General features: G+C 25.0%; 74 protein-coding genes (2 of these 74 cut by a window edge). 55 read left to right on the top strand and 19 right to left on the bottom strand.

Annotation, left to right across the window (positions count from 1 at the left end):
* A protein-coding gene (locus ACR34G_RS02695) for a PTS ascorbate transporter subunit IIC (protein ID WP_436358428.1) crosses the window boundary here: on the top strand, window positions 1-821 show its 3' portion. It extends 709 nt beyond the left edge of the window; 821 of the gene's 1,530 nt are visible here — the last part of the coding sequence; its start codon lies beyond the left edge, outside the window; the stop codon is at window positions 819-821.
* Window positions 814-2,754, top strand: a complete 1,941-nt coding sequence (locus tag ACR34G_RS02690) for a transketolase-like TK C-terminal-containing protein (RefSeq protein WP_436358427.1) — start codon at window positions 814-816, stop codon at window positions 2,752-2,754. Before ACR34G_RS02695 ends, ACR34G_RS02690 begins: the two co-directional genes overlap by 8 nt.
* Before the next feature lie 47 nt (window positions 2,755-2,801).
* Here ACR34G_RS02690 and ACR34G_RS02685 read toward each other — a convergent pair whose 3' ends face one another.
* Window positions 2,802-4,961, bottom strand: coding sequence for a phenylalanine--tRNA ligase subunit beta (locus ACR34G_RS02685; protein WP_436358426.1), 2,160 nt, complete (start codon window positions 4,959-4,961; stop codon window positions 2,802-2,804).
* Window positions 4,961-5,908, bottom strand: coding sequence for a phenylalanine--tRNA ligase subunit alpha (pheS, locus tag ACR34G_RS02680; protein ID WP_436358425.1), 948 nt, complete (start codon window positions 5,906-5,908; stop codon window positions 4,961-4,963). Before pheS ends, ACR34G_RS02685 begins: the two co-directional genes overlap by 1 nt.
* Window positions 5,909-5,998: 90 nt before the next feature.
* Here pheS and ACR34G_RS02675 point away from each other — a divergent pair, with 90 nt between their 5' ends.
* On the top strand, window positions 5,999-10,987 hold the full coding sequence (locus ACR34G_RS02675; RefSeq protein ID WP_436358424.1) for an MGA_1079 family surface serine endopeptidase: 4,989 nt from the start codon (window positions 5,999-6,001) through the stop codon (window positions 10,985-10,987).
* A 109-nt stretch (window positions 10,988-11,096) separates the two neighbouring features.
* Here ACR34G_RS02675 and ACR34G_RS02670 read toward each other — a convergent pair whose 3' ends face one another.
* A complete protein-coding gene (locus ACR34G_RS02670; protein WP_436358423.1) occupies window positions 11,097-12,290 on the bottom strand; it encodes a hypothetical protein in 1,194 nt (397 codons plus the stop codon).
* A gap of 37 nt (window positions 12,291-12,327) precedes the next feature.
* On the opposite strand from ACR34G_RS02670, the gene ACR34G_RS02665 reads away from it, so the two are divergent.
* The 5 genes from ACR34G_RS02665 to ACR34G_RS02645 all read left to right on the top strand — a co-directional run bounded on the left by ACR34G_RS02665 (window position 12,328) and on the right by ACR34G_RS02645 (window position 22,527).
* Window positions 12,328-13,041, top strand: coding sequence for a R.Pab1 family restriction endonuclease (locus tag ACR34G_RS02665; RefSeq protein ID WP_436358422.1), 714 nt, complete (start codon window positions 12,328-12,330; stop codon window positions 13,039-13,041).
* Window positions 13,042-13,149: 108 nt separating this feature from the next.
* Window positions 13,150-14,484 (top strand): signal recognition particle protein, encoded by a 1,335-nt coding sequence (gene ffh, locus ACR34G_RS02660; RefSeq protein WP_436358421.1) that lies wholly within the window; start codon window positions 13,150-13,152, stop codon window positions 14,482-14,484.
* A 15-nt stretch (window positions 14,485-14,499) separates the two neighbouring features.
* Entirely contained in the window at window positions 14,500-16,224 is a 1,725-nt protein-coding gene (locus tag ACR34G_RS02655; RefSeq protein WP_436358420.1) for a Na/Pi cotransporter family protein, read from the top strand.
* 8 nt (window positions 16,225-16,232) lie between these two features.
* Complete coding sequence (locus ACR34G_RS02650) at window positions 16,233-17,540, top strand: discoidin domain-containing protein (protein WP_436358419.1); 1,308 nt, start codon at window positions 16,233-16,235, stop codon at window positions 17,538-17,540.
* A 7-nt stretch (window positions 17,541-17,547) separates the two neighbouring features.
* The gene (locus ACR34G_RS02645; protein ID WP_436358418.1) at window positions 17,548-22,527 is read left to right on the top strand and encodes an MGA_1079 family surface serine endopeptidase; all 4,980 of its coding nucleotides are present in this window, start codon (window positions 17,548-17,550) and stop codon (window positions 22,525-22,527) included.
* 60 nt (window positions 22,528-22,587) lie between these two features.
* On the opposite strand, the gene ACR34G_RS02640 is transcribed toward ACR34G_RS02645, so the two are convergent.
* Window positions 22,588-23,574, bottom strand: a complete 987-nt coding sequence (locus tag ACR34G_RS02640) for a hypothetical protein (RefSeq protein WP_436358417.1) — start codon at window positions 23,572-23,574, stop codon at window positions 22,588-22,590.
* Between the two features lie 382 nt (window positions 23,575-23,956).
* Entirely contained in the window at window positions 23,957-24,580 is a 624-nt protein-coding gene (locus tag ACR34G_RS02635) for a hypothetical protein (protein ID WP_436358416.1), read from the bottom strand.
* Window positions 24,581-24,709: 129 nt separating this feature from the next.
* Here ACR34G_RS02635 and ACR34G_RS02630 point away from each other — a divergent pair, with 129 nt between their 5' ends.
* The 3 genes from ACR34G_RS02630 (at window position 24,710) to ACR34G_RS02620 (ending at window position 30,048) form a co-directional block, all read left to right on the top strand.
* Entirely contained in the window at window positions 24,710-26,470 is a 1,761-nt protein-coding gene (locus ACR34G_RS02630; protein ID WP_436358415.1) for a site-specific DNA-methyltransferase, read from the top strand.
* 2 nt (window positions 26,471-26,472) lie between these two features.
* On the top strand, window positions 26,473-28,758 hold the full coding sequence (locus ACR34G_RS02625; protein WP_436358414.1) for a DEAD/DEAH box helicase family protein: 2,286 nt from the start codon (window positions 26,473-26,475) through the stop codon (window positions 28,756-28,758).
* Between the two features lie 87 nt (window positions 28,759-28,845).
* Complete coding sequence (locus ACR34G_RS02620; protein WP_436358413.1) at window positions 28,846-30,048, top strand: IS256 family transposase; 1,203 nt, start codon at window positions 28,846-28,848, stop codon at window positions 30,046-30,048.
* A gap of 179 nt (window positions 30,049-30,227) precedes the next feature.
* Here the strand turns inward: ACR34G_RS02620 and ACR34G_RS02615 are convergent, their stop codons facing one another.
* Together ACR34G_RS02615 and ACR34G_RS02610 are read right to left on the bottom strand one after the other, a co-directional pair.
* Window positions 30,228-31,148: an aromatic motif membrane protein gene (locus ACR34G_RS02615; RefSeq protein ID WP_436358412.1), complete on the bottom strand. Its 921-nt coding sequence runs from the start codon at window positions 31,146-31,148 to the stop codon at window positions 30,228-30,230.
* Window positions 31,138-33,000, bottom strand: a complete 1,863-nt coding sequence (locus tag ACR34G_RS02610; RefSeq protein WP_436358411.1) for an aromatic motif membrane protein — start codon at window positions 32,998-33,000, stop codon at window positions 31,138-31,140. The genes ACR34G_RS02615 and ACR34G_RS02610 overlap by 11 nt, the downstream gene beginning before the upstream one ends.
* A gap of 253 nt (window positions 33,001-33,253) precedes the next feature.
* On the opposite strand from ACR34G_RS02610, the gene ACR34G_RS02605 reads away from it, so the two are divergent.
* The 13 genes from ACR34G_RS02605 (at window position 33,254) to ACR34G_RS02545 (ending at window position 48,419) form a co-directional block, all read left to right on the top strand.
* Window positions 33,254-35,053, top strand: a complete 1,800-nt coding sequence (locus ACR34G_RS02605) for a hypothetical protein (RefSeq protein ID WP_436358410.1) — start codon at window positions 33,254-33,256, stop codon at window positions 35,051-35,053.
* Window positions 35,053-35,763 carry an ABC transporter ATP-binding protein gene (locus ACR34G_RS02600; protein WP_436358409.1) on the top strand — a complete coding sequence of 237 codons (711 nt, stop codon included), beginning with the start codon at window positions 35,053-35,055 and terminating at the stop codon, window positions 35,761-35,763. The genes ACR34G_RS02605 and ACR34G_RS02600 overlap by 1 nt, the downstream gene beginning before the upstream one ends.
* Window positions 35,735-36,241, top strand: a complete 507-nt coding sequence (locus ACR34G_RS02595; protein WP_436358408.1) for a hypothetical protein — start codon at window positions 35,735-35,737, stop codon at window positions 36,239-36,241. The genes ACR34G_RS02600 and ACR34G_RS02595 overlap by 29 nt, the downstream gene beginning before the upstream one ends.
* Window positions 36,242-36,366: 125 nt before the next feature.
* Window positions 36,367-38,043: a hypothetical protein gene (locus ACR34G_RS02590; RefSeq protein WP_436358407.1), complete on the top strand. Its 1,677-nt coding sequence runs from the start codon at window positions 36,367-36,369 to the stop codon at window positions 38,041-38,043.
* A gap of 143 nt (window positions 38,044-38,186) precedes the next feature.
* Window positions 38,187-38,696, top strand: a complete 510-nt coding sequence (gene rplJ, locus ACR34G_RS02585) for a 50S ribosomal protein L10 (RefSeq protein WP_436358406.1) — start codon at window positions 38,187-38,189, stop codon at window positions 38,694-38,696.
* Window position 38,697: 1 nt separating this feature from the next.
* Window positions 38,698-39,066 carry a 50S ribosomal protein L7/L12 gene (gene rplL / locus ACR34G_RS02580; protein WP_436358405.1) on the top strand — a complete coding sequence of 123 codons (369 nt, stop codon included), beginning with the start codon at window positions 38,698-38,700 and terminating at the stop codon, window positions 39,064-39,066.
* Window positions 39,067-39,134: 68 nt separating this feature from the next.
* Complete coding sequence (locus tag ACR34G_RS02575) at window positions 39,135-40,310, top strand: ATP-binding cassette domain-containing protein (protein WP_436358404.1); 1,176 nt, start codon at window positions 39,135-39,137, stop codon at window positions 40,308-40,310.
* Window positions 40,297-41,283 (top strand): sugar ABC transporter permease, encoded by a 987-nt coding sequence (locus tag ACR34G_RS02570; RefSeq protein ID WP_436358403.1) that lies wholly within the window; start codon window positions 40,297-40,299, stop codon window positions 41,281-41,283. The genes ACR34G_RS02575 and ACR34G_RS02570 overlap by 14 nt, the downstream gene beginning before the upstream one ends.
* Window positions 41,244-42,053, top strand: a complete 810-nt coding sequence (locus ACR34G_RS02565) for an ABC transporter permease subunit (RefSeq protein ID WP_436358402.1) — start codon at window positions 41,244-41,246, stop codon at window positions 42,051-42,053. The genes ACR34G_RS02570 and ACR34G_RS02565 overlap by 40 nt, the downstream gene beginning before the upstream one ends.
* 68 nt (window positions 42,054-42,121) lie before the next feature.
* Window positions 42,122-44,029, top strand: a complete 1,908-nt coding sequence (locus ACR34G_RS02560) for a P68 family surface lipoprotein (RefSeq protein ID WP_436358401.1) — start codon at window positions 42,122-42,124, stop codon at window positions 44,027-44,029.
* Window positions 44,030-44,035: 6 nt separating this feature from the next.
* Window positions 44,036-44,860 (top strand): MAGa7180 family putative nuclease, encoded by an 825-nt coding sequence (locus ACR34G_RS02555; protein WP_436358400.1) that lies wholly within the window; start codon window positions 44,036-44,038, stop codon window positions 44,858-44,860.
* On the top strand, window positions 44,860-46,710 hold the full coding sequence (locus tag ACR34G_RS02550) for a DUF2779 domain-containing protein (RefSeq protein WP_436358399.1): 1,851 nt from the start codon (window positions 44,860-44,862) through the stop codon (window positions 46,708-46,710). The genes ACR34G_RS02555 and ACR34G_RS02550 overlap by 1 nt, the downstream gene beginning before the upstream one ends.
* A gap of 137 nt (window positions 46,711-46,847) precedes the next feature.
* Window positions 46,848-48,419: a hypothetical protein gene (locus tag ACR34G_RS02545; RefSeq protein WP_436358398.1), complete on the top strand. Its 1,572-nt coding sequence runs from the start codon at window positions 46,848-46,850 to the stop codon at window positions 48,417-48,419.
* Window positions 48,420-48,449: 30 nt separating this feature from the next.
* Here ACR34G_RS02545 and ACR34G_RS02540 read toward each other — a convergent pair whose 3' ends face one another.
* Complete coding sequence (locus ACR34G_RS02540; protein ID WP_436358397.1) at window positions 48,450-49,217, bottom strand: leucine-rich repeat domain-containing protein; 768 nt, start codon at window positions 49,215-49,217, stop codon at window positions 48,450-48,452.
* Between the two features lie 121 nt (window positions 49,218-49,338).
* On the opposite strand from ACR34G_RS02540, the gene ACR34G_RS02535 reads away from it, so the two are divergent.
* The 5 genes from ACR34G_RS02535 to ACR34G_RS02515 all read left to right on the top strand — a co-directional run bounded on the left by ACR34G_RS02535 (window position 49,339) and on the right by ACR34G_RS02515 (window position 58,376).
* Complete coding sequence (locus tag ACR34G_RS02535) at window positions 49,339-49,599, top strand: hypothetical protein (RefSeq protein ID WP_436358396.1); 261 nt, start codon at window positions 49,339-49,341, stop codon at window positions 49,597-49,599.
* A 27-nt stretch (window positions 49,600-49,626) separates the two neighbouring features.
* Window positions 49,627-51,156, top strand: a complete 1,530-nt coding sequence (locus ACR34G_RS02530) for a phospholipase D-like domain-containing protein (RefSeq protein ID WP_436358395.1) — start codon at window positions 49,627-49,629, stop codon at window positions 51,154-51,156.
* A 227-nt stretch (window positions 51,157-51,383) separates the two neighbouring features.
* Window positions 51,384-54,026 (top strand): type I restriction-modification system subunit M, encoded by a 2,643-nt coding sequence (locus ACR34G_RS02525; protein ID WP_436358394.1) that lies wholly within the window; start codon window positions 51,384-51,386, stop codon window positions 54,024-54,026.
* 1 nt (window position 54,027) lies between these two features.
* Window positions 54,028-55,158, top strand: coding sequence for a restriction endonuclease subunit S (locus ACR34G_RS02520; RefSeq protein WP_436358393.1), 1,131 nt, complete (start codon window positions 54,028-54,030; stop codon window positions 55,156-55,158).
* Window positions 55,158-58,376 carry a DEAD/DEAH box helicase family protein gene (locus tag ACR34G_RS02515; protein ID WP_436358392.1) on the top strand — a complete coding sequence of 1,073 codons (3,219 nt, stop codon included), beginning with the start codon at window positions 55,158-55,160 and terminating at the stop codon, window positions 58,374-58,376. The genes ACR34G_RS02520 and ACR34G_RS02515 overlap by 1 nt, the downstream gene beginning before the upstream one ends.
* A gap of 44 nt (window positions 58,377-58,420) precedes the next feature.
* On the opposite strand, the gene ACR34G_RS02510 is transcribed toward ACR34G_RS02515, so the two are convergent.
* Both ACR34G_RS02510 and ACR34G_RS02505 read right to left on the bottom strand, forming a co-directional pair.
* Entirely contained in the window at window positions 58,421-59,344 is a 924-nt protein-coding gene (locus ACR34G_RS02510) for a site-specific integrase (RefSeq protein ID WP_436358391.1), read from the bottom strand.
* 114 nt (window positions 59,345-59,458) lie between these two features.
* Window positions 59,459-60,442, bottom strand: coding sequence for a restriction endonuclease subunit S (locus ACR34G_RS02505; RefSeq protein WP_436359218.1), 984 nt, complete (start codon window positions 60,440-60,442; stop codon window positions 59,459-59,461).
* A 264-nt stretch (window positions 60,443-60,706) separates the two neighbouring features.
* Here ACR34G_RS02505 and ACR34G_RS02500 point away from each other — a divergent pair, with 264 nt between their 5' ends.
* From ACR34G_RS02500 to ACR34G_RS02430, 15 genes are all read left to right on the top strand, one after another.
* Complete coding sequence (locus ACR34G_RS02500; protein ID WP_436358390.1) at window positions 60,707-64,240, top strand: hypothetical protein; 3,534 nt, start codon at window positions 60,707-60,709, stop codon at window positions 64,238-64,240.
* Window positions 64,241-64,322: 82 nt separating this feature from the next.
* Window positions 64,323-65,513, top strand: coding sequence for a hypothetical protein (locus tag ACR34G_RS02495; protein ID WP_436358389.1), 1,191 nt, complete (start codon window positions 64,323-64,325; stop codon window positions 65,511-65,513).
* A 325-nt stretch (window positions 65,514-65,838) separates the two neighbouring features.
* Window positions 65,839-67,263: a pyruvate kinase gene (gene pyk / locus ACR34G_RS02490; RefSeq protein ID WP_436358388.1), complete on the top strand. Its 1,425-nt coding sequence runs from the start codon at window positions 65,839-65,841 to the stop codon at window positions 67,261-67,263.
* A 170-nt stretch (window positions 67,264-67,433) separates the two neighbouring features.
* Entirely contained in the window at window positions 67,434-69,971 is a 2,538-nt protein-coding gene (locus ACR34G_RS02485; RefSeq protein WP_436358387.1) for a putative immunoglobulin-blocking virulence protein, read from the top strand.
* 14 nt (window positions 69,972-69,985) lie between these two features.
* Window positions 69,986-72,277, top strand: a complete 2,292-nt coding sequence (gene mip, locus ACR34G_RS02480) for an Ig-specific serine endopeptidase MIP (RefSeq protein ID WP_436358386.1) — start codon at window positions 69,986-69,988, stop codon at window positions 72,275-72,277.
* Complete coding sequence (locus ACR34G_RS02475; RefSeq protein ID WP_436358385.1) at window positions 72,237-73,718, top strand: MSC_0624 family F1-like ATPase-associated membrane protein; 1,482 nt, start codon at window positions 72,237-72,239, stop codon at window positions 73,716-73,718. The genes mip (ACR34G_RS02480) and ACR34G_RS02475 overlap by 41 nt, the downstream gene beginning before the upstream one ends.
* A complete protein-coding gene (locus ACR34G_RS02470) occupies window positions 73,718-74,251 on the top strand; it encodes an MSC_0623 family F1-like ATPase-associated protein (protein ID WP_436358384.1) in 534 nt (177 codons plus the stop codon). The genes ACR34G_RS02475 and ACR34G_RS02470 overlap by 1 nt, the downstream gene beginning before the upstream one ends.
* 1 nt (window position 74,252) lies before the next feature.
* A complete protein-coding gene (locus ACR34G_RS02465) occupies window positions 74,253-75,179 on the top strand; it encodes an MSC_0622 family F1-like ATPase gamma subunit (protein ID WP_436358383.1) in 927 nt (308 codons plus the stop codon).
* On the top strand, window positions 75,169-75,639 hold the full coding sequence (locus ACR34G_RS02460; RefSeq protein ID WP_436358382.1) for an MSC_0621 family F1-like ATPase epsilon subunit: 471 nt from the start codon (window positions 75,169-75,171) through the stop codon (window positions 75,637-75,639). The genes ACR34G_RS02465 and ACR34G_RS02460 overlap by 11 nt, the downstream gene beginning before the upstream one ends.
* A complete protein-coding gene (locus tag ACR34G_RS02455) occupies window positions 75,626-77,806 on the top strand; it encodes an MSC_0620 family F1-like ATPase-associated subunit (protein WP_436358381.1) in 2,181 nt (726 codons plus the stop codon). Before ACR34G_RS02460 ends, ACR34G_RS02455 begins: the two co-directional genes overlap by 14 nt.
* Before the next feature lies 1 nt (window position 77,807).
* Window positions 77,808-79,340 carry an MSC_0619 family F1-like ATPase alpha subunit gene (locus ACR34G_RS02450; protein ID WP_436358380.1) on the top strand — a complete coding sequence of 511 codons (1,533 nt, stop codon included), beginning with the start codon at window positions 77,808-77,810 and terminating at the stop codon, window positions 79,338-79,340.
* Between the two features lie 2 nt (window positions 79,341-79,342).
* The gene (locus ACR34G_RS02445) at window positions 79,343-80,725 is read left to right on the top strand and encodes an MSC_0618 family F1-like ATPase beta subunit (protein ID WP_436358379.1); all 1,383 of its coding nucleotides are present in this window, start codon (window positions 79,343-79,345) and stop codon (window positions 80,723-80,725) included.
* A 23-nt stretch (window positions 80,726-80,748) separates the two neighbouring features.
* The gene (locus ACR34G_RS02440; protein ID WP_436358378.1) at window positions 80,749-83,223 is read left to right on the top strand and encodes a putative immunoglobulin-blocking virulence protein; all 2,475 of its coding nucleotides are present in this window, start codon (window positions 80,749-80,751) and stop codon (window positions 83,221-83,223) included.
* 12 nt (window positions 83,224-83,235) lie between these two features.
* Window positions 83,236-85,560 (top strand): Ig-specific serine endopeptidase MIP, encoded by a 2,325-nt coding sequence (mip, locus tag ACR34G_RS02435; RefSeq protein ID WP_436358377.1) that lies wholly within the window; start codon window positions 83,236-83,238, stop codon window positions 85,558-85,560.
* 137 nt (window positions 85,561-85,697) lie between these two features.
* Window positions 85,698-86,108, top strand: a complete 411-nt coding sequence (locus ACR34G_RS02430; protein WP_436358376.1) for a hypothetical protein — start codon at window positions 85,698-85,700, stop codon at window positions 86,106-86,108.
* 71 nt (window positions 86,109-86,179) lie between these two features.
* On the opposite strand, the gene ACR34G_RS02425 is transcribed toward ACR34G_RS02430, so the two are convergent.
* The 9 genes from ACR34G_RS02425 to ACR34G_RS02385 are packed head-to-tail and all read right to left on the bottom strand — an operon-like array spanning window position 86,180 to window position 92,966.
* Window positions 86,180-86,557: a hypothetical protein gene (locus ACR34G_RS02425; protein WP_436358375.1), complete on the bottom strand. Its 378-nt coding sequence runs from the start codon at window positions 86,555-86,557 to the stop codon at window positions 86,180-86,182.
* Window positions 86,558-86,566: 9 nt separating this feature from the next.
* Window positions 86,567-87,961 carry a F0F1 ATP synthase subunit beta gene (atpD, locus tag ACR34G_RS02420; RefSeq protein WP_436358374.1) on the bottom strand — a complete coding sequence of 465 codons (1,395 nt, stop codon included), beginning with the start codon at window positions 87,959-87,961 and terminating at the stop codon, window positions 86,567-86,569.
* A gap of 19 nt (window positions 87,962-87,980) precedes the next feature.
* On the bottom strand, window positions 87,981-88,835 hold the full coding sequence (atpG, locus tag ACR34G_RS02415; RefSeq protein ID WP_436358373.1) for an ATP synthase F1 subunit gamma: 855 nt from the start codon (window positions 88,833-88,835) through the stop codon (window positions 87,981-87,983).
* Between the two features lie 3 nt (window positions 88,836-88,838).
* Window positions 88,839-90,401, bottom strand: a complete 1,563-nt coding sequence (atpA, locus tag ACR34G_RS02410) for a F0F1 ATP synthase subunit alpha (RefSeq protein ID WP_436358372.1) — start codon at window positions 90,399-90,401, stop codon at window positions 88,839-88,841.
* A gap of 1 nt (window position 90,402) precedes the next feature.
* Entirely contained in the window at window positions 90,403-90,960 is a 558-nt protein-coding gene (locus ACR34G_RS02405; protein WP_436358371.1) for a F0F1 ATP synthase subunit delta, read from the bottom strand.
* Window positions 90,961-90,962: 2 nt separating this feature from the next.
* A complete protein-coding gene (gene atpF / locus ACR34G_RS02400) occupies window positions 90,963-91,523 on the bottom strand; it encodes a F0F1 ATP synthase subunit B (RefSeq protein ID WP_436358370.1) in 561 nt (186 codons plus the stop codon).
* 6 nt (window positions 91,524-91,529) lie between these two features.
* A complete protein-coding gene (atpE, locus tag ACR34G_RS02395) occupies window positions 91,530-91,814 on the bottom strand; it encodes an ATP synthase F0 subunit C (protein ID WP_436358369.1) in 285 nt (94 codons plus the stop codon).
* Between the two features lie 23 nt (window positions 91,815-91,837).
* Window positions 91,838-92,524, bottom strand: a complete 687-nt coding sequence (locus ACR34G_RS02390; protein WP_436358368.1) for a F0F1 ATP synthase subunit A — start codon at window positions 92,522-92,524, stop codon at window positions 91,838-91,840.
* The gene (locus ACR34G_RS02385) at window positions 92,517-92,966 is read right to left on the bottom strand and encodes a hypothetical protein (protein WP_436358367.1); all 450 of its coding nucleotides are present in this window, start codon (window positions 92,964-92,966) and stop codon (window positions 92,517-92,519) included. The genes ACR34G_RS02390 and ACR34G_RS02385 overlap by 8 nt, the downstream gene beginning before the upstream one ends.
* A 264-nt stretch (window positions 92,967-93,230) precedes the next feature.
* Between ACR34G_RS02385 and mraZ the strand changes: the two genes are divergently transcribed.
* The 11 genes from mraZ to ACR34G_RS02330 form a co-directional block, all read left to right on the top strand.
* Window positions 93,231-93,671, top strand: coding sequence for a division/cell wall cluster transcriptional repressor MraZ (mraZ, locus tag ACR34G_RS02380; RefSeq protein WP_436358366.1), 441 nt, complete (start codon window positions 93,231-93,233; stop codon window positions 93,669-93,671).
* Window positions 93,671-94,573: a 16S rRNA (cytosine(1402)-N(4))-methyltransferase RsmH gene (gene rsmH, locus ACR34G_RS02375; protein WP_436358365.1), complete on the top strand. Its 903-nt coding sequence runs from the start codon at window positions 93,671-93,673 to the stop codon at window positions 94,571-94,573. The genes mraZ and rsmH overlap by 1 nt, the downstream gene beginning before the upstream one ends.
* Window positions 94,574-94,576: 3 nt before the next feature.
* Window positions 94,577-95,803, top strand: a complete 1,227-nt coding sequence (locus ACR34G_RS02370; protein ID WP_436358364.1) for a hypothetical protein — start codon at window positions 94,577-94,579, stop codon at window positions 95,801-95,803.
* Window positions 95,796-96,965, top strand: coding sequence for a cell division protein FtsZ (locus ACR34G_RS02365; RefSeq protein ID WP_436358363.1), 1,170 nt, complete (start codon window positions 95,796-95,798; stop codon window positions 96,963-96,965). The genes ACR34G_RS02370 and ACR34G_RS02365 overlap by 8 nt, the downstream gene beginning before the upstream one ends.
* Window positions 96,966-97,079: 114 nt before the next feature.
* Window positions 97,080-98,159, top strand: coding sequence for a nicotinate-nucleotide adenylyltransferase (locus tag ACR34G_RS02360; RefSeq protein WP_436358362.1), 1,080 nt, complete (start codon window positions 97,080-97,082; stop codon window positions 98,157-98,159).
* The gene (locus ACR34G_RS02355) at window positions 98,134-98,814 is read left to right on the top strand and encodes a phosphorylase family protein (protein ID WP_436358361.1); all 681 of its coding nucleotides are present in this window, start codon (window positions 98,134-98,136) and stop codon (window positions 98,812-98,814) included. The genes ACR34G_RS02360 and ACR34G_RS02355 overlap by 26 nt, the downstream gene beginning before the upstream one ends.
* Window positions 98,815-99,345: 531 nt before the next feature.
* On the top strand, window positions 99,346-100,851 hold the full coding sequence (locus ACR34G_RS02350; RefSeq protein ID WP_436358360.1) for a hypothetical protein: 1,506 nt from the start codon (window positions 99,346-99,348) through the stop codon (window positions 100,849-100,851).
* 1,442 nt (window positions 100,852-102,293) lie between these two features.
* Window positions 102,294-103,739, top strand: coding sequence for an MAG3090 family protein (locus ACR34G_RS02345; protein ID WP_436358359.1), 1,446 nt, complete (start codon window positions 102,294-102,296; stop codon window positions 103,737-103,739).
* A 163-nt stretch (window positions 103,740-103,902) separates the two neighbouring features.
* Window positions 103,903-114,489, top strand: coding sequence for a hypothetical protein (locus ACR34G_RS02340; RefSeq protein ID WP_436358358.1), 10,587 nt, complete (start codon window positions 103,903-103,905; stop codon window positions 114,487-114,489).
* On the top strand, window positions 114,386-115,030 hold the full coding sequence (locus ACR34G_RS02335) for a hypothetical protein (protein ID WP_436358357.1): 645 nt from the start codon (window positions 114,386-114,388) through the stop codon (window positions 115,028-115,030). Before ACR34G_RS02340 ends, ACR34G_RS02335 begins: the two co-directional genes overlap by 104 nt.
* A 201-nt stretch (window positions 115,031-115,231) precedes the next feature.
* Window positions 115,232-115,343: the beginning of a type II toxin-antitoxin system death-on-curing family toxin gene (locus ACR34G_RS02330; protein ID WP_436358356.1), read on the top strand. The gene runs 641 nt beyond the window's last position; only the first 112 of its 753 coding nucleotides appear in the window; its start codon is at window positions 115,232-115,234; its stop codon lies beyond the right edge, outside the window.

The raw sequence follows: 115,343 nt of genomic DNA, 5'->3' as shown, positions 1-115,343 counted from the left end.
GAAACACACTAGTTTCTATTTCAATTACAGTATTTATTTTCTATCTTGCAGCATTTTTACCAGGTGGAATTTTATTTGAACTTGGAAAAATAACAAATAAAGAAGCTTTAGCTGTTTTAAGCGATGGAAACTGAGTTATCACAATGATAGTTCAAGCATTTACATTCACAGCTGGAGTAGAAATTGTTTTAGCTGGTGTTAGATTATTTATTGGTGAATTAGTGCCAATGTATAAAGGATTTAGCGATAAATTAATTAAAAATTCTAAAGCAGCTGTTGACTGTCCTGTAGTATTCCCTTATGCTCCTAATGCAGTTATTATTGGATTTATTTCTTCTTTTGCTGCTGGACTTGTAGGAATGGCTATTACTATTGGTTTAGGAGCTGCAAGTTTAATTCCTGCAGTTGTATTACCAGGATTAGTTCCTCACTTCTTCTTAGGAGCAACTTCTGGAGTATTTGGAAACGTTAAAGGTGGAATAATTGGTGCAATAGTTGGTCCATTTGTAGTTGGATTAATTATTACATTTATTCCTGTATTCTTTGTGCTTGGAAATTGAACTCCAACTAACACAAATGCTTTAGGAAAATTACTTGAAGCATCTAACTCAGTAAAAGCAGATTCATTAATTTCACTAAACTGAGGAGATACTGATTACTTTATTGGTTACATTCCAGGAATTATAGGATTAATCCCTAAAGCAGGAAAATATGTTGCTTTTGGTACAATCATTGCAACTTACTTAGCATTAGTTACTGATGGACTTGTTAAAAGATTTGTTTTTGACAAAAAAAATAAAGGTGAAGTAAAAAATGCGTAAAAAACATTTGGACTACACTGCAAATGAATTTATTGCAACAATGCGTGCAGTTGCTATTGACGGAATAAATAATGCAAAACAAGGGCATATTGGAATGGCTCTTGGTGCTTCTGAAATCTTTTATGCACTTGTAGGACAAGTAATGAGATTTAGTCCTTCTGATCCAAAATGAATCGATAGAGATCGTTTAGTTTTATCAGCAGGACATGGTTCAATGGGATTATATTCCATTTACCATTTACTTGGATTATTAAGCATTGATGATATTAAAGCACATAAAGAATATAATTCTAAAACTCCTTCACATCCAGAAATTGATAAATTAGAATTTGTCGATGCTTCTACCGGTCCATTAGGACAAGGTGTTGCAATGGCAACGGGAATGGCACTAAGTGCTAAACACTTAATAAAAAGATTTAATAAAGATCGTTTAAATATTTTTAACCACAACATTTTTGTAGTTTGTGGAGATGGGGATTTACAAGAAGGAGTAGCTTTAGAAGCAATCCAATTTGCTGGTACAAATAAACTATCTAAACTTGTAATCATTCACGATTATAACAATATGCAAATTGATTCAGCATCTTCTGAAGTAAATAACATAAATTTTGAACTATTTTTCAAATCTCAAAATTTCAATGTTATTATTTTAAGAGATAATGATCCAGTTGAAATTCAAAAAGCATTAGAAAGAATTAAAGACACAGTAAAACCTACTTATATTCAAGTTCCTACCACAATCGCTTATGGAACAGATGTTGCAAACTCTCCAAAAGGACACAATGGAATTTTAAGTCCAGAAGCAACTGTTAGTTACAAAAAAAGACTTGGTTTAAAAGAAACTAAACCTTTTGAATACAATGAGCAAGCTTATGAATTTGGAAGACAAATGATTATTTCCAAATCAACAGCTTACACAAGATGAGTTAATAATTTTGAAAAATTAAAAACAAGATATCCAAAATTAGGAAGAGAACTTGAAGCGTTAATTAAAAGGGAAAAATCCTTTGATTTTAAAGATTTTAAATTTAAACAAACTAATGTTGCTACAAGAAATTATGTTGCTGAAATAATGCAATATTTAGATGGAAATTATGAAGATTTTATGGGTGGTTCTGCAGACCTTAGAAGTGCTACTAAAGCAGGTTTTGATTCTAATAGAAATATCAAATATGGAATTAGAGAATTTGCAATGACTGCTATCAACAACGGAATAAATTTACACTCAGGATACACTACTTTTGGTTCAACTTTCTTAGTTTTTGCAGACTATGCAAAACCAGCTCTTAGATTAGGTGCACTAATGGAAATCCCTTCTATTTCTGTATTTAGTCACGATTCTTATCAAGTAGGAGGAGATGGTCCAACTCATCAACCGGTTGAACAAATTGGGATGCTCCGTTCTATACCTAATTATTTAGTATTTAGACCAGCAGATGAAAATGAAATGCTAAATTCTTTTAAATATGCATTAAATAGCAAAAAAACACCTTGTGCTATAATTACATGTCGCCAAGAAGTGAAATCATTTAATTTACAAAAAAATGAATTTAAAGCAGCTTATTTCATTGATAAACAAGAAAGTGCAAATATTACACTTCTTGCTTCTGGTTCAGAGGTGAGTTTAGCTGAGCAAGTAGCTAATGAATTGAAAAAAATTAATATTAAAGCAAGTGTAATTTCTGTTCCATCCTTGCAATTATTGCTCGATGATGAAAAACTTATAAGTCAGTTAGAACTTGCTAAACAACCATTATTTGCAATCGAAGCTTCTAACGATCATTTATGATACAAACTTTCTAAATATTCTAAATTTGATGCTCATTTAGCAAAAGACTTTGGACACTCAGCACCAGGACAATTTGTTTATGAGTTAAATGGATTTAATAAAGAATTTTTAGTAGAAAAAATCAAATTATTTTTAGAAAAATAATAAAGAAAAAAACAAAAAAAGCATTCATTAATTGAGTGCTTTTTTCTTTAATTGTACTTTTGATCAATTAGTTTCATTCCAATTTCATCACAAAGAATATTTAAGGTAATTTTTACTTCTATCTCAGTTTCAAATTTATCTTTAATTTTTATTGAAAAAATATTTTGATATAAAGCATATAGTTCATTTATGACGTTTTCTATACTTTCTCTTTTAGTTAATGAAAAGGTAATGTCTCTTGATTTTAATGGTGAATTATCATACTCTTTAAATATTACTTTCTCTTTTTCAATAGCATCTAAATTGATTTCAGCAAACAAAGCATCACTGATATTTAGATATGGAGAAATTTTTCCAATTCACCCTACAAGAGTGTTGTTGTGGTATATTAAAGCGGTTGTTCCTGTGTGAAAATTATTAATATCTTCTGCTCTTTTGAAAGTTAAATTTTCTGAAACATTGTTTAAAATCACTTCTTTTAATTGATTGAAAGGATAAGAAGTTGAAGCTAAAGCTAAAACATTCTTAAATTCATTAACCATTCCTACTTCAAAAATAGAAATATCTGTGATTTTTCTTTTTTGATTATATTCAATCACTTCTGCTAAAGAAATTGCTAAAGAGTTTCTAATTTCTTCTCTTTCTTTGGAAACGAAAGTTTCTAAAGTTATATTTTGTTTGAAATCAAAAGGATTAAAAACATTACGTTCTTTTGAAATTAAAGAATAAGTTCAAACTTCTTGAAAACCACTAGAAGAGATTTTTTCTTTAATAATATTTGGTCTATTAATTAAAAATGAGTTAATTTTTGGTTGATTTAAAATCAAATTATTAAATCCATAAAATCTTAAAACTTCTTCAAGAATATCATCTATATCTTCAATATCATGTCTATAGTTAGGAACAATAATTTGTTCACCTTTAAACTCAAAACTAAGAATTTCTAGTGATTTTTTAACTGTTGCAAATCTTTCGGTTTTTGAAATTTCACTTCCTGCAATTCTATTAATGTAATTGATATCAAAATAAATAGATTTTTGCTCTATTTTTGGTAGATTGATTATTTGTGAAAATTCAGTTAAATAATTAGATAAAAAATGATGACCTAAAAGCATTGTACCTAATGAAACTTTTTTGGATGATTGTTTATAGGAATTAGAATCAATTTTGAGTTGCTTTGCTGTATGTCTTACATCTTTAATAGAGAAATTACCAATTTCAAAAATAATTTCTTTAGTATCTTTAGTTATAGAAGTTTTTTCTGCTCCCATAACTCCAGCAAGAGAAACTGCTTGATTATTTCCATCATAAATGGCAAGTGCGTTTGTAAAATCTACAATTTTATTACCAAGTGCTTCAAATTTTCCAGAAAAAATTTGTGGTTGTAAAGGACTTTTAATAGTATTTTTATTATATGCATGAGTGGGCATTCCGCTCATAATCAAGGTTAAATTAGTTAAATCAACTATAGGGGAAACTAATTTAATTCCTGATTTTAAAAGTAAAAATGAATCTTGTATATTTAGTTTAAAGTTACCATCTTTTTTAGCTTCAATACCTGTTAAAAGATTGTTTTCATTATTTTTTATAATAAAGTTGCTATTAAATGTTGGATTTTTATAATTTATATTTAGAGGTTCTGAAAGGAAAAAGGCAGCTAATTCTTTTGCCATTATTAAATAAGAGTTAGCATCAGAACGATTGCTTAGAATTTTAATATCAATTAAATAATCATCAAGATCAAGCAAATCTAAAGGATTTTCCTGTAAATTTACTTTTTGAAAAGTAAAAATACCTTCTTTAAATTCGTCTCAAACTAAGTTAGTATCAAAACCAAGTTCATTTAAAGAAACAAGCATCCCTTCTGAATTAATACCTTGTAATTTTTTTTCAGCAAAAATCATTTTTCCATTGGTAGAACCAGGAACAAATGCCATTACGTAATCATTTTGCTTAACATTTGTTGCTACAGTTTGAATAACTCTATCTTTATCAGCAAATTCGATTTCACAAACATTCAATTTATCAGCATTTGGATTTTTATAGATGTTTTTGATTCTACCAAATTTAACACCTTCAATGTTATTAAATTTTTGATAACTTTCAACTTCAAAACCTATGGAATTTATTGCTTCTAAAACATTTTCAAGTGTAATTTTAGCATCAAGATTAGCTAATTGTCTTAATTTTTTATATGAAAAAATCATTAGTTTTCCTTTCTAAATTGATTTAAAAATCTTAAATCATTTTTGTAAAATTCTCTAATATCCTGAATTTGGTATTTTATCATTGCAATTCTTTCAAGACCAATTCCTGCTGCAAAACCATTCATATCATTTGTATATCCTGCTTGCTTTAGCACATTTTTATGTAGCATTCCTGCACCTAAAATTTCTATTCATTTATTTTTGTAAAAAACATCTACTTCTACTGAAGGTTCAGTGAATGGAAAATAAGATGGTCTCATTCTAATTTGAACTTCTTCTTCTAAAACATAAGATAAAAAAGATTTTAATGTTCAGATTAAATTTGGAAAATTAACATTACCTACACTAATAAAGTCTACTTGTGTAAATTGATGAGAATGTGTTTGATCATCTTCGTCATTTCTATAAACTTTTCCAATTGAAAATTGACTAAAAGACTGATTTTTAAACATTTCTAAAGTTTTTGCACTTATTCCTGTGTTATGAGTTCTTAAAAGTAGATTTTGATTAATATACAGAGAATCTTGCATTTCTCTTGCCGGATGATCTTTTGCAATATTTAGTCTTTCAAAATTATATTCATCACTAACAATTTCTGAATCTGTGTATTCTAAATATCCATTTTGTGAAAATCACTCTCTTATTTTTTTAGAAACTAAAGTTATAGGGTGTAATGAACTTTTTGATTCCAAAGGTTCATTAACATCAATTCATTCGTTTTGAATTTTAGATTCAATTCTATGTTTTTCTATATTTTCAGCAGCTTTTTGAAAAAAAAGTTCAGCTTTTTCTTTTAATTCCTTTATTTTTTTTCCAATTTGTGCCTTTTTATCGTTAGTAGTTTGTTTTAATTCTTTAGTTAATTTTGCTATTTCACCTTCAGGTCCAAATACTTTATTTTTAGCTTGTTTTAAATCTTCGAGATTTTTTATTTTATCTAATTCCATTTTTCCCTTTCTAATATGTAAAATTATATATAAAAATATGTTTTTAACAACATTTTTTGCATTATAATATATTTAAAATTATTAAAATAAATGATTAAGAATAAGGTTTGTATGATGAAAATTAATAAAAAAACAATAATGGTATTTTCTGTTCCTATAATTGCTCTAACTTTAGGGATTACAACAACTTCCATTTTAATTACTAAAAAAATTAATAATGAAAAAATAAACAAACAAAATAATCAATTGAAATCATTTATTTATAATCAACCAAACAGTGAATTAGATTCACTATTAGAAAAATTTTATTTTAAATTTATCAATAATAATGATTTAAATTTATATCAAAAAGAAAAGTTATCTTTAAACTTGCAAAAATTCGTTTCAGAATATAATGCTTTTTTAAGCAAACCTTTGACATTATTAAACTCAAGGATAGAAAAAAAATATCCTGATTTATTAAAAAAATCAAATGAATTAATTGAATTTAAAAACAAAATTAAGAAAATTGTTTCAAACATTAATTTAAATAATTTCAATTTTGAAGATAATACTAACCAATTAATAGAAAAGAATAAAGATATAGTTTACATAAATCAACAAAATAAAAATCTAAATGATGAATTAGATATTTTTTCTACTAAAATAAACTCTACAAATTTTTATAATAATTTTCTTTTAAAATTAGTAAATAAAAATTTTTTAAATGACATTATGGATGTAAATTTTTCTTATTCTAATTACTTTCAAAAAATAAAAAACTTAGATTTAGAGATAAACGAAATTAAGGATACAATTTCTTTTTTAGATTTTTACTTTGAAAAATCTGATAGTAATTTAAAAAATGAAATAAATCAAATTACAAACAAATATAAAGAAAAAATACAGGAAAAAAGCGTCTTCTCTCTCTCTCTCTCGAATTTAAGCCAAGTTAATAAATATATAAATATTATTTTAAATGACTTAAATTCTTTTATAAGTTTAAATAATCTTTTTAGTGATTATTTAATTTATAAAAAAGAAGAATTTTTAATAAAAATAAATAATAGTTCTTTTTTAAGCAAAGAGCAAAAAAAGACTTTTACTAGCAAATTAAAAGAAGTAAATACAATTATAAAAGAACAATATTTAGAAATTGAATTCAATAATGAATTGGAAAATTTTCAATTATCTAAATCTAACTTAATAACAGAAATAAATCAATCCATTATTAATGAAAAAAGCAAGTCTGAATTAATAAATAATGTAAAATCTCTAAAATCCAAAACTGAAATTCTTGATTTTAAAAATACTTTAGAAGAACTCTTTTCTAAAATAGAAAATTTAAAAATACTAATTTTAGAATTTGAAAATGGAATTTTAAATAACAATTTATCAGGACAAAAACAATTTAATTTTTTAAAAGAAAAAATAAAACTTGATTCATTTATTAAAAATAATGAATTGTTAGATGTAGATATTTTTGATCTCACTAAATCAATAGATAAAGTAGATCAATTTATTTCAAAATTGAATGAAATAAAAAACGGAACTGATGCAACTAATGATGGATTGCAAACTATTTTTGATAGAGAAGCCACTGCGAATTTAAGTAATTTTCAATTAAATTCTAATACAGAAAAGTTTGATTTGAAACAATATTTATACTCTGGTTCTATTAATTTAAAAAATTCTAATTTATATTTTGGAGCATTGGATACAGATTTTATCGATTACACAATTTTTGATTTACAATTAAAAGAAAATAATAGAAATATTCTTGTTGTAACAATAGATGCTGTTGCAAAAACTAACTCTAATTTGCACACAACAATAAGAAAAGAAATTGATTTTTCTACCAAAGATATTACACCTATTATAAATAATATATCTATTGCTAATTTAGATGAAATTTATGACATTAACTATTTTGAATTATCTAAAATTAAATTTAGAGAATTTCTTGAAAATGAAACATATAAAAAGTATTTAATAAAGAAAAAACAGGGTATTTCTAATTTCTTTAGTTATGATATACTACCTAATTTTAGTTTAGAAAACAACACAAATAAATTGCAAGCAACAGTAAATGTTTTATTTAATAAACAAATTATAAAAACTTTTAATCTTACTTCTTTAAAAGCAGTAGAATTTGAAAACGAAAACACCGAAAAAGATGACGAAATAAATAGAAATAAAATTTTACAACTTTTAAGTGGTCCAGTTGGTGATTTATTAGAAGAATTTAAATTTAAAGATGGTGTAAGAAAAACTCACACAGACTATTATTCAAAAGATGCAAAAATAGCAATTGAAAATTCCTATATTTTACCTAAATATGGTAGATATGAAATTTATGTAGAAAATGTTGAAAGTTATAATAATATAAAAGATGCTAAATATAAAAATAAAGGTGGAGATGCAAATGTTTTCTTTTGATACAAAATAGATGGACAAAAAGCACCTTTGCCTGAAAATAAATCAAGATACATAAAAACAGTTGATTTCTTTAGACATTTTACTTATGAAGCAATAAAACCAATTAATGGTAAACAATTTACAGCAGCCGATTTTAAATGGAATTACAGTGAAATAGAAGAAAATTTCAAAACAGAAATCAATAAAATTAATGAAACTAATTTTCAACATAGAAAAGTTCAAGGAAAAGCAATTAAACAAGACCAAATTACCTTGTATAGAGCATTTAACATAAAAGATTTTCTTTTCCAAAATCATCTAGAAAAAATGAATTACTTTTTCAAATTAGCAAATGCAACTGATGATTCTGCTTTAGTTGGACAAAGTTATGATAATGACTGATTTGTACCTTTAGATGCTAAATTAATTACTAAAAGTGGAGTCACTAAAAGCAATGCAAACTTAAATGATTTATTATCTAAATACTTTTATTATTTTTATGATATAAAACAAATAAATAAGTGATCATTATCATTTAAAATTGGATTTATTAATATTTTAGATAATACCAAAAGATTTACTAATGAACAGGAATATGTGTTAGATAATGTTGTAAATGATTATCAACAAGAACTTTATCCTGCAGTTATTTTAAACAAAATAACTTTATCAGATATTAATGTTAATAAAGAGCAATTAAAAGAACACGATGTAACTTACTACAGAAATAATTTGGATGAATTAAATAGAATTATTACTTTAAACTATCCTGGTGATGAAATAGAATATAATAATTTTTCTTTACCTAAAAATCGCTTTAAAATTTCAGAAATTCAAAATGCAAATGATGATTTTGCATTTGTTAGATTTGCCTTTTATAAAAAAGATGATTCTGTTATTAAAAGTGATGTTTGATATAAAATTAGCGGATTTAAAAAGATTACCACCAATGAAGGAATTAATAAACTTACATTTGATAATAACAAACTAAATACAGTCTTTTATTCAGAAAATGAAGTTGAAAGAGAAAGAGAATTAGAACCTTTTTGAAAAGACTTAATTTGAACTTTAGATCCTAAAACCAATATTGCATCTTGAGTGTTAAAAAAACAGTATATTGAAAAAACTTTTCTTGCATCAGGAACTAAAAACCGAAGTTTTAAATTAACTTTATTTGGAAATGTTTTATCAGTTGATAATGATAAAGATGATCGAATAAGAAATGAAACTAAGGTTCCTAAGTTTTATTTTGATTTTGAAGAGTTAGTAACAGGTAAACTAGTTATCAAAGAAGGTGTTGTTGGTGGTTATAAATTTCCAAAAGGGAACACTTGAATTCAAGTGCCTCCAGTTGAATACATTTTAAGTGCCAAATATGACGAAAATACGGGAATTTCCTTTACTTTAAAACTAAAAAACCCTGAATATAAGATTATTATTGATACAACTTATACCCAACCAAATGATGTTAATTTTTCTCCATCAAGAGCTTTTATTTTAAATTTTGCACCAGCAAAAATTGTAATGAAATATATAAATAGCAAGCAAAATGAACATTTTAGTGACTACAAAACTAATCAATATAATTATGAACATGTAAATTACGATTTACAACAACAACCAATCTTACACTATAATGATGAAAATGTTGATTCAGATTATAATGTTTATAACCCAAATCAAAATGTGATTTATAAAATTCATGAAGGATATAAACCAGATAGAGAGTGAATTAGAAGTGAGTGACATAATTGAGAACTTGTAAATACAGTAAAATCAAGAGCAATTAAATATGTTCCCAATATTAACCATACTCTTTGAAATGGTTCTGCAACAATAATAGCTAAAGTTAATGATGACATTAATAATCATAGATTTTATGTTTTAACTAATCACCATGTTGAAAAAGAAGTTGATAAACTTTCTAAAATTTCGGGAGAAAACTTACCATATAAACCAATAAGTCATAGAAATATTTTTATTGAAAGTGATAAATATAGAAATGATATAAATGATGGTTTCGGTTATCCTTCAACACGAAATGAAGTAGGTTTTGGTCAAATTCCTACCAAAATTTTATGGGTAGGAACAGGAGAAAGAAATCAAATTTCTAAAGATAGCAAACAAAAAGGAAATTATGATGCTGCTGTTTCAATTATTGATTGAGGAGATTATGTTAAAGAAGCAAAACGAGAAGGTAGAATGGGTATTGTTAAACATTTTCAAAATTTACAAACATTAGAAAATGTTAAATTGGATGTTGACTATAAAACAGCGGAAATTTTTGTACCAAATATAACAGATATGGCACATTTAGGTTTCCCTTATTGAGGATCTAAAACTGGTTATATAAATCATCGTCCTGATTTAAGAAAAAATAGTGTAATTTTTGCACAGTCACCAAATTTTTCACCTTTATATTTTGGTTCAGGTAACTCTGGTTCTGGGATGTTTGTTGATAAAAATAGCTTAGTTGGTTTGTGAACATCAGGAAATGGCGGGGGAACTTCAGAAATTTTTAGATATGACACTGATGAATATAACTTTTTTGGAATTAATTGAAATAATGAAAATCCATTAAATTTAAAAAATACCGGTTCTTTTGGTGCTCAAATCATTAGAGCAAATGCTAAAAATCCAAATGATTTCTCATTACCTTGGTTTTGAAAAGAAATTAAATAGCAAATTAATTAATAGTTAATAATATATCAAACTTTATAAAAGGAAGACTTGTTTTGTTAAGTCTAATGACTTTTCTTAATATTTACAGTCTATTAAAAGAAAATAAATCTTACAAAGTTAAAGTAGATTTAAATATCTTATCTAATTTTTTAAAATTAATTTCTAAATTATTGATATTATAAAATTTTTTAATTTTATCTTCTAAATTATTATTTTGAACAAATTCTTTAAATGTTTGATTATTTAATAAACTTCAAGAAACTAACATTTTTTTTATTGAATCATTTTCAATCATTTCTGTATATAAAGGACTAAGATTAGAGTATAAAAATTTATTTTTCAAATTAGAATAATTATTTTTACAAAAATCTAATCAGCAGTATTTATATAAATTTTCTATAGAAACTGCTATTGCATTGTTTATTTTTTTACTTAAAAAGGTTTTATTTCTAATTAATGAGTTTATGTCTCTTAATGTATAAAAATATAAAATGTCTTTTTCTTCAGTTTTAAAAGGATATTTATGTATTTTTGAATCAATTGTATTGAAATTATTTAAGATAAAAAAATCTTGATGATTAAAAATATCAAATTTGAATTTTAAGATATCTTCATAATTTGTTTCGATATTGTTTTGTCTTTTATATAAAGATAAAATTAAAGGAAATTCATTAGTTTTTTTATTTTTTAGTTGTTCAAATTCTTTGCTTGAAAAAATCATAGATTTTTCAAGTTTATAGTTTTGAAAAAAAGATTTTAATTTATTAAAATTTTGTTTTTTTATAAGAAAAGAAAGTGGGTGAATTACACAAATTAAATCTGCTTTAAGTTCATTATACATTTTTAAAAATGATAAACCTAAATCATTTGAAACAAGATTTTCATCCATTTCAAAAGAACCTTTTTTATTTTTTTGGTATTGACTTAAAGTGTCATTATATGGTGGATTCCCAATTATAAGAATTTTTTCATTCTCTTCTATTTTATATTTTCTTCTATTTACTTTTATAAGCGAATTTTCTTTATAAATGGAAATATTAGGGAAATTTTCTTTTATAAAATTAACACTGAATTCATCAATATCAGTTGCAATAAAATTGCTTTCTAAATCTAGAAAGTCATTAATGAAAGAACCATAACCTACACCTAAATCCAAAATGTGGTCAAATGGATTATTTTTAATTTCATCCATAACCCATTTTTTAGCTATTTGAACTATTTTTTTAGGACTATAATAACTTCCGAGTTGAATTTTTTGTTTTTCAACTAAGTGTATATTTTTTTCAAGATTAATTTGCTTCATTACTTTATTTTATCACATTATGTAATATAATTTAATTATGAAAATTAAAAATAATAGTGGAATTTTAGAATTATTTTTTTCTTCCAAAAATAAAGGAAAATTTCGTTGAAAAATCAAAGAAAGTGAAATAGATTTTCCTAAGACATTTGCTACAACAAAAGATTTTTTTCAAGATAATTGTTTTCTTGAGTGACAAATTAGTTATGATAAAGATGCTGAACAAAACAAAGAATTTGAATTTGTAAATTACAAAAATAAAAAGAAAAATCTTTTTGAATTATCATGAATATTAAAAGAATTAATAGAAAATAAAATGATTAGTACAATCGATATTAACAAATTAATTGAAAAAATAAAAAAATATAACTTTTATTTTGAAGAAAAGAAAATTCAATATCAAAAATCCGAAGAAATATTAATTGAAGAAATAAATTTTAGTCAAAAAAATATAGTTTTGCCTACTTTTTTACACTCTTTTGATAATGGAATTAATATTGAAATATCAATTCAAAAACAACAATATGCATCTGGTTTTCAACCGATGGTTTATTTGAATATTCCTATTTCATTATTTAGTAATTCCATGTTATTACTTGGACAAACTTCTAAACATTTAACAGAATTAAAACTAATTATAAATAAAGAAATAGTTACAGTTTTTATGACTGTAGTAAAAATATTTGCTTTATGTTCAACAAAACATAAAACTGATATTTTGAATATTTTGTCATTTTTAAAAGAAAATATTTAGTTTCGAAAATATGAATTTTTTATCAAAAAAAGCAAATAAAAAACAAAATTTTAAAATATTTTATCAATATTACTCAAAACGGTATTAATTATTATATAATTAAGCAATATGTTAGATTTTTTAGGGAAAAGATTACAAAAAGCTATGCAAAAAGCTAGCTCAAAAACAACTTTAAAAGAAGAAGATTTATTAGAAATTACAAGAGAAATTAAATTAGCACTTTTAGAAGCTGACGTTAACTTACTTGTTGTAAAAGATTTTATTAAAGAAGTTAAAGAAAAAGCAATTGGTTCTGAAATAATTGGTAAATTAAATCCAGGACAACAAATGATTAAAATTGTTAATGATGAATTAACTAAAATCCTTGGTGGAAAAACAAAGGAAATAAAATTAGATCAAACAAGAACAATCATAATGATGACTGGGTTACAAGGATCTGGTAAAACTACTTCTACAGCAAAATTAGTTAGTTATTTTTTAAGAAAAAAAATGATTAAAAAACCATTAATGATTGCTGCAGATATTTATCGTCCTGCTGCTATAGAACAATTAAAAGTTCTTGGTAAACAATTGAATGTTGATGTTTATTTTGAAAATGATGCTAACGTCCAAAATATAGTAAAAAACGGAATTCAAAAAGCTAAGGATGAATATTATGATTTTGTAGTTATAGATACCGCTGGACGTTTATCTATTGATGAAAATTTAATGAATGAACTTGTTGATGTTAAAGAAATAGTAAAACCAAGTGAAATATTTTTTGTTGCAGATGCCTTATCTGGACAAGATATTATTAATGTTGCTCAAACATTTAATGATTATTTAAAATTAACAGGTTCCATTATAACTAAACTAGATTCAGATGCTAGAGGTGGTGCTGCATTTTCATTAACAAAATTATTAAACTTACCTATTGTTTTCATAGGAACAGGTGAAAAAACTAATAATTTTGATTTATTCCATCCAGATAGAATGGCAGATAGAATTTTAGGAATGGGAGACGTTTTATCTTTAATTGAAAAAGCTGAAGAAGTTATTGATAAAGAAAAAGCAGAAAAATTAGGTAAAAGAATGCTTGCTGGTAATTTTAATTTAGATGATTTACTAAATTCATTACACCAAATGAAAAAAATGGGAAAATTTTCTAAATTAATAAAACTAATACCAGGTTTACCTAAAAATATTGATCTTTCTCAAGTTGAAGGTGTTGATGAAAAAATTAAATTATATGAAATTATCATTTCTTCAATGACTATGGAAGAAAGGAAGAATCCTAAATTGTTAAAAATGCCATCAAGAAAAAATAGAATTTTAAAAGGTTGTGGCAAGAGTGTTCAAGATTATAACAAACTTTTAACTGAATTTGAAATGCTTTCAAAAAGAATGAAAGAAATGTCAAAAAATGGAATGGGAGGACTAGGAAATATATTTAATAAATTTTAATTAATTTCCTAATATATGATTTTTGAAACAACTACTTTAGCAATTATATTTGCATTAGCCAGTTTGTCTTTGTTTATTTTTGCAACTAAAAAACTATCAACTACATTAAAAAATATTGGAGATAGTAAATTCAAAAAAATAATTAAAGTTATTTCCAAAAATAATTTTGTCGCACTTATGGTAGGAGTACTAATTACCACTTTAATTCAGTCTTCAGATGGTGCAATTGCTCTAATTATGGGGTTATTAGCTGCCAAATTTATTGGACTAAGGGTTGCAATTGCTTTTCTTTTAGGAGCAAATATTGGTACCGCTACTACTTCACTGATTGTTTCATTTCAATCGAGTTTTCAATTTACTGAATACTTTGTTCTTTTTATGTTTCTTGGAGTTTTTGGTTCCCTTTTAACAAAAAAAGAAAAAGCTGTAAATATCTTTTTAATTTTAGTTTCGATAGGAATGGTATTCTTTTCTTTAAAAATAATGTCAGGTGCAGCAAAGCAAATAGTAAAGGAAGATTTCTTTAAAGAAACTTTAAGAATTGCAGGAATTAATCCTTGATTATCTTTTCTATTTTCCTTTGTTTTAACTGGTTTATTGCAATCATCAAGCGCAACAGTTACTTTATATCAAGTTGTTTTCAATGAATCAAATTCCTTATTACAACTGCCTTCAGCAATTGCTCTTGTTTTTGGCGCTAATTTAGGTACAACAATAACAGGATTGATTGTTTCATTTACATCAAAAAATAATAATTCTAAAAAAATAGCATTAATTTGAGGATTTACTAACTTCACAATTTCCTTAATTTTATTGCCATTTTTATCACCTTTTACCTTTTATTCTGATTTTATTAAGTTAATTGTTCCAAATCAAAAAGCTCTTCAATTGTCAATTGCACATTTACTTTTTAATTTCATTTTAGTTTCTATATTTTTCTGATTAATAAAATATTTAGAAAAGTTAGTAAATTTTCTTATCAAAGAGAAAAGAGTTGGAGCTGAATTTGATATTTATCTTCCAGAAGAATTAATAGGACAAAATGCTTCTTTAGCTTTAAAAGCAGCCAAAAATGCTTTATTTTCACAAGCTAAAATTTCAGAAGCAGGAATTGAATTGTTAAATAAATATATTGAAACTGGTGATACAAAATTACTTAGAAGATATTCTGAACTTGAAGAAGTAATTGATAACACTAGAACTTTAATTTACAATTATTTAGTTCAAATAAGTTCTAATAATTTAACTAAAAATGAAGCTAAAACACATTTATCTTTAATTTTATCTTCCCGTTCTATTGATAAAATTATGGGTTTAGGTCGAAGTGTAATTATTGAATTAAATAGAATTTATGACTCGAAAAACGAACTTTTCTTTGACATAGAACCAGAAATTGTTACGGAAATTAAAGAACTTGTTTCTTTAGTGCTTGTTTTAATCAAAAATGCCGCTTCTCAACTTGAAGAACAAACAAAAGAGCGTAGTGAATTTATCGACAAAATGTCTAATAATTTAAATATTTTAACTTTAGAATTTGCAAAATCCAATGTTGAAAGATTAAAAACAGAAGAAGGCAGAAAACAATTAGAAAAAGACTTTGATTATAGCGTTTTACTTAGAACAATAGAAAGAATGGCACATCACTGCCAAAGAATTAGTCACTACATTAAAAATTCAAGATTTAAAATGAAAAGAATTTCCGAACAAGAACGAACCAATTTTATAGATTTAAATAACTAGGAATATTTATGAATAAAAAATACAAAAAAATCTTTTTTCCTTTATTATTAGCAACTTTATCAACATCTTTGATTGTTGTTTCGTGTAACTCTAACAACAACAATGACAATATAAATTCAGAACAATTTCCACCTAAAAATCCTAATCCAAATTTTAAAGAAGGAATTTACACAAAAGTAAATTCAGATATTTTTAAAATAAAAGAAACAGTAAATGATGTTAGTAGAGAAACTAATTTTATTGTTCAAGAACCAATTCTTTATTTTAATAAAGGAAAAGTTATTACTAAACAAGATTTACCAAAAACTGTTTTAATTATAAATAATACAGATTTTAGTTTTGAAAAAGAAGTTGTTTGAGACACTGATTTTGAAGAAAAAATACTCATTGATTACTCCACAACAATTCAGGGGCACATTAAGGATTATCCATCTTTAACTACTCAATTAACAATTTATACAAGAACTCAAGTAGATGGAGATGAATACGTAAGAAGTGTTTTACCTGCTATTGATGAATTAAGTGCCAGAAAAGAAATTGATTATGACAAATCAACAAAAATTTTTAATCAAGCAAATTATGATTTTTGAAAAATGCTTGATAGCGATCAAGGAATAGAGTCTAGATGAGATAATAGAGATATCCACAATAGACATACTTCCATTTCAGACAGAACAATCGTTTTTAAATGAGATGAAAGAAAATCCATTTCTCAAATTAGAATCAATTGATTTAAAAATGGATGGGGCGGAAGCACATTGCCAGAAACCTTTTATTTTTCTTATTCTAACGATGGAGAAAATTGAACAGAAGTTACAAATTTAGACAAAAACAAAGGAAGTCAATTTGATATAACTCCAGCAAACCCACTTTATGGAGCTAACGTGTCTAATCAAACTGTTTTTAATTTTGATCCTATTAATACAAGGTGATTTAAATTTTCATGAGATTCAGCTAAAACAGCAAATGGTGGGGATTCAATGATAGGAATTACAGATTTTCAATTTTGAGTAAAAAATAGTTTAAAAATTTTAACTCAAAATTCTAATTCAAGCTTTTTGAAATCTGTTTTAATAAATAATAAACCTATTGAAAATTTTAATTCTTTTAAAACTAGTTATGATATTGAATTACCTAATTTGGAACAACTAAACATTTTGGTTCCTAATCAAGAAAATTTAAGAATTCAAATTAAGGAAGTTTTATCTGAAGTCAACATTAAAAACAATACAAAAATTAAATCTATATTTAAAATTTTAGTTACAGATGAAAACAATAATACAACTATATATAAATTAAATTTATCTAAAAAATAAGGGAAATATGGAAAATAATAAAAAAAAGAAAGCAGCAATTTTTTGAATAAATACCTCTCTTATTGGTGCAAGTGTTCTAATAGGAACTACAACATCACTTATTTTATATAATAACAACAATATTGAAACTAAAGATTATAATAGAAAATATAATGAACAAAATCTAAATTTAAAAACTTTTATTCTTAAACAACCCAATTATAAAATAGACGAACCCTTAAGAAATTTTTATAGTTGATTTTTACATACAAAAGAAAAAGATTTAACTAAAAGAGAAGAGCAAATTAATGAACTTAAATCTTTTGTTAATGAATATAATAAATTTGCCCAAATGTCTTTTGAAGAGTTAAATCATCTTTTTTCTGTCAAAAAAGAAATATTATTTAATAAAAATAATAAAATTATTAATTTTAAGGATGAAATCTTTAAAGAAATTTTAAAAACCAAGTTTGAAAATTTTAACTTTAAAGAAAAAACTAATGAACTAAAAAGTATAATTCAAAATTTACCTATAATTGATGATGAAAATAAAAAATTAAATAGTGAAATTACTAATTTTGCTACAAAAATAAATGATACAAATTTCAGTAATCCTTCCATTTATAAATTTAACAATAAGAATTTTAAATTTGAATTTAATAAGGAAATTTTTGATTATCAAGAATACTATAATAAGTTAGAAAAAGTTGATAAAAATATTAAAGAACTATTGGATGATTTCTCTTTTTACAAAGAAAATTGATCTTTAAGAATTGAAGATTGATCCACTTTTTCAAATACTATAGAACAAGGGTTTTCTGAAGAGAAAATCTTATCTTTTAAGACAGTAGATGATTTGCAAAATCATATTGATTATTTATCATTAAATTTTAAAAATTATATAAAATCAAAAAATTTAAATGAGTCCTATTTACATTATAAGAAAACCAAATTTACGGAAGAAATAAAAGAATTTGCTTTTTTAACAGATGATCAAAAACAATTTTTTATCAACAGAAATAACGAAATTAAAACTATTGAAGATTATGAACAATTATTAAATAAAATCAATTCTCTAAAAAATGATTTCGATATTTCAAAAGAGAAATTAATCGAATATTTAAATAATTCTAAAATTGAAAATAATTTTAAAAAAGAGTTAATTCAAAATGTAAAATTAATAAAAACTAAGCAAGAAATAGATAATTTTAAAAATGCTTTAGAACAACTTTTTTCTAAAATAGAAAATTTAAAAACACTAATTTTAGAATTTGAAAATGGAATTTCAAACAATAGTTTATCAGGACAAAAACAATTTAATTTTTTAAAAGAAAAAATAAAACTTGATTCATTTATTAAAAATAATGAATTGTTAGATGTAGATATTTTTGATCTCACTAAATCAATAGATAAAGCAGATCAATTTATTTCAAAATTAAATGAAATAAAAAATGCAACCGATACAACAAATGATGATTTGCAAACTATTTTCAATAGAGAAGCAAATGCAAATTTAAGTAATTTTCAATTAAATTCTAATACAGAAAAGTTTGATTTAAAACAATATTTATACTCTGGTTCTATTAACTTAAAAAATGCAAATTTATATTTTGGAGCATTAGATACAGATTTTATCGATTACACAATTTCCAATTTACAACTAAAAGAAGATAATAGAAATATTCTTGTTGTAACAATAGATGCTGTTGCAAAAACTGATTCTAATTTGCACACAACAATAAGAAAAGAAATTGATTTTTCTGCTAAAAATATTACACCTATTATAAATAATATATCTATTGCAAATTTAGATGAAATTTACGATATTAACTACTTTGAATTATCTAAAATTAAATTTAGAGAATTTCTTGAAAATGAAACATATAAAAAGTATTTAATAAAGAAAAAACAGGGTATTTCGAATTTCTTTAGTTATGATATAGTGCCTAATTTTAGTTTAGAAAATAACACAAATAAATTGCAAGCAACAGTAAATATTTTATTTAATAAGCAAGTTATAAAAACTTTTAATCTCACTTCTTTAAAAGCAGTAGAATTTGAAAATGAAAACACCGAAAAAGATGATGAAGTAAACAAAAACAAAATTTTACAACTTTTAAGTGGACCGGTTGGTGATTTATTAGAAGAATTTCAATTTAAAGATGGTGTAAGAAAAACTCACACAGACTATTATTCAAAAGATGCAAAAATAGCAATTGAAAATTCTTATATTTTACCTAAATATGGTAGATATGAAATTTATGTAGAAAATGTTGAAAGTTATAATAATATAAAACAAATTAGAGACACTGCTAGAGGTGGAGACGCAAATGTTTTCTTTTGATACAAAATAGATGGACAAAAAGCACCTTTACCTGAAAATAAATCAAGATATATAAAAACAGTTGATTTCTTTAGACATTTTACTTATGAAGCAATAAAACCAATCAATGGTAAACAATTTACAGCAGCCGATTTTAAAGGAAATTACAGTGAAATAGAAGAAAATTTCAAAACAGAAATCAATAAAATTAATGAAACTAATTTTCAACATAGAAAAGTTCAAGGAAAAGCAGTTAGACAAGGAGATGTTACCTTGTATAGAGCATTTAATATAAAAGATTTTCTTTTCCAAAATCATCTAGAAAAAATGAATTACTTTTTCAAATTAGCAAATGCAACTGATGATTCTGCTTTAGTTGGACAAAGTTATGATAATGACTGATTTGTACCTTTAGATGCTAAATTAATTACTAAAAGTGGAATTGTTAAAAGTACTGCAAACTTAAATGATTTATTAACTAAATACTTTTATTATTTTTATGATATAAAACAAATAAATAAGTGATCATTATCATTTAAAATTGGATTTATTAATATTTTAGATAATACCAAAAGATTTACTAATGAACAGGAATATGTGTTAGATAATGTTGTAAATGATTATCAACAGGAACTTTATCCTGCAGTTATTTTAAACAAAATAACTTTATCAGATATCAACGTTAATAAAGAGCAATTAAAAGAACATGATGTAACTTATTATAGAAATAATTTGGATGAATTAAATAGAATTGTTACTTTAAACTATCCTGGCGATGAAATAGAATATAATAATTTTTCTTTACCTAAAAATCGCTTTAAAATTTCAGAAATTCAAAATGCAAATGATGATTTCGCATTTGTTAGATTTGCCTTTTATAAAAAAGATGATTCAGTTATTAACAGTGATGTTTGATACAAAATTAGCGGATTTAAAAAGATTATCACTAATGAAGGAACTAATAAACTTACATTTGATAATAACAAACTAAATACAGTCTTTTATTCAGAAAATGAAGTTGAAAGAGAAAGAGAATTAGAACCTTTTTGAAAAGATTTAATTTGAACTTTAGATCCTAAAACCAACGTTGCATCTTGAGTACTAAAAAAACAGTATATTGAAAAAACTTTTCTTGCATCAGGAGCAAAAAACAGAAGTTTTAAATTAACTTTATTTGGAAATGTTTTATCAGTTGATAATGACAAAGATGATAGAGTAAGAAATGAATCTAAAGTTCCTAAGTTTGATTTTGATTTTGAAGAGTTAGTAATAGGTAAATTAGTTATTAAAGAAGGTGTTGTTGGTGGTTATAAATTTCCAAAAGGAAGAACTTGAATTCAAGTGCCACCAGTGGAATATATTTTAAGTGCTCAGTATGACGAAAATACAGGAATTTCCTTTACTTTAAAACTAAAAAATCCTGAATACAAAATTATTATTGATACAACTTATACACAACCAAATGATGTTAACTTTTCTCCTTCAAGAGCTTTTATTTTAAATTTTGCACCAGCAAAAATAGTAATGAAATATACAAATAGCAATCAAAAGGAACATTTTAGCGATTACAAAACTAATCAATATAATTATGAACATGTAAATTATGATTTACAGCAACAACCAATTTTACATTATAATGATGAAAATATTGATTCAGATTACAGTGTTTATAATCCAAATCAAAATGTAATTTATAAAATTCATGAAGGATATAAACCAGATAAAGAATGAATTAGACACGAATGATATGATTGAAAACTTGTGAATACTGTAAAATCAAGAGTTGTAAAGTATGCTGCAGATATTGCAGGTAAATATTATTTTGCTTCTGGTTCAATTATAGGAAAAGTTAATAATGATCCAAATGATGCTAGATTTTATGTGTTAACAAATCAACACGTAGATAGAGAAGTAGGTAGTTTAAGTCAAATTACAGGTGATAACCTTCCTTATCAACCTAAAATAAATAGAACTTTCTTAATTGCAAGTGATAAATACAAAAATGATATTAATCCAGGATATAGATATAATGCCACCGAAAATGATGTTGGATTTAGTAAAGTTCCATCCAAAATTATATGAGTTGGTGGATGAGATAAAAGTCAAATAGGTAAAAATGGTACATCTAAAGCCGCATATGATGCAGCAGTAACTATTATTGATTTAAAAGCACTTTTAAAACAAACAAAAAGAGATGGAAGAATGGGACTTGCGAAACATTTAGAAAATCTTTTTAAAATTCCTGATTTAAAATTTGATGCAAATTATAAACAAAGTGAAATGTTTGTTCCTACAATTAGAGATACAGCTCATTTAGGTTTTCCTGTTTGAGGAACTAAAACAGGATATGTAAATCATAGACCGACAATAGGTAGAGATAATGTTAGATTTACACAAACACCTAATTTTGCACCTTTATATTTTGGAACAGGGAATTCTGGTTCTGGAATATTTACAGACGACAATAGTTTTATAGCACTTTGAACATCTGGTTCTGGTGGAGCATGATCTGATGGGTTCCGTTATGATACAACAGATTTTAATTATTTTGGTATTAACTGAAATAACGAAAATCCATTAAGCTTAAAGAACACAGGTTCTTTTGGTGCTCAAATAGCAAGAGCAAATGCTAAAGATCCTAATTCTTTTGCACTCCCTTGATTCTGAAAAGAAATAAAAGAATAAATGCAATGAAGAAAAACTTCATTGCTTTTTATAAATGATTTTTAGGTTAAATATTCAAAATTAAAAATTTTCAATTAGTTGTTTAATAATTAATTTATTTTCAATAAATACAGCATTATTTAAAGTTTTTAAAAGCATTTTTTTGTTATTTTCCTGTAAATTTTCCGTATTTTTATAATTTTTAGATAGTTTGAGTTTGTTAAAAGTTTCATCTAGAATATCTTTTTCAAATTCAATAGAAAAAATAAAATTATCAATGGTTTTTAATAGTTTAAAAGATTCTTTTTCACTTTGAATTTTTTGTTTATATATTAAATTAAAAATGTTTTCAAAAAGATTTCAATATTTATTTGAAATTATAAAACCATTACTTTTTGTTTGAAATTCTTTAATAGTATCATTATTAAAGATAATTTCAATATTGACTTTATTTATTATTCCTCGAATTGTTTCATTATCTTTATATAGAATTTTATTAAAATTTTGTTCTAATTTTAATTCATTAATAGGGACTGTGGATATTAAACTTATTTTGTTAATTAAGGAGTAGTCATTTGTTAGTATATATTCTGCTAGATCATTGATAATAACTAAATTTTTATTTTTTAGTTTTTCAATTATAAATGAAATTTTTTGAAAATTAAAATAAATTTGAATCAATTTAAAACTTTTAAAAAAATTAAGTTTAGAAATATTTATAATTATTAAAAATATCATACAATAATTCATAACAAAATAGTTGTTATAATAATATAGTAAATAATATTCCGAAATATTCTTAACTAGTTTTAATGAAAAATAAACGGAAAAAATAATAAATAAAATTTTTAAGTAAAATAAAATTTTTTCAATTGTTTCTTGGTTTTGATAGTATTTTGAAATTTTGTCATAAATGAAAGAAAAATTTAGTGATAAGGCAGAAGATATTAAAATACAATAACTTGTAATTAGAAAAGAAAATAAGATTTTAATAATAAGATATTTAAAGGAAGTAATTGCACTTATTTTTTCTATTTCTCTTTTTATAAAGTATTTTGTTTTGTTCATAAAAGTTGTCTCCCATTTTTAAATTTAAAATGTAAAAAAAAGTAATATTTAGTTAAAATAAATATTTTAAAATTACTAAATTTTTTATTTCTTTTAAGCATTAATTTGATAATAATAATGTTTAAAGTTCTTAAAAAACCTAAAATGAAAAATAAAAATAAAATAATTCCACTAAAATAACTGAATAAAAAAATTAAGTTATAGACAATTCCAAAAAACAAATTATTGTAAATAAAATCAATATAAAAAAAAGAAATTAAGGTAAAAATAATTAAATAAAGGTAAATCAAAAATTTGGCTATAACTTTTAAAAAACTGTTATTTTCATTAATTATTTCTGTATAAAATAAATAACCATTCTTTTTATCAAAATAGATTTTCATTATTCAATGAATTTTCTTTCTGTTCCATTTATTTTGTTTATATATCTTTTAATTGCAGTTTCTTTTATTGAGTTAATTGAATTGATCATATTTTTAATCTTATTATACATTATTGGTCCATTTGGTCCTGTTCTGTGATAGAAAGGCAAACTATCAATTATATTTAATAAGTCACTTAAATCATTTTTAATTTTGTCTAAATCACCATTAGTTGAGATTAAAAAAGAAATTTCATATACTTTTTCTCTTGTTCTTTCATCTATAAAATTAGATGCTTCTATTATTTGACTTATTCCTTCAAAAACTCCACTAAGAATTCCTGAAAAAATTTTAGTTTTATCTCATATAGGATCTCCGGGTATTACTGATTCTGAAAATCAACCTATATTATCAGATGAAGTTGAAAAAAAGATAGCAACTTTTTCTCTGTTATAATCTGCTTTTAATATCATATCTGATAAATAATCGGATAAATCTCTTTTTAGAGAATTTCATTCTCAAAATTCTATTTCATCTTTATATTGATAAAATTTATAATCATTTAAAACTTTTTTAATATAAATTAGCGGTAAGTCTGGTCCATTTTTATTTATTAAATCTATTATTTGTGTTGGTATAAACATAGTTTCTCCCTATTTAATAATATTGTTATATTTTAATTATACTCCTTTATTTTATTAGATTTTAAAATAAATAAAATAATACTTATAGTAAAATTTAATTTATAATAAAGAAAATAAAAGGAAGTAAAAATGAGTAATTATTCAAAAACAAAACAAGAAGAATTTGTAGAATTAATAAAAGAAATAAAAAGCGAAACTAGAGATGAAAAAAGATTAATTCAACTGAATTTATTATTAAAAGAAGTAAGTCAAAAAAGATTCGGCTTAATTTGAGAAGAGCAAAAAGAAAAAGTAGATAATGTTTTAAAGTCGAATATTCTTTTTTTGCAGGAAAATAAAGCAAATAAGATAATTAATTCTAAAGAAAAGTCATTAAATTTTTTAATAGAAGGTGAAAACTTATTGACCTTAAATTTACTTTTGAAAACTCATAAAAATAAAATCGAAGTCATTTATATTGATCCACCTTATAACACTAAAAATAAAGATTTTATTTATAACGATAATTATGTTGATGCAAATGATAAATTCCCGCATTCTAAATGATTATCTTTTATGAATAAGAGATTGAAATTAGCTCGCGAATTATTAGCAGATAATGGAGTTATTTTAATTAGCATAGATGAAAATGAGTTTGCTCATTTGAAAATTTTATGCGACCAAATTTTTGGAGAATTTAATTTTATAGAAAATTTTATTTGAATTAAAAATTCAACAAAAAACAATTCTAAAACAACATCAACTAATCATGAATACATTTTGTGTTATAGTAAAAATAGAGAAATTTTAGAAAGAAAAAATTTCTTTAAAATAACTAAACCAGGATTTTTAGAAGTGCAAAATTTACTTCAATATGCTAAAGAAGAAAATTTAGAAATTTCGGAAGTAGAACAACTATTAAAATCTTTTTATAAAGAGAATCCCCAATTAAAAGGAATTTCAAACTATAATAAAGTTGAAAAAGAATATTTAACAAAGACAGATTGAAATTTTAAAGTTTTTGCTTTAGATAATACTTCTTCTCCTGTTTTTAGCGAAAAAAATAATTATAAAATTCTTCATCCAATTACAAAAAAAGAATGTAAAAATCCAAAAACAGGATGAAGATATAGCTTAAAAACTATGGAAGAACATTTAAAAAATAATCGAATTTATTTTTATGATGATGAAACTAAAACACCACGTTTCAAAAGGTTTTTATCAGATTCTGAAATGGAAGTAGCGAAATCGGTAATTGAAAATACTAAAGAAGGTATAAAAGAAATAAATAAAATATTGATTAATAAAAACTTTAATAATCCAAAACCTGTTAGTTTAATAAAATATATATTAAGATTTTTTAATAAAAATTCAATAGTTTTAGATTTTTTTGCCGGTAGTGGAACTACTGCACAAGCAGTAATGGAATTAAATAAAGAGGATAATGGCAAAAGACAATTTATTTTGTGCACAAATAATGAAAATAACATATCTAGAAATATAACTTTTTCAAGAATAAAAACTGTTATAACAGGATTCAAAGATAATGGCGAAAAATATTCAAATGGTTCAGAGTTTAATTTAAAGTATTTAGAAGTTAAAACTATAAATTTTGCACAAGCAGAAAAAGAAGATTTTGAAATAGAAGAAATATTAATCAATAGTTCTAAATTGCTTGCAGAACTAGAGTATTTAAATGAAATTAACAATGAAAAAATTTATTTTATAAATAATGAAGAAGAAATAGAAACTGCTTTAAAAATAATCAAAAATAAAGGAAAATTGTTTATAAATACAGAAGTAGAGTTAAACTTAGAACAACAAAAAGAAATTGAAAAAAAAGAAATATCGCTTTTCAAAATCCCTTACAAATATTACTTTAAAGAACTTAAAAAGATAAGAGGTTATTAATTATGAAACTAAAAGAATTTCAAGTAAAAGCTGCTCAAAAAATATTTGAAAAAACATTTTCAACCATCGATGACAGCGCAATAAATAAAATTATTTTACAAGCACCTACCGGTTCAGGTAAAACAATAATTTTATTTGAATATATTAATCAGTTTATTTCAAATACTGATAATTATATTTTCATTTGATTAACACCTGGAAAAGGGGAATTGGAAGTGCAATCTTTTAATAAAATGAGAAAAAGTTTTCCAGCAATGATTTCTGGAGATTTGGATGATGTGTTACTAAATGGTTTTGAAAATAAAGGAATATATTTTATAAATTGAGAAAAAATTACAAATAAAACGAATATTGCTATTGCACAAACAGAAAAAAATAATTTTTTTGATAGAATAAACGAAGCTAAGTTGAAAAACTATAATTTTATAGTTATTATAGATGAAGAGCACAATAATAACACAATAAAAGCTAATTTTATTATTGAATCAATTTCTCCAAAAAGTGAAATTAGAGTTTCAGCAACGCCTATAAAAAAATCAAATAATTATCAAGAAATAATTATTAGTGAAAGTGATGTTATTGAAGAAGGATTAATAACAAAAGGAATTTTTATAAATAAAGATCTTGAAAAAAATAAAGGCAATAATATATCTTTTGAAACAAAATATTTAATTGAAAATTCAAATCAAATAAGAAAAAATATAATTACAGAATATCAAAAAATAAATCTTGACATTAATCCATTAGTGTTAATACAATTTCCTAATTTAAATGATAATTTAATTTCACAAGTAGAAGAAATTTTAAATAACTTAGGTTTTAATTATGAAAATGGAAAAGTAGCTTCTTGATTTTCAGAAAGAGATTTAGAAACCGAAGGAACTAAGAAAATAAAAAAACTTAGTAAAATCAATTTAGTTCCTGATGAAATAGTTAAAAATAATAATGAAGTTTCTTTTTTATTATTCAAGCAAGCAATAGCAACAGGTTGAGACTGTCCAAGGGCAAAAATTTTAGTTAAATTGCGTGATAATATGAGTGAAAAATTTGAAATTCAAACACTTGGACGAATTAGAAGAATGCCAGAAGTCCATCATTATAATAATGAAATATTAGATTATTCCTATTTATTTACATATGATGAAAAGTTTAAGAATGAAGCGATTTTAGTTGGTGGATTTGAAGCTGAAAAATTATTTTTAAGAGAAGGTGCAAAGGATATTACATTATTAAAACAAATTCCAAACAAAAATTATGCTTACAATGAAAATAAAACATTATTAGAAGAAATCAGAGAGTATTTCTTAATAAAATATAACCTTAAAATCAATGAATTTGAAAAAAATAAAGAAATTTTAAAACAAAATGGTTTTATAATAAATGAAAAAATAATTACAAGTTTTCTACAAGGAAAGATTAATAATTTACAGGAAAATCCTTTTGAAAATGTTAGTGAACATACTAATGAAGTAGATGTAAGCACAAGTAATCATGGAAGAATTTTAATGAAAAGTATAGATCAATTAAAAAACCCTCTTAATCTTTCCTATGAAGATTTAAAAGAAACTATTTTGCATAAGTTATTTAAAAAATCTTCATTATTTAGGTTAAAAAGCAAAAAAGATAAAAAAATATTATCTTTAAATAATAAAGAATTCTATTCATTTATAATTAATAATTTTGAAAAATTACTGGAAATATTTAAAAGATTTGAAGAAACTAAAATATTACAAAATTCCCTTTTAGAAGTTAAAGAAGTTGAATTTAAAATTCCTAAAGAAGAATATTATTCATTTATAAACTATGAAAAAGAAAATAAAATATTAACAACAAATGTTTATAAAAATTATTCATTAGCTATGATTGATAGTGAAAAACTGCGTTCAAGAGCAGAAATGAATTTTGAAATTTGGTGTGAAAATAATCAAAATTTTATAAAAGATGTTTATAGAGTAGGAAATAAAGGTTATTCTAATTTTTCAATAATTTATTATAATTCATCTCATAAGAAAAAAATTTTACATATTGATTATATAATTAGAACTCAAAACAAAAACATTTATTTAATAAAAATAGAAAAAGATAATTTCAATAAAGAAGAAGATTCAAAAGCAATGTTTAATCAATTAAAAAAATATTGTTTAAAAAATAAATACAATTTTGCTTTTATAAAGGAAAAACAGCATAAAAACGATTTCAAACTTTTTATTAATAATACTATTTATTCCAGTGACATTAATGATGAATCTTGAATTGAAATTGAAAAAATGATAGAAAAAAATAGATAGTTATGCTAGGAAGTGTAATAAATTTTGTGTAAAAATTTCTCAATAGCAAATATTTAAATTAAAATATTTATAAGGAGAAATTTTTTTATGAATAAAAAATTAGAAACTGCAAAAGAGCTTTACGAAAAATATAAACCAAAAACAATCGAAGATGTTTATGAAATTGTAAAAAATAATACAAAAAATCTTCTTGAATCAATTCTTCAAGAAGAAATGAAAAAACATTTAGGTTATGATAAATATGAACATGAAAAAATTATTAAAGATAATTATAGAAATGGTTCGTATACTAAAAATGTTAAATTACAATTTGGAGATATGGAAATAGAAATTCCAAGAGATAGAAAATCTAATTTTGAACCGCAAATTGTTCCTAAATTTCAATATGATATTTCTCATATCGAAGGACAAATAATTAATTTATATGCAAAAGGAATTTCCACTAGAGATATCTCAAAAACATTAAATGAGTTATATGGAATTGAAGTGGAACCAAGTTTTATTAGTAGAGTAACTGATAAAATAATGCCACAAATTATAGAGTGACAAAATAGACCATTAGATAAAACTTATGGTATGGTTTTTATTGATGGAATACGTTTTAAAGTTAAAGAAGATAACAGATTAGTTGAAAAATCTGTGTATATTGTTATGGGTTATTCCTTGGATGGATATAAAGATGTTTTAGGTTTCTGAATAGGAGAATCAGAAAGCGCAAAATACTGAATGCAAGTCTTAAATGACATAAAATTACGGGGAGTTGAAGAAATTTATTTAATTTCCAGTGATAATTTAACAGGGATTTCAAATGCTATAAAAGCAGTTTTTCCTAAAACTCAAATTCAAAAATGCATAGTTCATCAAATTAGAAATTCTGTTAAATTTTGTCGAACTATAAAGACATTAAAGAATTTACTTCAGATATGAAAAATATTTATCAATCTAATAATATTGATGAAGCTTCTCGATTTCTTCAAATATTTGAAGACAAAATGAGATAGTAAATATCATTATGCAATAAAAAGTTGGAGAAATAATTTCGATGAACTTTCTACTTTTTTCAATTTTCCAAAAGAAATTAGAAAACTAATTTATACAACAAATGTAATTGAAAATCTTAATAGAAATATTAGAAAAATTTCTAAAAATAAAACTTCCTTCCCTACCGAAGATTCGCTTATGAAAATAGTTTATTTTGCAATTCAGAATCAACTTGAAAAGTGAAAAACAATTACCTCAAATTGAGGGCAAATTTTAAATCAATTAAAAATAGTATTTGATAATGAGTAATTAAAAAATCATAAATGACTTACAAAAACAGGATTAAATTCCTGGTTTTTGTTTTGTCTATTTATGATTTTTTGTATAATTTTAATAGATTTGTGTTTTGCTATTCTCAAATCTCTTACTAAAAAGTAAGCAAGAGAAATTTACACAAAATATCTTACACTACCTTATGCTATCTATTTTTATAATTTTAAATCAGCAAATGTGTATCTTATGGGTTTTCCGCCTAAATTATCTAGAAAAATTTCTAGAGAAATTGCTGAAGAATTAGAGTTTAAACCTCTTGACTCTTTTTCTTTTACATATTTTTGAATATCAAAATTAGATTTATTATTTTCCACATTTCATTTTTTAATTTTATCTGCTCATAAAATAAAATTCATTTTGTTAGATGTATTATTTTTGTTTTCATCAAATTCTTTGGTTAATTCCATTTCAAAAAGCAATCCATCATAGTTTACAAAATAAAATTTGAAATCTTGTTGATAATCTTCACCTTCTTCTTCTAACTCTTCTTTTGTTAAATTTAAGTTATCTTGAGTTTTTAAAATAGCAAAGTCTAAAATTTTATTATCTTTTGATATATAAAATAAAGGATTAGTTAGTAAGTTTTCTCTAGATTTTTCTGTTTGTTCTTCTTTAGTACCAGCAAACAAATTAGTTGTATCAGCCAGTTGAATAAAAACTATTTTATTTAGATTAAATAGGAAAAACAACCAATTTTTACTAGTTAATTCTTTTATTTTAGCAAGAGATTGACTATAAGGCAATGCTTTTTTTGAAATAAATCCATCATCAGTATTATTTTGAATAGTTGTATAATAATATAATCAATTTTTAATATCTAAAAATGTTGTTTTAATATCTAATTCCTTTTGTTCCTTTATAAATTGATTCTTTTTATCTTCAGAATCGAATGTAACATTTAGAATATTTGTAATAAAGTCAGAATTTATAAATTCATTTCATTCTTTATCTTCTTTTTCATTTTCCTGTATTTTTAGTTGATTAATTTGATTTTGTTGACTATTATTATTTAAATTACAAGAAGACAAAAATAAAGGAAAAACGGTTAAAAAAGGAAATATTTTTTTAATTTTCATTTAGATCCTTTCATATAATTAACATTTCTGCAGGTTGTCCATATCTAAACTTTTTAATTAAATCATTTTCAAAAGCTTGATAATGTTGAAAACTATCATGATAAATAGCATTATGAAAAATAGTTGTGATAGCATTTATCGATATATTATCTGTTTTAGAATTGGCAAAATAGAAAATAAAAGGGTTAAATTCTAGTGTTGTTCCGCTATCTTTTAAACTTATTTTAATATTGAAAATTTGATTATTTCTTTTGATATATAAATCTTTATAAGAATTACTTAATGCAGTAGTATCCCCTTCTTTAATTTCATTTAATAAATTATTAGAAAAGTAAGAGTCACTATAGCTATCTAAATCTTCTAAACTTTCTAAATATTCTTTTGATGGAGATAATTTATTACCATTTTTATCTACTTTATTAGTTATTGGCAGTGTAAATCAATTACTAAATACAGCTTTAAATTTAGTTAAATTTTTTAAAACAAAATATCAATTTTGAGACAAGAAATTTTTATATTGTAAGTAAATAGGGTTTTTTCTAAAATCAAAAGAAGAAGATTTTTTTATTTCTTTAGCAAAGTTTTTAAATCCTTCTTCTATTTGTTTTTCTTTTTCTTGTTGATTTTTAATAAATTTATTTATCATATCTTCATCTTTATTAAATTGAATATTTAAAATTAAAGCTAAAATATTATCTGTATTTTTTTCTTCAATAGTTTTTCCTTTATCAATAATATCTAAAGAAGGATTAATGAATTTTTTAAAATCATTATCAATATAAAATTTATCATTTGTCTCTTGATTATCATTTTCTTCTTTTTTATTGTTAATAAAAGAAGAATTTATATTTTTTAATAAATATTTTTTTAAAGAAAATTCCTTTTCAAGTGCTTTAAAAACTAAAAAATCTAAATTTAAAAAAGTAGTAGAATTTGAAATATTTAGGTTATTTAAATTAGAATATTTCTCTTCAATTTTTTTGTAACCTTCAAGTTTTCTTTGGTTTTTTTCTTCTTCAGTTACATCTTCTTCATCTTCGAGTTCATATTCTAAGTCTTCGTCAAAATCTTTTTTATCTTTTTCTATTTTTTCTTTGATAATTTCTTCTTGTTTGCTTTCGAATTTATTTGCAAACAACTCAATATCTTCTTTTGTTATATTTTCTTTATTTATCTCATATATTTGACTATCTAATCTAAATTTAAATATGTTGTTTTTATAAACAAATTTTTGCAATCTTATAACTTTATTTTTGTCAATAACAATATAAAAAATATCTTTCGATGCTAAAATATTGTCTTCTAATTGTTTATGTACTTTTATAAAAAAATCAATGGATTTTCCTTTCAAATTTAAAAAATTTAAAGAATCAGTTTTAAAATATTCATCTTCTTTTTGTGAATAGAAATTAGAAGTAAATCTATTAACATCGTAAGGATAATGTAAAAATTCTAAGAGATCTAAATTTTTTAAAATTCAATATCAATTGTTGTTTAAATTTTCTTCTAAAATAGATTTTCCTATTTTGACAACTGCTTCATTAGAATTACCGCCTTGAGCTTGATTTGGTCTAAGTGGATTATAAACAAATAAAGAAAATTTTAAATCTTCTAATTTTTTATCACTTATGTTTTCTTGTTCAAGAATGTAATTATTTATTTTTTCTAAATTATTTTCAAAAATATCTTTTAATAAAAGATCAATTTCTTTGTTGGAATAAAAATTTTTTTTATTTTGTACATTTGTTTGATTATGAAAATTTGATTTTGCTTCATTACACGAAACAAAAGAATAAAAAGGCGAAAATAAAACTAAAAAAGGTAGAAATAATCTTACTTTTTTATTTTTCATTTTTATTATCTTTCTACTTATAAACTTAGAATAACTATTAATAATTATAACTTATTTATAAAAAAGCAATAAAAAAATTCCCTAAGGAATAATTTCAATCCGCTGTATAAATAATAGTTATTCTAAGTTGTTGTTAATGTGTTTATTTATTGTTATTTAATTATTTATACTAAAAAATTATACTATTTTTTGGAAAATAATCAATTAAATTGTATAATTTTATGAGTTATTCAGTTGTTGTGTAGAAAGAAATATGAATAAAAATTACTTTTTATTTATAAATAAATTACTTTTAAAGAAAAAAAGCACAATTATTATTCCTGTAATTAATTTATTAATGATTATATTAACTTTAATTTTAAATTTCACTCTTGCTAAAAGTATAGAGAACTTTTTGATTATTTTTTATATCAATATTTTAATTAATGGGATTTTATCTAGTCTCTATGGTTCTATAAAAGGACTAAATATTTTTAAAGATTTACAAAGCGAAGGAATAGAAATAATTGTTTTTTCAAAAAGCATTACAAGACATAAAATAGTTTTTACTAAACTTATAAACTTTGCTTTTTGATCAATGTTATGATCCTTTGTTTCTTATTGAATTTTATCTACAACTCTGTTTTTAAATTTAAATTTCATTAATAGTTTAAATATACCTTTTTTATGAATTTTCTTAAGTCCTCTTTTTATTTATCTATTTTTTGGATTGATATCTATTTTAATTTCATCTAGATTTTCATCAAAAATATCAATAGCATTTCCTTTATTATTCTTTATGCCTTTTACAACTTTAGGGAGTATAATTTCTATATTTTCAACTTCTAGTGAAAACAAATTTGGAGAATATTTAAATATTAATTACCCAAATTATGATTCTGGAAAGTTGCTTGATGTTGAAAAATTTTATTTAAACAATAATAAAGATGAGTTATACATAATTCCTAAAAATGTGGATAATAAAAGTTTTTCACAAAGAGAAAAAGAATTTTTAGAATTAGCAAAGCAAAAATCTAAAAATTCATCAACTTTATGACAAGCATACTCATTACTTTCACTACCTTATCAATTTCTTGATATTTATAATAATAAAGATAAAGATGCTCTTTCTTATGTTTCTAAGAGTCAAATTAATAATTTAGAAAATTATTTAAATTATAAAAATTTAGATTCTGGAGAATACAATTACAAGTTAGAATTAAATAATAACAACTTATTAAAAGTTGCTATACAAGATGATGATAGTTTATTAGAAACAAAATATTCTTATTTAGTTCCTGGTGCATTAAAAAATAGTTCTCATTTTGAGAATGTAAAAAATAGAGAAATAATTTATTCAAGAGAAAATGCTTCCAATTTTGAAGTCTCATTTCCTGAAGATGATAAGATAGTTGCAGTTCCTGAAGATTTAGTTGGAAAACTAAAATGAGAAATAATTGAAGAAGTTTTAAAATCTGCTATTTTTGACAAATATGCCTATAAAACCTTTATAAAAGTTAAAAATTATAATAAAAATGATCTTTTAAAATACTTCGAAAATATACTTTCAAGTAATATTAATAACTCTAACGATGATAATTTTTCTAAAGTTATTGATAATAATACAGAATTATTAAAAGAGATTATTGACACAAATAAAATTAAAAATTTAACTGAAAAGAAAATTTATTTCATTACTTCATTACTTTATTATGCTTATTTTCATCCCAAATTCAATAAAGTCATTTTAACTTTCCTTGAAAAAGAAAATGATGGCAAAAAATATTATAATCCTGACAAATTTGAAATTTCTTTTGATAATAAGAAATATTTTATAGGTGGATATTCTACTTATAGTCCTATTCAACAAATAAAAAATGATAAAATCATTTATCGTTTTAGTTTGGAAGAAAGTAATAATTTCTTATTTCAACCTGTTGATGAAGTATATTCATACAAAGCAATAAATAGAATTGTTTATAACAAAAATATTAATTTAGTAATATGATCTTTAGTTGTAACTATTCTTGCTTTTTCAAGTTATGTAGTGTATAAAAGAAAGGATTATAAATAATGAATAATAATATTTTAGAAATAAAAAATTTAACCAAAATTTATAATAAAACTAATTCTGGTGTCAATAGTATAACATTTAACGTTGAAAAAGGTAGTTTTCATGCATTTATAGGGGAAAATGGAGCAGGAAAAACAACAACTATAAAAAGCATTATAGATGCTTTTAGTGGATATACAGGAGAAATCTTAATTGATAATATAATAAACACCAAAGAAGAAGCAAAATCAAAGATAGGTTATGTTCCTGAAAATACTTTATTTCCAAAAGGATTGACAACTTATGAATATTTATTTTACTTAGCCCAATTGTCTAAAATCCCTAAAAATACAGCACAAAAGAGAATAGATTTATTTTTGCAAAAATTTAAAATTGAAGATTTGAAAAATAAAAAACCTTATGATTTTTCTTCAGGACAAAAAAAGAAAATCCTTTTAATTCAGGCACTTATAAATGAACCAGAATTACTCATTTTAGATGAACCTGCAGCAAATTTAGATCCTTCTGCTCGTTTTGAATTATTTTCTATATTAAAAGAATTAAATCAAGAAGGAAAAACAATTTTTATAAGTTCTCACATTTTAAAAGAAATAGATGAATTTACTACTTATGTTACTTTAATTCATGAAGGAAAAATTTATTATCACGGACACAAAGAAAAAAGTTTAGAAGATATTTTTTATGAAAAAGTCATTAATAAAGAAAATTAAGTTATTTTCAACTTCATTTATCATCACAAGTCCTATTATTTTTGTTGCAAGTTGCAATCAAAAAACAGAGAATATTTCAGAACAAGAAACAGAAATTCATTTCAAAGAAGGAGAAAATTTTGTTTATAAAAAATTTTATTCTTGAAGTTATTATAAAAGTGAAGATTTTGAAAAATTTAATATTTCTATAAAAAATCCAAATCAAAAAATAAAAGAGATATTAGACTTTATTAATACTTTAAAAGCAGAAAATAAAAATGATTTAGAAATTTTTAAAGAATTAATAACTCAAAACTATATTATCACTTCAAATACAACTTATTTTTTAGATCAAGAAAATAAAATAACAATTAAATTTGAAAGTAAAAATACTGAAAAATCAAAAGCTTTAGCTTGAAAAATTAATTTAAAAGTTAAACACATAAATCATTATGATGATAAAGGTACTTTAAAAATAATAATTTATTTTAAAAACTAGTTATAACAGGAATTAATTCCTGTTTTTATTTTTCAAAAACTTAAAAATTGTTTATTTTTTTATGAAAAAATTCATTTTTTAATAATTTTCTTGGGTTTCATATATATATATATAATGAAATAGCAATGAAAAAGAAGTTATCAAGAAAAAATAAATTAATAATTTTTAGTATTTTAGGTATTTCATCCGCTATTTCTATCTCAAGTTTAGTAACATATTTTGCAACTAAATATTATCACAGAATTGAAAATAAAATAACTAACGATGAATTTTCGAGAGTTGAATTTATGGAAACGGAAAAATATACTAATATTTTAGATGAACAAGATAGTGCTGATATTAATATTTATTATTCATCTTATGGTGTACAAACTTTTTATAACTTAATAAGAATGGCGATGTTATCTAAAAAATCAGTTATTTTTTATCACTCCAAAAATAATGTAGAAATTCAGCAGCAATTAAATACAAGTGAATTACGAAAATTTTTACAAAACGAAAGAAATGCTGATGAAATTTATTTAGAAGACTCAAAAGTTATTGAAGTAAAAGGCGAAGAAAATAAGTTTTTTGAGCAAGCTTATTATCAAGCCTATTTAAATCCAACAAAAAAAGTTAATGTTTGGTTCAACTCAGATCATATTGCTTCAGCAGGAAGTTATTTTGAGAAGATTAAAAACCTTAAAAATGTTAAACTTCAAGCTATTGAGGATTCTAATGTGTTAGGTGAATATCACATTGAACATTTTTATTCGCAAGAAGAATTTAAATCTAAATACTATGATTTTTCAAAAAATGAATGAAAAACAAATTTAGGAAGTTATGATAGATTAACTCAGTACTTTAGATCTGCTGAAATGAACAACTTAAAAATTTATTGATCTGACAAGATTGTGTCTAATAAATATTCAATTTTAAATTTCAAAAATCACTTACCATTTTTTGAAAATAACAATAATTTAAAAGACTTAATCTTTACTACAAGAACTAAAGAAAATAAAAGATTTAGTTCGTTTTGATCTAAAATTACTGGTCTTGATTGAGAAAAAGAAAGAGATAAAGTTAATGAATTGAAATCTAAATTCAATAAACCAAGTTTAATAATTTTAGGTAGTGGTTATGATGAAGATTTTGATTATGTTATGACTATTATTGCTAAATTGAATTCTCAATATAATATTTTTTATAAAGGACATCCAGGAGTGAATAAAACTTCTAATGAACTTCAAAAAGCACTAAAAAGCACAAAAGAAATATCTTATTATGATTATGACCAAAAAGTAAAAAGAACACTAAATACGGCAAAAATACAGAATTTTGATATTTTAGAATCCCAAATTTCTTCTGAAGAATTAACCACTCATCACGCTAATGAAGAAAAGGGATTGTCGTTTGATAAGTGGTTTGCAACCGACTATTCAACAAGTGCACTTTTTGGATTGAAAAACAACAAAAATAATTTTGAAGATTTAATTGGATTTGTTGATTTGCTTTCAAATAAAGAAGACTTAATTTGAAACGATGAAAAGGAATTTACAACTAAATTTGAATCAATAGTTCAAAAAATAGCAACAAAAAATATTTTTGCAACTTTAAAAGAAGAATCTAAAAATAAAAATAAAAACGAACTTCAAAAAGAAGATTTTATCTTGACAACATCTACCAATTCGTTAATAACCAATTTAACCATTAAATCAATAGAAAAAGCAAATCAACAAGTAAAATTACAAATATCTTTTGAATACAATCCAAGAGAAGTAGATAATCACAATAGTTACACTGTAGAAATTGTTTACATTTAGTTCTAAAATTAATCTAACAAAAAACGATTTTGTGCTATAATTTAAAAGCAATATATGGAGATAATAACTGTATGAAAATACTTAATTTGTTATTTGAATATATTTTCCTCTATAAATTTGCATTACATTAATAAGGAGGTTCAATGAATTCTTTTAGACAAGAAAAAGAAAATATTGTTGCTGAAGTTAAAAATAACATTCAAAATTCTTCTTCATTAGTTATTGCTGAATATCGTGGATTACATGTTTCAGATTTTGAAGAATTAAGAAAAGAATTAAAATCAGCAGGTGTTAAAATTAAAGTTTATAAAAATAGACTTTTCAAAATTGCATCTAATGATTTAGGTTATTCAGAATTAGAGTCAACTTTAGTAGGTCCAAATGTTTTCGCATTTGGTGGAGATGACGCTATTGCACCAGCAAAAATAATTTCTAAATTTAGCAAAAAACACCCAGAAGTTGTTTTAAAAGGTGGAATTTACGAAAATCAAGTTATTGATGCAGCTGAAGTTCAAAAAGTTGCTTCATTACCAAGTTACGAAGAAGCTCTTACAATGCTTGCTTCATCATTGATGGGTTCATTAAGACAATTATCAGTTGGACTAAAAATGTTAGTCGATGAAAATAAATTAGTATCAGAAGGAGAAAAATAAAATGGCAAAATTAACAAAAGAAGCTTTTATTGAAGCTTTAAAAGAAATGAATATTAAAGAAGTTATGGAATTAGTAGATGCAATGAAAGAAGAATTCGGAATTGATCCATCTGCTGTTGCTGTAGCTGCTGCTCCAGCTGCTGAAGCTGCTGAAGCAAAATCAGAAGTAAACATTACATTAAAAGGTGATGGTGGACAAAAAGTTAATGTTATTAAAGTAGTTAAAGAAGTTTTAGGATTAGGATTAATGGAAGCTAAAAAATTAGTAGATTCTATTCCTGTAGTTCTAAAAGAAAACGTTAAAGTTGCTGAAGCAGAAGACATCAAAGCTAAATTAGAAGCTGCTGGTGCTGAAGTTTCATTAGGATAATAACAATAATTTAAAAAAAGAAAAATTCCTGAGCATAAACTTGGGAATTTTTTTGATAAAATTAAAATATGAAAAATATTATAGAAATAGAAAATTTACTTTATAAAAAAGAAAATAAAAACATTTTACAAATAGAATCTTTATCTATTCCAGAAAAGAAAATCATTTCTATAGTAGGACCTTCTGGTGCTGGTAAAACAACTTTATTAAATTTGCTGTCACAATTAGAAAATCAATTTAGTGGAAATATTAAATTTTTAAATAATTTAAAATTAGAACAAATAGGATATATTTTACAAGAAAATGTTTTATATGAGCATTTATCAGTTTTTCACAACATTTATTTAAGTGCTAAAAATTCATTAAATTGAAAAAAAGAAAAAAGAATTAAATTTTTAGAAAATTTTTTCAAGCATAGTAATCAACAAATTGAAAACCAATTATCTAAAAAAATAAAGAAATATACAGAAAATATTTCTTTTAAAAAGGAAAAATGGTTATTTTGATCCCTATGATGAAAATTCTTGTTTTTAACTTTAAAATACGATAAAAAGCAAATAAAAAAAATATGAAATTTTTTATTTTTTATAAAAAAAACTTTTAAAAAAGATCTAAAAGTTATTGCAGAAAAACTTGAAATTAACACTTTAATAAAACAAGAAGCAAACAAACTTTCAGGCGGTCAAAAACAAAGAGTAGCAATTGCAAAAGCATTAATTAAAAACAATAAACTTTTGTTACTGGATGAACCTTTTTCAGCTCTAGATATTAAAATTAAAGAAAAAACTTTAGAATGAGTTATTAAATTAAAACAAGAATTTGATTTATCAATAATTTTAATAACCCACGATCAAGCAGATGCACTCAAAATAAGTGATTATATTTTAGTTTTAAATAACGGAAAAATAGAACAATTTGACTTAACAGAAAATATATTAAATAAACCTAATAATTATTTTGTAGCAGATTTTTTTAATTATCCAAAACTTAATTTATTAAGAAAAACAGAGCAAAACTCTTTTTATGTAAGAGCAAAAGATGTAGTAATTACTAAAAGTCAAGAAAAATCAGAATTTAAAATCATCGATAAACAGATAGTTGGAAATTTTATTATTTATAAGGTAGCAAGTGAAAATAATGTTTTAACTTCTATTTCGATTGATGAGTCATTGGAAATAAATGATTTTGTTAAAGTTGATATTAATAATGAAAAAATTTTGGAGTTTTCAAATGAAAAAAAATAACATAGAAATGACAAAAATAAAGAAAAAAACAGTAAAAATAACAAAAATATTTTTATTAATTTTACCTTTACTCATTTTGCTGTTTCTATTTTATATTTATCCAATTATAAAATCTACTTATGAATCATTTATTGTTTTTCCAAGTTCGACAAAAAAAACAATATTTATTTATGGACTCAATAATTTTAATAATGTAATAAACGATTCTAATTTTAAAATTGCCATTGAAAATTCTACCTTTTTATTTTTTGTCCCAACATTTATATCTTTATTTTTATCTATTTTTATTGCTTATATGTTGAGTACAATTTCAATGAAAAAAACACAAAATTTATTTTTAAAACTTATTTATTCGCAATTTTTTATTTCTTATTTTGCTGTAGGAATTGCTTTTTTATTGCTTTTTGGAGAACAGAACTTATTTTTTAAAATCTTTAATTCCAATGCTAGTTTTACTCACGGAAATAATAAATTAAATATAAAATTATATCTTTTCATTTTTCAAGTTTGAAGATCACTTTCCTTTAATATAGTTATATTTACTTTTATTTTTATTTCAATAAATAAAAAATATTATAAAGTTATGATTTTAGATAATTTAAATTTTTGAGATAAAATGAAATATTTATATTTCAAAGAATTTCAAAAACACTTATTAATTATTATATATACAAATTTAGTTTTTTCTGCTCTTTTATATCCAGGAGCAATTATGGAAGAAGATAAAATAGAAGAACTACAAGCTCATACATTATCTAGTTATGTTTTGAGCTTAATTCAACCAATAAATGGAACTTTGGAAATAGACATTAATAAGGCATATGCTGCAAGTATTTTATCTCTATTTTATTTATTATTTTTATTTTTAATCACTTACATATTTTTCTTTTTAGTGCGTTTTTTCTTTATAAAAATCAAAAAAAGGAGAAAAATATGATTAAAAAAATTACCAAAGAAATTATTAAAATTTTAATCTTGTTATTTATTTTATTATTAATTTTATTTCCTTTATATATATTATTAATCACTTCATTAAAAAGTAATTATTCCACTTCTAATAATAATTATTCATTAATTTTAAAAGAGTTTGAATGATCGAATTTTAATTTTTTCAAAAATTCAATATTTTGAAAAGCAGTTTTTTTATCAATGTCAAGTTCTTTACTGCTTATATGTTTAAGAGTGGTTTTTTATACATTATTTATAGTTGGTTTATCTAAAATTAATCAAAAAATAAAAAAAGCAATTTTACTTTTTATTATGTTTTTTTCTTTTATTCCAGAATTTTCTATTTATCTTTCATTAAGAGAAATATTATCCAATTTTCATATAATAAATAATTTATCAGTTTTTTCAATTGTTTCTAATTCTATATTTTCTTATTTTTTTATTTATAATCTATTAATTAATTTTGAAAAAACAAAAAATCAATATTGAAAAGTTATTAAATTAGATAATTTAAATATATTTCAAAAAATCTATTTAGTTTATTGAAAAGAAATGAGAAATTATTATATATTATTAATTATTTTTAGTTTTATTTCATCGTGAAATGATTATCTATGACCAAATTTTTTATTATCTAGCACAGACTCTAAAACTGTTGGTATTTGATTTAGACAAATAGGTGAAACTCCTTCAGGGGGATATTTTTTAAATATTCAAGCAGCCGGTTCTTTGGTTGTTATATTATTGCCTTTAGGAATTTATTTTACTTTTTCCCAAAAAATTATCAAATTTTAATTTTTTCACCTTTTATTTTAAAAAAGTATTAAAATTAAAATACTATAAAATTATTTTTTAGGAGAACAATGAATAAGAAAATATTAAAAAGTTTTTTTTCAATTACAACACTAGCAAGTGTGATTTCACTTGCAAGTTGTAATAATCAAAATCAAACAACAATTGAAAAAAAATACGAAACTAAAAAGGCACAAGATAATAAAATAGTTTTTGCAACAGCTCAAAGCAAAGTTTATCCTTTAATGATTGCAATGCAAGAACTAGTTCCTTTATACAATGAAGTTATGAAAGATAATCCTGATTTTCTTCCTATAGAACTACAGTTATCGGATAAAAGCGGAGCAAATAGCGAACTTGAATTAGCTGCTAATGAAGCAAAATATATTAAAGAAGATAGTGAAAAATTAGCTAACTTAATATTAGGAAACCAAAGTGGAGCATTTTTAGTTAATCAATATGGTAAATTATTAGAAACAAAAGATATTTTACCTAATTCATCTTTTATTAGTAAAATTTTAAAAACACATACAAAATTAGTTGGAGAAAACATCAAGGATGATACTAAAATCTTTAATTTACCTTTTGATTTAAGTGATATAGATGCTTTTTCTATTAACATAGACTTACTTGGTAAAATTTTTGAATTGTTAGAACAAAACAATGCACAAATAGATAAAAATAGTGAAGTTTATAAATACATTCAACAAAATAAAGGAAATGGAAGAAACATTCCAGAAGATTCAATAATAAATTTCATAAAAGTAAAAGCAAATAATAATATTAACAATATTGTAGTTAATGATGAAACATTTAACAATATTACTAAAATTTTTGAATTTGCTAGATTAGTGCATAATTCCTTTGAAATCGACCAAGATAAAGCTACTAAATTTGGTAAAGATATAAGAGATTTAGCAATATTTTCTATTGACTATCAAGAAGACACATTTTTTAAAGTATTAAATAATAAACTCAAAGGTAAAAAACTTTGGACTTTAAAAGAATCTAAAAATCCTTATGATTTATCAGAAATAGATTATGCAATTGCTAACGACACAGAAATTCAAAGAATTTTTAAAGAAACATTTGATGAATTTGTGCAAAAAAACAGCAAATTAGAAATAAATAAAGCAAACACTACAACAAAAAAACCTGTATTTTATGATGTAAAATATGAAAACAATAAAAACGAATGAGCTTCTTGAGACATAAGAGAATACAAAACAGTTTTTGCTTTTGCAGCAGCTGTTGGTTATGAACAATCTATAGATAGTCCTACAAGTAGAGCATTTTTTGCAAAAAATAATAAAGAGATATCAGATAAATTTACAAGTGATTTAGATGTTTGATTAAGACCACAAGTTACAAAAAATTTACCAAGTGATAATTACTCATCTTACTTTGAAGGAGGTTCAAGTTTAATTCCTATTTCTGTTGATAATGGTGGAAAAGAAGATAAAGCAACAAAATTATTTTTAAAATGATTATATTCCGGAGAAGTTGATTATCGTGGTAAAAAGATTAAAGTAAGTGATTTAATTTCACAAAAATCATCTTATATTATTCCATTAAAAGAAAAATTAAATACAGAATCTGCAAATTGATATGACCATCAAATTGAATCTTTATCAACACAAAGTAATGAAAACGGAACAAAAATAGATACTCTAAGCAAAAAAACAACTAAAACACCAGAAGAAGAAAAAGAAATTGAAAATTTACGTAAAGAAAACGCAAAAATAGAAACAGAAATAAATTACGTAAAAGCAGCTAAAATTTCATACGAAAGTTTAAAAAACTTCGTAGATAAAGAACAAGAAGACAATGTCTTTTTACCAATAGATCAAAAATCTTCAAAAATTATTAAAGAAATTCAAACAATGCTTTTAAATTCTACTTTAAAAGAAAATTCAACTAAAATTTCTGGAGAAGCAGCATTAAATAAAATTTTAGAAATAATAAGATCAAAAGAATAGGAAAGAATGAATTCAAAAGACAGAAAATATTACAATGAAGTACATTATTTTATAGATAAAATCAATAAAAAAGTAATTTTAGAAAAAAGTTTTCACGAACAACTTTTAAAAAACAAAGGAACTTGAAACGGATTTAAAAAAATAGGTGGTTCGTCAATTGGCGATGTATTAGAACTTGATCAATTTAAATCTCAATTTCTAGCTTTTATAAGAATGTCTAAATTAGATATGCCTATTTTAGATACTAAATACATAGATGCCGGAGTAGCAATCGAACCTAAAGTTATTGATGTCATAAGAAAAATGACACAAAAAGAAGTGGAAGTTTTTCCACCTGAAAAATATTCATATGACTATTTTAAAGGTAAAGACGATATTATCGGTGGAATTCCTGATGGATACATCAAAGATTTAAATATGATTTTAGAAATTAAAACAACTCAAAGCAAAAATTTCGATAAATGAGAAAAAGGTGATTTACCTTCTGCTTATTTAAAACAAGCACAACTTTATTCTTATTTAATGGGTTGTGATACTTTTGCAATAGTAGCAACATTTTTAGAACAAGAAGATTATTTAGATCCAGAAAATTATCCAATTGAAAAAAGAAAAATAAGAACTTATAAATATAAAACAAATGTACCACAAATCGAAGATGACATTGTTAAAATAAAGGAATGATATAATTTTTACACAACAAAAGGATATTCACCACAATACAATGAAAGAACTGATGGAGAGTTATTAGAATATCTTGAATGTAGAAATGAAGAAGAATGGATAAAATTAATAGATAAGTGAACTTTACAAGGGAAAATCAAAGTAAAATAGTGGAAAAAGACTTTATAACTTTTAATCATTTTTATAAATACAAAACTTGTCAAAAATATTTTATTTGAAATAAAATTGATACTCAAAAAAATGATTTTGATATCGATGAAGAAGAACAATCAGAAAAATTTTGAGATGCTGTTAATTTTAGTGAATTACTTAATGAAGAAAATTTAAATTTTGTTTCTACAAGAGCATCTGTTTTTACTTCATTAGAAAGAGAATTTGAAAATTTTATACAGCAAAAATACCGGATAAACAATGTTTATGTTGTTAAATCCAAAAATAACGAAGAAGCAATAATTGAAACTGAAAACATATTAAGAAATAACAAATATAAAGTGATTTTATATCCAGTTTTTAAATATAAAAATGCAATTGCAAAACCAACATTAATTGATTTAGAAAATAAAAAAATTTCTATTTTAAAACTTTCTACATCTACCAAAAGAAAAGATATTCTTCGTCCTTTTTGAGATTTTTGAATAACAAACAAAATTATTAAACTCGAGAATATTTCTTTATTTTTGTTAAATTTAAGTGAAGAAAGTAAAAAAGATGCAAAAGATTTTTCTGAAGTATTTTATTTAAACATAAACAAAACTAAAAAAAGTTTATCTAAATCAATGGAAAAAGAATTAAATAATGATTTGTTTTTTTATAAAACAATTATATATCAACAAGGATTAACTCCTCAAGAATACGATTCTATGATAAAAGGAGAGTTTGTTCCTGAAAATAATATTTATGCAATGATTTCTTCAAGAACATTACCTATAAATTCAAAAAATGATGAATATTATGATTTTGAAACTATTGAAGAAATTATCGAAAATATAAATGAAGCTAAGTCTATTAATGATTTTGATAATTTAACAACTGAAGATAATTCACTTTTTGGAACAAATTCAGATTTTAATGATATTTTGTCTTTAAAAGAACCAGCTATATTTGGTTATAGTGGTAATATTTTGAAAAAAGAAAAAATCATTTCTTTAATTGAAAATAAAAATATAGCAAGTATAAAAACTCAATTAAACGATAATTTCCTTTATTCTCAAATAAATTCACAAGATATTAAAATTTTTAAATCAGCAGAATTAGAAAATATAATTAATATTTTAAATGATAAAAACAAAAGAATTGTATGATATGACTTTGAAGGATTTTCTTTACCTTATCCACCTATGAATGGAGTTTTACCATATCAGCAATTAGTTTTTCAACTTTCTATTAAAGAAACATTAGGTAATAAAATCATTTCTAACAATTTTGAAAATGAAAATGTTGTTTATGATCCACAAAAATTAACAATTAAAACTTTCGAAGAAATTATCACTAAAATATATTCTAATAAAGCTGATTATTTTGTTGTTTTTAATAAAGGTTATGAATTAACCAGAATTAAAGAAATGCTAAAACTCATAGAAAAAGAAGATTTACAAATGCATCAAAAATTAAGTAATTATTTTGCTCATATTGTTAAAAATACTATTGATTTAGCAGACTTTTTTAGTGGTTATTCAGAAACAAGAAAAAACCTACCTTTTATTTTTATTCCTGAATTAAAAGGTTTTTATAGTATTAAAAAGATAGAAAAATATATAACAAAACACAATATTAAATTGGAACATTTAATAATTCCTTATGTAGAATTAGAAATTCAAAACGGATTAAGTGCTATGAACAAAGCAATAGCTCGTTACATAGGTTTCATCGGAGATAAAGAATGACAAGAAATTAAAAAAGATTTAAAAAAATATTGCGAAAACGACGTAATGGCGATGATAATGGTAAAAGATTTTATAAATTTTTTAATCAAAGAAAAAACTCAAAAAAGCAAAAAATAGTTAAAAAAATGCTCGTTTGAGTTTTTTTTCTTCAATTTTAGTAAATTTAATTTTTTGGATATACTAAAAATTTATTTGTATACTTGCAAAAATAATAGTAAAATGAAAAAGATATAAAAATAACTAAAGGAGATTTTATGAAAAAGAAAATCAAGATTAGTAAAAAGAAAATTTCTCTAATTTCAGTAGCAGCATTATTGACTACAAGTGCAATCTTAATACCATCTATTTTAATACCTACATTACATAAAAAAGATAATATGAATAACAATACTTTAGAAACTAACGAAAATGGTTCTGCAAACAATAACACTAATACCGAAAATAAAGGAAATACAGTAATTTCTGAAAATGAACAAGCTAATATGACCAGCAGAAATGGTCATAATAATATTAATACAAAAGGCAATCAACAAGATGATAAAGAGATTAGTAATTCTGATAATCCTGATAATTCAAATGTGAAAAATTCTAAATTATCACTTTCAGAATTTAAAACTTTTATTAATCAATTTAATAATGATTGATCAAATATAACCAAAGGAAAAACTGATTCTAAATATCAATCTATAATTGATTTAAAAACAAAGATAGATCGAGAAATTAAAGATTTAGAACAAAAAGGAGAAGATTTTGATTATAACGATGCAAAAGTTAAGTATGAACAAGAATTAAAATCTTTACCAAAGAAAATTTACAAAATTGAAGATATTACTGTTATTAATATAGAAAAAGCAAATTTAGTTCAAAAAACTAATAGTATGTTTGTTTTATCTTTAGATGTTAATGTTGCAAACTTAAAAACTAACGAAAATAGAGATTTGTTTTTATTAACTAATGATGAGCAAGTAACAACCAAAATTAAAAAGATAGATTTTAATACTTGATCTAAATTGGAAGATCAAGGTACACAAAAAATAGAATTTGTTATTGACTATGAAATTCCAAGAACAATCACTTTAACAAATTTAAAATTAGGAACACAAAATAATGATTTAATAATTAATCTTCCAGATTCTTTAAATAAATCTATAACATTCCAAAGTTTAGAGTCAATTGCTAAAAATTGACAAAAAGAATATGAACCACAAACAAATAAATATAAATTTTCATTTGAAATTTTCAATAATTTAACTTTAGGAAACAAAGCAAATAAAGTTACTTTTGAAACTTCAAATGGAAATATACAAGCGGATTTTGTTTTAGAAAAAGTAAATAATAACACTCATAAATACACTATAACTGTAGATGGTCAAGGTAGTGGCGAAGAGGATTATTTAGTAAACAAAATGAAATTTGGAAATCAAACTCTTAGAACATTTGTTTATAATGAAACAACATTAGCTTATATTAGAGATTGATATTACATCAAAAAACAACCACTAAGGGTAATAAATCTTGCTTTAAAACCAAGTGATTCCAATAATAGTTTATTATTAAGTTTCTTTTGAGAAACTAAAGATATACAACCTAAAACCAATGGTGAATATAAAGGGGTTGCTAAGTTAGAAAAGATTTCTAATGGAAAAGTTGTCAAAACAGAAACAAGAACTTTTAACATTAGTTCTGCTTCTGATGGTGCAGCATTTCTTTTAAGAAACTTAGATAGAAATTCAACTTATAGACTTGTTGAATTAAGAATTGATAATCATAGACAAACTTTAGATAAATGACAATACGGACAAAGCAACGAAGCAACAACAAAGTAAAAAAATAATTCAAGTTTTTGAACTTGAATTTTATTTATGAAAATTAATTTGTTGATCTGCAAAAAATAAAATTTTATTATTTTTATCAAAACTAAAATAAATTTCAATTGATTCAGAACTACTTGCTTCATTGTTTATAAAGGTAATTTCCTTTATATTAGCAAAATCTTCGTATTTTATTAAATCATTTAATAAATTAAAATCTATAAAAGAAATATTATGAAAATCTTTTGAATTTGAATATTCAATGTATTTAATAGATATTTTTTTATATCCTTTATTTTCACTATCTTGAATAAAAGTTTGCTTTAAATTAAATGTTAGAGTTTCAATGTTTGCGTTGTTTCAAAAAGGATTAAAAACCATTGAAATATTTTCATTATTGAATTCTAAATGTAAAAGATCGTTGTTTTCAAAAGCGCTTTCTTCAATGATTTCTACTTTATCAGGAATGCTAATTTTTTCTAATTGGTTATCAGAAAAAGCAAATGATTTAATTTCTTTTAAGGAATTTGGCAATTCAGTTTTTTCTAAAAAATTAGTTTCAAATGCAGAGTCTTCAATTACTTCAATTTTATTATTTCAAACAATTTCTTTAATAGTGCAATTCATAAATGCAGAAAGTTTAATGATTTTTAAATTTTCTGGAAAGATAACCTTTTCAATTCCTTTGGTTGCAAAGGCTAACTCATCAATTATTTCTAAATCTTTAAAACTACTTAAATCTAAAATAGCATTTTGAAAATACTCTTTTTGCTTCAAGATTGCTATAGATTTTTTTTTGGTTAATATTTTCATTTTTCTCCTTTGTCTTTACAATTTTATATTCTAATTGGAAAAATAGAAATAAAATCTTATTTTTTTCCTTTTTTTAGCAAAAATTGAATAAAAAATAAATATTAAGTGAAAGGAGGGACAAATGAAACAAAAAGTGACTTTGGTTAAGTTAACTAATGAAGAAATAGAAAACATTGGTGGATCTTTTGCTTTTGCAGCAGTTCTACCTTATATCCCTTTAATGGTTAGTTCTATTGCTTCACTTGTTGCTTCTGCAAAAATGGCAACAAGTTCATCAGGAGAAATAAAAACCAAAGAAGGTTTATCTCAAAAATGAGATTCTCCAACAGCAAAAGATAGTGGTAATACAAAAACCATAAATCCTATCTATTTTATTTATTAAAATTATTTTTTTTATATAATTATCAATATGAAAAAAAAGATTTCTATTAATAAAGTAATAAACTTTTTATTTTTATTCTCCTTTTTATTTTTTCTTATTTTTTTTACGTATGTTGCCATAACTAAAATCTTTAAAGATGCAAAATTAGAATTTATAATTGGTGGGATAATATTTTACTTCATAAATTGTTTATTTGCTATTTATTTATTTTTACAAGAAAGACATATAGATGCAAAAATTTCTTGAATATTAATTATCCTTATTTTCCCCTTTTTTGGTCCAATACTCTTTTTAATTTTTGGAAGAAAATATAATTATAGAATAAAAGAAAAAGACTATTTACTTAATAGAAATTTAACTCCTTATGATAATGATTTCTGTGGTTTTAATTGTAAACAAAATGTTAATTTGGATTTATTTGATAAAGCTCATAAAATATTTACAACAAATCCTAAAAATTTTAATAGTTCATTATACTTAAATGGTTATGATTTTTTTGAAAAGTTATTTTTAGATTTAAAAAATGCCAAAAAATTTATTTTCATAGAACTTTATATTGTTAAAAACGATTTTATGTGATTACAAATGAAAAATATTTTAATTCAAAAAGCAAAAGAAAATGTTGAAATTAAAATTATTTTAGATTGATTTGGCTCTGCATATGTTCCAAAAAAAGATTTTAAAGAATTAAAAAAATTAGGTATTAAATTTTATGTTTATAACAGAATTTGATTTCCTTTTGTTTATTCTAAAAGCTTTTATAGAATTCATAAAAAACTTTTTATTATTGATGGCAAAATAGGTTATATTGGTGGAAATAATTTAAGTGATGAATATTCTAATTTTTCAACAAAATACGGAATTTGGTTTGATGCAAACTTAAGAATAAAAGGACAAATTGTTGTTGATTTAACTAATTCATTTATCAAAGATTGAAATTTATGAACTGATTACGAGATTACTGATATCAATTCTTATTTAAATATAAATTTCAATCTCGATAATGATTTTAAAGAAAATTATGGATTAATTTTTGAAGGCGGTCCAAGATATGACGTTTCTTTTTTAGAAACCTTTATAATTCAAATGATATATTCTTCAAAAGAAAAAATTGAAATTTTTACTCCTTACTTCATTCCTACAAGAAGAATTTTTCTTGCTTTAAAAGAAATGATTATTCTAGGTAGAAAAGTCGAAATTTATTTACCTGGAAAATATGATAAAAAATACGTTGAATGATTCACAAAAGATTTTGCAAAACAACTTGAAGAATATGGAGCACAAATATTTGAATTTAAAAATGTTTTTTCTCACACTAAATCAATGATTATTGATGAAAATATAGCATATACTGGAACAATGAATTTAGATATTAGAAGTTTTTATTCTCAATACGAAATTAATGTTTTAATTCAAGGTCAATTTATTAAAAAATTTAATGAAAATATTGAAAATTTAAAAGAAAAAAATATTGTTATACCTAAAACTTTTAAAAACACAAAACCTACTTCCAAAGTTAAAAAATTCATAATTGAATTATTCAAAAGTCTTTTATAAATATTTTGTTTTATAGTTTAAATAAAATCAAGCAAAAACTTGTAAAAAAGCAAGTTTTTGTTTTTTTATAAATAAAAGCTAAAAACAAGGAATTTCCCTGTATTTTTGGCAAAATCAGCTGTTTAGAAATTGAAAAACATCTGCTTTATACATAAATAAACGTTATTTTTTAATATAATTATAATATTAAATAAATTAGGCTATTAAATAAAACAAGAAAGGAAAAAATGGCAAAAAAAGAATTTGAAAAAACAATAACCAAACAAGAGTTAGCAAATAGAATCTGACAATCTGCAAATGGTTTAAGAGGTAATTTAGAAGCATATGAATATAAAGACTTCATATTATCTTTTATATTTTATAGTTTCTTGTCTCAAAAACAAATTGACTTAATGCAAGAAAAGTTTGAATTTTCAATTGAAGAAATTCAAGAAATGGTTTCTAACTATACTGAAATTTTTGGTGATAATGAAGATAAAATCAAAGAAATTAAAGAAAAAATTAACTTAATAAAAGAAGATTTAGGATATTTCATTTTTTACAATGACTTATATCAAGTATGAACAACAAACAAATATGGAAAACAATCAGATTTTAGTATTTCCAAACTTTCAGAAGCAATTCAAAGATTTAACAAAAATATTATAGATGATCAAAAATACAAAAACTTATTTGAAGATATTATTATGATTTCTGTTGAACAGTTGAATAAACTTGGTTCCAATGTTCAAGAACAAACTGAAACAGCTAAAAAAATAATGGAACAAATTAAAGATATTCCTGTAACTAATCAAAACTATGATGTTTTAGGATATGTTTATGAATTTTTAATTGGACAATTTGCTTCTACAGCGGGTAAAAAAGGTGGTGAATTTTATACACCACATGAAGTTTCTGTTCTAATGTCTGAAATCATTGCTTGAAACTTTAGAGATAGAGATAAAATAAAGGTATATGACCCTACTTCAGGTTCAGGTTCTTTACTTTTAAATATTGGATCAACCTTTAAGAAATATGACAAAAACAAAGATTCTGTAACTTATTATGCTCAAGAAAAAGTTAGAACTACTTTTAACTTAACTAGAATGAATTTAATTATGAAAAACATTAATTCAGCCGATATTAATGTTAGATGTGGTGATACTCTTAATGAAGATTGACCGGTTAGTGAAAATAACGGTGATATTATTTCTGTAGATGCAGTTGTTTCTAATCCACCTTATTCTTTAAAATGAAATCCAGAAGGAAGACAAACAGATCCGCGTTATGCAGATTATGGAGTTGCTCCAAAATCAAAAGCAGATTATGCATTCCTTTTACATGAACTATATCACTTAGATACAAACGGAATGATGGCGATTGTTCTACCACACGGTGTTCTTTTTAGAGGTTCCAGTGAAAAAGAAATTCGTACAAAACTTATTAAAAATCAAAAAATTGAAACAATTATTGGTTTACCTGCAAATATTTTCTTTGGAACAAGTATTTCTACTATCGTAATGATTCTTAAGAAAAATAAAGCAGATAGTAACATCCAATTTATCGATGCTTCTAAACTCTTTGTCAAAGATGGAAAAAATAACAAACTAGAAAAATCGCATATTAAAAGAATTATTGATGTTTATAAATCAAAAGCAGAAATTGCTAAGTTTTCTAGAAATGTTACTTTAAAAGAAATTGAAGAAAATGACTTCAATTTAAACATTTCTAGATACATTGATAACTTTGAAAAAGAAGAAACACACGATTTATATGCATCAATGTATGGTGGAGTACCTAAAGTGGAGCTTGATGAATTAAAAGCATATTGAAATACTTTTAATTCTCTTTTTGACACAATCACAACCAAAGTTAATGATTCTTATTTTAAACTCATTGATAAAGAATCAATTCAAGACAAAGTAAAAGAAAATAGTGATGTTAAAGCATATTCAAATCACTATTTACAAATCATTAGTGATTTTAGTAAAGAAATTTCTAATTTAACTTCTTCATTAGATAATATTTTTAAACTTGATGATAAATATTTAGATAATATTATTGATAAATATATCTTTGAAGATTTACAAGAAGTACCATTGTTAGATAAATATGAATCATTCCAAATAATGCTTGATTATGCTCATAAACATATTCAACCAACAATTTCTGTTATTCAAAAATTTGAAGGAGAAGAATTTAGTACAATTCTTGAACAAACAACAACAATTAGCAAAACCAAAGATGGTAAAGTTAATAAAATTGAAAGCGAATTATTCGATATTGACACCATTGCTAAATTTAAATTTGCTTCTTTAATTAATTCAATTAATGAAAAACAAGAGCAAATTACAGATTTAGATTCTCAAATGAATTCAATTGTTGAAAGCATTAACGATGAAGACAAAGATGAAGAATTATTTAAAGATGGAGCAATAAAAGCCGCAGAAGTTAAAAAATACATTAAAAAAATTGATTCTAATGAACAATGAGAAGAAGAATCTTTAGAATACAAATTATTAGAATTTGATAATTTAAATAACCAAAAATCTGACCTAAACAAAGACTTAAAAAATTTAAAAACAGAATTAAACCAAAATATTGAAATATACTTATCAAACATCACTGAAGAAGAATTCTTTAATTTATTACACAAAGAATGAATTAGTAATTTTGAATCTATTATTTTTGAAAAACAAGATGCTATTATTAACTATTTAATTTCCAAATTAGAATATTTATATGATAAATACTTTGATACTTTAAGTGACATCAATAATCAAATTAAAGAACAAGAATCCAATCTAATTAATCTGCTTTCTGAATTAAAAGGTGAACCTTCAGATATGGAAGCAATTGAAGAGTTAATAAAAATTTTAGGAAATAAATAAAATGATTTCAAAAGACAAGTTAGTTCCTTCTTTAAGATTTAAAGAATTTACTCACGCTTGAGAACAGGACGTTATTCAAAATTTGTTTAATATTACTCGAGGTTATGTCCTTTCAACTAAAAAAATATCTGAATCCAAAACCGGTATAAAGAAATTTCCTGTATATTCATCTCAAACCTTAAACAATGGTTTATTGGGGTATTATGATAAGTTTCTATATAAAGACGCAATAACATGAACAACAGATGGTGCAAATGCAGGAACAGTTAATTTCCGTGAAGGAAAATTCTATTGTACCAATGTTTGTGGTGTTTTATTAGAAAAAACATACAAACCGAATTTATTCCTTGCAAATGCTTTAGCGAGAGAATCTTTCAAATTTGTTATGAAAGCTGGAAATCCAAAATTAATGAACAATATTGTTGCTGAAATTAAAATAAATATAACAAAACAAATAAATGAACAAGAAAAAATTTCAAAACTTTTTACTTCCATCGACTCTCTCCTTTCACTTCACAAGCGTAAGTATAATTTCCTAAAAAACATTAAAAACACATTACTTGATAATATGTTTCCATCTCAAAATTCAAACATTCCAAGTATAAGATTCAAAGAATTTACTCACGCTTGAGAACAGGACAACCTAGGGAATTTAGTTTCTATTCAAAATGGAAAACTAAATGCAAATAGTATGGAAAATAATGGAAAATATAATTTTTATACATCAGGAAAAGAAATTTTTAAAATAAATTCATGGAGTTTTGAAGGTGATGCAGTAACTATAGCAGGTAATGGTGCTAGTATGGGTTTTATTCATAGAGCAAAAGGAAAATTTGATGCTTATCAAAGGACTTATGTGCTGAAAACGGAAAAATTAAATATTGATTTCCTTTATTTTAATTTATGGAATAACTTATGAAATGATGTTCAAAAAAAGATATCAAATGGTGGAATTCCTTTTATTGTATACGATGATATTAATCTTTTTCCTTTTAAAACCCCTTCTTATAATGAACAAACAAAAATAGCCAATTTATTTACACATCTTGACTCTCTCCTTTCACTTCACAAGCGTAAGTTAACAGCATTAGAAAATATAAAAGCAAAACTATTAGAAAGGATGTTTATTTAATGGAACACAAAGAATTAGAATTTGAAAAATCTTTATTAATTAAGTTAAAAAACTATGGTTGAAAAAATCAAAGTATTGAAAATTCCCAAATAAGCGATACACTTGATGGCATTAGCGAAAAAGAATTAGAACAAAACTGAAGAAATATCCTTTTTGAACTTAATAAAGCAACTCTTAATAATGTGCCTTTAGATGATGAAGAATTTGAAGAAATTAAAGCAAAAATCTTTAATTCAGCAAATAAAGTCGTTGAAATTCATAGTTTACTTCAAGGTGAGTCAATCCCTTTTCAAAGAACAAATCCAAATTTAAGTGCAGAAGATAAAAAAGGTTTGATTTATTTAAAAATTTTTAGTAATACAGAAATAAAAGCAGGAAATACTATTTATCAAACAGCAAGACAAGTTTCTGTTTCTGCTCAAAGAGAAAGAAGAATTGATGTTTTACTATTAATAAATGGTTTACCACTATTTTGTTTAGAGTTAAAAACAGCAAATATTGGTATTGAAGATGCTAAAAAGCAATTAATTCAATACGGGAAAAATGGGGTATTTTCCACAGGATTACTTAAATTTGTACAAGTGCTTGTAGCACTAACTCCAAATAATATGGAATATACTTCAATTGTTGATGATTTTAGCAATTTCAACATAAAAGACTTTAGATATTGAAAAAATAAAGATAATCAAATAGTTAATGATATTGATAAAATAATTAACTTATTTTTCAAAATCCCAGAAGCACATAACTTAATTTCTAACGGAACAATAATTAAAGACAATAAATTATTAATCACTAGAAGTTATCAATTTTATGCTATTAAAGCAATTCTTGATAAGATCAATGAAATAAAATATACAAACGAAAATAAATGTGGATTTATTTGACATACAACTGGTTCTGGTAAAACTTTAACAAGTTTTCAAACAGCAAGTCTACTTTTAAAAAGAGAAATGGTTTCTACTGTTGTTTTTGTAGTGGATAGAATCGATTTAAATGAACAAAGCTTTACAGAGTTTAGTGAATTTTCAAAAACAAATAAAGACAAAATCAGAATAATAAATACTTATGGAATCAAAGATCTAGAAGAAAAATTAAAAGAAACAGCAAGAAATAGCGGTTTATTTAAAACAATTTTTATTACTTCTATTCAAAAACTATCTCAATTAAGAAAAAATTACTTCAAACCAGAAGAAAAAATTGCTTTAATTTTTGATGAAGCGCATAGAAGTAGCTATGGTCAAATGATGAATAAGATTCAAGGTGAATTTAAAAATGCTATTTTTATTGGATTTACAGGAACTCCGATTCATTGAGTTAATCAAAAAAATGAATTAACTACCGAACAAGTATTTGGACCATTACTTCATAAATACACCATTATTAATGGTTTAGAAGATGGTAATGTTTTAAGATTTAGTAATAATTATATAAATTTTGAAAACATGCTTTTAGAGTTCTTTTACAAAATTCAATGTAATCATTATGGTGAAGCAATTGAAGTTGATAGTACAAAAATAAAATATAAACTTTATGCTTGGGCAAATCAAGGAAGATTCAAGCCAAGTGATGAAGAAATTTACAAATTATTAATTCATAAAAAGATCTTGAATAGTCCAGAAAAAATTATTCAAATTGAAAGATGATTAAAAAATAATGATTATTACGATAATGATAATTTCAAAAAAGTAGTGGTTAAAGACATTTTAGAGCACTGAATTAGTACAAGTAACAATAGAAGATATAGTGCAATTTTAGCTACTAAAAAAATCGATGATGCTATCAAATATTTTAAACTGTTCCAAGAAGCTAAAAAATCAGTTCCTGAATTAGCAAAATTTACTGTAACTGCTTTATTTGATAAAAATATAGATGCTGTTTCAGAAGAAGAAGCAAAAAACTTTTCTAAACTAGAAGAAATTAAAAATATTTATGATACTTTTGAACAAGATTTCAAAGATAATCCAAAAGTAACCACTGCTAATCTTGATGAAAACTTTAAAAGTGTAATTTCTAAAATTTTTAAAGAAAGACAAATTTTAGAAGGTAATAAATATCCAACAGTAATTCTTGATTTATTAATTGTTGTAAATCAAATGCTAACAGGATATGATTCCAAGTATATAAATACCGTTTTCTTCGATAAAATACAGGAAAATGAACATTTAATTCAATCAATGTCTAGAACAAATAGACTAGAAAATGCAAATGATAAACCATTTGGTTCTATCTATTTTTACAGAGAACCTGGAACTATGAAATCTAATCTTCAAAGAGCCCTTGAGATTTATTCAGGAGTTGATAATGTTGATATTGAAGCAGATTCAAGTGAAAATCTAATAAAAAATGCTAAAAAATATTATCAAGAAATAGAAGATATCTTTAACAATTGAAATTATCCTAACTTTGAAGAAGTGCCAAAATATGATCCTAAATCTGAAAACCACATTCTTAAGGAACAACAAAAAAGATTTGTTGGTAATTTTACTAAGTTAGAAAAAACGCTTACTTCTTTATCACTTTTAAGAAAAGAACCTTATAAAGAACTTTCAAATGTCTTTAATGAAGAAGATATTAATAAACTTAAGTTAAGATTTAAAGAAATCGATTTAAACGCTCTTAGAGACAACAAAGAAAAAGACGAAATAGAAGAAACAATAAGTGATTTTGATTTAGATTGAATGTCAGAAAGAACTTTAAGCACTCAAATGATTGACATTCATTTCTTTGAAGTTCACTTTACATACAAAGGGAAAGTTGCAGAATCAAAATCACCAATAAACGAGTGAAGCGAAGAAGAATTTCATCAAAAACTGGCACAAGTTGATGCAGATACAAGAAAACTTCTTTTACAAATTGATGCAGATATTAGTTATGGTAAAACTACAATTGAAGAAATTTATTCACAATTTGGTGGTTTAAAACAATACTTAAATTTCTTAAAAAATAAAGAACTTAATGATGATAAATCTACATTTAAAGCAACTTACCTTATTGATCAAGATGAAAACATCAGCAAAGTCTTTGATGAACTTTGAGATTTAGAAGAAAGTCGTTGAAAAGAAAATGGAAGAATCGATACTATAGAAAAGTATCTAAAAACCATAAAAGATGAACAGACTTTAAAAGAATATATTCTTTCTAAAAATAAAGATTGTAAATTATATATAATTTATAAACAATTTAAAGAAGATCTCAAAAACAAAAAAATAAACTAAAACACCCAAAAAAATGGGTGTTTTTTGCGTGGGTGAACTTATGTTTAAATTAAGCTAGATATTGATCTCATTACTAAGTCAATATCTTTATTTTCTAATTCATTAATTATGTGTAAGTATATTCTTTCAGTTGTATTCATGCTTGCATGTCCTAATCTTCTTGCTACGGAAGCAATAGATACTCCAGCATACAATAAAATTGATGCATGAGTATGTCTTAGAGCGTGAACAGTAATTGGTGGCACATTAGCTTTTTTGCACTTTCTTATTAAAATATCATTTATTGTTGAGTTATAAATTTTTTCTTTAAATATAAAAATTGGTTTATCTGGATCTAAATCTTTAATAATTCCAGCAAATTGCGAAGTAGTCATTCAATCAAGTTGTACTTTTCTAATTGAAGACTTATTTTTGGTTGGTAAAAAACCACCATGTTCTTTGTAATTTCAAGTTTTAGAAACATTTAATGTTTGTTTAACAAAATCAAAATCTTTAGGTGTAACCGCAATTGCTTCAGAAAATCTTAAACCGGTTTTAGCAATTAATAATATTAATCAATCCATATTTAATTTTGAATCTAGCTTAAGTGTTTTTAAAAGCAATTGTAATTGAAATTGATTTAAATATTTTTGTCTTTTTTCTCTAGGTGCTTTTCCTTTAATAACAACTTTTCTTGTTGGATCTGTTTCTAAATATCCATCATCTAGTGCATCAAGTAAGCAACTTTTAAGATGATGATGAAAATCCATTGTTGTTTGTTTTTCATGAGTTAAGGCATATTCATTTAATAATTTTTGATATTCATATCTATCTAATTCATTTAACTTTAAATTTGGAACTAACTTTATGATTCAATCTAATGTTAATTCATATTTTTTAAAACTTACCTTTCTAATTGAATCCTTTTTATATACATAGATTCAATTTTGAAAGTATTTATAAAGTAAAATATCTGATTTTTTCTTCATTTTTCTCCTTTTTCACCCACGCTCGAAAGAAAATTCATATTTTACTTTATAAAATTATTTTACTTTTGCTTTTTAGAAAAATAAAAAATTACTTAAAATAAATTTTTTTCATTTCTAAAACTTATGCTTGTGAAGTGAAAGGACTAAATCAATCGAACTAAATAAATTGGCTATTTTTGTTTGTTCAGATAAAGTTTTTGGCAACTTTACTTTATGTTTGGAAACTATATTAATATAATGTCTCGCGTGTCCTTGACTTTCGAGTTTTTGTGAATTTAAAAGTAAAAAATAGAAAAATAAATCATCGCTTTTATTTATTGCAGAAAGTATCTTAATAGCAGAAGATTTGACTAAAAAAGGAAAATTTACATATTTATTATCTAGTGTAAAATCATCAAAAACAATACATTTAGAATTATAAAAATTTGTTTCATCAGTATAACCTATAATGAAAGATTTATTTGCTGTTAATATGGGGAATTTCCCTTTTTTAGGTAATTCAGAAAATTTAGTTATATACTTGTCAGGTCTTTCAAATTTTAATAAATTTTGAATAATGTCCTGTTCTCAAGTGTGAGTCACTTTTTGGACTTTTAAAGGAGAAATTACGGAATTTTGAGATGGAAACATCTTGTAAAATAGCGATTTTCTAATGTTTTTCAATAAAATGCACTTACGCTTGTGAAGTGAAAGGAGAGAGTCAAGATGTGTAAATAAATTGGCTATTTTTGTTTGTTCATTATAAGAAGGGGTTTTAAAAGGAAAAAGATTAATATCATCGTATACAATAAAAGGAATTCCACCATTTGATATCTTTTTTTGAACATCATTTCATAAGTTATTCCATAAATTAAAATAAAGGAAATCAATATTTAATTTTTCCGTTTTCAGCACATAAGTCCTTTGATAAGCATCAAATTTTCCTTTTGCTCTATGAATAAAACCCATACTAGCACCATTACCTGCTATAGTTACTGCATCACCTTCAAAACTCCATGAATTTATTTTAAAAATTTCTTTTCCTGATGTATAAAAATTATATTTTCCATTATTTTCCATACTATTTGCATTTAGTTTTCCATTTTGAATAGAAACTAAATTCCCTAGGTTGTCCTGTTCTCAAGTGTTAGTATAATTAAGAAATTTAGTGTTTATTTTTAGAATTTTAAAAATAAGTTAATTTAATGAAATAATTACATATATTTTTGTAGTTTTAAATAGTTAATATAGATACATTTTCAAATAATGATTTTTAATATTTAATTTATTATCTTAATAAAAAGTAATAATCCAAATAAAATTGTTTTATAATAATAAAGTAAGAATTAAAAATTTAAATTTAAAGTATTTAGAAAGGTGTTTATGAAAAATAAAAAGATACAAAAAATTTTAATAATATTAGGTGGTGCTGCTACAGTAGTAACAGCAACTTCATTAGGACTTGTTTTTGGTTTAAAAAAATCAAATAATTTATCAAATATACAGAAAAATACAGAAAATGCAACAATTTCATTGCTGGAATTGAATCAAACAAATGCTAAAATTCAAGCAACAATAAATTCTAATGATTCTAAATTTGATAATAAAGAAAAATTTAAAATCACTTTTAATGATATAGAATTTGTTGCTTCAAATTTAGAAAAAAAAGATAATAAAACTATTATAACTTTTGAACTTTCAAACTTAAGTTCTCAAACTTTATATAAATTTTATAATATTAGATTCAATGATAAAATAATTGAAACTATTAATAAAGATTTTAATTTTACAACTAAAAAAGCAGCAGAACAGAAAGTTTATGAAGTAGAAACTTTAGAAGCAACTAACATTTCAAACAATAGTTTAGATATTTCTTTTAACTTAAATAATAATGAAAATATTGAACCTAATCTTTTTACTGTTGAAGTAAGTGATTATAATGAATCAATTTTAGTTACTTTTAATTCCCAAACAAATTCCTATAATTTTCATTTAGAAAATTTAAATCCAAATACTGTATATGCTATTAATAAAATTAAATATAATAATAAAGATTTAAACATCAAGTCAACTAATAAAAGTTTTAGAACTACTACAAACGAATTAGTGCTAGAAAGTGTTAAATTAGTTTCAAAAACTAAAAATTCTGCAGTTCTTGAGTTAACTTTAAATAAAGAGTTAACTAATGAAAAATTAAGTCATTTATCTGCAAAATTTTTAGCAAATGCTACAACAACAATAACAATATCTAATTTCAAACATTTAGCAAATAATCATTTATTATTAACTCTTGAAAATTTAAATCCACAAACAAATTATAAATTAAATGAACTTACTTTAAATAGCGAAAATGCTGTTTTAAGTGAAGAAAATAAAATAAGTTTTAATACATCTAAAGATGTTAGTGAAGATACCTTTACAATAAGCAATGTAATATTTAAAAATGTAACTGAAACATCAGCAACTGTTAGAATTGAATTTAATGAACATGAGTTAGTAGATTCTAATCATCATGAATTTGACTTAGAATTTACTAATAGAAATTCAACTAAATCAAATGATTATAATCTCGATAATAATTTTGTGGAAATTAATGTAGATAATTTAGATTTTCATACAACATATACACTTTCTAATGTTATGTTAAATGGACGTGTATTAACTTTACCAACTAGAAATAATGAATATAATTTTACAACTAAAGAGTGAACTAGACCTGTAATTTTAAATAATTTAGATTATAAAATAGAAGATAAAATTAATGAAAATCTTTCAGATGTGCTTTCATTAAATTTTGGAATAATTGATATGTTTCCACTTAAAAGACAACAATATTTCTTTGTTGCAACTTTAAGAGATCAAGAAACAAATGAAGATACAAAACTTTACTTTACATCAACATTCAAAGACAATAGTAAAACTCAATTAACTCTTGATAATGTTAGAATTCAACTAAGTGAAGATCCAGAATCTGATGGTGATTCATTATATTATGATTTACGTCCTAATAAAAATTATTTATTAAAGTCTTTTCAATTAGTAAAAGAAATTGAAAGTGATAACTATGGTACTGTGGATTTTACTTTAAAAGAAGGAAAAGAATTTACAATTGATACCCATATCAATAGAATTAAATATCAAAATGTTAATTTAAATAGTAGTAATAATAATTTAAATATATCATTAGATTTAACAGAACAAAGCAATGAAAATGTTCAAGCAACAATTGAAAGTGATTATGGTGGTTTATGAGTTTTACCTTTAACTAAATCCAATAATAATAGTTATACAGGAACATTAAATTTAACTCAAATGCCAAGTGGGAATTTCAAAGTTTCTAAAGTTACTTTAAACAACAAACCTATTTTTGTTTCAGCTGTCAATAAAGGTACAAATGAAGTACAAGTGGAAATTGCAAAAGAGAAAAATAACATAATAAATTCTATAAATTATTTATTTGATAAACATAGTTATGAACATAAAATTAGTTTATCTTTAAATACTGATAATAAAGAAAATGCCTTTATTTTTAAACAAAATCCTATTGTTGTGGTAGAAAAAAATGGTTCAACAAATAGTTATATAAATTTACAAAGTCAATGAAATAAGCAAACAAATCAACTAGATGTTTTTAGTTCAAATTTAGATTTTGGAGCATCATATAAAATATTAGGAATAGGAAATATTCATATTAATCAAGTTGATAATAACTCTTTTAAAATAATTGAAACAAAAGTAAATAAAAACCAATTAACTAGTGATCAATTAAATAGTTTCATTGATCAAATTCAAAGACTTGAGTTAAAAAAGCATTGATGAACTTCTGGTATTAAAGCAGAATTATTGAAAGAAAAAGATTTATTTAAATTTTTTGATTTATCAAATCTTTCTATCAATAAATTCGATGATAATATTACTTTTGAGTTTGATGAAAATAGTTTTAGTAACCAAGATGAATTAAATGGAACTTTAACCTTAACTTTTAAATTAGTAAGTGGTACAGAACAGTCAAAATCCAAAAAATTAAATATAAGTAATTTATATTCACAAACTTGAATTAATAAAAATAAAACTAATACAAACTTATTTGATTCTTTAGTATCAATTTCAAAAGAAGGTTCAAGAAAATCAACCAAAGAATTTGATGAAGCATTTAGCGATCCTAAATATAATAATAGAGATGATTTAGATTCTTCATTTGGTAAACCTTCAATTATTATTGAACTAAATGACCAAAAATTAGCTGAATTTTTAGATATTGATAAAGTACTTACAAGTTATGATACAAATAAATTTAAAGTATATTTTGTAAAGTATAAAGATGATGAAGATGTTTATCAACCACACAAAACTACTGGTTATGCACCACTTGGGATGATGCAATATAAGTTAATGTTTTGATTTAATCAACATTCACCAGAAGATAAATATACAAATCAAGTAACCCCATTATGAGTTTCTGGTTATAATCAATATACAAATAAAAATTCTAAAGATTTATTTGCTTATTTATCATTGCAATCACAATTATTTTCTTCAAGTGAATATAAAAATATGAATGCAAGATATGGAATAAAATCCACAACACAAGAAACTGCTGATCAAATGCTAGAAGAAATTAATCAAAAAAGCAGTTCCAAAGAAAAATTACTTTATTTAGAGCAAAAAACTAATTTAATTAGATTTTTAAATGATAGCTATAATATTTTAAAAGATACTTATAATCCTCCTGTAACAAGAGATTATTTTGAATATGAAATTGTAAATGTGAAGAAAATATCTTATGGTCTTAATAATTTTTTAGATATAGCACTAGGTATCAAACCAATTTATTTAGGTGCAAACTCTAATAATGAAATTAAAAATGAAGTAATTAATAAAAATACAATTCATATTAAACTTTTAAATAATAATTAATTCTAAATATAAATATTATTTTTATCAGAAGTTTATGCTTCTGATTTTTAATAAACAAATTTAAAAGTAATATAATTAAATTATGAATGAAACAAATAGAAAAGTATTTTTAACTTTCTACCAACAAGTTCAAAGGTTAAAAAAAGAAAAGAAAATGCAAATTGAAGATGAAACGGCAGCTGAAGAGTATTTAAAAAGTAATAATTATATTCAATTTATAACACCTTATAAAATTGCTTTTGCAAAGAAAACAGAAGATTTTAATTTAAATGAATGAAAAGAAAATTTATCTATAAATAAAATTAGTAAAAACAATATTTTTAAACAATTATTTATTAATTCAAAAATGAAAAAACATATATATTATGAAGATTTTTCATTTAATTTATTAAAAGAAATTAATGAAAATAATAAAAAAATTTCTATTTTATTATTTAAAAAAATTCTTGAAATAGAAGGAAAATTGAAAAGTCAAATTAGCAATTATATAGCAATGTGTATGAAGATATATAAAGATGAAAAAAAATTAAAAGTTGACGAAAATTGAAAAATATTTTTGCAAAATTATAAGCCAAAAGAAAATTTCGAATTTATTATAAGTGAAAACGAAAGAAAAAAAATTTATTTTAAATATCACACTAAAACAAATAAATTTTTATATTTTATTGATGGTAAAAATGAGATATATGAACTTAATTATAAATGTTTAAATAATAATATATGTATAAACAATATATTACATAAATTAAATCTACAAAAAAAAGAAAAGAAAAATTTATTATATAAACTACAACAAAAAGCATTTGAAATAAAGGAATTTAAATTTTTAATGGAAAAAATAAAAAAATATAAAGATTGCAATTATATTTGAAGAGATATAGAAAAATTTGAATTAGGAACTTTAATTTCTTTATTTAAAATAGTAAGCGAATTTGGAAAAAATAATAATTTTATAAATTTAATTTTTCCTAAAAATTGATCAATGGCAAAAATAACTGCATTTTTTAATTTTTTGCAAAAATTAAGAAACCATATTGCTCACCAAAAAAATTTACAATATTTTTATTTATTAGAACTAGAAGATGAATTTTTAAAAAATTTTAAAAAAATAAATAAAATCATTTTTTATTCTGATTTAAAATATTTACTTAAAATAAAAAATTTATTCGGTTTACCATATAGATTTGATATTTTTATTACCAAAAATGGTCTTCAAACTACTTTTAATAGTTTATTTGATAAAAAAATAAAACAAATTTTAAATTTTTTGTAAAAATATGTTAGAATTATTATGTATTGGAAAAAGCCGCCAAGGTGCGGGTATTTAGAGATATTTAAAAATTCTCTATCTAAGCGAAGAAACCGCTTTAAAAAGCGGTTTTTTTGCACTTTTTTCATTAAAACAGACTTAAATTAAAAAAATATAAAAAATCAAAAAACAGAAATTTTTCAATTCTTTTTTAACTTTTTTAATTTAAATGATCATTTTTCTTTAATTTCTATTGAAATTTACAACGAATAAAAAAGTTTATTTTTTATAAAAATAATAAAAAAATAGTAAAATGTAGAAGATGTTTTAATTTAATCAAGGGAGAAAAATGAGTATTACAGATAAAAGATCAAAATTGATCGCTACAATCGGTCCTTCTACTCAGGACTATAAATTATTAAAAAAACTTGTTGAAAATGGAGTTACTACAATTAGAGCAAACTTTTCACATGGTGATTTTGAAGAGCAAAATGCAAAATTTGAAAATGCTAAAAAAATAACTAAAGAGTTAAACATTCCAGTTTCTATTTTACTTGATACAAAAGGTCCAGAAATTAGAGTTGGAAAAATGAAAGATGGAGCTCAAGTTATTGAGGCGAATTCAGAAGTAACAATTTTAACAAATGCAAATGATTTTAAAAACTTTGAAGGAACTGCAAAACAATTTTCTGTTTCATATGAAATGGATAAAGATTTAAAAGCAGGTGACAGAGTTCTATTTGATGATGGTAAACTGCAATCAGTTGTTAAAACTGTTAAACCAGGAAGAGTTGTTGTTAAAATGGTTAACACTCACAAATTAAAATCAAATAAAAGAATTAATTTACCAGGTGTTGAATTTTCATTACCATTCTTAGCTGAAAAAGATATAAATGATGTTAAATTTGGTATTGAAAAAGGTGTAAACTACATAGCAGCATCTTTTGTTAACTCAGCAGCAAACGTACAAGAATTGAGAAAATTATTAAATGATAATGGTGGATCTCACATTCAAATTATTTCAAAAATTGAATCACACGTAGGTATTGAAAGAATTGATGAAATCATTGCTGAATCAGATGGAATTATGATTGCTAGAGGAGATTTAGGTTTAGAAATTCCTTATCAAGATGTTCCATATCACGAAAAAAATATTATTAGAAAATGTAGATTAGCTGGTAAACCAGTTATTGTTGCTACACAAATGTTAGATTCAATGGAAAATTCACCACAACCTACAAGAGCAGAAGTAACAGACGTTTATTGAGCAACTGAACTTGGAGCTGATGCTACTATGTTATCAGGGGAATCAGCACAAGGTAACTACCCATTAGAATCAGTTCAAGTTATGTCAACTATTAATAAAAGAGCTGAAAAAGAATTTTATAATAAATTATTCTATAGAGTTCAATTAGCTACTATTGCTAAAGCTTCTTCAGGTAAAAGAGCAGAAATTGCTCATAAACTTGCACATTTAACAGCAGAAAAAGACATTAGATATGCAATTGTTTTATCAAGAACAGGGGAACTATTAAAAATGGTTGCTAAATTTAGACCAAATACAGCAATTATTGGTATTTTAGATAATGAAAAAATGATTGGTGGATTTGGAGTTACTTCTTCAGTGTTTACATCATTAGATTCAATTAAATTATTTAAAGAAATCAAAAATAACCCATCTAAAGCAAAAGAAGCTTTAAAACCATATGGTGCAAATAAAGGAGATAAATTCGTAATTGTTGAAAACGACAAGATTACTGAATTTACATATTAATAATACAAAATCTTTCTTTTTATAGGAAAGATTTTTGTTTTTCGAAAAGATTTAAAAAGTTATAAAAAAAGGAATTTTTGTTTATTTTTATCTTTTTTAACAAAAAAAAAAAAAATAGGAGTATAATCAAAATATAAAATTAAAACATTTTTCATATTTAGGGGGTAAAAATGAGAAATTTTTTAAAACAAAGCAAAGTTAAAAAAACAATTGCTATTTTAACCACTTCTATTACAATACCTGTTACAGGAGCGGGTATCTATTTTGCAGCAACTACTGATTCTGTAAATTCAACCGAAAGATCTAAATTATTAAAAGACAACATTATTTCTATTAATACAGGAACCAATTTAGATTTTAAAGATGGTTTATTTTCTCATAGAGATAACAACCAAAAAGTCAAACAAATAAAAAAACCGGAGAAAAAACCAGAAATAACTATTAGTGAAAATCCAAAAGAACCAGAAGAACCTTTAAAACCACCCGCAAGCGAAAAACCGGAAGAAAAAATTTTGGTTTCACCACCAAAACAAACTCCACCTCCACCCCCAGAAAAAGAACCTGAACCAGAACCTGAACCAATAACCCCAGATGATCCTGAACCGGAAAATCCAAAGATAATTGATATCAACGTTGATAATAAGGTTACTCCTGAAACACCAAAAGAGGAACCACAAAAACCGCCTGCAATTGTTCCTGAAGAACCAAAACAGCCAGAACAACCTGTAGAACCCCCAAAACCCGAACCTGTTCAACCGGTAGTAATTGAAGAACCAGTTGTGCAACCAAAACCAGTGGAAAAACCCGTAGAAACAGCACAACCGGAGCCAGTTCAACCAAAACCACAGGATAAAAATATTGAAATTCTTCATTTTGAGAATACTGATATTGTTGCTCACGTTACGAGACCAAGAGAAAGAATTCTTCATTCTGATGATGTTGCTAAAAAAATTACTAATAGAGTTCCTTATGTTGCTAATATAACCCCCAAAATTAATTCAATAGAAGTTACAGATGAAATAAGAGCAGCAAATACTAAAAGTGCAATTAAAGCATTAACAAGAACTTTTAATCAAGAAGAAAGAGATTCACTTAGAACTCCAAACTCTGATATGTTTAGCATTTCAAGGTATATAGAGTTAAATGAAGACTATTATAAAGTGCTTTTTGATAAGTTTTCAAGATTAATTGAAAATGGTGATAAAGTTAGGGAGTTTTTAACAGATGAAGGAAAACAAAAATACCCAGAATTAAAAGCTTTAAAAGATAAAAACGAAAGATATGCAAGAATAATTTCTTACATTGATCCAAACAAATTCACCAAAACATCACAAGCAGTAGAAACAATGCTTGGAAAAGGATATGTTATTGAACCAGAAAATAGAAATGTTTATATCGATGCAAATGGTGAAATAAATTCATACTCTTTTGAACCTTTAATAAATGGAGTGGTTGCAACAAGAAAAAGAGATAATTCAGAGAAAAGAGTATTTGGTTATTCTAGTCAATGAAGTAGATCTCCAGAAGATGTACAAAAAGGAGTTTATCCAGGATGAACTAAAAGAGATGTTACATCAGACTATCGATTCACAAGTTATAACGTTTCAAGAAGTGATGGTTTTACAATTAGTGAACTCACCAGAGATGAACCTATTCAAGGAAAAAGAAATAAAGGTTTAGTAGTAGAAATCGATGCATCCAACAACAAAGGTTATGCTAAAACTCTTGGATTTATAAGACAAGCAAAAGAAAACGGTTTAGAAATAACATCTTATAAAATTAAAAATATCGGAACAAAAGATGCAAACCAAAGATTTTATGATATTTTTAAAGCATTGCCAGATAACTTGCCACAACTTGAGTTATATTTTGAAACAAATAACACATCAGCACTTATTGCTTTAGAAAATAAAAAAATTGATGAATTATCTTTATACACAACTAAAAATGTGCATTCAGATTCATGAAGTATTAATCCTTTAGCTTTAAGAAATGTTGCTTTTGTTAATACTTTAGATTATAATGTAAGTAGAGAATATGGTTATGGAGTAAAAGTATTTTCTAGAATCGTATTTGATACACTATCTTTTGAAGAATCTGATTTAGGAAGTAATCCAACAGTTTATAAAGACTTAACAAGAATTAATGATGGTTTAAGAATGGCATATTTTGTAAGAAATAATGAAGGGATTTTCCAAGGAAGTTTTGGTCCAGGATTGGATGCTGATCACAATGAAGGTGGTAACAGTTATCCTCTTGGTTTAGATTTTAGTAGAGCACCATCAATTAAATCATTGCGTGGAATGCGCTTCTATGATATTTACAACTCTTCTAATGGAGTTAGAAAACTCAAAAGAATTAAGTTTTTTAACAATAGTGATACTTTTGAAATTGATGCTGATGAATTGAATAATGCACAATGAGCTGACATTTTAGATCAAACATTACCACAAATGCCAAGAAGCAAAATTGGTTTTTCTAACGGAAGTCAGACATCTAAAATCAAAATTGTTTCTAAAAATGGAGTAAATTCATTAACACCAGAAGGAGTAAGAAACCTTAATACTCTTTTAGATTGAAGCGATGGAAACTTTAATAGCAATACAACAATTTATGTTGGAGAACATGACACAATGCTTTATAAACAAATGCAAAATATCGGAAAAAGAGTAGCATATTCAAGTTCAGAAAACTTTGAATTTAACTAAGAAAGAAGGACAAAATGAAAAAAAGAAAAATTTTTATGCCTTTATTATTAATAGGAATAAGTTCTTTTGCATTCATTTCATGTAATGACACAAGCAAACCAAATCCTGGCGATAATAACGGAGGAAATGATAATTTACCATTAGATACAGAAGAAAGAAAAAATACTTTTTTAAAATCAGTAGCTGATTCTGTTAATATACAATATACATCTTTTACACAAAATCCCCCAAAAACTGACAGAAAAAATGTATATTTTACAGATTTACACGATTTTCTTGAAGATGTTAAATTCACAATAAGTGGAAAAGATTCTGATAAAGTATCTGCTTCTATAACTAACTTTAAAGTAGAAAGAGATAAAGAAGGTTTATCTATTTCCAATAGAACTGGTAAAGGAACAATAGTATTTGAATTCACTCTAAAAAGCGACCCTAAAATCAAATATACTAAAGAAGTGGTGGTTGATGGTTTTGCAAGCAATCCTTACAATGCTGGTTCTGATGGTTCAATTCCAACTAACTTACAAAAAACAGATAATGTAACTTTCTTGAAAAAATATGTTACTTCAAATCAAGAAGAAAGATTTAATATTGATAACGAAGAATATGTTAAAACACTAAAATTACAATTAACTCAAGGTGCAGGCAACTTTGATGCTGCGAATTATAGACCAGAGTTAAAAATAACAGAAGAAAAGAAAAAAGAATTTGATGCAAAAGCAAAAGAAGCAAAAATCGATACTTATGACAACTCTTTAATGAAAGGATTTACACTTCCTTCATATGATGATAAAGGTGAATATAAAGGTTTAGATATATATGATAAACCAGAAGTAACTAAAGGTCCTTCATGATTAGATGCAGCAAAAAGAGATCCTTATCAAATAGTAGGTATTCCAAGATACTTACCAAACGAAATGTATAAGAAAATTGCTTTACAAACATTCCATGTAACTTTTAATAATCAAGATGAAAAAGATGCAAAAGTGTTCCATCCAACTTCTGGGACTATGTGAATTATGGACTTTCAGAAAAAAGATGATAACAAATATCCAACAAAATGATATTTTGGAACAAATGTGCACGTTGCAGATGCTTTAACTAATAAAACAGCATCTATTAGTTTTTCTCGTTTAAATCCTGATGCAGGAATTCAAACAGTGTTTAAATTACTTGGATTTGATGAAAACTTTACAAGCTTTGGTTTCCCTTTAGATCTTACAAATAAAAATAATTGACCTATTAAAGTAGTATTTTCAGGTAAAGATTTTCTTAAAAAAGATCCTTCTGACTACTTAATAGATGCACAAAAAAATACTTTTAAAGATAAAAAAGAATTTATTGATTTTGCTGTAATTGAATTGGATTTTGAAAAACTACAGCAAACAGTTGGTCAAAACGGTTCTTCTATTACATACGGAAATAAATCATATGATTCAGCAAAAATCAATTCTTTATTTAACGATAAATCAGAATTTGCAAAATTATTTACAAATGACTATGCAGACAAAAAAGAAGATCATATAAAATTCTTAAAAAAATCATATCTAAAAGATTATAAACAAATTGATTTTCCTTTATTAAAACAAGATTTAGAAAAATACAAAGGTGATAGTCTATACATTTTAGGTTATCCATTAGCTCTTCAAGATTTTTACTTAAAAGAATATGAAGATGAAGATCAAATAAAAAGTAGAAAAAGAGATTTTAGTTTATGAGTAAATGCAGATAGTGAATTATTTCCAAAAGGCTCTGTAACAACAAATGACAGTGAAAAAGCAAAAAAAGGAAATTACCTTTCTTATTCAGTTGGATATAGAACATTTACAGATAAACCAGGAGTAGTTGATGAATTCATAAGTGCAACTAGACTTGGAAAAGATTTATACACTGATTCAGAAAAAAAACAATGAGTAGCTTCAGGATTGGCTTATAGTCCAAGACATTATGTTCCTTATGGTGGAGCATCAGGTTCATCTGTTAGAAATGACAAAAATGAACTTGTTGCTGTATTCCACGGAGCAAATAGTGGAGCAAAAACAGGATTAGCAGCAGCTTTTAGATCTGAAGGATATGATTTTAAAGGTGCTTATGGAACGGGGGATAAAGCATATCATTTACCACAATATGACTTAATCTATGGTGGTGGAAAAGATCAACAAAAATCATACAGAGAAGAAATGAAAAAACTTTATGGAAGTGATACAAACTTCAAAACCAACTTGTTCCCACAAGGTTTAGATCACGTAGAGGAGGGATTTACTTTTGATAACGGTTCAACAGCAACAGAATCAGAAAATAATTAATAGATATAAAACAAAACCAAAAAATAATTGATTATTTGATGTTCTGAAATATTCTTTAGTAGGTTCTATTTTTGTTGGATTATTATTAATTTTAATATTCTATAATACAACAATTTTAGGTAGAGCAGAAAGAGCAGATTACTTTTTATCATTTAATTCTTTACAAATTGCAAGACAATATAATTTTTTAATAATATCAAAAGTTTCTTTATTATTCTTTGTCTTGTTCTATTCGATTATAAAAAACTATATAAACTTAGTTTTTCATAAAGAATTGATAAAAATTTATATTCCTTGGTACATTCTTTATTATTTATTTTCAATTGCAGCTTTTGTATTATTTTTTGTTTTTAATCCATATGCAAATTTAGATAAATATGTACCAGATAATAATGTATATCAACATTTTTGATTAACATTTATATTAATTCCACTTACAATTTTAAATATAGCAAATTACTTTTATTTTTACTTTACAAAGAAAAATAAAAACAAAATTGGTAATAATAAACTTTCTTCAATTATTGTTTCCACAATCGCACAAATTTTATTTGTAGCTGGATATATCTCAATTTTTTGATTATTAATCGAAAAGCAACAAAATGATTTACCAGCGCTAATTTTAGATAAAAGTCAAATTTATTTATTTATGGAACAATTGTTTTCAGTTAAAACATCCTTAAATATTATTTATATGATTGCTATTATTTTAACTATAACAATCTTATTAATAGGAATGAACTTTCCAAAAATTCAGTTTTTATTGAAAAGAGAATATAACCATTTATATTTTAAAAGTCAAATTATTCTCTTTTTAAGTTCAGCAGTTGCATTAATAATTTTATTTGTCTTTATCTTAATTACAACACAAAAAAATACTGATGTTATTTCTGCAAGTAAGCAAAATAGTTATATTGCTTTAATTGTACAAATTATCTTTATTTTAATATTTACAAGTCTTTACTTTGCATCTAATTTTGTTTCTTTCTTGAAACCAAAAGGCAAAATTAACCCATCATTTTATTTTGTTGTAGTACAACTTTTAATTTGAATATCGGTTATGATTGCAACAAGATTTTCTACAGAATTACTTATTAATTCAATTATCTTAATAATTTCTGTTGTCATTTCGACAATCATTTCACTTTTTTATTTAATTTACATTAAAAATACAAGTTTTTATATGATTTTATTAACATTTGTTTTTTTAGGAGCAATTAGTTTATTACTTTTTGTTTCATCACTAAACACTATTTTAATTGAAAGACAAAATTACGCTTTATCATCATTTAATATTGATTTTACTATGAATGAAATTCTAATTATCTTTATAATTACCATTTTATCAACATTTTTAATTAGCCTACTTATTGATTCTGGAATCACATTAGTAAAAATCTTAAAACACAATAAATCACCTAAAAAGAAAGGGAGTAAATAATGAAAAAACTATTTAGTAAAAAACCAAAGAACAAATTGAGTAAAGAACAAGAAGCTTTATTATTTCCTTTCTATGATTTAGAACAAAAATACAAAGAAATAGAAGCTTCTGAAAAATTTATTTCATATTCAAGATTGATGTCATCAGTTTTACTTAGCACAGGATTGAGTTTTGAAAGTGATGTTATAAAAGAATATAAATCAATTTATACTAAAGCTTTAGTAAAAAAATATGATTTAGTTTATTTAGATTTTATTATTTCTTTTGGTTTAAACAAAAAATTCAGTCCAAAATTTCTTGTTCCAATATTAGTAAAAGAAATAAGTTCAAACACTGAACACTTTGATTTAAGATATGATGAAAATTTAGTTAAAGAAAACTTTTTAACCAAATTAAACAACGAAATTAATAGCTTAATGGAAAGAAATTTCTATGTTGAAGTTTTACCTGGAATAATAATTTATTTTTCTTCTTATTCTAAAGAGATGAAATTAGTTTTTAAAAAAGATTACACAAATCAAATAGCAAAATAATATGCATTTAAAAAAAATAGTTCAAAAAAAGAACAATTTAGAAAAAATTAATTTAAAAGCTAACAGCGAGAAAAATATTCTATTAATAACCATAGTAAAACTGAATCAAAAACTTAAATTTTATATAGATAATGCCTTTTTAACAAGAGAATCAATCAGACATTTAAATGATAAATATAACATTCAAAATCCTTTTATCATTGATAATGGAAAAAACAAGTTCAAATCAACCATTAAAGGACTTTTTTCAAATACTATAATCAAAGAAAAAGAATTATGAATTTATTTAAAAGAAGAGCAAAAATACTCTACTGACTCTTATTCTAGATATGAAAAAATGATTTTAGCAAATGCTAAAACCAAAAAAATTGATTTTCTTGCTATTGGAAAAAAAGCAGAAGAATTTTTAAAAAGTAATAATCTAAACATTTTAAAAAGTTTTGATCTTGAAGACACAACAAAAATTAGAACAATTTCCACTTTAATTAAATTTCTCTATGAACAAGAAAAATACAAAAAAGTGAATTTTGTTTTAAACTCAAATAAGAATTACAAAAGTTATTTCACAATTTTACCAATTGAAAATTTTGAAATGCATAAGTTAATTAATACAAATGAAAAAAATCTTCCAAAAGATTTATTTGATTTCAATATTTATCCAAATGTTGCTGAATATGTGCAAAATAGTATTGATATTTATATTGAAAATGTAGTGCAATCTTTAATTATCGAATCACTATTTTATAGTGCTAAATTAAACTTAGTAAGAGTTAATAAAATCCTAAAAGATTTAGAAAAAGAAATCAAATTTACAAAAAGAAAAATTATCAAAATCAAAAGAGAAAATGAAATTGAAGAAATTATAATGCTAACTAAAAATAACGGTAATTTCTCTGTATTTAATAAAGGAGAAAGCAATGAAAACTAATTCTAATTTATATAGCATTACTATTAATTTTATTGATAATTCCATTTTGAAAGTTTGAAATAGTTCTTTAGAATTGTATTTTAAAGACGAATTTAAATGAAGTGAAATTGAAAAAAAATCGCTTGCTTGTTTTGAACAAATTCTCATAAAAATAAAGGAAAAATCAAAAGCTGATAAATATCTTTTTTTAAAAAATGCAAATTTCATTATTTTAAAAAATGAAATAATTATTAACTCTTTGAATGAACAAGAAGTTTTCAAATTAGCAACTGCAAAAAATAACGATAATTCCTTAATAAAAGATCTAAAAAAAGAACTAGATTTTACAAAATCAATGAATAAGTTAAGTTTTAATTTAGATAACACAATAAAAGAAAAAGAATTAATATTTACTTTATATAAAGCAGAAGTGATAAAAGAAATAAATTTAAGAAAGGTAAGTGAAAATGAAAAAGAATAATAAAGATAAACACAAATTATTAGCAACTTTTGCCTTACCTTTAGTTATCACTCCAGCTGCTTTTTTTGCAAGTGCTGATCCTGAACCTAATTCAGGAACTTCAAGCACAAATGGCACAGCAAATGATAAAGAAAAACCAGCTGCAAAAAAACAAAAAAGTCCACAATTTGATACTTTTGCTAAAATAGCTAAAGATGCAATTAAAACCGGACTACAAACAGCTGTCGATATCGCTATTAAGAATTTAGCAGATGAGCAAAATAAACTAAAAGTGGATGAAAAAATTTCTTTTGAAGATAAAGCTAAGAAAAACTACTATTTAGAAACTCTTAAAAATTTTCTTGAAGCAAATAAAGAAAAAATGGCTTCTGATCCTAATGGAAATAAGTTAAATGTAACTTTCCCAAATGTTTTTTCACAAAAAGACAATTTTAAACGTGGAACAGTAACTTTTGAAGGAAAAACATATGATAATGTAATTTTTAACGAAACATCAGACAATACAAGTTATACTAAAGCAATAGGAACAAAAGGAAAACAACAAGCTGAAAAAGAAGAATCTAACTTTTACACAAGTACAGAAGTAAATAATTATCTAAAAAAATATAATGATTCTTTAAAAGAAAGAATAACAGATGTCTTTTATAATGAAAAAGACATTCCTGATATTGAATTTACTCCAGAAACTATTTCTAAAGGTGATGGAAGTACAGTAAGTGCTCTTGTTGCAAAACCACCAGAAGGTTTTACAACTTGAGATGATTATTTTAAAAGCAAATACGAAAATAGATTTACTGCTTTTGATTTGGATCAAAATAAAACAGATGATGAACAGCAAGAAGATCAAAAACAAAAAGAACAAACAGATAATTCTATTCCAGAAATCCCAACAATTGACGATGTAGATTCACAACCAAGCGACCAAATTGTAGATGTTAAACCATATAATCCAAAAGAATATATTGAAAAACTCCCAATTCTTGGTCCTGAAGTGTTAACTAAAAATTTAGATAAAACTGCAGAAGAGATATCATCAGAATTTGAAGCAGAACCAATTAGTGAAAATTACTTCTTCTTCAATAATCCAATCAATACTCGTTTTGAATATAAAGTTATTGCAATAGAAAAAGATACTAATAGTGATAATTATATTGCAACGATTAGAATTCAAGACTTAGTAAAACCAGAATACATAAGGTTATATAAAACCTTTATTACAATACCTAAAAATAAAGGTTTTCAAAAAATTTATGAAGAATATGTTAAATCAGTAAGAAATATATTTGTTAATCTTTATAAATCACTACAATTAGATGAAAAAATTGATGTAGATGCCCTAGAAAGTAATCAATTAAAAACAAGGTTACTCACAATGATTAATGTTGTTACACAAGAGTTATATTACAATAAAACTTTTGTTGATAAACAATCACAAATCCTTTCACCAATTAGTGTTGAGTTAAATAAAAGTAACAATTTAAATAATGCTTCAGTAATTGAAGATGGACTTAATTTACTAGATGTACAATTAATTTCTTCACTTAAAACTTCAAGAATTCAGTTTAGAGAATTTTATTCAATTCTTCCTGAAGGTTACGAAAAAGAGTTATTAAGATACGAACAGTTATTAAAAAATCAACCAGAACTACTAAAAAAAGTTAATGATAAATTCCAAAAATATCACGCCAATACAGATATTATCAATAAACTTTTTGAAAATATGAGAAAAGACATTTCTGTTATTAAAAAACACGCAGGAGCTAAAACTTTTAATACCATTAAGTGATATGAAGAATATTTAGCTTTACTAAGTAAAATAGCAAAACAATTTAACATCGTCAAAAGTTTCTTAAAAGACGAAAAACCAGAAACAGATGAGAAAAATAAAGAAGAAAACTCTAAAAACTTTAATAGCGAATATACAAATGCTAACAAATTATTACAACAAGAATTTAAATCACAAAACTTATTTTTAACAGTAATAGGAACTATTTTAGGTACAGCAGGATTAGGAGCAGTTGCTCTTGCAAGTGCAAACCAATTAAATTCAAAAACTAAAGGTAATAAATCAACTTTAAAAGCAAATATTGCAATAATTATTTTATCAACTATTGTTATCGTATTTGCTCTTGCATTAATTTTATTTGGAACTATAGGAGGAATATAACATGCAAAAGAAAAACCCAATAATTACAGCTATTTTTGATTATATAGTTGAAGTAACTGGTGATTATGAATATAAACAAAGACAAAATTTTACAACAGAAGAATTTCCAGAAGCAAGAATGATGGTTGTAAGTGCTACAGATACTAGAGCATTTTTATTAGTTGATAATAATGTTTTAGAAAAACTTAAAATAGGTCAAGAAATAGTAGAAGTAAAAATTGAAAACGAAATCGAAACTTCTTATTCTCATTTTGGAAAAATTTTAGATATTCACGGAAACGAAATTTTTCCTTCCAAAAGAAAAATTGAAGGAAACTCTTTTTCAAGAAAGAGCAAAATTTTTGGTGATGCCCATAATTTAATGACAGTAAAAACTTTAAATGAACAACTTTATACTGGAATTATTTCTGTCGATTTACTTATTCCAATTGGAAAAGGACAAAGACAATTAATTATTGGAGATCGTCAAACAGGAAAAACCCATCTTGTTGTTAATACAATGATTAACCAAGCAAAAAACAATGTTAAATGTGTTTATGTTGCCATTGGACAAAAAAGAGAAGATATTTCTAGACTTTATGAAACTTTAAAAGAATATGATGCTTTAGACAACACTATTATTATTGATGCACCTTCAACAAGTGCTTATCAACAATATTTAGCACCTTACATTGGAATGGCTCACGCTGAAAACATTTCACAATATGATGATGTTTTAATTGTCTTTGATGATTTAACAAAACATGCTAATATCATTAGAGAAATTGCTTTATTAACTGATAAACCAGTTGGAAAAGAAGCGATGCCAGGAGATATTTTCTTTGCTCACTCATCATTACTCGAAAGAGCAGGTTCTTTTGTTGGACGTCAAACAATTACAGCATTACCTATTTTAAAAACAGTAGATGGAGATATTACAAGTTTAATTTCATCTAATGTAATTTCCATCACTGATGGTCAATTAGTAACAAGTGCAGATTTATTTAGTAGTGGTAGATTACCAGCTATTGATATTGATTTATCTGTATCCAGAACAGGTAGTTCAGTGCAATCAAGAACAATTACAAAAGTAGCAGGAGAAATAGGTAAGATTTTCCGTGCTTATAAAAGACATTTAAAATTAGCAATGCTTGATTATGAATTTAATAAAGAAACCACAAACCTTTTATATAAAGGAAAAATGATTGATAAAATGTTTATGCAAAGAGGTTATTCACTTTATTCACACAGATTTGTTCTATTAATGTCCAAACTAATTTTATGAGGAACTCTTAAAGGAATTAAAGAAGAACAAAAAGCAATGACCTTCTTAAACGTGCTAATTGATGCTAATCCAGATGCAAAAGAAATTTTTGAAAAAATTATTAACAACGAACCTTATGATGAAAATATTACCAAAAGTTACTTCTCATATGCTTTATTACAATATGCTAAAAAATTAAAATTAAATTGAGAAATAGAAGTAGAGCATAAATTTATTGACTTTAGCGAACAAGAAATGAATACACTTTTAGAATTAACAGGAGATAGATAATTATGAATGGAAAAATAATTAAATTTTGAACAGATGTAGTAGAAATTGAATTTTTAGAAGGTAATCTACCAACTTTAAACACAATTTTAACTTTACACGATGGCAAAACATATTTATTAGTTAAAAGACTTGTTAATAATAAAGTAGTAAGAGCAATTATCATTTATTTATATAAAGAAATTTCCCTTGGAGAAACTGTTGTTAATACAGGAAAAAGTTTTATGGTTCCAGTTAGTTCTTTGGCTCAAAACAACATTTATAGTTTTGATGGAAAACCTTTATTAACTGACCGTGAAACAAATCCTTTATATGTAGAAATGAATTCAACTATTAATAAAGAAAGGGTGCTTGATTCCAAAATTGAAATCATTGAAACAGGAATTAAAGCTATCGACTTCTTTATGCCAATTATTAAAGGTTATAAACTTGGGATTTTTGGTGGAGCTGGAGTTGGAAAAACAGTTTTAATGAAAGAAATCATTTTTAATGTTAATAAAAATAGTGAATCAACTTCCAACATTTTCATCGGTTCTGGAGAACGTTCTAGAGAAGCAATTGAGTTATTTAACGAACTAGAAAGTTCCAATTTAATGCAAAATTCATCAATGTATATTTCTAAGATGAATGAATCTCCAGGTGCAAGGATGTCAATTGTGCCAATTGGAATAACAGCTGCAGAATACTTAAGAGATGTAGAGAAAAAAGATGTTTTATTATTTATAGATAACATTTATCGTTTTGTGCAAGCAGAAAACGAAGTTAGTGCTTCACTTGGGAAAAAACCATCAGTTGGTGGTTACCAATCTACTCTTGAAAGTGATGTTGCTCACGTTCAAGAACGTTTATTTAAAAATGAAAATGCAGGGATTACATCATTTCAAACAGTATTCTTACCAATGGATGATATAAGTGATCCTTCTGCTGTTGCTGTATTTAACCACTTAGATGGTAATTTAGTGCTTTCGAGAGCACAAACAGCAAAAAACATCTTCCCTGCTTTTGATCCACTTGCTAGTTCATCAAATTCAGTTGATGCTAAAATTATAGGAGAAGCTCACTTTAATGCAATAGTAGAAGCAAAAAGAATTTTAAAAACCTATAAAGATTTAGAAGATGTTATTTTAATTTTAGGATTTGATGAACTTGATGACGAAAGTAAGAAAATTGTTAAAAAAGCATTACAATTAGAAAACTTCTTTTCACAAAACTTCTTTATGACTGAACACTTTACAAAAGAACCTGGAGCATATGTTCCTTTAGCAGATACAGTCAATTCAGTTATAAGAATAATTAATGGTGAATATTTAAACCAAAGTCCTGAAATATTTAGTTATGTTGGTTCAAATTTAAATATTCCAACTGACAAAGAACTTGGACTTAAATAAAAGAAACAAATAAAGGAGGAATCATGGGAACAAATTTTTTTAAAAGTACTAAAAATAAAAAAATTATAGCAATAAGTTCCGTGTCTATAGTTACACCTATTACTGTAGGTGCTCTTTTCTATGTTTCAACTACTGATAAAGCAAATTCAGCTGATCGTTCTAAATTATTAAATGATAACGTTACTTCCATCAACACTGGAAATAACTTAAATTTTAAAAATGGTTTTAACTCTCACAGAGATAATAACCAAGAACCTAAAAAAGTGCAACCTAAAAAAGAAGAACCGGTTCCAGAAGAACCAAAAAAAGAAGAACCTTTAAATAAACCAATTTCTGAAACCCCACCACCACCTGCAAATCCGCCAGAACCCGATCCAGAACCTGTAGAACCAGATAAACCTAAAGATCCGGAAAAACCCCTTATTATTGATCAACCAAAGGAACCAGAACCCCAACCAGAGCAACCAGCTCCAAAGGAAAAACCTGTTATTATCGACATAATAAAACCGGAACCTGCTCCTGAGTCTAAAGTTCCAGATCCTGTAATTACACAACCTGTTGAAAATCCAAAACCTTTACCAACCCCTACTGTTAAAACACCACCAAGTCCAGATCCAGTTCGTGATAAAAACACAGAAATAACAGTGGATTTCTATGGTGAAAAAATTAGGGTAAACATCGAAAAACCACAAGCAAGAAAAATCGATCAAAGAGATATTGCAGCAGGTAATGCAAACAGAGTAGAATACATTAATCAAATTACTCCTAAATTATTAGGTATTAAAGTTACTGATAAAATCATTGAAGCAAATAAAAGAAGTAGTTTAAGAGCTTTAGCTAAGGATGTTCCTTTAAATCAGGCAGATTTTCCTGAAATTCGTTCAGGACAGTTAACTAATGATCAAATTAAAGAGGCTTTAGACACCGATTATAGATCAACTGGTTATTATAGAAAAATTATTGATAAATTTTGAAAATTAATTGCAAATGGTGATAAAGTTGTTAACTTTTTAACTGAAGAAGGAAAAAAAGCATATTACAAAGAACTTAAAGCTCACAAAAATGAAGATTGAGCTAAATTAAAAATAATTTCCTTTTTAGATATGACTAAATTTACGAAATTATCATCTAATGCTATTAAAAATTTAGGTGAAGGTATGGTTATTTATGATGATAATTCAAATGTTTATATAAATGATGATGGAGAAATTGATTCATATGCTGTTTCACCACTAATTAACTCAGTAACAGCAAGAATAACAAGAGATAATTCTAAAAAACGGGTATTTGGTTACAACGATTGACGTGCAAGATATCCTGATGAAATTAGAAATGGAACTTATCCAGGGTGAACAAAATCAGATGTTACAAACACTTATTCTTCTAAATATAACTTCACTCCTGGTCAAGGAATCAAATTTGAAAAATTAACAAGAGATGAACCAGAAGCAGATGCAAGAAATGAAGGAATTGTTGTAACAATTGATGTTGCTAATCCTAATGCTTTAGAAAAAACCAAAAAATTAATTGAAGATTTAACTAAAGCAAACGAACAAATAACTTCATACAGAATTATCAACATTGGTAAAAAAGGTTCTTCAAACTATGATTTCTTTAGTATTTTCCAAGCACTACCAAATAAATTACCACAATTAGAATTATTCTTTGAAAATTACAATACAAGTGCACTTTTAGCAATTAAAGATAAAGAAATAGATGAACTTTCTTTATTAACAACAGGAAATTCCCTTGCAGAAGGTTGAGCAATCAACCCTATTGCTCTTAAAAAAGTTGCTTGAATTAACACAGTTGACTATAATGTAAGTTTCAATTATTCTTCAAGACAAACAATTGCAACAAGAATTACCTTTGATACAATTGCTTTCAACGATGTTAATATTGGACCAAATAAAGACTTAACAGAAATCAATAATGCTTTAAGAATGGTTTATTATGTTAGAAATAATGAACCATTCTTCCAAGGAAGTTTTGGACCAGGAAAAGATCCAGATCACAATGAAGGGGAAAACAGTTATCCAACAGGACTTGATTTATCAGGTGCAAAACAATTAAAATCATTAAAAGGTTTAATTTTTTCAGATACAATCAAACCTTCAAATAAACCAAGAAAACTAAAAAGAATTATTTTACATAATGAAGGTGATACTTTTGAAATTAGTGCTTCTGAAATGAATGGAGCACAATTTGCAACAGTATTAGCAACAGAAGGAATGCAACAACCAAAAAGTAAAATAGTTTTTGATAATGGAAAAGTAACTAAAAAAATCAGAATTTTAGCTGATTCATCTGCACACACATTAAATTCAGAAGGAATTGCAAACTTAAATACTTTAATTAATTTTAGTGATCATACTTTTGGTTCTGATACTCATTTTGAAGTTTATAACTATGACACAGCACTTATTAATCAACTAAGAGGTCTTGGAAAAATTGTGGATGTTGTTAATAAAGACGATCCAAAATTTGACTTTAGTTAGAATGGAGAAAAAATGAAAAAAACAAAAAAACTTTTATTATTACCTTTAATTTCATCTTCATTAATTGTGTTTTCTTCTTGTCAAACACAATTAAATCCTTCTGACTCACAACCTGGTAAAACAGATCCTAAAGATCCAAATAAACCCGGAAATGCAGTAATTTCCGGTCCAATTACACAAGAAAGATGAAATAATCTTGTAAAAAATATTAATGTTGATTATAAAGGTTATGATGAATTCAATCGTCCTAAAGAATCAGTAACTTTTGCTAAATTTGCTCAAAATATTTCTAGTTTAAAACCTGAAGTAGTAGGTATTAATGAAAAGGATGTAAAAGTTAATGTACTAGCTGCAATTCCAGATAGAGATGCAAATGGAACTGACATCTCTAGTATAACTGGACAAGGTAGAGTTTTATTTGAATTTGTTTCTAAAAAAGATCCAAAAATAAAAGCAGAAAAAACAATTCAAATTTCTGGTTTTAGTAGCACACCTGTTTTAACAGATGGTGATGGTTATATTAAACAAAATTTAACACAACTTCCTAAAACAGAACAACAAAAATATTTAACAGAATGATCTCAAGATCAAAGATATCAAAAAGATAATGCTGAATATTTAACTGTTCTTAAAAGACAACCAGGTTATGATGAATCAACATTTAGAAAAGATGTACACATAACACAAGAAGAAAAAACTAAATTTGATGCTAAAGCAAAAGAAGCAGGAATTGATACTTTTGATAGTGCTTTAGCTAAAGGATTTACAGTTCCTTCTTATAATGAAGATGGTACTTATGATGGATTAAAAATATATGATGCTCCTGAGTTGGGTAAAGGACCTTCTTGAGTAGATTCAGCAGGAAGAAATCTAGCTAGAGTTGATGGTATTGCAAGATATTTAACAAATGATCATTATAAAACTGCTGCACTACAAACTTTCCATGTGCAATTTAACAATCCAGATCCAGAACATCCAGGAGAGCCAAAATATTCTATAGCAACTTCTGGAACAATGTGAATTTTAGACTATGAGAAAACAACAGATGGAAGTTATCCAACCAAATGATATTTTGGTACTAACTTACACGTTGCAGAAGCACTTAATGATAAAACCGTTGGTTTTGGACTAACAAGATTAAACAGAGATGCTGCTGTTAGAACCAAATTCAAAATTTTATCTCACGATGAAAATTTCACTGGTTTTGGATTCCAAATGAAACCAAAAGCTGGACAATCTGAAAAACCAGTAAAAGTAGTTTATAGTGGAGAAGATTTTTTAAACTCTAAACCTTCTGATTTTCTTGCTAAAGATCAAAAAGCAAAATTTGAAAATACAGAAGAATTTGCGGATTTTGCAGTTATTGAAATTGATTTTACAAAAATCGATGCTTCAAATGTAGGTATTTCAGCAGGAATAAAAGGTGGTTCAGTTTCTTTTAATCAAGAAGCATTTAGAAGCAACCCTGCAGAAATGGCAAAAATCATTACAAATGAATATGCAAATCATGCAAGTGAACAAATTAAATTCAAAACTGAATCATATTTAAAAAAATATGCTGCAATTAATAAAAACTTAAATTATGCAAATCCAGAACCAAATATTGATAATTTATACATTGTAGGTTATCCTTCTGCTAGAAATGATTACTTTTTAATAAGATATGAAGAAGACGATCAAATAAAAGATGCTCCTTATTCCTTTAGTTTATGAACAAATGCGGAAACCAAATACTTTGATGGTATTAATTATGATCAAGTAACAGGTAAATGAAATTATACTGATGAACAAATCAATAGGGGAAATTATTTATCTTACGAAATAGGATACCGTTCTTTTGTTGATAAACCCGGTGTTCTTGATGCGTTTATTTCTGCTACAAGAACAGGAAAAGATTTACATGTTGCTAAGTTAGATCATAATAAACAATTGATAGCGGCTGGTTTATCTTATTTACCAAAACACTATGTTCCAATTGGTGGAGCTTCTGGTTCTTCAATTAGAAATCAGAATAACGAATTAGTTGCTATATATCATACATCCAATAATAGTGCAAAAACAGGAGTTGCTTCAGCATTTAGATCTGAAGGATACGATTATAAAGGAATTTATGGTGGTTCTAGTTCAAATGCATATCACTTACCACAATATGATTTAATCTATGGTGGTGGTAAAGATCAAAAAAACTCTTATAGACAAGCACTTCAAAAATTATATGGTGATAATTATAAAACTAATTTATTTGATAATATTACACAAATTCCAGAAAAATTCCAATTTAAAAACGCAGCAATTGAAACAGCTGCTGAAACTAATACAACCACAGGTAAAAAATAGGGTAAAACCTATTTTTTTGTTTATAATTTATAGCATAGGGAAAGGTGGTATACTTGCAAAAGAAAATTGAAATAAAGTTCTTTGTACCAAGAAGTTTTTATCGGTTAATTTTACCATTATATGGATTATTTTTTGTGATGTTAGTAAGAACTCTTTTACAAGATTTATACTTTAATACGCATTATGTTGTTTTTGCTGTTTCTCTTCTTGGTGCTATTATTATTTTAAGTGTTGCTATTTTTTATACTGTTATGTGAATTAAAATTAATAAAAGCAATATTACTATAGAAGCAGGAAGGTTAAAAGGAGAAAGTTGTGCTAATTTAATAGAACATCCTAAAAATTTTGATTGATTTAAAATTGAAAAAATTGATATTAATGTTAGAGAAATTCTTCAAGTAGAACATTTTTATGAAAAAGGGAGGGATAGTATTAAAGTTATTACTAAAAATCAAACTTACTATTTACATTATGTTTTTAATTACCAAAAAACAATGTTAGAATTAAATGCCTTGATTGAAATTATTAAAGAAGAAAGATGGCATTAATTACTTTTCTAATGGGAAAATCCTGTATAAAAGGAAAAAAATCAAGATCAAAAAAATAGTCCTTAATTGGACTATTTTTGTGCTTTTTCTATCTCTTTTTTAATTTGAATTTCTTTTTGTACATCTTCTATTGAACTTTTAGCTTTGGTATCATGAGTTTTATTGGATTCATCATTAATGTCAATGATATTTGAATCATATGATACTGAATCACTAATAATAGTTATTAATTCTTTTTGAGCATATACAATTGCAGATTTAATATAAATTATTTCTTCTTTGTTTTCGCTTTTGATAAAAGCTTTGGATGGAACTATTGATGCAACAAATGGTTGAATTCCATATTGCAATCCTTTATATCCTTCAGTGGTTTTTAAAGTAATAATTTCGATATTTTTTTCTAAAAATACCCCATTAGGAGTAATTATTTTTAGTTTAGTTATTTTCATAATTAATAATTAAAGTTTTTTAGCTTTTTCAATTGCTTCTTCAATTGAACCAACATATAAAAATGCTTCTTCTGGTAATGAATCGTGTTTACCTTCAATGATTTCTTTGAAACTTCTAATTGTATCTTCTAATGGTAAAAATTTACCTGAAATACCTGAGAATTTTTCAGCAACAAAGAAAGGTTGAGATAAGAAGTTTCTAAGTCTTCTTGCTCTTGAAACAGTTCTTTTATCTTCTTCAGAAAGTTCATCCATACCAAGGATAGCAATAATATCTTGTAATTCTTTAAATTTTTGTAAAATTTCTAAAACTTTTCTAGCAACACTATAGTGTTCTTCACCAATTACAAGCGGATCAAGCATTCTTGAACCTGAAGCAAGTGGATCAACTGCTGGATAAATACCAAGAGCAGCAATGTTTCTATCTAGAACTGTTTTAGCATCTAGGTGAGCAAATGTTGTTGCAGGTGCAGGGTCAGTTAAGTCATCTGCAGGCACATAAACTGCTTGTACTGAAGTTATAGAACCATTTCTTGTAGAAGTAATTCTTTCTTGCAATTGTCCCATTTCTGTAGCAAGAGTTGGTTGGTAACCAACCGCTGAAGGGATTCTTCCAAGTAATGTAGATACTTCGGAACCTGCTTGAGTAAATCTAAAGATATTATCAATAAATAAAAGAACGTCTTGATTTAGTTTATCTCTAAAGTATTCAGCCATTGTTAGTCCTGTTAAAGCAACTCTCATTCTAGCTCCGGGAGGTTCATTCATTTGACCAAAAACAAGTGCTGTTTTGTCTAAAACTCCTGCAGCTTTCATTTCGTGATAGAGATCATTACCTTCTCTTGAACGTTCTCCAACTCCTGCAAAAACAGAGAGACCACCATGTTGAGTAGCTATGTTGTTAATAAGTTCTTGCACAAGAACTGTTTTTCCAACTCCAGCTCCACCAAATAAACCGATTTTTCCACCTTTAACATAAGGGATTAATAAGTCGATAACCTTAATTCCTGTAACTAAAATTTCAGAAGTTGATTTTTGATCTTCGTAAGTTGGTGGAGTAGCGTGGATAGGCATTTTTAGTTTTGCTTCCACTGAACCTAATTCATCAATAGGTTCACCAAGCACATTGAACATTCTAGAAAGAATTTCTTTTCCTACAGGTACTTGAATTGGTTTTCCTGTATCTACAACTTCAAGTCCTTTAGAAAGTCCATAAGTCATTTCCATGGCGATAGTTCTAACTACATCATCACCGATGTGTTGTTCAACTTCAAGGATAATTTTTTTGTTTGCATTAAGATTAACTTCTAAAGCATTAAGTAAAGCTGGAAGTTTACCTGATTCAAATTTTACGTCAATAACAGGACCTAAAATTTGAACAATTTTACCTATATTTTTTTCCATAGTTTCCTTCCTTTCTTTATTATTTTGTTGTTGTTCCACCTATTATCTCAGTTATTTCTTGAGTAATAGAAGATTGTCTTGCTCTATTAAAGACAATTTGTAAATTGTTAATAATTTCATCTGCATTATTTGATGCATTTTCCATAGCTGTTCTTCTAGAAGACATTTCGGAAATTTTAGATTCAGCTAAAGCATTGTAAATTGTAGAACCCATATATAAAGGGATAAGATTTTTTAAAATAATTTCTGGATTAGGTTCAAATTCTACTAAGACATTATTTTCGTTGTCACTAATATTAAAATCACTTTTTTGATCATTATTTAGTGGTAACAATTTTTTAATTAGTGGTTCATAAAGCACACTATTAATAAATTTGGTATAAACTAAATTTACTTCTGAAACTGATTTAGATTCTAAAAGTTCTTTTATTTTGTTGATAACATTATTTACTAGTGAATAGTTTAAGTCATCTCCATAGTTAGAATGTTTTTGAATAACTTGAGTTTCAAAGTCTTTAAAAAGGGAAATTCCTTTATTTCCGAAAATTATTAGTTTATCATTTTTACCAATTTCCTTTTTAGTTAATTTGTAGATATTGCTGTTATATCCACCACATAATCCTAAATCGGAAGTAATGATAATAAATAATTTTGGTGCTTCTTTATTTAAAGTAAAAATTTCGCTAATGTTTTTAGTTTTTTGTGCTAATGAACTTAAAATGCTTTTGATAGAATTTGAATATTCTTGAATAGAAAGGAAATTATTTTTCATTCTTCTTAATTTAGCACTGGAGAGTAATTCCATTGCTTTAGTTATTTTTCTTGTATTTGAAATTAAATTAATTCTAGTTTTTATTTTTTGATTAGAAGCCATTTTCTATAACTCCGGCATTGCAGGATATAAAGAAGCATCATAGTTAGGAATTTTGTTGATAAATTCTAAAATAAAACTTCTTATTAATTTTTTAAATTCAACTAATAATTCGTCGTTAAATGCTCTTTCTTTAATCAATTCAGCCTTTAATTCTAAGGCTTTAGTATCGCTGTTTATAAAGTTAACTAATTCATCTCTATATTGTAAAATGTATTCTTTTGGAATTGGATTAATTAGTTTATCTTTAACAGAAAGTAAAATAATGGCTTGATCGTTTTGGTCAAAATGAATATATTGTCATTGTTTTAACAATTCATAAACTTTAGAACCGTGATCTAAAATTCTTCTTGTTGTTTCATCTAAATCTGAACCAAATTGAGCAAATGATTTTAATTCATTATATTGAGCTAATTGTAATTTCAATGAAGAAGAAACAAATTTCATAGCTTTAGTTTGAGCACTTGAACCAACCCTAGAAACAGAGAAACCAACATCAACAGCAGGTTTTTGTCCAGAGTTAAATAAAGCCTCTTTCATAAAGATTTGACCATCTGTTATAGAAATAACGTTTGTAGGAATATATGCTGAAATATCTCCTGCTTGTGTTTCTATAATAGGTAGTGCTGTAATTGAACCACCACCATTTTCTTGATTAAGTTTAGCAGCTCTTTCAAGTAAATATGAGTGTTGGTAGAAGATATCTCCAGGATATGCTTCTCTACCAGGTGGTCTTCTTAAAAGAAGTGAAAGTGTACGGTAAGCAACTGCGTGTTTTGATAAGTCATCATAAACAATTAGCACGTTTTTCCCTTTATACATTCACTCTTCAGCAATAGTTACCCCTGAGTAAGGAGCAATATATTGTAAAGGAGCAAGTTCAGAAGCTCCAGCAACAACAACTGTTGTATATTCCATTGCACCACTGTTTTGAAGTTTATTAACAATTTGTGCAACTGTGGAATTTTTTTGTCCTATAGCAACATAAACACAGTTAACATTTTGTCCTTTTTGGTTTAAAATTGCATCAATAGCAACAGCAGTTTTTCCTGTTTGACGGTCACCGATAATTAATTCACGTTGACCTTTTCCAATTGGAACCATTGAGTCAATAGCTAATATACCTGTTTTTAAAGGTTCATTAACTTCTTTTCTTTTCATTACTCCAGGAGCTTCAACAAATATTTCTCTTCTTTTGTTAAAATCAATTGCCCCTTTTCCGTCAATAGGTTCACCAAGAGCATTTATAACTCTTCCAACCATTTGTTCCCCTACAGGAACAGAAATGATTTTTTTAGTTCTTTTAACTAAATCACCTTCAACAACTTGGTTTTCTTTACCCATGATAACAACTCCGACAAAGTCGCTTTCTATGTTTAAAGCCATACCATAAATGTTATTAGGAAATTCAACTAGTTCCCCAAGACCAACCTTTTCTAGTCCGGATACAAGAGCGATTCCGTCACCAACTGAAATTACTTTTCCAACTTCGTCAGAAATGATTTTTTTGCCATATGACTTAATTTGTGCTTTTATTAATGCTGAAATATCACTTGTTTTTAATGGCATATTATTTTTCTCTCTTTCCTTTAAGTATATGATCTTTTATTTGATTTAATTGAGAATTGATTGAATTTTCAAAAATTAAATCATCTATAATAATTTTGATACCAGCAATTAGTTTTTTATCAATTTCATTTTTTAAAATTACTTTTTTATTGATTTTTGTTTCAATAAAATCAATAATTTTGTCCATATATTCTTTATTCAACTTATGACTTGAATAAACAACACCTTTTTTCTGTTTTAAATAGTCAAGAGCATATTTTTCAAATTTATTAAAAATATAATTAATTGAACTTATAAAGTGATTTTGAACTAAAAGTTTAATCATGTTTACAAGTTCTGTTTGATAAGTTTTTGCAAAAGAAGCGTCGATTAATTCTTCTTTTAGTTCAAATTCAATTTCAAAACTTTTTAAATACGGAAGTAAATCTTCTTCTTTTTTAAAGATTTCATTTAGTTTTTCTGTTTGTTTGTAAAAAACATCAACTTTTTTTTGTTCTAATGCAATTTGAAAAATAGCTTGTGCATAACCATTAATTCTTTCACTACTTATTGTATTCATAATTATTCATAAACCTCATTAAGTAATTTATCAATAAGTTCTTTTTCTTCGTAGTGACTTACGTGTTTTTCTAAAATTTTTGATGCTAATTTAGTTGCAACTGTAATAATTTCTTCTCTAGATTCCTCTTCAAATTTCTTTTGTTGCTGTGAAATATTTTTGTGTCCATCTTCAATAATTCTTTTTGCTTCTCTTTTAGCATTAGTAATATATTGATTTGCTATTTTTTCAGACTCGATTTTAGCTTGGTTAATAATACCAGCTGCTGCAATTCTTGCTTCTCAAAGTTCTGTATTTCTTTTTTCTTCTAAAACTATGGATTTTTCTTTATTTTTGACACTTTCATCGATGTTATCTTGAATGAATTGTCTTCTTTCTTCAATTACCTTTTTAATAGGTTTATGAACAAAGAAAAATAAAGAAAAGAATACAATTAAGAAGGCAATAACAGTTGCAAGAATTACTCAAGGGTTTGGAAAAATATTTTTAAATAGATTGGAAATATCTTCACTTGCATCAACTTTTCCATCTGAACTGAATTGTTTTAAAATTAATTGTTCCATTTTAATCTAATAAACAAAAATTAAAAGTATTGCAATAACAAGTGCATAAATTGAAGAAGTTTCAGCAATAGCAGCACCAATAATCATTAATTTGTTGATTTTTTTCTCTGCTTCTGGGTTTCTCCCTACAGCTTCAGCAGCTTTACCTGCTGCAAATCCTTGACCAGCTCCAACACCAAGAGCTCCAACCATAGCTAGGCCTGCTCCAATTGCAACAAGACCAATTCCTGTAGAATTTGCTGAAACTTCAGGATTTAATTTTGAAGCAATTTCGATAATTTCATTTGTCATTTTAAAATCTCCTTATTTTATTATTATTCAACTTCAGCATTTGTACTTCAATAAGTTGTAGTTAGTAAAGTGAAGACATATGCTTGAATTACTACACCAAAAATATCAAAATAGAATATTAGTGGCGCAAAGAATATTGCTGCTGGCAAGTTAAAAACGCTAAATCCAGCTATTGGCAATAATGATCATACAAATTGTGTACCTGCATAAAATAAAATCAAAATTGTTGAACCACCAATTATATTACCAAACATCCTGAATGATAAAGAAATCAATGGTGCAGGAATTGAAATTATTTCAAGTGGATTAAGAAATTTTTTGAAAAATCTCCATTTTTGCATAGTAATACCTATGACAAAAATTCCACTTCAGGATACAAAAGCCAATGTGAATGTTACGGAATATGTACTTCCTATTGGTTCTAATCCAAATAAAGAAAGTAGATTTCCAAAAAGTAAAAAGGTAAATAAAGTAAATATATAAGGTTTAATATTTGTTGACAATTTACCTTTAACACCACTTTCATCTACAATTGATTCGACAATACCGAAGTATTGTTCAGTTATATAAACAACCGTTGTAGGTGCTTTATCTTTTTTTGTTTTTTTAATTTGAAAGTATAAAATCAATGATGTTACAACAACTAAAAAAACTAATATAAAAAGAGTAAAAAGTTGTGGTTGATTTCAATTTTCTAATCATTTATCCATTCTTTTTATCCTTTATTTTTTTAATAATTAAATTAATTACAACAACTGGTAAAACAAGTGAATTTCCAATAATATAAGTTATTAAATTTATAGGAAACAAAATAACTTGTATGTCATTTGTATTTGTAAATGCTTTATTAATAAAGATAATAGCAATGATTAATAAAGCATGAAATATTAATGAAAATAAACTAAAGACGATTCCAATTGTGTAAAAAAAATTCTTTTTTTTGCTATTTGTATTAATATTAACCTTTTTTAGTAACTCTAAAGTAAAAATTTTACTAAAAAAAGTTATATTCACAGAAATAAATGAAAAAATTCATCCTAATAGCAGAGAATAATTTCAAATAGAAAAAATAACAAAAACTATAAAAACTATTAAATATATAAAAATATATAAAAATATCAAGTTCAAAAATTCTTTTATTTTTTCTTTCAATATAACTCCATTTTGACAAGATTTCTCAAGTCCTTATAATTTTATTCTTTTTTACAAAAAAGCATATATTTTTTAGCAAATTATATGAAAAAGATCAAAAAATAACAAAAAAATACTGTAAAGTGTGCTTTTTGCTAAAAAAAGTTTTTTCAAATCATTCCAAAACTTTTTTGACAAAAATAAAATCTGAAAAAAAATTATCTTTTTTTATAAAAAAGTTCAAAAAAAGTATTATAATGTGGTAGATAGTGGTAAGGAGTGGTAATGTTTGGAAGTCATTTAAAAACTATTGACGAAAAGAACAGAATCATAATCCCTTCTAATTTCAGAGAAAAATTAGGTGATTATGTTTATGTTTCAATCGGTTTAGATAAAGTCATTGAAATTCGTTCTAAAGAAGAATTTGACTTAATCAAAGAAAAACTTAAAAAAAATAACTCTTTAAATAAAGCAGTTAGAGAATTTGCAAGATTTTTCTTTGGAAATACAACTGATGTTACTATCGACAAAGTTGGAAGAATTGTCTTACCAAAAACATTATTAAAAACTTGCTCTATCGAAAAAGAAGCGTATTTAATTGGGGTTGGAGAAAAATTAGAACTCTGACCAAAAGAAAAATACGAAAAACAGCAATCTAAATTCCTTGATGATGAAGAGATGGATGAGCTCCAAAAAACTTTATTTGAAAGTGGAGTTGAATTATAATGGAACATTTTCCTGTTTTATTAAAAGAAGTAATTGAAAAATTAGAAATTAATGAAAATGGTATATATCTAGATTTAACGCTCGGAAGAGCGGGACACTCATCTAAGATTTTAGAAAAACTTAAAAATGGTCATCTATATGCATTTGATAAGGATATTGAAGCAATTAAGAAAAGTGAACAAAAACTCAGCTCAATATCTAAGAATTTCACTTTAATTCATAGTGATTTTAAAAATATCAAAAGCGAATTAGAAAAACTTAATATAAATAAAGTAGATGGCATATTAGTAGATTTAGGAGTTTCATCTCCACAATTAGATGAAACTTCCAGAGGTTTTTCTTATAATAAGGATTATCGTCTAGATATGAGAATGGACCAATGTCAAACTTTGGATGCTCATTATATTGTCAATAATTTTTCAGAAAGTGAATTAGTAGAAATATTTAAACAAAACGCTGATGTAATGCTCCCACAAAGAGTTGCGAAAGCTATAGTTCAATGCAGACCCATTAATACAACTTTAGAGTTGGTAGAAGTAATCAGGAAATCATTACCTGCTAAGGTTGTAAGAATGAAAAATCCTGCAAAAGCCGTATTTCAAGCTATTAGAATTGCTGTTAATAACGAATTAGAATCTCTAAATACTTTATTAGAAAATGCTATTGATTTTCTTAAAGTTAATGGAAAATTACTCATAATTTCCTTTCATTCAATCGAAGATCGAATAGTAAAGAAATTTTTTAAACAATTAATATCAGAAAATGAAGTTGATTATCGGATTCCGATAATGCAAGAAAAAAAATGAATTGCAAAATCAATTTTACCTTCTGATGAGGAAATAAAACAAAACAAAAGAAGTAGAAGTGCAAAATTACGTATTTTAACAAGATTAGTGGAGTAAAAAATGAAAAGAAATATAAAGGTTGTTGCTAAAATTGACACATCTTTACAAGAATGTGCAATCTTAGCTTTTGAAGAAATAAAAAACGAAAAAGTTTTAATCTTTAATGAAAAAAACTTATTACAAAAAGAAGTTTTTGATTTTTATAGAGATGCAATGCAGTCTCTAAATAAAAAAATCAAAACAAATATTAAAAAAATTTTTATTTCTTTGAGCGACAATTTTCTTTTTGAAACTAATCTCTATTCAGTTGAAACCGAAATTTTAAACCATAAAAAAACAATCACAAGTGAAGAAATAAATAGAAATTTAACTCAAGCAAAACAAAACAATTTAATTTCTAATCATACCTTTATTTCTATCATTCCACAAGAATACAAAACATATAAAAACGGTATATTAATTTATGAAGGTAATGAAAAACCTTTATTAAAAAATGCTGATTCTATTGAAATTAAGTATTCATTTACTTTTTTAGAAAACAATTTATATCAAGAAATAAATAATTTATTTTCACAATTAAATTTAGAAATTGAATCATTTTTTACTGAATTAATATCATTAGATAGACTTATTAATCTAGATTTAAATAATCAAGATTCTAAAAAAATAATAATTAATTTAAATAGTTCTAATACTAAAATTTCAGTTATAGAACAAGGGCATATTAAACAAATTAAAGATATTGCTTCTTCTTTTGCAGATATTAATAAAATAGTTGCAAAAGAATTAAATTTAGAAAAAAATCAAGTAGATGAACTAGTTAATATATATGGAGATAGCTTATCCATAATCAAACCCTCTACTAGTTTAATTAAAAATAAATTAACTGTTTTAGAATTTAAAACTGTGTTAGAAAAACATTATAACAAAATTGCTGAACTTGTTGTTAATGAAATCAAAAACATAGAAAATTACAGTGAATTTGCAATTTTTCTAAATAAAAAAGAAGAACAAAATACTATATTTTTATCTTTGATTGAACAAAAAATCAACAAAAAAATTATTATTTTTAACTCTAAATTCCACCCTTTAATTTCCAAAGATGCAAAAGAAATTTTAGAAGGAATAAAATATATCGAAAAATCATATAATAATATTGATTTAAGTAAAAGTGAACACTTTTTAATTAATACTCAACCTTATTCAACAGATGAATTAATTTTCAAAGGTAATAAATTCTTAAATTTTTTAAACAAATTACTAACAAAAAGGATAAAACATGCATAATACTTTTAAAAACAACATAAAAATAAAAGTTTTAGGTATTGGTGGTTGTGGAAACAACTCCATAAAAACCTTAATGGAATATAACTTACCTAATGTTGAATATATAGCATTAAATACAGATGCACAATCCTTGAGTTATTTTGATGAAAATAAAGTAATTTACCTTGGTGATTACGAAAAAAGAAAAGGCTTTGGTGCAGGAAGTAACCCTAAAATCGGTTTTGAATGTGCCTTAGAAAGTCAACAAGAAATAGAAGATAGAATCAAAGATGCAGATATTGTTATTATAGCTGCTGGAATGGGAAAAGGAACAGGAACTGGAGCATCTAAAGTTGTGGCAGAAATTGCTAAAAAAACTGCTTCTTTAGTTATTGCTGTAGTTACAACGCCTTTTGAACATGAAGGTGAAAGAATTAAAAATAATGCTCTTCAAGGAATTGAAGAACTTAAAAAAATAGTTGATGGACTAATTATTGTCTCTAATCAAAAACTACTTGCTAATTATGGTTCAGTTTCTAATGAACATTCACTTAAATTCTCTAATACAATATTAGAAAAAACCTTAAACATTATTAATGAAATAATTAATGAAGTTGGTGTTCAAAATGTCGATTTTGCCGATTTATTATTTGTAACTAAAAACAAAGGTGAAATAATAATGAATGATGCAAGCGCATCAGGTAAAGACAGAGCAGAAAAAGCAGCTCAAAAAGTTATTTTTTCCAACATTTTAGAACATGAAATTACAGGATGTACAGATGTTATCGTTAATATTAGCGGTTCAGCTGTAACTTTCCAAGAAATTAGTTTAATTATTGATTTAATTAAAAATGCAACAGGAGAAAATGTTAATATTATTCAAGGATTAATTTCTAAAAATAATAGTGATAAATCACTGAAAATTTCCTTAGTTGCTTCCGGTTTAGAAAGAAGTTCTAACTATTATAAAAATTTAGATTTGATTAATAATACTAATTCTATGTCAACTTTAGATTCTCAAAATACAAACACTTATAGTGATTCTACATATAACAATAATGAAAGTTTTAATAGTTCATTATTTCAAAATAATAGTATTTCAGAAAATTCAACAACTTTTAATGAAGAGGAAGAAGATAATTCAGAATTATCACTCCCTAGTTTTTTAAAGAACAACTTGTAAAACGATGTCTTAGAAGTTTGCAACGTTAACTTTAAAAACCTTTAAAAGCAAGTTTAAACTGGTTAAATTGAAGTTTTTCGCTTCAATTTTTCTTTTTTTTATTATAATTAAAAAATGAAAATTGGTATATTTGGAGGATCGTTTGATCCTATTCATAAAGGACATATAAAGGTAGCAGAACAATCACTAAAAATTTTATCTCTAGATAAATTCTTTTTTGTTCCAGCTTTTAAAAGTCCATTTAAAACAAAAAGTAAATACGAAGATTGAAATGATCGTGTAAAAATGATCAATGATGTTAAACCAGAAAATACGGAAATTTCTTTATTTGAGATAAATCGTAAAGGAGTAAGTTACACTATTGACACTGTTAATTATTTTAAAAATAAATTCCCAAATGACGAATTATTTTTAATTTTAGGTTCAGATAATTTGGATAAATTACACAAATGAAAAGAGATAGAAAAAATCAGTTCATTAGTGAAAATTGTTATTTTTAAAAGGGAAAATAAACTAAATAAGGAAAATTTAAAAAAATTTAATTGTATTTTATTAAACAACGAAATTTTCCCCGCTTCTTCAACGGAAGTTAAATTAGGGGATTTTAGTAATTTATTTAACCAAACAATTGAATATATCGGAAAGAATTTTCTTTATATTTTAGAAATTTTAAATAACACTACAGATGCCAAGTTAAATAAACATTGTAGAGCAACAGCATCGCTTGCTGCTGAGTATGCAAAAAGTTTAAATTATAATGCAAAAATAGCTTGATTTTCTGGACTAGTTCATGATTTAACAAAAAGATGAACAATAGAAATGCATAGAGATTTTTTAGTAAAAAATGATATAGATGAAAAAGAAATTCCTGATTATAAATTACACCAAACTACAGCTTCTTTATGATTAGATAAATATTATAAAGTGCAAAATCCAGAAATAGTTAGAGCTATTTCTGTGCACACTTCTATTAATTATGAAATGTCAACTTTAGACAAGATTGTTTTTATGGCAGATAAATTGTGTCAAGGTAGAAAATGAGAAGGAATACAAGCTATTAGAAATTTAGCTTTTAGCGATTTTGATTTAGCTTTTAAAAAAGTAGTAGAGCACATTAAACATTTTAATTTAAACAAAACCACAGTTTCAAAAGAACAATTAGATATTTATGATTATTGACTTAACAAAGATTAAAAACGCATTAATAATTGCCGATCAAGAAGAAGAGCATTTACTTATTCAAGAAGGATGAAACTTAAAAAAGACTATTAAAAAACTAAATAAAAAATTTTTAGTTTTTGAAAAAAACAATAATTTTCTAGTAGTTTTATATTCTGGTATTGGATTAATTAATGCTGCAAGTAGCACTACTTTACTACTTTCTGTTTTTAATAAGATTGAAAATGTTTATAATTTTGGTGCAGTTGGTTCAATATCTAAAAAACATGATATTTTTGAGATAGTGATTCCAAAAAAATTTTTTAATATTGATACGCAAACTCCTTGATACAATTTTGGACAAACACCAGGGGAAAAACAGTATTTTTTAAATAAAATAAAAATAATAGAAAAAGTAAAATACAGCAATATCTGTTCTTCAAATTCATTTCTTGATTCCAAAGAAAAAGCTCTAGAATTCTACAAAAAAACAAAATGTGAAATTTTCGATATGGAAAGTTTTGCCATTGCACAAGTTTGTTCTCAAAACAAAATTAATTTTTTTAGTGTAAAAGCAATTTCTGACAAAATTTCGCAAGATATAGATAATAAACTAGATATTAATTTTAGAATAAAAGAATCATCAAAAAAAGCTTTTTTATTTTTAATTAGCAAGATAATTGATAATTAATTTTCTTAATAATATTTACGTATTAAGAAAAGAGTGCTATAATAATAAAGTAAAACAATTTTTCACAACCAAGTTTAATTTAAATAAATTAAGTTAAACAAAAACTCCATTTCTACCGACAGTGGAGTTTTTTTAATAAAATTAGTATATTTACCATCGTTTTGTCTTTAAATTAAAATAATTTTCATTATTTTCTATTATTGATTGAACTAGTCACATTTTAATATTAGTACAGAATTTATTTTGTAACAAAACCAGAAAAAATCGGGATTTTTGGCGGATTTTGCTGAAATAAAATAGATAGGAAAATGTATTTGTTAAAGCAATTAACAATAAATCATTAGTGAAGATGACATTTTAATTAATAAAACCCCCCGAACATTTTGATTAATAATTTACAAATTTGCAAAAATTTTATAAATTTATTAAAACAGAAATAAAATGTCACCCCCCATTCCCAATATAAAATGTCACTTTTTGTTTATGTGGTTAAATTGATATAATAAAAATAAAAAAAGGAATGCAACCATTATGACAAAATGAGAAATTAAAAGACAAGAAATTTTAAAGGCAATTTCTTCAAGCAAAAAACTTACAAATAAACAAATAGCTTTGAAATTTAAAATGTCTGAAAGACAGATTATAAGAATAAAACAACAAATGGGAAAAAATGAAAATATTGAATCTATTTTTCAACACAAAAATAAAGGACATAATCGTAATCAAAAATTTAAAAATGAAATATTTGTTGATTTTATTTTTAAATATCAAAAAGTTCAAGAAGAAATAATAAATAAAAAATCTGTAAGCTTAGGAATACCAATTAAAACTTTTATTGAACTTTTTAAATACAATAAAAAGGATTATCCTTGTTATGAAACTATAAGAAGCAAACTGATTGAAAATGGTTTTGTAACTATGTATTCACACAGAAAAACTAAAAGAAAAATAGATAAGAAAATACATTCCATCAAAAAGGCAGTGAAAAAATCACAATTCCTGCTAGTGTTTTTTAAATTTATAAATAAACAATTAAAAGATGAAAAAAGCAACAGAAAATTGTTGCTTAAAGAATCTTTAAAATTTGGTGAAATTGTTGAAATTGATGCTTGTTATGAGTATTTTTTACCTGATGATGATCAAAAAATTTTTGTTTATAATGCTATAGATGCAAGTACTGGTTGTCTTTTAGCTACTCATTTTGATAGACAAGAAACAAACCAAGGTTATATGAAACTCTTGGAAAGGGTTTTTGCTAAATATGGAAAACCACAACAAATTTTTTCTGACAAAAGAAAAACCTTTTATGGAACCCAAGATTCCGAAACAAATTTAACCAAAGAAATGGAAAAAAGGGGCATAAAAGTAATTTCTAGTAGTGTTCCTACTCATAAACCAAATGTGGAAAGATCCTTTAGAAACATTCAACAATATTTTCCAGTGCTCTTTTTAGAATATGATCTTAAAACAATAGATGATTTAAATATCAATTCTGATTTAATTATAAATTCTTATAATAAAAAATACAAAAAAATAATTAATAAAGAAAATGTTTTTGCTCCTGCAAAGCCAGAAGAAATCAAAATTTATCTTCCTATAAACAGAAAATTTATTGCTAAATGTTTTAGACATAATTATAAATTTTATACTTTAGCAGATATAACTGAAGAAAGAACAATCCATTTAAATAATGATCAATTTATTTTATGCTTAGATAGCAACCTTGATTTAAAAATTCAAATCAATGGAGCAATATGAAATGTAGTTGAATTAGATAAAGAATTTAGTGATAAATTAAAAGAGCAATATGAAATTACCTATTATGAAAATAATTTTGTTTTAAAAGCAATCAAAACTACAAAAATAAATGGTCAAAGTTTTTACAGAATGCTTGATGATAAAGTATTTAGAAATCAAAATAATTTAAGTCCTAAAAATATTAAATTAATTAAAGAATATATAGAAACGCAAAAAGAATTTATAAAAAAATTAGATGATTTAATCCCCTCCAACATTTTCTCTAATAATAAATTTTAACCTTACTGGCCTTTGGTTCTTCGGTCTGAGAAAGACGTCTCCCCTTAATTGCAATTAAGGGGCGGGGGTTAAAAAACATCCCTAAAATTTATATATTAATTTTAATTAAATAATTAAATTGATACAATTGATAATTTGTGATATCATTAAATTAACACATATTTATAAAAAGTGACATTTTATATCTGTAATTACACAAATTTGCAAAAATTTTATAAATATTTCAGAAAAGTGCTATAATAATAATGTAAAACAATTTTTCACAACCAAGTTTAATTTAAATAAATTAAGTTAAACAAAAACTCCATTGCCACCTATATAATGGAGTTTTTTTATTTTCAACTTCAAAAAATAATTTTATTTTTTCAAACTTTATTTAAGTATAAATAAAATTATTATCCAGAGTTTTCCAGTTAATAGTAAAAAAGACAAAATCAACCAAAAATGGTTGATTTTATTGTTTTTGTTTTTCTTTATACTATTTTTGATAAAATTCCTTTTATAGCGTATTAATATTTGATATTATCTTTACTTTCATCAGTTTTATAATTTAAAGATTTACTTTAATTATTTTACTTTTAAATTCATTCAAAAACGATTGTTTGAAAATTAAATGCTCCTGTTTATGTCTATCATTCCCAAATATTTAGGATTATTTTCTAATTTTTATTATTACCAAAGATAACTTTTTAAATAATTTTTTAAAAACTTTACAACGGTTGGATATACTAATTATTATAAAAGAAATTTTCATTGTCAAACGGCACTATAATAGAATAACATTTAAAAAGAAAAAATATTTTTTAATACATAGTATCAACTTTTAAAAAAGTATTAAAAAAACCCGTCAATTAAGAATGACGGGACTCCATTTCCACCTATATAATGGAGTTTTTATATTAGGTCGTGAAAAATTAATTTTATTTTTTAAACTTTTACTTAATTATAAATAAAATGATTATTAATAAAATTAATATATTTTCCATGATTCTACTTTGAAATAAAACAATTTCTCACCCCTTTCTGTGACATAAAAACTTAGTCACATTTTAATATTACCACAGAATTTATTTTGTTACGAAAATACGGAAAAAGTTGGGTTTTTTGGTTTATTTTTCCTAAAATCAGTGTTAAAAAATCTTTTTAATTATTTTAAAAAAATAAAAATAATTTATAACTTGTTTACTTAGTTTTACATAGCAAAATTATTTAAAATTTTTATTTTTGATGTTTTTTCAAATATAAAGGAAAAAGCCTTTATATTAGGAAAATTTATGCAATATTTTAGTTTTTTATATAAAAAAATAAATAATTTTCAGAACTTTTAAGGTAAAAATTATGCATCAGTTTCTAAAATTGTTTTTTTTTTTTTTGATTGTAATATAATTTATGAATAAAAACAAAATAAAAAGTATTTTATAAAATATACAAAAAGGAAAATTATGAAACGTTTATTATGCCAATTTAATAGAGACTTTGATAAAAAATTCTCTAAAACTTACCCATGAGTGTTAAAACACCCAAAACTAAAACACGGATTAGCTTTATTTAAAACAAGAAAAGAAGCTATGAACTGATTCTTAGCAGTAGGATATGAAAGTGCAATTTGATTCCAAACAGAAAAAAGAATCTTTGGTGGATTACTAATTATGGACAAAACTGAAGATGGTTTTGAATTTGAATTAAACACTGAAAAATTTGATGGAGATATCAAGTATGAAGAAGCAATGGAAGAATTTTACATCTTCCCGACTTCAAGATTAAGAAATCAAGAACAAGCAGATCAATTTTTAAAAGAAATAGTTGATTACAAAATTCTTGCTGATCACAAAACATACTTCCCAGCAAATGATGATTATATTCCAGAAAGAAAACTTTCAAGCAAAGATAGAGAAATAGAAAGATTAAACAGACAAATGGCAGATCTTGAAGAATTATTTAAAAATTCTAACGGATCTTATGCAAAAGAAATTGCTGTTTTGATGGAAAAATTAAGAGACAGCAATTCTGATAAAGAAGCTTTAAGAAAGGAAATTGAAAACTTAAAGAAAAAAATTCTTGAATCTTTAGATAAAGAACCGGAAAAAGTTATTGTTGAAAAAGAAAAACCTGTTTTTGTAGAAAAAGAAGTAGTTAAGGAAGTTGTTAAAGAAGTTCCAGTATACATTGAAAAAGAAGTAGTTAAGGAAGTTGTTAAAGAAGTTCCAGTATACATTGAAAAAGAAGTGGTAAATGAAGTAGTTAAAGAAGTTTATATTAACGAAGATAAAAAAGAACCAACAAAATACTCTAACTTCTATAATCTAACTCCTTCAAAACAACTTGAAGCATTAGCAGTATATTCACAAAAACTTGAAAAAATCGCTTCTTCTTATGATGAAATAATGATTACATCAACTCAAGACAATAATCAAATCAAAAATGAATTAGATTTAGTATCTAAAGCATTAGAATCATTAGATCAAGCATTTAAAGATGATTATTCACAAAAACTATTACTTTTAGTTAAAAAAGCAACTAAAGAATCAAGTGATAAATTAATGGAAAAAATTAAAGTTTCAGAAGAGTTATTCTACTCAGATGAAAATGCAATTTACTATAAGAAAAATAAATTATCACATGAGTTGTCTTTCATCAATTATGAAAACAAACACATAGGATTTGTGGAAGAAAAGAATTATAAATATGGTGTTATTGAAAACTACAGTTTAAATAAATCACATTTCTTAGTATTTAAAAACAACGTAGTACAAAAAGTAGAAAAATCAGATCAAACTTCTGCTTTAACAAGTGGTTGAACAAGAAGATCTATTTGAACAACAATTATTTACTGAATCGCATACATAATTTTATTTGTAGTAGTAATTGTTCTTGCAGTTCAAAGATAATATATAACCTATATTTATTTACTCTAATATTAATAAAAGCAATATAAATATAGTATTAAGCACTTAATTAGTAAGTGCAAAAAGTAAAAATATAAAATAAATATTAATTATTTAAATTATTTGTATTATTAACTAAAATAATGCAATAAAACGAAAGGTAATTATGGCAAAACCAAGTGCGAAAATTGTGTTAGGTGGACTTGCAGCTGCTGCTTTAGTAACATCTGTAGTAACCACTGTAGTAGTTTTTTGAAATAGAAAAAGTAATGAATGAACTTCTGATGAATATGCAAAAGCAAAAGCAGAAGTACAACAATTAATTGATAAAGTTAAAGATCCAAAAGCAAAAAGAGCATTCCAAAATAGATTAAATAAATTAAAAGAATACTCTACTAAAAATATTGACTTATTAAAACAATTAAAACAAGATGTTACAAAAGCTTTAAGTGATCAAAAAAACAACAGAACTACTGAACAAATTTCTAAAGAAGTTGGAAGTAAAATTAATTCTATTTCTGACAAAACCCCAATTAAAAACATTTTAAAAGATGAATATAAAGCAACTGATACAACAAATAAAGGTGCTTTACTTTCATTAGAAGATAAAGTAGATAAAGTTTTAGAAGCACAAGACTTAATTTCTAAAGTTGAAGATGCTGAAGTTAAAAAACAATTATCAGACGATTTTGCAAACGCAAAAACTATTGAAGAAATTGAAGCAATTATTGAAAAAGCAAAACAAGAAGTAGCTGCTAAACAAAATCAATTAGAACAAGCAAAAAAAGAAGCACAACAAGTAATTGATTCATTAGATAATGTTGATAAAAAAGCAGATCTAAACAAAGAATTAAGAGAAGCTACAACTGCAGCTGAAGTTGCTAAAATTTTAGAAAAAGCAAAACAAGAAAAAAATAAAGAAGTAAATTCTGATTTAACTTCCGATAAAGCAGAAGCATCTAAATTAAACGATTCTGTTAAAGATCAAAGTAAAAAAGATGAATTTGCTAAACAAATAGCAAATGCTACTTCTAAAGAAGAATTAGATCAAATTAAAGCTAAAATTGAAGAAACAATCAAAGCCGAATCAGGTGATGATGTTTTAGTTAATGCTAAAAAAGAAGCTTTAAAAGAAAAAGTTGATGAAAACCCTAACCTTTCTGATGACAAAAAAACAGAGTTAAAAACTGCTATCGATAATGCTTCTACTTTAGAAGATACACAAGCAGCTGAAACAACTGTAAATAAAGAAATTGAATCAGCAAATAAAAAAGCTGATTTAGCAAAAGAAATCGAAAAAATTTCCGATCCTGCTAAAAAAGAAGAATTAAAAAATAAATTAAATGAAATCCAAGGATCATCAGATGATTCTAAATTAGCAGAAGTTGAAAAAGAAATTGCTGATCAAATTTCTGATGCAAGATCAAAAGCAGAAGAAGCAATTTCTAAACTAGATGGTTTATCTGAATCAGAAAAAGAAACCATTTTAAACAATTTAGATAAAGCAAACTCAACCGAAGATTTTGCAAATGTTGCTAACCAAGCAAATAACCGTTTTGAAGAAGAAAAAGCAGCAGCTAAAGAACTTGTTGACAAAATTTCCGATCCTGCTAAAAAAGCAGAATTAGAAAAACAATTAGAAGAAGCAAGCAATGTTTTTGATCTTAAAGATGTAGCAACAGAAGCAAAATTAGCTGACAAAAAGGCAGAACTTTTAGCTGAAGTTGAAAATTTAAGCGATGCAACTAAAAAACAAGAATTAAAAGATAAAATCACTAATGCAGATAGTGACGTATCTTTAGCAGTGCTTGAAAAAGAAATTGCACTTGAAAAAGCAAAAGAAGCAGAAGCAAATGATCTAGATAAAGCTAAATTAGATGCACAAGCAGAAATTGACAAAATTCAAGACCCAGCGTTAAAAGAAGAGTTAACTAAAGAAAAAGATTCAGCTCTTACTACTGAAGATTTAAATACAGTTATTTCTAAATCAAAAGAAGCTCAAAAATCTGAATTAGAAGAATTAAAAACAGCAACTGAAAACGCAATTAACAAAGTTACCGATCCTTATGAAAAAGAAAAACTTCTTCATAACTTAAATAACGCTTCTAATAAAGAAAATGCAACTGATGAATTACTTGTTATTAAAGAACAAGCAGAAAAACAAGCAAACAACGAGTTAGCTAAAGCAAAAGAAGCAGCACAAGCTGAAATCAATAAAGTAACTGATGAAGCTAAAAAAGCAGAATTAAACAAAGAATTAGAAGCTGCTACAAGCATTGATGCAGTTAATGAAGTAAAAGCAAAAGCACAAGCAGAAGTTGCAAAACAAACTTCTGATTCCAAAGACTTGGCAGCTCACGAAATTAGCAAAGTTACTGATCCTGCTAAACAAGCAGAATTAAACAATGAACTTGCAAATGCTTCTACACCAGAAGAAGTACAAACAGTTGTTAATAAAGCTAAAGAAGCACAAAACGCTCAAATCGAAGCAGCAAAAGCAGCAGCAAAAGCTGCAATTGATGCATTAGATCCAACTAAATCACAATCATCCATTGATGCTTTAAATACAGAATTAGCAGCAGCTACTACTTTAGAGCAAGCAAATGCTATTAAAGCAAAAGCAGAACTTGCAAAACAAAAAGAAAGTGTAACTGACCCTGTTGAAGCTTCTAAATTAGATGCACAAGCTGAAATTGCTAAAGTAACTAATAGTGAAACTACAAAAGAACTTAACGATAAATTAGCAGCAGCAACAACACAAGATCAAGTACAACAAGTTATCGACCAGGCAAAAGCAGAACAAGTAAAAGAACTTGCAGTTGCAAAAACACAAGCAAATGCTGAAATTGCAAAAGTAACTAATCCAGAAGTTAAAGAAGCATTAAACAATGAATTAAGTGCTGCTACTTCAACTGCTGAAGTTAATGCAATTATCCAAAGAGCAAAAGAAGCACAACAAAGAGAATTAGCTGGTCTAAAAGCAGAAGCATTAGCAGAAATCAACAAATTACCACAAAGTGATTTAAAAGATCAACTTAAAGATAATTTAGAAGCTGCTACAACTCCTGAAGCAATTAATGCACTAAAACAAGATGCAATTGATGAATTAACAAGAGCAAAAGCAAAAGCACAAGAAGCAGCATTATACGAAATTAACAAAATTGTAGATCCTACAACAAAAGATGCTCTTAAAAAAGAATTAGAAGCAGCTTCTTCACTAAGTGCAATCAATGATGTAAAACGAAAAGCAATGGATGCAAACGCTTTAGAATTAGCAAAAGCTAAATCAAAAGCACAAGCAGCAATTGATGAATTAGATCCACTTAAATCAAGAGAGTTAATTGACCAATTAACTAAAGATTTAAACTTATCTTCTTCAATTAGCGGGGCAAACGAAGTAGAAGCAAAAGCTAAATTAGCAAAAGCACAAGAAGCAGCCACTGATGAATTAGCAGCTAAAAAATTAGAAGCAGAAGCAGAAATTAACAAATTAGGTGATCAAGCAACTAAAGATGAACTAAATGCTCTAAAAGATGCAGCTGATACTTTAGACAAAATTCAAGAAGTAATTAATAAAGCAAAAGATAAACAATTTGAAGATTTATCTAAAGCAAGAGAAGCAGCTTCTTACGAAGTAGAAAAACTTACAAACCCAGAAGTTAAAGATGCTTTAAACAACGAATTAAGTGCAGCTAAAAGTCTAGAAGATCTTAACGCTATTAAAGAAAGAGCAAAAGAAGCACAAGCAACTGAATTAGCAAACGCTAAAGAAAGTGCAAAACTTGAAATTGCTAAAGTAAGTGATCCTGAAACTAAAGCTGAATTAACAACTCAATTAGAAAACGCAAATAACATTAGTGTTGTTAAAGATATTGAAGCAAAAGCAAAAGAAAACAATAATTCACAAGCAGTTGAAAATAAAAAAGCTGAAGCATCTTATGAAATCGATAAATTAAGCGATCCTGCTACAAAAGAAGCATTAAATAAAGAACTAGAAAATGCTAAAACAGCAGAACAAGTAGAAGCAATCAAAGCAAAAGCACAAGCAGAGCAAACAAAAGAATTGGAAAAAGCTAAAGAAAAAGCAAGAGAAGAAATTAAAAAATTAGATTCTACAACTTCTTCAGAAGCAATTACTAATTTAACAAACGAACTCAACAACGCTACTACTCCTGCTGCAGTTGAAGAAATCATTGCAAAAGCTCAAACTGAAAAAGCAAAAGAAGAAGCATCTACACCTTTAGATAAAGCAAAAGTAGAAGCAAACGCTCAAGCAGATAAACTACAAGATGCAACTAAAAAAGATGCTTATAAACAACAAATTGAAGCAGCTACAACAGAAGAAGCGGTTAATGCAATTAAAGCTCAAATAGAAACAGATTTAGCAATTGAATTAACAAATGCTAAAGAAAGTGCAAAAGCTGAATCAAAATATGTTTCACCATCTTCAGTTCAAGATAAATTTAACGCTGAAATTGAAGCAGCTACATCAGTTGCACAAGTAAAAGCAATTAGAGACAGAATTAAAGAGCACTTAAGAGAAAATGCTCAAAAATTAATCGATACTTTATCTGATTCAAACAAAGATAAAGCAGCGTTAAACAACGAATTAGCAGCAGCAAATGAACCTTATGAAATTGCTTCAATTTACAACAAAGCATATGAATCCAAACTATATGAAGTAACTAATGCTAAACCACTTGCTTCTTACGAAATTGAAAAATTAACCAATCCAGAAACTAAAGAGAAGTTTAATGCTGAATTAAATTCTGCAACTACTCTTGCAGAAGTAGAAGCAATTAAAGAAAGAGCAAAAGAAGCACAAGCAACTGAATTAGCAAACGCTAAAGAAATAGCAAAACACGAAATTAGCAAAATAACTGATCCAACTACAAAAGCAACATTAGAAGAAGAACTTGCAGCGACAACTAATGTAGTTGCAGCAAATGAAGTTGCTCAAAAAGCTAAAACAGCACAAGCACAAGAAGCAACATCTACACCTTTAGATAAAGCAAAAGTAGAAACAAATGCCAAGGCAGATCAAATTCTTGATGAAACTAAAAAAACAGAGTTTAAAGATAAAATAAGCAGTGCTACAACCCCTGAAGAAATCAATGCAATTAAAGAAGAAATTGCAAATGATTTATCAGCACAATTAGCAGATCAAAAAGCAAAAGCAAATGATTCTAACTCTAAACTTTCAGATCAAGAAATTAAAGATAAATTTGCAGACGAAATTAATAATGCTACTACAACTGCTCAAGTAGAAGCAATTAGAGATAGAATTACTAAAGCTCTAAAAGCAGAAGCAGAAGCAGCAGTTAATTCAATTGATGACAAAGATCCACAAAAAGACAAATTAAAAGAAAAATTAGCAAGTGCTACTACCGAAGAAGAAATTGCTAAAGTTAAAGAACTTGCAAAATCACTAAAAGAAGCAGCTTTATTACTTGATAAACTTACTTCAAACGATGAAAAATCTAAATTTAATAACGAACTTGCAGCAGCAACTACACCAGAAGAAGTTAAAGCAATCATTGAAAAAATAAAAGAAGCAATTGCAAATCAAGGTAGTGCTGATCAAGTACAATTAGCTAAAGAAAAAGCAAAAGCAGAGATAGCAAAAATTCTTAGTGAAAACGATAAACAAACACTAACAAATGAATTAGCAAACGCTTCTTCTTTAAGTGAAGTTAATGCAATTATTGAAAAAGCAAAAGCAAAACAACAAGAAGAATTAAGCGAACAAAAAACTCAAGCAAACATTCAAGCAAACAACATTAAAGATGATACTGTTAAAGCAAATCTTAAAACTAAAGTTGATGCAGCAACAACTCTTGAAGAGTTAAATGCAGCTAAAAAAGAAATTAGCGATCAATTAGCTAAAGAACTTGCAGCAGCAAAAGCAGCAACCAAAGCAGAAATTGCTAAATTAGCAAGCGAAGACAAAAAAGCAGAATTAACAAGAGAACTAGAAAGTGCTCAAACAGTTGATGCAGCAAATGATGTTAAAGCAAAAGCAATTTCTGAAAAAGAAAAAGAACAATACAACAATGAACTAGATAGAAAGAAAGTTGATGCACGTGCTGAAATTGCTAAATTAACTAAAGAAGAAAATATTAATGCTTTAAATACTAAATTAGCAGATGCTGATACAGTAGAAAAAGTAGAAGCAGTAATTACACGAGCAAGAACTAAACAACAAGAAGAGTTAACTCAAACCAAAAATGATGTTAAAGCTGAAATTGAAAGATTGCTTGTTGATCCTAAAAAAACAGAACTAATGAATAAAGTAGATGGTGCAGATATTGATACAGTAGCAAAAGCACTTGCTGTTAAATCAGAAGCAACTGAATACTTTAATTCAGAAAAAAGAGAAGCAGGTCAATTAGTTGCTAAATTAGAAGGATTAGCAAATAAATCAGACTTTGATACTAAACTCCAAAATGCAGATACTCAAGCAGCACTAAAAACTTTAGAGCAAAAAGCAAGAGAAGCATTTACAAATGAGCAAAACAGAGTTAAAGGTTTAATTAACGATGGTACTATTACTAACGATGCTGTAAAACAAAGCTTAATACAAGAAGTTGATAATGCAGCTACTGTAAGTGCTATTAAAGCAGTTGAACCAAAAATTACAGAACAAAAAGATCTACAAAGAAAAAGAAATGCTGCATTAGATGTAGTTAATAAGTTAAAAGATCCTACAGAATTAGCTAGAAAAATTAATGCTTCAAGTGATGCAACTGTTATTGCTGCTAAACAACAAGAAGCAGAACGTATTCTTGATGATGCAAAAACAGATGCAACTAAAGCAGTAACTAAACTAACAAGTGATAAACAAGATGAACAATCAATTAAATCTGGTCATGATTCAGAACTTGTTGCAGGAAGAACTCAAGCAGAATATGAAGCAACTAAAGAAGCTGCTCAAAGAGAATTTAATACTAAAAAAGAAGCAGCAAAAGGTGAAATTGATAACCTTAACCTTTCTACTGCTCAAAAAACACACTACAAAAACCAAATTGAAACCGCTTCAACTCAAGATGACAGTGATTTTTCAACCTTCAATACTATTGTTGCAGAAGCTAAAGCATTAGAAACAAAAGTAAGAGATGCAAAAACATATGTATCAAACTTAAAAGCAGCTGAATCTTACAAAACCAAAATTGATGCAGCAACTAGTGCTGCTGCAGTTGATGCGGTTAGAGCTGATGCACATAGAGTTCTTGAAGAATCAAGAGCAAATGCAGTAAATGCAGTAAATACCTTACAAGGATTAGATGAAGGTGGAAACGAAACTTATGCAAACTACCAAGGACGTTTAACACAAGCTGGAGATAATCAAGATAGATTAGATGCTTTAGGTATAGCAGCAACAGCAAAATTCACACAAATTAGAGACGATGTTGAATATTCTATAAATAATATGGCTAATTCACCACAAAAAGAACAAATTACTAATGAGTGAAAAGCACTTAAAGCATCATGACAAAGTGATGTAACTAAGCAAACAGTTGCAGAAATTAATAAAATTAAAACTAAAGTTGAAAATGCTAATGCACGTCAAAGTGCTATAAATGCTGCAAGAACAGAAATTAATAAACTAAAAGCTGGGGATGAAAAAACTGGATTATTAGATGTTATTGACAATTCAAGTTCAACTTTATATCAAATTAATCAAGCGAAAACAGATGCACAACATTCACTTTCAATTTCAGTAGATAATGCAACAAGTGCTGTTGATAAGTTAGAAGGACATGCTGATCACAATGCTTTAAATACTAGACTTAACAATAATAGAAACAGTCAAACAGAATTAGAAAACATCATAACAGAAGCAAATACTAAATTTGATGCTAAGAAAAAAGAAGTTTCAGATATTCTTAAACAACTTTCTGATTCTAACCCTAAAAAAGCAGAAATTAATGGTAAATTAAACAACGCTAGTTTAATTACTAATGTAACTAAAATAGAAGAGTTAAAAAGACAAGCGCAAGAAGCCTTAACTGATGAATCTAATATTGAAAGTGCTAAAGCAGCAGCATTAGAAAATGTTAAAAAATTAAGTAATACTCCTGAAGTACAGGGAGAAACTTCAAAAAGACAAGAAATTACTAATGCAATTAACGCAGCTACATCTGTTGATGATGTACAAACTCAAGAAAGAGCAATTATTGAATACTTAAAACAAAAAAGAGAAGCAGCTACTAGAGAAGTAGAAAAATTAGCACAAGCAGATTGACCAGCATTAACAACTGAAATTAATGATGCTAGAGATCATAAAGCAGAAGCTAATGAAACTGATAGTGAAGAAGATAAACTTAGAACAGTTGTTAATAAAGTAAAAGATAAAATAGTAGCAGCCAAAAGACCAGTACAAGAAGTAATTACTAATATTACTGATACTACTAAAAAAGCTGATTTACAAACTCAATTAAATAATGCTGGTACGATTGCTGATATTGAAGCAGTAAAAACCAAAGCAAATGATGCTAAAGCATTACAAGATGCAAGAAAAACAGCAGATCCTATTATTAATAGACTTGAAGATTCTAAAAAAAGAGAGTTGAAAAATGCAATAGATGCTTCAAATGCAACAGCAACAATTGTTCAACAAAAACAACAAGAAGCAGAACGTATTTTAGAAACTGCTAGATTAGCCGCTGAAAAAGCAGTAAACAAACTAACTGGTGATGATTCCGTAAAAGGAACCTTTAATGGACAATTTGATGCAGATAGAAAAGAAGCAGAATACGAAACAACTAAAAATAAGGCAACTGAAAAATTTGAAGAAAAACAAAATACAGCTAAAACTAGAGTTGATGGTTTAACTCATTTAACTCCAACACAAAAAACAGAATATAAAAATCAAATTGATGCAACTTTAACAACTGAAAATGCAGATATTAATTCAATTAATAGAATTGTTGGTAATGCAGAAGTTAAAAACAGAGAAGCAGAAGAATTAGCAAGCGCTAAAGCATCAGCTCTTGTAGTAGCTAATAACTTAAAACCACAAAATGAAGGTGGTACAAGAGAACAGGTTGTAAAATATATTGAAGCAGCTACAAAAGTTTCAGAAGTAAATACATTAAAACAAAATGCACAAACTTTAATTGACAATTCTAGAAAAGCAGCAAAAACTAAAGTCCTTAAACTAAGGGGGTTGGATGAAGGTAATGATCAAACTTATGATAGATACAATACCAAATTAACAGAAGCTGGTAATAATCAACTAAAACTAGATAGACTTAAAGATGAAGCTGAACATAAATTTAACACTGTAGCAAGTGTTACTGAAGGTAAAATTAATGGATTACCAGATGGTGAAGACAAAAACAATTTAGTAAGAAAATGACAACAAATGTTAAATGGACCTGCTGATGATAAAACAATTACTAAGGTAAAAGAAATTGATGCTGAAGTAACAGCAGTAATTAACAAAATCGACAGAGAAAGAGAACTTCCTTCACTTAAACAATATATAGATATGTTACTAGATGGAAATGCTATTAAAAATAATGCCAACGAATTCTATAATAATGCAATTAAACCTAATTCAACTGCAACAGGAAAAGATGTTAGAGATGTTAAAGGTCAAATAACTAATGAATTAGAAAGATTAAATAGAGAAGCTCAAACATATATAACTAATAAATTAGCTGGTGATACTAGTGGAACAAAAGAAACTTTAATTGCAGAACTTAATGGACATGTATTAAGTCAAGCTGATATTAAAGCTAAAAAAGCAAGAGCAGATGAAATATTTAATACCAAAAAAGAAGAAGTATTAGTATTTGCTGAAAAATTAAGCGAACAAAACAAACAAAATACTATTGATAAAGTAAATGGTACTTCTGATGGATCAGTACAACCAGCAGCAAGCATTGAAAGATTGGAACAAATTTTAGCTCAAGCAAAAACATTAAAACAAGAAGAAGATGAAACTAAAATACAACCTGCTTATAATGCTGCTAATAATTTTATTAAGAAAATAAAAATGAGTCTTCAAGATAGTAAAGGAAATTTTGATTATACATATTATAATAAAGGTGTTGCATTAGAACAAAGACTAAAAAGAGCAAAAAGTGAGCAAAATCTCGAAGAATTACAACATATTAAAGAAGATGCAGAAAAAATATGAAATCCTATTAAAGATGAAGTAATTGCTCAAGCTTTAAATATTCAAAATTCTATTAAAAGAGAGGAAAGAATTAATCAAATTAATAATGCATATAATATTAGTGAATTGACACAACAAATTAATTATACTAAAAATGATGTAACAAATGAAAACAAGCAATATGCTGCTTTAAGACAACCAGCAAGAGATGCAATTGCTAAACTTAATGGAGATGAAGCAGATAAAGATAGATTAACAAAACTATTAGATTCAACAATTGATAGTAGTGAAATAGAAAGAATTAAAAATGAAGCAGAAAAAATCTTTAATGATAAATTAATTGCTGTTAAAGCAAAAATTACTAATAAAAATGATTATAGTCAAGATCAAAAAACTGCTAAATATAATGAATTAAATAGTAAAACAGATATTGAAGGAATAATAAGTGTTGAAAAAGCAGTTGATTCATATAATCCAACAAACATATCCTTTAACAAACCAAAAACAAGCAATTATAGACAGAATGTATACTCAAGGAATAACTCCACCAAGCGGTTCTTCTTCTTCTTCTTCTTCTGTAATATCTTATGCTTTACGTCCACAAGAAATTGAAACTTATATCAATAGAGTTAAAGAAGCTTCAACAATTGAAGAAGCTAATGCTATTGAACTTGAATATGCACTTAATTCAGTATTTGATACAAGAAGACTTACACATCTTAAAAATAAAGTTACAAGCGATATTAATGCTAAATTAAGTAGTAATCAAGTTGATAATTGACGTAGTTATTGAAGAACAGATATTTTACCAGCACCATCTATTAATGAACTTGGTAAAAAATATGTTAACTATAGACAAAATAATAATATAGGTAAACCAGGAAATCAATCAAGTGAAGAGTTTAGAAAAGATTTATTAAGAGATTGACATAAATGAGCCCAAGAACCTGCAATTGAATGAGCAAAAGGACTTGTTAAACAATCTACTAATATGACAATAGAAAGAAAATACACTGCACTCAATGAATTAAGTCAAGTAACATCATTATTTGACTTCACAGATTGATTGAGTAAAAATCATCCTTATGACAATATTATCCCTAATTCACTTCCACAAAATACAAATATTAGATTCTACGATGGACAAAACTATACTGAACTTAAATAGTATTCTAAAACACAGGAATTTCCTGTGTTTTTATATTCAATTTTATTTAAAATAAAGTCCTGGAACCAATGAATTTAAGGGCAAATTTTAGCTTTTATTTAATATTGTTATTTTTGCTTATTTTAATTAACTTTGACTAAAAATTTATTGCTTTTGTGCTATGATTATTATATATAGAAAAATATGTAAGGATGGGAGTTTGTGAAGAAAAAATTAGTATTTATTACAGAAAAAGAAAATGAAAATTTTAATGATTTTCTCTTAAAATTTAAAAATGATTCAGTTAGTTATGAAAATGAAAAGTTTTATTTAG

Source organism: Mycoplasma sp. 480, assembly GCF_051353065.1.
GTDB lineage: Bacteria > Bacillota_I > Bacilli_A > Mycoplasmatales > Metamycoplasmataceae > Mesomycoplasma_A.
This window is presented reverse-complemented; position numbering and strand designations above follow the sequence as displayed.